This window comes from Rhodococcus sp. IEGM 1366 (assembly GCF_033142425.1).
Classification (GTDB): domain Bacteria; phylum Actinomycetota; class Actinomycetes; order Mycobacteriales; family Mycobacteriaceae; genus Rhodococcus_F; species Rhodococcus_F globerula.
The window spans coordinates 1-114,369 of record NZ_JAWLRZ010000011.1 but is presented as its reverse complement, the minus strand read 5'-3'; the positions used below and the strand labels follow the sequence as shown (position 1 = coordinate 114,369).

The window sequence follows — 114,369 nt, the reverse complement described above, 5'->3', positions numbered from 1 at the left end:
CAATATTGCTGTGACTCGACGTAGCATCCTGAATGTGGCTAGACGATCGGTAACAGTGAGATTTGATTCAGAGGAACTGGAGGCTCTCGAGGCTCTCCGGGAGCTTACGGGCGCGGACATATCCAGCGTCGTGCGCGAAGCAGTCATCGAGCACGCGAAGCGATGTGCCAGGCAGGCGCCGCCGCGCGATATCGGCGACAAGCGTAAGTCCCTGACCTTGAACGATGCCTTCGCGCGATACTCGGCGATGTGTGTTGAGCAGGAGCGGGAAGCTTCCTAAACCAAGGAGCGGTGGAGACATGACGTCCCCACCGCATTTCCCGGTTGTTGAATTATGAACGAACTAGAATCTTGACCGCTGTGTCGTTATGTTCGATCAATGTTGTGAAGCCTTCTGAAATCAACTCTTCGAGTTGAATGCGTCCGGTGATGAACGGGGCGAGGTCGACAACTCCGTCCTGAACCATTTTGATGACGGCTTCATGATCGCGGACGTACGCGATTGTTCCTCGCAGGTCGATCTCTTTGAGGACCAGCTTCTGCATGTCGATGGTCGCGGGCTTGCCCCAAATTGACACGTTGACAACCACTCCCGCGGGTCGAACGGTGTCGAGCATGGTGTCGAGCACTGCGTTGACGCCGGCACATTCGAATCCGATATCCGCGCCGATGCCATCGCTGATCTCGAGAACGCGGGCCTTCACGTCCTCGCTGCTCGGATCGATGACATAGTCAGCGACACCGCTGGACAGTGCCTTTTCTTTACGCGCACCGCTGAGTTCCGTGACGATCGTTGTTGCGCCAAGACCTTTGAGTACTGCGGCGACCAGCAGCCCGATAGGTCCGGCGCCTCCGACAATCGCGATGTCGCCACTTTGGGCGCCGCTACGAACGATGGCATGGTGTGCAACGCTCAACGGCTCGATCAGCGCAGCTTCGTCCAATGGGATGTTGCCGATCTTGTGAACCCAACGTCGGTCAACCACAACCTTTTCGCTGAGTCCGCCACCGCCGCCGGCCAATCCGATGAATCCCATCTGAGTGCACAGGTGATAGTTGCCGGCTTTACACGGAGCACATTCGTTGCAGACGAAATACGGTTCAACGACGACGTTTTCACCCACTTCGACGTCAGTCACGCCCTCGCCGACTTCTTCGACGGTGCCCGAGAATTCGTGCCCCATAGTGACCGGTGCGTTCTCATGAGAGAGGGGGTGGGGGTGGCCGGGCGCCGAGATGAAGATTGGACCCTCGAGGTACTCATGGAGATCGGTGCCACAAATCCCGCACCAGGCGACCTTCAATTTGACGGTACCTGGCCGCACTTCGGGCTCGGGAATGTCTTCGATTCGGATGTCTTTCTGACCGTGGAACCGTGCTGCCTTCATAGATCCGCACCTCACTTCGTTGTGAATCCGCTGGTAGATCAACGTTAGGACTCCGATGGTGGGGTGTGAAGGGTTGCAATGGATTGCAATTGTTGGAACCGGGAGAGCCTCCCGTGCGTCAAATGGTGTGAGATGCGTCGATGGAGGGGAGTGCGCTGTGAGGGTGTGGGGCGCTTGTCTGTCGCTCGCAGCGACCGTTTTGCTCGGGGGATGCTCCTCGACAGTTGAAGGCGAGGCTGTTCGGCCTGAAGGCAACGAGGGACTATTCGACCCCTGTTCCGCGATCCAAGATGATGTGATCACGAGCCTTGGTGTTGACGCGTCGACCGAGGAGAACGGTGTTGCCGGGGTGAGTCAGGCAGAGTTCGTGATCTGTAGCTGGGCATCGGATTGGTATGAACTTGGCGTCTGGTCAACCTTTCATACCCTGGAGGATGTTCGACGCAATCCCGACGACACTGATTTCCGTGACGCTTCTGCGGTAGGTGATGGGGCGATCACCTTTCGTGAGGTGTGGGATGTTGACGGAAGTACATGTTTTGTTGCGCTGCCCGCGGATCAGGGCGCGATATTTGTGAGAATTGATGCATATCAACAGGCTCAGTACCCGGAGGACATCTGCGGTCTGGCCACCAGGCAAGCGATTGCGCTTAAACCGTATCTGCCCAAATAACGCTGCATAGCTAGTGAAAGGGTCAACAGACATGGGGCATCCAATCGGTGACGGATTCCTGCTCAACAGCGATGCTGCCGAGCATTTACGCGCGGCATGTGAAGCGTGGAGTAGTGAACTCAAGGCGCTCAAGATCGACGCCGAGAAGCTTGGAACCCTTGGAGGATTTGGCACCCTCGGTTCGGCTGATGCTCTGAAATCGAAGTTCGAGAACAAGGCTGTTGCTAGGACCGACTCACTAGTCAATGCGTTGGAAAGTCATATCGCAGTAGTCGATGACATGCGTGCGTACTTCCAGAAGTGCATCGACGACGCTACGGAACAGGAGCAGGCGAATGCCGACTCACTCAGAAAGATAAGCCCGGGAAACTGAATTGTCCCGCATTACGCGGATTTCTGGCCTCTGATTTGTGAGGGATTACCAGTAGATGGGTGATCAAGAGAAAATGATAGTGGCTTTACCAGCTGCGGCGGAATCTGCAATGGAACAGCATGGTTACCTCTAGTTTGACGGAGACTTACAAGCATCGTCGCGAATCCGAGAGTGGGGAATGACGATTGAGGAGCGTACCCACAACATAGACTGCAGTCATGTTTTCGAACGAAGTTAGCCGGCGAACCTTCGTCGTGGGAGCTGCCGCCGCGGCTGCCTCAACCCTTGCAATGACGAACGCGTCGGCCTCCGTTCCAGCTTCAGTGAATCCGACTATCACTGCGCGCCAACGATTCTTCGGACCCGAGAATGTTGATCCAGCGACCGGCGAAGTGGATTCGTCAAAGGCGATTCTTTCGTGGTTCGGTGTCACGAATTTTGCGATGGCCATCGCGGGCAACGTCGTTCTACTGGACGCATGGGTTCCTCGAGGCGAGTTCTCGAACTATGTGCCGACCAGCCCCGAAGAACTGGCCGCGCTAGCTCCGAGCCACATCCTGATTGGTCATGGGCATTTCGATCACGCCGCTGACGCTGCCGAAATTGCCTCGATGTGTGGAGCAACCATCGTTGGAACAGACGAGCATTGCAGTCAGATCGCAGAGCAAGCCACAACTGAGCTCCGAACGTTGCCGCTGGATTCTGACCGAACTGACTTCTCGCTATCCAACGGTGTTGCCGTGCACTCTGTTCGACACTTGCACTCCGCGCTGCGTGCCCCGCGAGGCGAGCAACCACCACTTGTTCTTGTGCCCGATTTCAGTCCGGCCATCGAACATCCGCCGACACCTCACGACACTGCACACCTGGCGTCGCATTTCAACGACGCCGAGGGTGGATCGTTGCTCTACCAGTTCGTGGTCGGTGACTTCGTACTGACCTGGCACGACAGCACAGGGCCGCTCTTCACCGACGCTCCGGAGATCCTGGAGGCTATGCGTGCGTTGCCAGCGTCCACAGTTCAGATCGGGTCTATTCAGGGTTACAACCAATACACGAACGGGCTCAGTGACCCGCTCGACTACATCCGAGCACTGCGGCCTTCGCTCTTCGTGCCGGCGCACCATGACAATTGGCTCGCGCCGCTCTCCGCGCCTGCCGTCGCATACGAAGAGAGACTGCGTCAAGCGCTTGCAGGCTTGCCGACGTCACCCGAACTACGACTGCTCACCGATCCGGCAGACTATGTCCAGCCTTCACGGCTCACGTTCGACATACCGGTGAAGTGACAGACGTAGATTCAGATTCAGTGGATGTGCTCCTGCCAATCAGCTGGCACTCGGCCGGCCGGACCAGGAACCGGCTGGTTGGCGGGATGTGAAGTGGGCGGGGCCAATTCAGGACCGTCGTAGGCTTCCTGAGTTTCGAAGCTCCAGAACCAATCCTCGCCAGGCTCGAAACTCTGCATGAAGGGGTGCTTGGTAGCCGCGGCGTGAGCGCTGGCATGTTGTGACGGGGATGAGTCACAGCATCCGATGTGACCGCACTGAGTACATCGACGCAGATGCACCCACCAACCGCCAGCAGCGTCGCATTCGACGCACCCGGCACCGCTCGGCGGCACACTCGGATCAATTCCAGCTGGAAGTCCGTCGGTCATGGTCAGTCCCTTCGTTGAAGTGGCTCTGCTTATTCATCGTGCGCGCCGAGTCGGGCGTGCGCTACTCGGCATCGTCGACATGGTTGCGCTCTGGTCCAGAGATCGGCAGGAGAACACGGAAGCGGGTGTCCCCGGGTTCGGATGTGACCCGAAGTTCACCGTGATGTTTGCCGACAACGATTCTCCACGAAATGTCCAGGCCCAAGCCCGTTCCCTCGCCGACCGGTTTCGTGGTGAAGAAGGGCTGGAAGATTCTGTCGATGACGTCGTCGGGGATTCCCGATCCTGTATCGCAGATTTCGATGCAGACTCGATCGCCGTCGCGGCTGGTGCGAACAGTCAAGGTCCCAGTGCCATCCATAGCAGCGACAGCGTTGTCGATCAGATTGGTCCACACTTGATTGAGTTCGCCTGCATACGCATCGATGGGTGGGAGTGCCCGGTCGTATTCCTTGACGACGGCGATGTCACCGATTTTCTGTCCCAACATGATCAGCGTGCTGTCAAGCAATTCGTGAACGTCGATGGTCTGGAAGGGCGCGCGGTCCATTTGCGAATACTGTTTGGCCGCACCGACAAGCGTGGAGATTCGGGTGGTGGAATCGGCGATCTCGTTCATCAATAGCTCAGACTCGATGGTGTAGTTCAACCAACGGATTGCCCCCTCGAGCACGGACTCGTCCACTGCTGCGGCAACAGTCTCCAGCCAGTTGGTGTCGAGGCCAGCTTGGACGAAGGTTGGTGCTAGGTCCCAACCTTCGCGGATGGAATGGTCCTCGAACCATTCACCCAGGGAGTCTTCTCGATCGGATGCTTCAAGGGGCGTGAGCGTCGGAGCCTTGGCAACAACGTCGGCGACTTCCTCTTGCATATGCATGAGGGTGACAAGTGAGTCGCGATCGTAGAAGCCTGAGGCGATCATCCCCAGTTTGCGCCGCATGCCGGCGACGCGTTCGCGCAACGACGCGGTCGCCCGCACTGCGGCGGCCGCGGGATTGTTCAGTTCGTGGGTCAATCCGGCGGAGAGGGAGCCGAGGGCGAGAAGACGCTCACGTTGATCCATGATCTGGCGGGTGTTCTGGTTCCCGAAGAACACTCCTTCGAGAAGGTGCACAGCCATCGGAAACCATTCGCGCACTACAGCGCCGAACTTGTCGGCGTCGAGAACGAAGAAGGTCGACGGCTTCGTTACACGCAGCGACGCCGAATAGATTTGCGGGACACGATCACCCAAGTACGACGTCCAACCGCCGGAGTAGACGCCTCTCTGGGAGGTGCGCACCATCTCGATGTCTTCGCCGCCGGAGAGTTTCGACATGATTAGCTCGCCCTCGATCAGGACGTAGAAGCACGATGCCGGGTCGCCTTCGAGGTAGACCTGGCCGCGGTCGATTTCAGTGATGTGGCCACTCTGGCAGAGTGTTTCGAGTTGATCGTCGGTGAGCTCCTCGAACAGGAACAGTGTGCGAAGAAGTTCTGGACTGCATTCTGGGACAGACATCAAATCTCCCTATTGTTGAGCGAGATAGCGGTGGACGAACATCACGGCCATCGCTCCTTCACCGACAGCCGACGCGACCCGCTTGGCTGATTCGGCATGCACGTCACCGGCGACAAAGACTCCGGGAACACTGGTTTCGAGGTGGTGGGGTGCTCGGTCGAGGGGCCACCCTTGCGGTGTGATGCCGTCGGCGGCGAGGTCGGGGCCGGCGACGATAAATCCATGTCGATCGCGAACAACAACGTCGCCGAGCCAATCCGTCAGCGGAGCGGCGCCGATGAAGATGAACAGCCAATGTGCGTCGACGATCTCTTCTTCACCAGTTGCTCTGTTCAGCAGCGTGATTCGCTCGAGGTGATCGTCACCGTCAGCGGCGATTACTTCGGTGCAGGCGCGAACCGATATCTTCGGATTTTTCTCGATCTGCTGAATCAGGTAGTAGGACATGGATGCTTCGAGTGAAGCGCCCCGGATGAGGATCGTGACGGATCGTGCACCGCGTGAAAGATAAACAGCTGCTTGGCCGGCGGAGTTTGCCCCACCCACGATGTAGACATCCTGCTCGCTACATCGCGCGGCCTCGGTGACAGAAGACCCGTAGTACACGCCTCGGCCGGTGAACGTGTCGAGCCCGGGAGCCGAAAGTTGACGGTACGAAACACCCGTGGCCAAGATGACAGAATGCGCATCAACGGATGTGCCGTCGTCGAAACGAACTGTGCGGGCAGAGCCGTTGATTTCGAGACCCGTCACATCGCGGGCTGTGATGACCTCAGCGCCGAACTTTGTTGCCTGCCTCCGCGCGCGATCGGCCAACTGTGATCCGGAAACACCGTCCGGGAAGCCGAGATAGTTCTCGATACGCGAGCTTTGACCGGCCTGTCCACCTGTGGCGCGTCGTTCGATGAGGACAGTTCGCAAACCCTCCGAGGCTCCATAGAGAGCAGCACCCAACCCCGCCGGTCCACCGCCGATGACAACCAAATCGTAGAAGTCCTCGGACAGGGTGGTGCTCAGGCCGAGTTTGTCCGCGAGTTCGGTGTCCGTCGGCTCGACCAGTACGTCACCATTGGGAGCAATGACGACGGGAAGGTTTAACTCGTCGACCCCTGCGGCGGTAAGGAGTCGTTGTCCCTCAGGCTCGTCCGACATGTACCAGCGGTAGGCAAGTTGATTGCGTGCCAGGAACTCTCGAACATCAGAGGATCGTCCAGACCAACGATGACCGACGACTTTGGTTTCCTCCGCAGGGTGGTGACTGGAGCCGGCCCAGGCGTCGAGGAGAGCGTCGATGACCGGGTAGAGCTTTTCTTCCGGTGGGTCCCAGGGTTTGAGCAGGTAGTGATCGAGGTCGACGACGTTGATGGCGTCGATCGCGGCCTCGGTATCTGCATACGCAGTAAGTAGAACGCGCCGAGCTATGGGGTAGAGATCCATTGCCTGCTCGAGAAATTCGATTCCGCTCAAACCGGGCATGCGGTAGTCGGCGACGATGACGGCGACAGCGTCTCCGCGAAGCTTCATTTCGCGCAGAGTTTCGAGCGCCTGATCGCCCGATTCGGCGCGGATGATCCGATATTTCTCGCCGTAGCGTTTACGAAGGTCGCGGACGACGGCGCGGGAAACCCCGGGGTCGTCGTCGACGCTGAGGATAGCTGGTTTGGCAGGTGCTTTCGGCGTGTTCACTCGGTGCCCTCCCCGACGTTGTAGTCAACCCCTCCAGTATGCGACTGTCACGAGCAGCGTCAATCGCTACAGATGCGCTGCAAGCGAACATGGGGACGTGAACTGGGAATTTGTCGGTAGCGGGAACCGATTGAGTTTCCGGCGCATCAAATAGAGTGAGTTCATACCGAAGGGGGCCCGATGAGAATGTCGATGGGGGGTCGGCTTCTCGTGGCAGGGATATTGGTATGGGCTCTGGTCGGATGCGGCTCAGCCGTGGAGGGGGAGGCTGAGCCGCTATCCGGGCACGAGGGGCTATTCGATCCGTGTACGGACATTCCGGACCGGGCGATTGAGGATGTTGGTCTTGATCCGTTGACAAAGGAAAGAGATCTGGTTGGCGTCGAAGAACTCGGATGGAAGATCTGCTCGTGGACGGGGCCGTGGTATTTCGTTGTCGTTCTGTCGAACGTGTACTCATTGCGAGATGTTCGCGACAACACCGATTTCACTGGATTCGACGATATTCAAATCGGCCAGAGACAAGGAATTCAGTACTCGCGAGTTCACGATCAAGTTGGTGCGTCCTGCTACATCGCAACGCAGGTGCGGCAGGGTTCGATCTGGCTTCGAGTCTCCGGAATGGGCCTACATCCGATCGAAGAGTCCATGTGCACGCTCGCGACGCGATATGGAGCCGAACTTGAAACTTATTGGCCACGTTGAAGACCAAATGAACGATGGGAACTGTTGTGGCTAATCCTGATGGGTCCTCAGATGGCTCGCAACTCTCACGATGGGCAACTTGGAAAGGCGAAGTTGAAGGCGGTGCGATCTCAGTGGACTTTGAGGTGGCCCGCAAACTCCGTGACAGTTGTAGGGCGTACCGGGCGGAGTTAGATGTTGCGCTTCGTAAGGTTGAGTCGGCGTCAAATGTGAAGGGAATGGGCACGCTTCAATCGGGAATGGACCTGGCACGCAAATTCTCCCTGAAAGCATCTGGAGGCGAGGACTCGCTCGAGAAGTCACTTCGCAGCCACATCGACGTTCTCAAGGAGATGGAAGCGTACTTTCAGGCGTGCGTGACACGCTATTTCGCTGTGGAGGCGGAGAATCTGAATCGTCTAGCGCGACATGAAATATCGGAGTCCTAGTGTGAGGGTCTGGGCGCAGCTTCGACTTATGCTGGCAGCCATTGTCATTGGGCTCTTTGCGGTGGGGTGTGGTTCAACCGTCGAGGGTGAGCCTGAGCGCGCGTCTGGTCAGGAGGGATTGTTCAACCCCTGTACGGACATTCCGGACTCGGTGATCGAGGAGGTCGGTCTCGACCCTTCGACGGAGCTCATCGATATTGACGGTGTAGAGCAACCAGGATGGAAGATGTGTATGTGGAAATCGACGTGGTACTTCTTCACGATCATGTCGACGAAATACACGCTTGATGATGTGCGAAGCAATTCGGATTACACAAAATTCGATGAGTCGATAATTGCTGATCGAGTTGGACTGTGGTTTCAGCGGGAATCTGACGAAACCATCGACGGGTGCTACCTAGCGTTTGCGGCATCTCAAGGTTCGGTGTGGCTCAACATCGAAGCAGACGCGGGGACGCCGCACCAAGGCTCTACCTGTGGACTTGTCGAAAGTTTTGCATTGCAGCTTGTTTCGTCCTTGCCCCGATAAATCTCCGAGAGTAGGTCCAGTGGCGAGTCAGGAATCTGGCGAACTGTTCGTAGATCCGAAAGTGGCCAAACCAATGGTTGCAGCGTGTGACGCATGGATAGGTGAACTTAAGTTGATGGTCGTGCTCTGCGAGCGACTCAGCGACGTCAAAGGCATGGGAACTCTGGAATCGGGGCGCGCCTTGGCAGACAAGTTTGCAAAGAAGGCCATTGGTGGCGAGGACTCGCTGGAGAAATCTCTCGACAGTCACATCGCTGTGGTGAAGGAGATGCGAGCCTATTTCCAAGCCTGCATCGACCGCTATGAATCCGTGGACACGGAGAATGCCGCCGTCCATGGGAGGCTCGAGATACCCGGATAGGCACAAAAAATCTCGCTGAGCCGGAGGGCATCCGACTCAGCGAGACTGTGGAACGACTAGGCGGTGGGCAGAGACTTCAGCGAGGTGACCGTAGCGTCCACGGCGCGCGCTGCTTCGGCGCCCTTCTTCACGAAATGGGTGCTGAAGTAATCGACATGCTCGGCATGCTCGTGGAAGTTGTGCGGCGTCAGAACGACGGAGAAGACCGGAACATCAGTATCAAGCTGCACTCGCATCAAACCGTCGATGACGGCGGTCGCCACAAAATCGTGGCGGTAGATGCCACCGTCGACGACGAGGCCAGCAGCAACAATTGCCTGGTAACGGCCCGTCTGCGCTAAACGGCGCGCATGCAGCGGGATCTCGAAAGCGCCCGGCACCTCGAAGAAATCGACTGAATCGCGGGCGTAGCCCAAACCGACTATTTCGTCTGTGAATCCGTCACGTGCACGGTCCACGATGTTGTGATGCCACGTCGCCTGAATGAACGCGATGCGCTGTCCCTGGATGTCACTCATAACGACAAAACTACTGCACCAGGAAGCGTCGTCGCGAATGCATGTCTCAATCCTGCTGCCGCGGGAACGCTGTGGAGCGCCCCCAGCCTGCATCGTTGGTGAGGTGCTCGAGCAGCGGCTGGATTCGGTAGGGAAGAGGATTGGTCAGCGCGATCGTGGTGGTGGAATGAGTGACACCCGGAAGGCTGACGATCTGCTCCGCCAACTTCTGCAGCGCAGCGTGGGTGGAGGTGGCTACGCGCACCAGCAGATCTTCGCGTCCCGTGGTGGCGTGAATTTCGATCACCTCGGGCAACTCGGCCAAGCTCCTCGCGATGGCGCTGATCTTTCCCTGCTCCAGTTCGAGGCCCACAAATGCCTGGATGGGGATGCCAACTTCGGGGAGATCGAGATTGGGGCGGAACCCGGTGAGGATTCCGCCTGATTCCATGCGCTTCATCCGAGCCTGGACAGTGTTCCGGGCGACTCCCAACGAGTTTGCGAGTTCGGCGACACTCATGCGCGAATCCTTGCTGAGCAATCCGAGTAGCTGGACGTCGAGCTTGTCGATGCTGAGCACTTTGTGAACCTTTCTTCAGTGATCGAGGTCACTGGATGATCGTATTGCTTAGTTCAATAGATTTGCATTGACCAAATCGTAGCTCAGGAAGAGCATTGGTTCTACGAATTGCTCAGCGGAACAGTTTGCGTAGATCACTGTACCCATCGACGATTCGTCTCGATCTCACGCCTGTGTCGTACAAGTCCTTTGGAAAGGTCTATCTCACAATGACTCTCACCGCCGAGCCTGTGAACTCCGCCCACATCTCCGACGACACTGCCGGCGTATTCGATCGCGCAGACTATCTTCGCGATTACCCGCACGAGCAGGTGAGCTTCTTCCAGGATCCGGCGAGCGGACTCAAGGCGATTGTTGCAATCCACTCCACGACGCTCGGGCCGGCGCTCGGCGGCACCCGCTTCTACCCGTACGCGGACGAATCTTCCGCTGTCACAGACGTTTTGCGGCTCTCTCGCGGAATGACCTACAAGGCCGCAGTTGCGGGTGTTGATCTGGGCGGCGGAAAGGCCGTCATCATCGGCGACCCGGCAACGGCGAAGTCCGCCGAATTGCTCGGCGCCTACGCAAAATTCGTTCAGACACTTGGCGGCCGCTACATCACGGCCGGAGATGTGGGGACCAACTCGGACGATCTCGACGTGATCGGGCTCGGAACGGACTTCGTGGTGGGGCGCAATGCGAAGGCGGGCGGCTCGGGCGACAGCGCGCCGATGACGGCCCTCGGCGTTTTCCAGTCACTGTTGGCGGCTGCGCAGGCTCACTGGGGCTCGCGTGATCTGGCCGGAAAGACGGTGGGAGTCGAGGGCACCGGCAAGGTTGGGTACGAACTCATCAAGCTGCTCCTGGCCGACGGTGCGACCGTGCTGGCAACTGATGTCAACGCGACGGCACTCGACCGCGTAAAGGCGGATTTCCCGCAGGTGCAGATCGTGGACAGTGTCATCGACGCCGATCTCGATGTTTATGCGCCCTGCGCAATGGGCGCGACGCTTTCGCACGCCACAGCAGAGGCAATCACTGCCGCGGTGATCTGCGGCGCAGCCAACAACCAGCTGACCGAACCCGAGGTCGAGTCCGTTCTGAGCGAGCGCGGCATCACGTGGGTACCTGATTATGTCGCCAACGGTGGTGGCCTCATTCAGGTTGCGGGCGAGCTGAAAGAGCATACGGCTGAGCAGGTCAGGGCTCAGGTGGAGAAGATTTTCGACACGGTAGCCGAGATTCTTGCCAAGGCGAAGGCTGAAGCAATCCTCGCGGGCGATGCAGCAGACTCCGTCGCCGAGGCGCGTATCGCACAGGCAGTTCGTTTGCGCACGGCGAGCTGAGACGCCCCGCGCGAGGTCATTAATTCGGCCGGTCCCGGCTAGTGTGGAACCAGACAAGCAGATGTGCACAACTGGAACACGCGAGCCGGGACCGGCCGCAGTGCGTCGAACGCCCTATCCGCTCCATGTCCGACGCCGGAAGGGCCTTTGATGACCGAACAGTACGTTGTGTGGACCGAGAACGATACTGAGCGCCGTGCGCTCTGGGGGTCCACGAGCGGGGCACCGGCCCCCAAGCGGATACTGGTCGCAGACGACACGATGAAGGCGGACGAAGCCTACCGATTGGCGTGCGAGGGAACAGCCCTTCTGTGGCGCGGTGACTTCCAGAACGCGCGTCAACTGTCCAAGGCTGTGGCTGCCCGGATGGATCGCAAACCGCGCAGAGACTCGGATGATCCGGCACAGGCCTTCCATCTTCACCGCCAGACACAGGGCCGGCGCGCACAGATTCTCGGCATGCTCCTGATTCCCCTCGACGCGGATCTCTCGATCCCATTGCGTCGTGCGCCCGACGCCCACGTGGCGTTCACCGAGGCATTCGGCGTCACGGATCAGCCGTCGGTTCGTTCGCTGCGTGATCTGTTGGGTGCAATCGGCGCGCACGAGTGGAACCGCAAAGGCGTTCTGATTCCCGCGTTGGACGCTCGGATACATCCGGCATTCGGAGTGTTCTCGCCCGTGCGCGGTGAGTACATCGACCTGGTGGCCGCTGCGCCGTTGCCGTCGACTGAAAGCGCTTTCGACATCGGTACCGGCACGGGGGTGTTGGCCGCTGTGCTCGCTGCGCGTGGAGTCACAGAAGTGACGGCGACGGATCAAGATCCCCGGGCGCTGCAGTGCGCGCGGTCCAACCTCGACAGGTTGGGTTACAGCGATCAGGTGACAGTGATCGAGGCGGATCTGTTCCCGGAAGGTGTTGCGCCACTAGTGGTCTGCAATCCACCGTGGATTCCGGCCAAGGCAACCTCACCGATCGAGTACGCGATTTACGACCCGGCCGGAGCGATGTTGAAAGGCTTTCTGACCGGAGTGGGGGATCATCTCGCGGAGGGCGGCGAGGCCTGGCTGATTCTCTCCGATATCGCCGAACACCTGGGCCTGCGCACGCGGACCGAACTGCACGCGATGATCGCAGCAGGTGGATTGACGGTGATCGATCGCATCGACGTCAAACCGACGCACGCCAAGGTGAGTGACCGAACGGACGCTCTGCATGCCGCGCGTGCGCGTGAAACCACCTCGTTGTGGCGGCTTCGTCGGCGCTGAATTTTCGACGTCAGGACGGGTCGTCGAACAGCGTTTCCTGAGTGGGGTCGGCAAATAACCCCATTTGTTCTGGCTGCGGTTTTGCCGGCGGATCCGACTTGGCATCGGGCAACACAACCAGACGAAGTGCACCGCGCAGGCGATCGACCATGCGTTCCCACGTACTGACCTGATCATTGAATCCGGCGGCTTCTTCAGCGTCGTCGCGGCTGTGTGCGTCGACGGCTTGGCTCCGCAACTGGATCTGCCACTCGTTGCTGATGTGCAGCAACTGCAGGATCAGGTCGCGGTCGCGACCACACACGTCGGCGACGGCCTCGAGGTCATCGGCTACATCGAGATCGAGATGAAGCAGCGTCTCGAGTTCCGGCGGCAGATCTTCCATGGTGAGCTCGGGCTGAAGTGTGCCAGACTCGCCGCCCTTGTTCGCGAAGAAGAGATCGCCGCCCAAGCGCGACGCGAACTCGTCGTCGACGGTACGAAGGAACGACGTCAACGAGGCGCACGTATCGGTGAGATGTTTGGGCACAAACGGTGAGCCCGCGACTTCGAGGAAGACGGACAACCTGTCGTCGATCAGAACGAACTTGATCCGGGACCATTTGCGGTTGAGGTCCGCGATGACCTCGCTGGCGCGGGTGCGATCGCTGATGTCCTGTACCAGCGGTGAGAACAGTTGAACGTCAAGCGAATCCGAGAGCGGTCCGACGAACATGACGGTGGAGCCGACGCGAATGGGGATGTCTCCGTCGCTGTCGCGTTCGGGGAGACTGCCGAGCATGGGAACCAGGGCAAGGGTGACAAGTTCTTTGAGATGGTCGACGTCGTTGGGCAGGTACGCCGCAGCGGGATCGAGCAGCGGTAACTCGTCGATGGTGGTGACAGACGGATCGAAATCCGGTGTCAGCTGATTGCCAGTGAGATCACTGGACAGAAACGCCGGGTGATGGACGCCGAAAACCGTGCGAAATGCTGCAACGGTCATCGAAGCCATTTGGTCCGACCAATTCTGCCTCTTGTCGACGCAGAAGGCGGGGGAGCTGTTGTCGGTATCGGGACCGTCCGACGGGGGAGCCCAGCCGAGCGCGACGAGAGTCTCGAGGCCGGACTCGTCGAGGGCGAACCGCGGGTGCAGGAAATTGTTGGAGGGAACCTCGCACCGCACCATGTCGGTGTCCCAGATCAGGAACTGGACGCAGGGCGCTCCGCCTTCAGCGGTGTCGATGTCGGAGGTTGCAGCCTCGACAGCAAGGACGTCACCGTCCACCATGATCGAGATGTGGTCGGCCAGGCGTGCCTGAAATTCCGCCCACGCTCGGTCGACACTGATATCGAGGTCGAATCCGTGCACGGCCATCAGTCACCTCCTAACGCAACGCTGAGACCTATACGGTAACGCGAGGTGCCGACAAAGCAGCTGTTTGCAGGTAGGGGATGTAACGCCGGTCACCGTGATAGTTCACGGCGAATGTGTCAGTCTCCGCTGGACGGGCGCTCTGAATCGATGGTGACGACCGGGATTCCCGTGCTGGTCGGGACCGTCGTAGAAGTCACGGTTCCGGACGGGCGCGCGCTCGACGGCGTCGCTGACGCAGGAGTGGACGAAGCAGGCGTGGATGACACCGCAGTGGTGGAACTGGTGCTTGATACAGCGGTGGTGGACGTTGTCGTCGACGCCACTACGGATGTCAGCGGTACGTTGCGCGGGGCCGTGAGCTCGGGTGCGACCTGCCACGTCGGTGTCGGTGGAATCACGACGGTAGGTACGACTATCGAGGTGTAGAACGAGGCAGGTTCGATATCCGCAAGTGAGTCGACGGTGACCGTGGATACCAGCGCTGGCGGGGTGACGATCGGGCCGCCGCCGCCGAATGCTCCGGCTGCTCCACCGAAGAGGAAGCCGGAAGCGACAGAAATGCCGGCAACTGTGAGCGCGCCGACCATGACAGTTCTGTCTCTCATGCACAACCTGTTCTCCGGGAGCAGTACGCAAAGCACTGTAGGCGAAATCGAACAGTAGTGGCACATCGAAAACTATTGGGTGGGACGCGAATAAGTGTGTTGTAGAACACAAAGGCCGCTTCACGTGCAAAACCCCGGGCGTTGAACGCCCGGGGCCTCGCGGCGAAACAAGCTATGCCGGGATGGTCAAAACCTGGCCGGCGTTGATGAGATCCGGGTTGGCAATACCGTTGGCATCGGCGATGCGCTGGTACTGGTTGCCGTCACCGTAGAAGCGTTCGGCGATCGCCCAGAGGGTGTCGCCGCCTTCGACCGTGTAGGTCTGCGCTGCCGGAGCGGCGGGAGCCGGTTCGGGCTCCGGTGCTGCCGGGGCAGGCTCCGGGGTGGGCTCAGGTGCGGGAGCTGCGACGGCGGTGTCAGTGGACCACAGGATGCGGTCGCCTGCGGACAGAACGACGTTGCGATCGTCCTGCACCGAGAGGGAGACCCCTTCGTTGCCGGAGGTCTGCGATGCCCAGACTGCGTCCCCGTCCTTGTAGAGGACGAAGTTGCCGTCAGCCTGCACGTCCGCGCGGTTAGCGCCCGATCCGTTTGTGCCGGCTGCCCAGACTGCGCGGCCGTCCTCGGAGAGAACCAGGTTGCCGTCTTCCTGCAGGGTGAGGGCGTAGGAACCGTTGTCGGACTTGAGTTCCTGGCCGATAGCGAGACTCTGGCCTGACTGCAGTGTGCTCACACTGTCCCTTTCCAAATCTGTTGCGGTGGGGTCCTGCCACGCAAGCATCACTCGCCAGTTACCTTGCGGTGAGTGGTTGCGTAGGCGGTCCACACTACGTTACCGGAGAGTTTTGTGGAACGTCCGACACACATACTTGAATTTCGGCGAGCGCGATCTCTCTGGTAGTGAGCAGTTTTGGTCGCCAATAGATTTTTCCGAGGGTTGACCTGGGCATCGATCAATCGGTCTGGCCTGAACTCTCGGTGAACTGCGTGTGACTCTCAGCTTATCTTCAGTAATCGCCAGGAGGGGACTGATCGGACAGTGCGGTCAAAGTCTCGCTGTGCAGCACCCGGAGCAATTCGCGCTCGACCGCGGCAAATTCTGGCGAGGTGATCATGTCAAGTTCGCGGGGGCGCGGAAGTGGCACGTCGACGACGCGTTTGACCGTGGCGGGCCTTGCGGAGAGAACGACGACGCGATCGGACAGATAGATGGCCTCGCGAATGTCGTGGGTGATCATCAGAACTGTCCACCGATACTGCTGCCACACATCCTGGAGCCAGGACTGCATTTCGGTTCGGGTCAACGAGTCGAGGGCGCCGAACGGTTCGTCGAGCAGCAGAACGGGCTTGCCCTGAACTACTGTGCGCAGCAGGGCAGCCCGCTGGCGCATGCCTCCCGACAGCTGCGACGGAGTGGCATTCTCGAAACCCGACAGTCCGAAGGCGGCAAACAGCTCTCGTGCCTTGTTGCGTGCGGTTTTCCGCGGCACACCCTGTACTTCGAGTCCCAGTGCGGTGTTGTCGAGAACCGAACGCCACGGAAACAGGAGATCCTTCTGAGGCATGTAGGCAGTCGGGATGCCGCTTCCCGAGTCCGGTAGACCAACGGAGACGGTTCCCGACGTGGGTGTTTCGAGTCCGGCCAAGACATTGAAGATGGTGCTCTTGCCGCATCCACTCGGTCCGATGATCGACACGAATTCGCCTGGGGCAGCGTAGAACGACACGTCGTCGAGAACCTGTCGCGTGTCTGCCCGGGTGCTGAATTCCTTGCTGAGTGAGGCCAGGTCGACAATGCGTTCGGTGCTCATCGCGGTGCCCTTTCGCTCAGAGCCCACGGCGCAACGACGCGTTCCACCGCAAAGGTCAGTAGGTACAAGGTGACACTGATCAGAGCGGTCACCAGAACCGCAGCAAGGACCAGGTCAGTGCGGAAGGAATTCTTCTGGGTGCTCATGTAGATGCCCAAACCGGAGGTCGCGCCGACGTATTCGGAGAACACCGCCCCCACGACGGCGTAGGTGATACCGATGCGCAGCGCCGTGAAGAACCGTGGAATTGCCGACGGGAGTCGCACGTACCGGAATTCCCGCCAGCGGGAGGCACCCATGCTGCGCAGGAGGGCACCGGCTTCACGATCGGCCGCGGCAAAACCCTCGATCAAACCGATAGTCATCGGGAAGAACGTTGCCAGCGCGATCACCAGAACCTTCGGCAACAGTCCGAATCCGAACCAGATGATCATGAGTGGGGCGATCGCAATGATCGGCAACGTCTGCGAGACGACAAACAGTGGAACCAACGCGCGCGAGAGCCATGGTGAAAAGTCCACCACCACAGCAAGAATCCATGCGAGTGCCAAAGAGACGGTGAATCCGATCAGCGTCACCTGAAGCGTCGACAACGCATGGCCGGAGATCACGTCGCGGTTGTTCCACCCCTGCGAGAGCACTCGGCCCGGCGACGGCAGAACTTGGGGACGGATACCGCTGACATCGACGTAGATCTGCCAGGCCGCAACGAGCAGGATCACCACGGCGAGCGCAGGCAACGCTCGCCGTGTGACGGATCCCCATCGAGTCGCCACTTCAGGGCGCGTCGAGGTACTCATTGGTGAAGTATTCCGACCAATTCGGTTTCTGAGTCAGCGTATTGCCGTCCGGGCCTGCCAGTAGGCCGTTGTCGAAGAGGAAACCCGAATAGCCGGACCATGTTTCGAGATTCTGGGTTCCGACAACGCCGTTTGCGTCCAACATGTAATCAGCGGCAAGCATCCGTTGGCTGTCCCGCACGAGGTCCTCGTCGGTGAAGGCGCCGGGATTGGCATCGATGAGATCCTGTGCAGCGCGATCGGGATCCTCGGCGGCGGTCTGATATCCGCGCTGCACGGCCTTGACGAACTTGGCAGCTTCCTCGGGGTGATCCTTCATCCACTGCTGATTACCGTTGATCACAATGGAATACGCGTCGGGGAATCCGTAATCGGTGTACTGGAAGTACCGCATCGGGGTTCCGTTACGCTCAGCTTCGAGACCTTCCCACGCAAAGTAGGACACAGTGAAATCAGCCTGCCCCGAATACACGGCTTCGTAGGCCGACGTACCCAACGTGACGGTGGTGAAGTCGCCGGTCCCGCCGTCGTTGCGAATCACTTGTTGCAGCGTTTCGACCTCGCCGGGATCGCCGAAGCCGGCGTAGACCTTGCCGTCGAGATCACGCGGACGGGTGATGTCCGATCGGTCAGCTTTGACGCCGATTCCAGTGGCACGGTGCTGAAGTGGCGCGATGACGGAGACCGTGTCCGCGCCCGCAGCGCGAGCGAACGTCGCCTGGCTCTGGGTGCTGATCCCGAACTCGGCGTTGCCGGCATCCACCAGGGTGTCGGGGGAGGTGTTGTTGTAGGGAAGGATCGACACGTCCAGTCCGGCGTCGTCGAAGTAGCCCTCCTGCATCGCGACGTAGAGCCCGGTGTGGTTGGTGTTGGGAGTCCAGTCGAGTGCAAACCGGATGGCATCCGAAGATTCTGTGCCACTGGAGCATCCACTGATCATGGTCAGTGTGGCTGCGAGAGCTGCGGTCGTGGCGAGAACACGCCTTACCGAGATCATGACGCGGGCCAAGGCTGCGGGTGCAATGCCGAATCCCAGAACATCAGCTCGAATCGACTTGCGATTCGGAACGCCTCGCTCATCGCTTCTCGATCTGCTTCGGTAGCGGCGTCGGCTGCTGCGTCGACGAGCTCCCGTGCCTTCGCGACGGACTCGTGGAACTCCGGCGCGTCGTAGGTGCTGACCCACTGCGCGTAGGGATGCGTCGGATCTGCGTCCAGAACCTCCCGCGCTGACGCGGCCAGGTCGCGGCCGACCTCGGCGTAAATCCAGAAGCAGGGGAGTACCGCAGCGGCCGAGACGGCGTACGGCGCGGTGGCGGCAGTCGCGATCAGATAGGACACGTATCCCAAGCAGGCTTGTGAATGCTCGAGCCGACTGGTGTCGGCCGGCAGAATCCCGCCGGTGAGAAGGCCGTCATGCAGTGACGACTCGACCGTGGCCGCCGTGGATGCGGAGTTGGACCAGAATCCCGCTGCCTGCGGGTTCGGTGCGTGAGCCGCAACAAGAGACAGCGCTTGGGAGTACCCCTCGAGATAGAGCTTGTCTTGCTCGATGTAGGTGCGGAACGCGTCGAGCGGCAAGGTGCCGTCGCCGAGTCGGCGCAGGAATTCGAGTGAGTCGATGGACTCACGCAGCACTTTGGTCTCGTCCCAGAGGCGGTCGGTGAATCGGCCCGAAGTCGATTCGATGAGCGCCGTGTTCGAGACGGACGTATTTTCGGCAGAACTGTATGCAGGCTGTGTGGTAGCCATGACATCCCTTCGTCAGCATTACCTGATCAGGTTCCCGGGTTTGATCTCAGCCCCGCCCATGCGGAGCACCCCGTGTCAGAACAAGGCGACCTTAACACCGCCGCTTTTCGTTGCTCGTCCCCACCTCTCGGAAATTGGTAGGTTTGGGACAGATTCTCTCAAAGTCGAGGTCGTGAGGAGATTCAGGCATGGACACCGAAATTCGACCGGGAGACACAGGCCAGAGCACCCTTGTCGTCCACACTCCAGCCGGTGACGTCCGGGGATTTGCCGATGGTTCGGTTTTCGCCTGGAAGGGTATCCCGTACGCGGCCGCCCCGACCGGGGAGCGAAGGTTTCGAGCGCCACTACCGGCCGAACCATGGGACGGCGTGCGGGATGGCCGCGCCTTCGGTCCCATCGCACCGCAGGGGCAAAGCCCGGCGGTGCCGATAGATCGGGCGTTTGTGGTCGACGAGGATTGCCTGTCCGTCAATGTGTGGGCGCCACGACCAGACGGCACGCCGCGGCCGGTCATGGTGTGGATTCACGGCGGTGCCTATTGTCTGGGTTCGGCAGCCCAAAGCATCTACGACGGTCGGCACCTGGCGGAGACCGGTGACGTTGTTCTCGTCTCGTTCAACTACCGCGTCGGCGCGATGGGGTTCCTTGACTTGTCTTCCTTCTCGACACCGGACGTGGTGTTCGAGTCGAATTGTGGCTTGCGCGACCAGATTGCAGCGCTCGAGTGGGTGCGTGACAACATTGCTGCGTTTGGCGGTGACCCGGGTGAGGTGACGGTATTCGGGGAGTCGTCGGGTGCCGGTTCCATCACGACGTTGATGACGTGCCCAACAGCCGAAGGCCTCTTTCATCGCGCGATCGCTCAAAGCCCGCCGGCCACATCGGTATACGGACGTGATCGCGCGCGCTCGGTGGCACTCCGCTTCCTCGAACTGATCTCGATTGCCCCAGGCGATGCCGGCGATCTGATCGACGCCGATCTCGAACTGATCATCAAGGCCGGTGACGAACTGGTCAACGAAATCCCGACCCGCATTCCAGGAACCCTCGCCATGGCCCCAGTGGTGGATCGAGATCTGGTGCCGCACTACCCCGTTGCAGCTTTCCAGAAGGGGTATGCCCACAGAATCCCACTGATCATCGGATCGAACAAGGACGAGGCGTCGATCTTCAAATTCATGAAATCGCCGTTGATGCCGGTGAGTGCGCAGTCGGTGGAGGCGATGCTGCAGGCACTGGCCGACGACCACCCGGACATTTCGCCGACGCGGCTGGCCGAGATCATGTCCGCCTATCCTGATCACGCCAAACCCAGCGGCGCCTTGGCGCTCTCGCGTGACGCGGCGTTTCGGATGCCGACACTATGGATTGCCGACGCGCATGCACGGCACTCGCCGACGTGGCTCTATCGATTCGACCACGCCACGCCCATGCTCAAGGCCGCGCGCATCGGAGCCGGGCACGCAACCGAATTGCCTTATGTATTCGGCAATTTCGGAACCCTGGACGTCGATCCGACATTCTGGTTGGGTGGACGCAAGGCTGCAATGGAGGTGGCCGGTCGGATACAACGACGGTGGCTTGCATTTGCCCGGCATGGAGTGCCGGCCGCGCTCGACGGGTCCAAACACTGGCCGCCGTATGACGAAGAGGCTCGATCCACGCTACTGATCGATTCGCCGGACTCGTTGGTCCACGACGCTGACGAGGTGCTGCGCATCGCCTGGGGGACCGAGGTGATGGGATTCAAATAGCGGTCAGGGGTGATCGAGTTCGCGCAGCACCGGAAGCGCCGCGCACACGATCGCGATGACAACGATCGGAATCGACAGTGCCACAAAGGTTGATGCAATACCGAGCTGATCGAGAAGTGGGCCGACAACGAGGTATCCGAGTGGACCGGCGGCGTAGGCCGTCGACGTCATCACACCGACAACCCGGCCTCGCATGTGCTCGGGGCTGCGAGTCTGCATGGCGTAGTTGGCTATCGGCCCCACCGGGCCGTACACAAGACCTTGCAGGCCCGCCAGGACCAGAATTACCCACAACGGCGGGAGCAGGGCCATCGCGAGCATCGCAACGCCGAGCACGCCGACTGCACAGATCATGATCAGTCGCCGAGACATCAGTGGAGCAAGCGGCGCGTACGCCAAGGCGCCCACGATTCCGCCGATCGCCAACGCCATCAACACCGACCCGAGCTGAGCGGGTTGGTCGAGCTCGGTGAAATACACGGGAAAAACAACACTTTCCACCGGCATGTACAGAGCCACGACGGCCATGTCGACCAGTGCCAGAGTTCGGAGAAGCTTGTTGTTCCACACGAACTTCAAGCCCTCGAGTGTGCCGTGCCAGATGGACGCCGGACGTAGGCCGGGGTCTGGTGTTCCGGCGTCGGCCAGACGGATGAAGGCAACGACGATGATCGAAAGCACGAACCCCGCCGCAGTCACCCAGAGGGTGCTGACCGCGCCGATCGTGGCGATCAGGACGCCGCCGACTCCGGGACCGATCAGATACGCGACGTTGTAGTTCGCCTCGTACAGGCTGTTGGTCCGATCGAGCTTCCACCCCGCGGCGCGCGTCGCCGCCGGCAGCATCGATTCTCGCGCTGCCATGCCGGCCGGATCGAATGTTGCACCGAGCGCAGCGAGAGCGGCAATCACCGGAATGCTCAGACCTGAGGTGACCGCGAAGATGGGAATGGCCGAAGCCGACACAGCGGACAACGCGTCGGACACCAGCGAGGTGCGCCGACGACCGAATCGATCGACGAGAGTGCCGGAGAACAAACTTGCGATCAGTAGTGGCACGGCGGCGGCACCGGCAACAATTGCCGCGTCGGTGGCGCGCCCGGTGCGCTCGAGAACGAGCCAGGGGATGACCACCATGGAGATGCCGTTTCCGATTGCGGAGAACAGCGTCGCGAGGTTGATCAGAACCAACGGAAGGTAGTGGATCTGTTCGGACGTGCCCGCGCGTCCGAGTCGGGGCGTGACAGTCACGGACATTCCTTCCGGGCAGCGGGGCAGCAAAAGTGCTGTTTACACCAACACTGCCCGACGCGCGTCATGTCCGCGACTGATTTTTGACGGCTCGCTCGGCCTCGGGGTCAGTTATCCCCGAGGCAACAAGCGAGTTACAGGAGGATCTGAAACTCCGGATTCTGCGCGACGAACTTTTCGACGTACGAGCAGGACGGGACGATCTTCTTGCCGTCCGACTGCGTTTGTGTGAGGGCTTGCCGCACGACGACGGCAGCGAGCCCACGGCCACGGAACTGCGGGTAGGTGACGGTGTGGTGGAAATCGCGCACACCATCCGATTCGGAGTACTCCGCAAAACCTGCGAGTTCGTCGTCCGAATAAATATCGAAGCGGCTCTCGTCGACGTTGTGCACGATCTTGTCGGTCATTGCTGGTGGCTCCGTATCGGTGAGGGATGTCTCCTCGACGGTACCCGGGTCTGTGGACGGCGCGGGAGGCGCTTCGAGTCAGCGCCCTTCGATTGCTGCTCGCCCAATTGGACAGCCGTTCAAAGCTGATCGTGTAGGGCGTTGTGTCGTCAGAAATAGGCCGTGTACTAGGGATTCTTGGTGTGAAGATGCCTGGGAAAACGGCGATACACATGATTTGCTACCGTAACGATCCCACCTGATGAGATAGTTGAAAAAGATTTTTTCGCAACCGGGCGTGTTGCTCTCATGTAGGCCGAAAAAACGGGCAAATCGCAGGTCAGGCCGACTGGCTCCAGATATGGACCAATGTCGTGAAGGCGATGGCCTTAGGTCTCGAATAGGCACTGACACGGCAACGTTTTCCAGAGCGCAACCCAAACGAAGCCTTGGGGGGTTAGCGTGTGCATCGTCGGGGATAAACGAAGCGTTACAGGGTCACCGGAAAAAAGGTCTCGGGTGTATCCAGGCAACGGGCAGTCGTCACATCGTCGTCGAACACTTCGAGGAAGGAACGCACATGATTTTCGGACAGCGTGAGTCGAACAGTTACCTGGCTGCAATATTTTCGTACGACTTCCTCGATGAGCACATCGGATACGAGACGATTGCACGCATTCACCGCGGCGAGATCGATGACTGGATCCGCGACCTTGCGGCATCCGGACTCTTTTCCGCGGCCGAGGTTCGAGCGGCAGAACTCGCGTGGCACAAGAACCCACGACTCCTTCTCGACGCGCTCCTCGAAGATGCGGACGAAGTGTCGGTCAAGCGGTGGGAAATCGCGTGGGCGCGACTCGATCGCCAGTCACATAGCGTTCACCCGGCGCCCGTCGCCGAGCACGGTTGAAGGGCAACTGACGACTGAGGTCGTCAGATGACGTCTGCCTCGCCGCCGTCGACGACCACAACCTGCTGATCGCTCAGCACCCTAAACGGAATCCGTTCTTGTGTAAGTATGGCGATTGTTCGTGCCGTGGCCGCAGGATCCTCGAGTACAGACCCGCCGCCGTGCGGAACAATCGCGAAATCGACGAGTCCGAGCCCGGTCCACACCGGCTCGATTCCGCACGTGGCCAGTACATCGGACGGATCATCGGTGATGTCCAACCCGGTCAAGGTCGGTGTGGCCACAGCAGCGCCGGCGCTGTATCCCGCGTAGGCAAGATCTCCATTGCGGACAAGGCGTTCGAGGACGTCGTCCGCTCCCGTCCGCGCTAACTGCGCCCGCAGGACAAAGGTATTTCCGCCGCGGACCCAGACGCAGTCGAACGTCCGCAGTGCGTGCTCCAGTGCGTCGGGTGAGCGAGCGTAGTCGCGGATGTCGAGTTCCTCGGCGTCGTATCCCGCTCGGCGTAGTGGCGTCAGTTCGCTGGTAACCGCGGAGGCTCGGGCGGCTGCCGGCCACGCGTCGGCGGCCGCCGCGATGACGGCGATCCGAGCGCCAGGGCCGACCAGTTCCGCGAACCGTGTGTGGTGGTCGCCGAACCGGTACGACGCCAGGAACAACTTCATCGGACGGCGTGGTTCAGATCGTGAACGCAAGGTTGTCGAGAATCCGTTTGCCGAGCGCGTGATCGCCTACAATCGTGACCTCGTCAAGATGATCAGCCGCGCGGACCCGTCCGCAGGCAAGTCTCGTGAAGAGCGCGGAACTCATCCTCACGGTCACGGTAGGTGGCCCATCGAGCGTGGGAACCAGAGCGGCGCGACCGTCGACGGCGATGTGTAGTTCGCGGGTCAGCGGGCCGCCGAGATCGAAGGTGATGCGCGAGCCGTCCGGTGCCTTGCCCCGTTTGCCGACAACAAATCCGAGGGAACTCGAGATTTCCTTGAACGCCATTTCCGCGCGCGGACCGCCCTCGTCCCCGGGAGCCCTGACGGCGTCGCGGATGTCGAGCTCGTGTAGCCAGCAGTCGAACAATCGGATTCGCATGAAGCGGCCGTACGGCGCCGGGCCGACGGGAGTGGAAGACTCTGCATTCCAATCGGATTCGCTCAAAGTGCGAAGGGTAGAGGTGCGAGCAGACGTGATCTCGCGGTACTGCTCGAGTAGTTGCGGCGACGGAACCCGTCGAAGTCCCTCGACCCAGCGCTCGTTGAATGCGCCGATCTCGTTGTGCACGTGGGGGAGGGCGTGAACGTTGACGTCTGTGGTCGGCGGTTCGATTCCCGAGAGCAGCGATTCGGTTCCGATCAGGTGCGCGGTGATGTCGTGCACCGTCCACCCCGGCAGATTGGTGGGGGAGAACCAGCCGTCGCCGTCGAGGGCAGAGAGAAGCGAGTCGATGACCTGCCATTGCTCGATCAACAAATCGGTGACGGATTCCTGGGGCCAGTCGCTCATATGACTTTTCTCCGTAGGTATCGAAGTTTCACTGACCTCTCACTGTAGGGCGAGGAAGTTCGGCCGCCGAGCCAATGGCGCCGTTCCGCCGAAATCGAATCGAACCGCGCCGCCTTGTGATAGACCGGGGTGGACGGACGAGAAGCTGATTGAGGAGTGCGCGTGTTTCCTGGAAATTTTGTTGCTTCCACACCGGACAAGCCGGCGATCATCCGGCCGTCGACTGGTGAGTCGATCACGTATCGGGAGCTCGACGAGCGATCGATCGCACTGGCCAGGTACTTGCGCGGACTGGGAATGAAGCCTGGCGACCACGTTGCACTTATATCGAACAACGACCTGCGCGCGTTCGAAGTGTATTGGGCTGCACTGCGGTCCGGCTTCTACATCACCGCAGTCAACTGTCATCTGACGGCGCAGGAGGCGGCGTACATCGTCGACGATTGCGAGGCGAAAGTACTGATCGCGTCCGCTGCAGCAGCACACGCTGTTCCGACAGATCCGGCGCTGACTCCGCGAGTTCTCCACAGATTGGTGTACGGGGGTGAGCTCGCGGGATTCGAAGACTACGACGCGGCTGTCTCGGCGCAATCGACGGAGCCTTTGGATTTGCAACCCCGCGGCACGGACATGCTGTATTCCTCGGGAACAACCGGTCGCCCCAAAGGGATCAAGGGAGATCTGCCGGAAGGTGAAGTCGACGTCACGATGGATCCGTTTACCGCCGTGTTCGCGCCGATGTACGGATTCGATTCCAGCACAGTCTATTTGTGCCCGGCGCCGATCTATCATGCTGCGCCGCTGCGGTTCTGCGGGGTCATCAACTCGGTGGGCGGCACAGTGATCTTGATGGACAGCTTCGACGCCGAGACGGCGCTGTCTCTGATCGGCGAGTACGGCGTCACGCACAGTCAGTGGGTGCCGACGATGTTTGTGCGGATGCTCAAACTTCCCGAGGAGACACGACTCGGATACGACGTGTCGAGCATGAAGGTGGCCATTCATGCCGCGGCACCGTGCCCGCCGGAGGTCAAGGCGTCGATGATCGACTGGTGGGGTCCGGTGATCAACGAGTACTACGCGTCGACGGAAGGTGCGGGCGCGACATTCATCAACAGCGAGCAGTCGCTGTCGCATCCAGGTTCGGTCGGTCGTGACGGAGTAATGGGGATTGTCCATATCTGTGACGATTCCGGCGCGGACCTTCCCGTCGGTGAGGTCGGCACAGTCTTCTGGGAACGTGAGAAGTTGCCGTTCCGCTATCACAACGATCCGGAGAAAACTGCGTCCGCGCAGCACCCCGATCATCCGAACTGGACCACGAGCGGCGACATCGGGTACATCGACGACGAGAGGTTCCTCTATCTCACCGATCGGGCGGCATTCACGATTATTTCGGGCGGCGTCAATATCTATCCGCAGGAGTCGGAGAATGTTCTGACTCTCCACCCGAAGGTTTTCGACGTCGCGGTAATCGGAATTCCCGACGACGAGATGGGTGAACAAGTCAAGGCGGTCGTCCAGTTAGTAGACGGAATTGAACCTTCGGCAGATGTCGCCGAAGAATTGCTGAAGTACGTGCGCGACCGCGTTTCGCATTTCAAGGCGCCGCGTTCCATCGACTTCGCCGACGAATTGCCTCGAACTGCCACTGGGAAACTTGTCAAGCACAAGCTGCGATCCCACTATGTGAATAGTTGACCAATCGTTACACGATTGTGCGGAGATAGTCGGCCAGTACCGACGCGTGGCTGTGGGCGAGGTCCTTGCTCGCCGTGAGCAGCACGATGGGGCGCGTGTCCGCTGTGGGTGTGACGCGCTCCAGGTACTCGCGGACGGGACGTGCGTCGAGTTCTGCGAGATATTTCGCGGAAAACGTGTCGAAGCGAGTCGCGTCGTGGCCGTACCACTTTCGTAGTTCGGTAGAGGGTGCCAATTCCTTGGCCCAGTCGTCGAACGGCAACTCGTCGCGTCGTATCCCGCGCGGCCAGAGTCGATCCACTAACAGTCGCACTGACTTTTCGGCGTCGGACTTTTCGTAGACCCGTTCTACGACAATTTTTCGACGCTTCACGATCGACACCTCATGCATCGATTGTGGTTCACATCGTGGAATTGGTCGACACCTCGATGTGATGGGGCTCACATTATAATGACTTGTATCTAGGTAAAGATACTGTTCGGACTCGATTCAGATGAAGAAAGTAGTTCTCCGTGTTCACTTTCCACGGAGAAGTCTGGCTAGTATCAGTCACCATTCACCCAAAAGCGGGTCATCTTCCGCTCATCCCATGTTGGCCGCCGCTCATCGCAGCAGGCGAACCACCAACCGCAGAAGGTAATGGAACAAATGGAAACATCGAAGAGCGCACAAGTGCGTCCGTCGGTCGGCGTCCCTCGGGAGTCGAGTGACGGTGAGCGTCGGGTCGCGTTGGTGCCGAAGATCGTGGCGGCTCTGATCGGTAAGGGCGTCGACGTTGTTGTCGAGTCCGGTGCCGGTCTTGGTGCCTTGATCCCGGACGAGTTGTACACCGCTGCCGGCGCGAAGATCGGCGATCCGTGGACCGCTGATGTTGTTGTCAAGGTCGCGCCGCCGTCGTCGGACGAGATCGGCAAGATCAGCTCCGGAGCGAAGTTGATCGGGTTCCTGAACCCGCGCAACGCGGACAACCGCATCGCCGAGCTCAAGGCTGCCGGGATCGAGGGGTATGCAGTGGAAGCTATTCCGCGTATTTCCCGCGCCCAGGTGATGGACGCTCTGTCCTCGCAGGCAAATGTGTCCGGCTACAAGGCTGTGTTGCTGGCGGCGTCGGAGTCGACGCGATTCTTCCCGATGCTCACCACGGCCGCCGGTACGGTCAAGCCCGCGACGGTGCTTGTTCTCGGTGTCGGTGTTGCCGGTCTGCAGGCACTGGCCACGGCGAAGCGTCTCGGTGGCCGCGCCACCGGCTACGACGTGCGACCTGAGGTAGCCGATCAGGTGCGCTCGGTGGGCGCTCAGTGGCTCGATCTCGGTATCGACGCAGCCGGTGAGGGCGGATACGCCCGTGAGCTCACCGACGACGAGCGCGCGAAGCAGCAGCAGGCTCTCGAAGACGCCATCAAGGGATTCGACGTTGTGATCACCACGGCGTTGGTTCCGGGTCGTCCCGCTCCGCGTCTGGTGACCGCGGCCGCTGTGGAGGGCATGAAGCCCGGCAGCGTTGTCGTGGACCTCGCCGGTGAGACGGGTGGAAACTGCGAGTTGACCGAGCCGGGTCAGACCGTCGTCAAGCACGGCGTCACGATTTGCTCGCCGCTGAATTTGCCGGCGTCGATGCCCGAGCATGCCTCGGAGCTGTACTCGAAGAACATTTCCGCGCTGATCGAACTGATGTTGGTGGAAGGCGCACTCGCGCCCGATTTCTCCGACGAGGTTCTGGCCGGTGCGTGCGTCACCCGTGAAGAGAAGGGCGCCTGATGTACACATCGTTGTTGTCGAATATCGCGATCCTGGTGTTGTCCGGGTTCGTCGGTTTCGCGGTGATCTCGAAGGTCCCGAACACTCTGCACACCCCGCTGATGTCGGGTACCAACGCCATCCACGGCATCGTCGTTCTCGGCGCGCTCGTGGTTTTGGGCAAGGTGCACGATCCGTCCATCGGGTTGCAGATCATCTTGTTTGTCGCACTTGTCTTCGGAACGGTCAACGTTGTCGGTGGCTTTGTGGTCACGGACCGCATGCTGGCGATGTTCAAGGCCAAGCCCGCCGCCAAGACTGTTTCGAAGGATGGTGACCAGTAATGGAATACCTGGTCAATGGTTTGTACATTGTCGCGTTCTCGATGTTCATCTACGGTCTCATGGGCCTTACCGGCCCGAAGACCGCGGTGCGCGGCAACCAGATCGCCGCTGTCGGCATGCTCATCGCCGTCATCGCGACTCTGATCTCCATCCGTGACACGGAGATGGGGAACTGGATCCTCATCGCAGCCGGTCTGATCATCGGCGTTGTGCTCGGTGTTCCGCCGGCGCTGCGCACGAAGATGACGGCCATGCCGCAGCTGGTGGCACTGTTCAACGGTGTCGGCGGCGGTACCGTCGCGTTGATCGCGTACGCAGAATTCCTGGACTCCGATGGTTTCACGGCGTTCAAGCACGGTGAGTCCCCGACGGTGCACATCGTCATCGCATCTCTCTTTGCTGCGGTGATCGGTTCGATCTCCTTCTGGGGCAGCGTGATTGCGTTCCTGAAGTTGCAGGAAACTTTGCCGGGTCGTCCGATCGGCATCGGCAAGTTGCAGCAACCCCTCAACGCACTGCTGCTCATCGCCGCTGTTGCGTTCTCGGTGATCATCGGTATCAAGGCGATCTCCCCGGAAGGCCCGACCAGTTCCCTCTGGATCGTCGGTGTCCTCGTACTTTCGGGCATCCTCGGCTTGATGGTGGTGCTGCCTATCGGCGGCGCCGACATGCCCGTCGTGATCTCGCTGCTCAACGCACTCACCGGTTTGTCGGCTGCTGCAGCAGGTTTGGCGCTCGACAACCAGGCCATGATCGTGGCCGGCATGATCGTCGGCGCGTCGGGCACCATCTTGACCAACCTCATGGCGAAGGCCATGAACCGTTCCATCCCGGCGATTGTTGCCGGCGGCTTCGGTGGCGGCGGCGGAGAAGCCGCATCCTCCGACGGTGTCGTGCGCACCGCGAAGGCGACCTCCGCGGCCGATGCTGCTATCCAGATGGCGTACGCCAATCAGGTGATCGTGGTTCCCGGTTACGGTTTGGCCGTGGCGCAGGCTCAGCACGCCGTCAAGGACATGGCGAAGTTGCTCGAGTCGAAGGGCGTCGAGGTCAAGTACGCCATTCACCCCGTTGCCGGTCGCATGCCCGGCCACATGAATGTTCTTCTCGCCGAGGCGGATGTCTCGTACGACGCGATGAAGGAAATGGACGACATCAACGACGAGTTCTCCCGCACCGACGTCACGTTGGTGATCGGCGCGAACGATGTCACCAACCCGTCGGCGCGTAATGATCCGAACTCGCCGATTCACGGGATGCCGATCCTGAACGTGGATCAGTCGAAGTCGGTCATCGTGCTCAAGCGTTCGATGAACTCCGGCTTCGCCGGTATCGACAACCCGCTGTTCTTCGCCGAGGGCACGTCGATGCTCTTCGGTGACGCGAAGAAGTCCGTCGCCGAGGTCACGGAAGAACTCAAGGCTCTGTAAGTTTTTCTGCTTCAGAAAAGGGCGCCTACTCACGAGGGTGAGTAGGCGCCCTTTCGGTTTACAGGTGGATGCTCCGATCGCGGGAGAATGCGATGGCTGCCGTATCCGGTCGTGCTGCTTCACGTTTCGCGGCGACCGGCGAGTGCTCCATCAGAATGGCTGCCACACAACCCCAGGCTGCTGCGATCAGGAGCCCGGCAACCACACCGAATATTCCGCTCATCTCGGTGGCGACCACACTGACCGCGACCGCGGCAACTCCTGAGATGCCCAGTCCGACAATGACGGGCCGCCACCGCGGCGCAGAGATCAGAACCGCCGAACCGTACAGCGCTGCTGCGGCAACAACATGCCCGCTGGGAAGCAAGGCCGTCGGCGCATCCGTGAGCCATGAACCCAGCGCAGCACTGGTCAGATTTGCGCCCACCCCGAGCATGAGTATGGCGCCGATACCGTACGGCAATGTGCGGATCATCGAGACCGCGGCGAGGGCGGCGGTGGCCGTCAATACCGCCGTGACGTCCACGATGCGGACGATCTGATCGGCAATGGATCTCAACGATTCCGGAACAGTGACCGTCGGTGAATCAGGTCGGAGAAAGTACAAAATACCGAGCGCTGCGGCACACAATGCGGCAAGGGCGAGGAAGCGGGTTGTAGCGGACGGGGAGTGGGGGGCGGAGGTCGAGACGGTCACATGTCCAGCATCCCTGCTTTGTCTGTGACAAGCGTGAGGATCAGCTGTGATCTCGGTGGGTGGTCGAAGAATCGCGACGAACGACACCGGCGGACAGTGCTGCGACCAGCACACAGAGAAGTGGGATGAGCATCGCTGTGGTGAGTGGCACAATCTGTGTCGCCCAGCCGATCGTCGCGGGGCCGGCAAGAAACCCGATGTAGCCCAAACCCACAACCCGAGACATGTTGGTACCAGCAGATCCTGAGCCCAGGTTGCCGGCGGTCGTGAAGATCTGGGGGATGCATCCGGACAGTCCGGCGCCGAAGAGTGCCCAGCCGAAGAGCGTGAGCGGAAGCCACCCGGAAAGAATGACTGTCAACATTCCCACCGAAGCGATCATGGCGCCGTAGCGAACAACCGCGACGGGGCCGAGTGCGGCACTGATTCGATCGGCCGTGAATCGGCCGACTGTCATCATCGCCGAGAAAGCTCCGAAGGACAGGGCTGCAACGGCATTCGAGACACCAAGATCTTCCTTGACTTGCAGTGCACTCCAATCGTTTGCCACGCCTTCGGCGAGCATGAGGACAAACGCCAGTGCGCCCAGTGCAAGCACCTTGGCAGAGAAGTGGCCGTGCGGTTGGTCCGTTGCGACGTCGTCGGCGTGGTGCAGGGCGCGGGGCAGCAGCGGCCGGGAGCAGATTGTGACGGCACCAAAGCCGACCAGTGATGCGGCGGTCAGCGTAACGGAGGGTGCAAGGCCGAGTGCCAGAGTGCCCGCTCCGATGACCGAACCCACCACTCCGCCAACGGAGAACATGCCGTGGAATGCGGACATGATCGGCCGCCGGTACAACTGTTCGGCCTCGACGGCTTGGGAATTCATCGAGACATCCAAGGCACCGTTGGCAAAACCGAAAGCCACCAGTGCAGCGCCCAATTGCCACGCGTTGGTGGCAAATCCCGGACCGAGCACGGCGGCGGACAGGCCGGTTCCCGCCAGGATTACCATCCTTCGGCTCCCGTAGCGGTCGGCGAGCGGGCCACTGAGCTGCATGCCGGCAATGGCGCCCACGGCAAGCAGGAGAAGCAGAGACCCCAGCGTGGAGTGGCTGATGCCGACGCGGTGCTCGATCGACGGGATGTGCACCACCCACATCGCGAGCAGGAAGCCGTTGATACCGAAGATGCCGAAAATGCCGGCGCGTGCGCGTATCAGAGTGGGAGAGGGGGCGATGCTCACCGTGACAGTCTGCCAGGACTGAGGTTGCGTCACAGATGGGCGAGAAGGACCGCCGGGTCGGCGAGCATCGACGCCACGAGCGTGAGGAACTGCGACGCCTGTTGTCCATCCAGGTGGCGATGGTCGAATGTCAGCGAGAGCGTCGCAACCTGTCGAATGACAATCTGCCCGCCGCGAACCCACGGTCGCTCGTTCACGCTACCCAGAGCGAGGATGGCGGCCTCGCCCGGATTGAGGAGTGCAACACCACCGTCGACGCCGAACACCCCGACATTGGTGATCGTGACCGTGCCGCCGGTGAGATGTTCGACGTCGGTTCGGCCGGCGCGGGCCATCGAGGTCAGTTCGGTGATGTGGCGCGCAATCTCTCGCAGTGTCAGGCTGCCTGCGTCTTTGATGTTGGGAACCAAGAGTCCGCGGTCCGACGCCACGGCAATCCCCAGATTGATCCGTGGATGCACAACACTGCGTTCGGCCGTCTCGTCCCACGTCGCATTGATGCTCGGGTGCGACGCTATGGCCGTCACCAGAGATTTGGCGGCAAGCGTCAACGGTGTGACCGAGCAGTTTTCGAAGTCTGCGGATGTGCGCAGTGTGTCTAATAGTTCCATCGACGCGGTGACGTCGATCGTGACGAATACCGTTGCCTGGGGTGCGCGGGCGCTGCCGGTCATCGCCCGTGCCATCTCTCTGTGTTGCGAGGGTGCGGGCGGGACTCGCTTGCGCCGGCGGCTTGCATGCGCCGTCGCCGGACCGTAGCCGACAAGGACCGGTGGAGCCGACGTACTCGCACCAGCCGGGTCCGTACTCTCGATGCGAATGATCGCCGCTCCCACTGGCACGGACTCGCCGGGTTCGGCAAGAAGTTCGGTGACAACTCCGGCGTACGGCGACGGAAGTTCGACTTGTGCCTTGGCGGTTTCGACGTCGGCAATCACCTGATCGATGCGCACGTGTTCGCCGACATCAACGTGCCACGACACCAATTCGGCGCTTGTGAGACCCTCACCGAGATCGGGAAGTCGGAACTCCGCGGTAGTCATGCGGCCAGCACTTCATCGAGTGCGTCGAGGATTCGATCCGCGTCCGGTAGGTGGAACTGTTCGAGTTTGGCTGGGGGATAGGGGATGTCGAAACCCGTCACGCGTCGCACAGGAGCCTTGAGGTCGTAGAAGCACTCGTATGCGGCATGCGCGGCGATTTCGGCGCCCATCCCGAGAAACATGGGTGCCTCGTGGACGATGACAAGCCGCCCGGTCCGTCGTACCGACTTGTCGAGCGTGTCGAAGTCGATCGGGGAGAGTGATCGAAGGTCGATCACTTCGAGGTGATGGCCTTCGTCCTCGGCGATGTCCGCTGCTTCCAAGGCTGTAGCCACCATAGATCCGTAGGCAACAACAGTGGCATCGCTGCCGGGGCGGATTACCCGCGCACTGTGCAGTGGCAGTGGTGGTTCCGCGCTCAGATCCACCTCAGCCGAGTCCCAGTAGCGCCGCTTCGGTTCGAGGAATACCACCGGATCGTCGGACTCGACGGCTTGCCGGATCATGTGGAACCCGTCGGCCGGATTGCTCGGGTACACCACCCTCAGCCCCGCAGTGTGGGCGAAGTAGGCCTCCGGTGATTCCGAATGATGTTCTACGGCACCGATTCCGCCGCCGCTGGGGATGCGAATCGTGATGGGTGCGCGCACCCGACCCTGGGTGCGGTAGTGGATCTTCGCGACTTGCGAGACGATCTGGTCGAAGGCCGGGTAGACAAATCCGTCGAACTGTATTTCGCACACCGGCCGGTAGCCGCGCAGCGCCAGGCCGAAAGCGGTTCCCACGATGCCGGATTCGGCGAGTGGCATGTCGATGACTCGGTTCTCGCCAAAATCCTTCTGCAGTGCATCGGTGACCCGGAAAACGCCGCCGAGCCGGCCGACGTCCTCGCCGAGGATCACGACCTGGGGGTCACTCTCGAGTGCGCGTCGTAGCCCGGTGTTGAGGGCGGTCACCAGATTGACGAGCGTCATGACACGACCTCCTGATTGTCGAAACTTGCCAGATACTCCTGGTGCTGCGCACGTTCGTGATCGATCAACGGATGGGGTCCGGTGTAGACGTGATCGAACAGTGCCGAGGGCGGTGGATCAGGAAAGCCGATCGTGTTGCGTCGTAGACCGGCAGCGACTTCGTCGGCAGCCGAGGCAATCTCGGTGGCTACCTTGTCATCGAGAAGTCCGCGCGAGGTGAGAAACAACCGCATCCGCTCGATCGGATCGCGGGCCCGCCACTGCGCCATGTCCGTGTCGGAGCGGTACCTCGATGGATCGTCGGAGGTGGTGTGTGGACCCATGCGGCAGGTGATGGCTTCGATGAACGTCGGCCCGCTTCCCTCACGGGCGTGGGCCAGCGCCTTCCGAGTGACTGCCAAGACGGCGAGTACGTCATTTCCGTCAACGCGATACGACGGAATGCCGTAGCCTTCGGCGCGGTGCGAGATCGGTGTGCGGGACTGCAGTGAGACCGGTTCGCTGATGGCCCACTGATTGTTCTGACAGAAGAAGACAACGCCGGCGCGGAAGCTGGCGGCAAATCCCAGTGCTTCGGCGATATCGCCCTGGCTGGTGGCGCCGTCACCAAAATAGGCGATGGTGGCGATTTCTGCGCCGTCGAGGTGAGCACCCAGTGCGTAGCCTGTTGCGTGAAGTCCCTGGGACCCGACAACGATTGCCGGGTTTGTCACATTGAATTGTTCTGGGTCCCAGGCAGAATGGGCGCACCCGCGCCACAAGACCGTCAGCGCGTGGGGCGGAACTCCGCGGCAGTAGGCGACGGCGTGCTCACGATAGGAGGTGAATGCAAAATCGTCAGGCTCCAGAGCGCGTGCTGATCCGACCTGCGCGGCTTCCTGACCCAAGAGCGGTGCCCATAAACCGATTTCGCCTTGGCGTTGGAGTGTTACCGCGGTGGTGTCGATTCGGCGACTGATCACGAGATCGCGGTACAACGACAGGTAATCGTCTCGATCCAGGTTTGCGATCAGACGGTCGTATTCCGGTCGGCACACCCGCGCGCCGTCCGGTTGAATGAGTTGGACTGGATAATCGAGGTTGTCGATCATCGTGAGTTCACCTCGGTTTCTGCTCCTGCCCGACGCGCCTTGTGGGCGATTCGAGCAATCCCGATGCGATATTCAGTTTTTCGGTGCTGTACTTCCAGCATCCCCCTCGACGCAGAATCCGCAAGTACTTGCGGGTTTCGAAGAGGGACAGACCGTCACAGTTTCTGAACCGGTGGGTAACAAAGGTGTCGGAACCACCCGCCGCAACGATTTCTCCGGCTAGCATCGGTGCGGTGAACGCAGTCGGACTGAACGAAGATGCTGTTTCAGGGTGGATCGCCGAGCTGGGCGTCGGCGCCACCACGCCACTGACTTTCGAGAGGATCGGCAACGGTCAATCCAATCTCACGTATGCCGTCACCGATGCCGGCGGTGCACGGTGGGTGCTGCGCAGACCTCCGCTCGGCACCTTGTTGGCCTCGGCGCATGACATAGTGCGTGAGCACCGAATCCTGTCGTCGCTGCAAGGTACGGCCGTCCCGGTGCCCAAGATCATCGGAATCACCGAGGATCCGGCTGTGACGGATGCGCCGCTGGTTCTCATGAGTTACGTCGACGGGGTTGTCATCGACGGTGTACCGGTTGCGCAGAAATTGACGGTAGAGCAGCGGCGGAATGTCGGGTTGGCGTTGCCCAAGGCTCTCGCCACTATCCACGGCGTAGATCTCGAAGAGACTGGATTGGAAGATCTGGCCAGTCGTAAGCCGTTTGCGGAGCGGCAGCTCAAGAGATGGTCAGCGCAGTGGGAAAAGTCGAAAACCCGAGATATCCCCGACGTGGAGCGGCTCGCGGACATTCTGCACCGAAACATTCCCGAGCAGACCGAAGTCACCCTGGTTCACGGCGATTTCCACCTCAACAACATCATCACCGATCCGGCTCGAGGCCAGGTGCTGGCAGTGGTGGACTGGGAACTGTGCACGCTGGGTGATCCACTGGCGGATCTTGGTGCGCTACTGGCGTATTGGCCCGAAGCGGGCGACAAAGTTGCCGGGCCGTTCATGGCGTCGACGCTCGAAGGTTTCCCCACTCGCGACGAACTGGTCGACGCCTATGTTGCCGCCACCGGTCGCGACGTGTCGGCCGTGGGCTACTGGCACGTGCTGGCGCTGTGGAAGTTGTCGATCATCGCCGAGGGAGTACTGCGCCGCATTCTCGACGACCCACGCAACCGCGCCGAGCACGGCGGTCCGACCTCGACTCTGATCGACGGAGTTGTTGCGCGCGCAGTCGAGACCGCCGAAAAGCTGGGATTGCACTAAGCGGGACTGACCTCACTGGCAACAAGCGAACCGGCCGCGTCTTTGATGGCGGCCGGTATCGCGACCGGTGTGCGAGTGACTGCGTCGACGTAGACGTGGACGAACCGTCCCGTTGCAGCGGCGACCCATCTCCCCGCGGCGTCTTCGTGGAAGATCGCGAGCGCGTACACGATGCTCTTGGTGCCCAACTTTTCAATCGAGATGCCGACCTGCAACTGCTCCGGGAACGTGAGTTCACTCAAGTACCGGCACGATGTCTCCGCTACAACCCCGATGGCCGGCAGCGTGCGGATGTCGACGCCGGTGGCGGACATGAGCCACGCGTTCACGGCTGTGTCGAAGTACGAGTAGTAGGTCACGTTGTTGACGTGGCCGTAGTGGTCGTTGTCGTCCCAGCGGGTCGGTACCGGCCAGCGGACGGGAAACTGCTCGATCGAGATGACGGTATCTGCTGCGCTCACGATCTCGACCTTAGCGAGGTCAGTGGACCACTCGTCAGCACGGCTCGGACGATCAACCCGACGAGCAGTGCCCAGAATGCCGATCCGATTCCCAGAACGCTGACGCCGGACGCGGCGATGAGGAACGTGACCACCGCACCTTCACGTTCGGTGGCGTCGCTGAGCGCAGCGGTCAACGACGCTGCCAAGGTTGCCATGAGTGCAAGCCCGGCAACGGTTTCCACTACACCGGCTGGTGCCGCAGCAACAAGAGCTGCGACTGCGGCAGAACCTGCGGCCAGCACCAGGTAGGCCCAACCGGCTGTGCTCGCCGCGATCCACCGCCGCTTCGGATCAGGGTGCGCCGTCGGCGCTGCTGCGAGGGCGGCGCTGATCGCGGCGAGGTTGATGGCGTGCCCGCCGGCGGGGGCTCCGAGAACGGTGCCCAGGCCGGTCACGATCATGGACGGTCGCCACGGAACCGTGTATCCGAACGATTTCATCACCGCCACACCGGGGATGTTCTGCGACGCCATCGTGACGATGTACAGCGGAATCGCGATTCCGATCAGCGCCTGCCAGGACCACGACGGCATGGTGAGATCGACGCGGGGAATCATCGCACTGACGTCGAGCGTGTTGTTGTCGGTGGTCGTCAGGCTGATGCAGATCACGACGGCTGCGGTCAGAAATGCCAGTGGAACCGCCCACCGTTTGGAGAACCGTTGTGCCGCAAGCCAGACCACGATGACCGGCACTACAGCCAGCGGTGCGTCCCGGACCGCGAATATCGGAGCCAGGCACAGGGGGAGGAGAACCCCGGCGAGCATTGCCTGTGCCAGCGGTGTCGGGATCGCCGCGATGATCTTGCCCAGTGTCGGCCACAGTCCCGTGAGAACAATGGCAATTCCGACAACGACAAATGCGCCGACCGCAGCAGGCCATCCGCCGTGCACCGCGCCGGCGCCGGCCAGCAGCGCCGCGCCCGGCGTCGACCAGGCCAGGGTGATCGGAATCTTGTACCGGCGGGAAAGCCACAGCATGCCCAGCGCTTGAGTCACACACAGAACCAACAGACCTGATGCAGCCTCGGTGGCGTTGGCGCCCACGGCGCTGAGGCCGGTGAGGAGTACTGCGAACGAACTGGTGAATCCCACGAGCGCTGTCACGATCCCCGCGCTGATGGGCTGTGCGTTGCTTACCGTCGCTTCCGGTTCGGTCGTAGATGGGGAGTCCGACATGGTCAGTGATTCTGCCCGACGCCGGAGCAACGGTTCTCAGCGATCCGGTCGGATGGGCGCTGTGACCGCTTTGCCGTAGATGAGGTGAGTCTGCGCGTGCCACACTTCCGGATGGGCGGCCAGGTGATCGATCAGCACCCTCTGCAGATGCGCACTGTCCCGCACGGCGACGTGGAGAAAGAAGTCTTCCGGTCCCGAGACATTGAACAGCGCAAGCGTTTCCGGAAGGGCCAGCGCATCGGCAGTGAACCGGTCGACAAGATCGCGGCGGTGGGGACGCAATTGCACGGCGATGATCGCCTGCATCGACCGGCCAACGGCGGCCGGGTCGACAACGGCATGGATTCCGCTGATCGTTCCGTTTGCCCGCAAGCGCCGCACACGTTCGTGGCACGAGGACGTCGCCAGACCCACTCGGTCGGCCAGAACCTTGTTGGTGATCGACGCATCTTTCTGCAATTCGGCCAAAATCTTCCAGTCCACCGAATCCAGGGGCTCATTTTTAGTCATCTTCCGGATTCTATCCGGATCTGTTTTGAACTATCCGGATCCAGTTGCACACTCCCTCTATGAACGCATGTGTCGAATCTGCTCGGGTGTGAGGCAATTCGGATGAGTCTTACTGAGTGGCTCGCTTTTGGCTCCCTACTTTCCATCGTCTTGTTCACACCTGGCCCGGATTTTGTCCTGATCCTGCGCCATTCCCTGGCAGATCGTCGGACCGGTGCCGTGGTCGCAGCTGGCGTGATCACGGGATTGGTTGTCCATACGGCCGCCGCGTCGCTCGGCCTGTCGGCTCTTGTCGCGACTCGACCGCAACTGCTCTCGGCCCTCACCTATGCCGGCGCGGCATATCTGACCTGGTTGGGGATCTCCGCAATTCGTAGTGCATTCAAAGCTCGAAGTGGTGGCGACACGTTAGTGGCCGCGTCGGAGCCGACCCCGCCGCTGCGGGCATACCGTTACGGGTTCCTGTCCAACCTTCTCAATCCGAAGGCGCTGTTGTTCTTTCTCGGCCTGCTTCCACAGTTTGTCGAACCAGGCGAGGGCGCGGGCCTGCGTACCCTGACGTTGGCCGGCGCCACAGTGGTTGCCGCTGCGCTGTGGTGGGCAGTCGTGGTGGTGCTCGCGGCAGGTGCCGGACGTAAGCTGCGCCGACCTGGCGTCGGAAAGCGCATCGACGTGGTGAGTGGAGTCCTACTTGTCGCGCTTGGTGCTTTCTTCGGTGTTGCTTGAGACGATCGTGCAAGTATGAAGGACATGACTGCACCCGTTCTTGTCGATGTCACCGAACTGGCCTCACTGATCGAGGCCGGCGCCGCGCCGGTCCTGCTCGACGTTCGCTGGGCGCTGGGTGATCCCCACGGCGCCGAGCACTTCCAGTCAGGGCATATTGCCGGAGCGGTATTCGTGGATCTCGACACCGAACTGGCCGCTCCGGCGTCGAGGGAATCGGGGCGTCACCCCTTGCCTGCCATCGAGGACCTGCAGGCCGCGGCACGTCGATGGGGAATCAACGACGGAGATTCGGTAGTCCTGTACGACGCGACGGGGAACACCGCCGCGGCGCGCGGGTGGTGGCTGTTGCGATGGGCCGGACTCGCTGATGTCCGTCTGCTCGACGGTGGGTTGCAAGCCTGGGAAGCGGCCGATTTCCCGGTTGCAGTCGGTGCCGGTTCAGCAATCACCGAGGGCAACGTGACGCTCGACGCCGGACATATGCCGGTTGTCGACATCGACCAGGCGGCCGGGTGGTCGGCGAGCGGTGGTGTCCTTCTCGACGCGCGAGCCGTTGAGCGGTACCGCGGCGAGGTCGAGCCGATCGACCCAGTGGCCGGGCACATTCCCGGTGCGGTCAGTGCACCGACCGGTGAGAACATCGACGGCAATGGAAAGTTTGCCGGCACCGTAGCCTTGCGTGAGCGGTTCTCCGCAGCGGGTGACGGGGACCGCTTTGCCGTGTACTGCGGATCGGGAGTGACTGCGGCGCATCAGATTGCGGCCCTGGCGATAGCGGGCTACGACGCAGCCTTGTTCCCCGGTTCGTGGTCGCAGTGGTCCAACGACAGCTCGCGCTCTGTCGCCACTGGAGCGTAGTTCTCAGCTGTCGTCTCGTCTGATCAGTGCGGGGACGAAGAACCAGAGCGTGGTGAACATGACGGCGGCGCAGGCGGCCAGAATCTTTGCGCCGACGCCACCCACAGCGATCTCGGCGATCAGGAGGACTGTGCCGGTCATGGACGCCGCGAGAAAACCGGTGCCGCACAAGGCAAATCGGTTGGAGATGGTCAGGATGCGCTGACGGTATCCGCCGCGAAAGAGGACTCGATGCCACACTGCCGGTGCCATCAGTAGGCCGAAGGAAATGGCAACCAGCATGACCGTGACCAAGTGAATGGTTTTGATGTACGTCGATTCATCCTCGTAGCGCTCGGTGAAGGCCACGGCCAGCAGAAACGCGAACAAGATCTGAACCCCGGAGAGAGCGACTCGTAGTTCTTGCAGCAGCTCGTTGAAGTTCCGAGCGAGTTGCACGGGAGGGCTCTCCCCGGTGTCGTTCATAGTGTCGAGTTTGTCACGCCCGCGAGTATTCAGAGGCGCGTTGGATCTGTTCGGCACTGGGGCGGACCCCCGTGTACAGCGCAAACTGCTCGGCAGCCTGGAGTGCGATCACCGAGGCGCCCGTGATCACCGTCTTGCCGAGTTCTCTTGCCAGGAGGATCAGGGGAGTGTTCTCTGGCATTGCCACCACGTCGAAAACGACCTCCGCGCCGCGCACCACCACGTCCGGGAACGACAGCGCGTCTGCTTCGGGGCCGCCCGCCATCCCGATCGGAGTGGCGTTGATCAGAACGCCGGGACGCAGATCGTCGAGGTCTTCCCGCCACTGGAATCCGTACTGCGAGGCGAGCGCGTCACCGGCAGACTTGTTGCGCGCCACCACGGTGACGTCGGTGAAACCGGTGTCGCGAACCGCCGCGACGACGGCTTTGGCCATGCCGCCACTGCCGGAGACCGCGACCGAGAGTGATGTGTCGACCTTGTTCTCGCGCAACAGGTTTGCCACAGCCTGGTAGTCGGTGTTGTAGGCGTGCAGGATGCCGTCCTCGTTGACGATGGTGTTGACGGAGTCGATTGCGGACGCGCTGTCGTGCATGACGTCGACATGAGCGATCACCTGCTCCTTGAACGGCATCGACACTCCGCAACCGCGGATGCCCAGTGCGCGGATACCGGCAACCGCTGCGGGAACGTCAGTGGTGGTGAATGCCTTGTAGACGAAGTTGAGGCCCAATTCCTCGTACAGATAGTTGTGGAATCTGGTGCCGATGTTGCTCGGTCGTCCGGATAGCGACATGCACAGAAGTGTGTCCTTGTTGAGGTCGACAGTCATGGCGTCAACTCTAATCCGGGCTACCGTGAACTTCAGGGCCGTGATGAGACCCATCCACGCCGGGATCTGCTCCGAATACGAGGTAACCGATCCCACGCATCACTCGTACCGAGCAGAACCGAGACGCATATGGTCACTGACAGCATCGAGGAACACCCGGCCGCGCAGTCACGGCCGCGTCGCAGGTTTGCAGCCCGTGCCATCTCCGGTGTACTTGCCGTAGCCGTGGTTCTGGGGGTAGGCCAACTGGTCGCCCTGCTGATCAATCCGGACTCCTCGCCGTTCTATGCAGTCGGTTCGACCACGGTGGATCGAACGCCGGCATGGGCACGCGAGTTTGCGATCGAGACCTTCGGGACCAACGACAAACCCGCGCTCTTCATCGGAATGTCGATCCTGATCGCGCTGCTCGGCGCACTAGCGGGCGTACTCGAGCGTCCCCGACGCCCGGTGGGTAGTGCGATCCTGATTGCTCTCGGATTGGTGGGTGTCTATGCGGCCTTGAACCGTCCGACGGCTGACGCGATGTACGCGTTCCCCACGATCGTGGGTGTTGTTGCCGGCGTCGTCACGCTGAGGTTGCTGATCGGGCAACTCGACGTAGCGCCCTCGCCTGGTATTCCCGAGACGTGGCTGCCGCGTCGACAGTTTCTGATGCTGGCCGGGGTTGCCGTTGCCGTCGCTGCGGCGGCCGGTGCTGCCGGAAAGTTCGTGGGGCAGCGCATCGCCGGGGCTTCCGCGAACCGTGCGGACTTCGTCGTTCCGACTGCTGCCTCGGCAGCGCCACCGATACCGGCCGCCGCGAACATCGGTGTTGCCGGTGCGTCGACGTACATCACCCCCAACGACGATTTCTATCGGATCGACACGGCACTTCTTGTCCCGCAGCTCACGACGGACTCGTGGGAACTGCGCATCCACGGCATGGTGGACCGCGAGCTGACTTTGTCGTTCGACGATTTGGTCGCCCGGACACCGATCGAACGGGTCATCACCTTGACATGCGTGTCCAACGAGGTGGGCGGCAACCTCGCGGGCAACGCCACCTGGATCGGCTACCCGATGAAGGACATCCTCGAGGAAGTGGGCGTGCACCCGGACGCGGACATGCTGCTCTCGACCAGCGTCGACGGATTCACTGTCGGCACCCCGGTTGAAGTGGTGACCGACGGACGCGACGCCATGCTTGCCGTGGCGATGAACGGGGAGCCGCTGCCGTTCGAGCACGGATATCCGGTCCGTCAGGTCGTGCCCGGTTTGTACGGTTTTGTCTCCGCGACAAAGTGGGTCACGGAGTGGGAACTCACCAGGTTCGATCAGGTGGACGCCTATTGGACGCAACGAGGATGGGGTGCGCAGGCGCCGATCAAAACGGCGTCCCGGATCGAAGTGCCGGCGTCCTTGGCGCCCGTGAATGCCGGGCAGATTCAGATGGCGGGAACAGCGTGGGCCCAGCATCGCGGTATCAAGGCGGTGGAGGTTCGTGTCGACAACGGGCCGTGGCAACCCGCAACCCTCGCGCAGGAGTATTCGATCGACACATGGCGTCAGTGGTCGTGGATGTGGGACGCGGCGCCGGGGTTGCACACGTTGCAGGTCCGAGCGATCGATCTGGATGGAAACGTTCAGGTCGAGGAACGGACTCCGCCCATCCCTGGCGGTGCAACGGGCTGGCACACAAGGTCTTTCACGGTGAAGTAGGTCAGCAGCGCGCTTCTTCGAGTTCGCGCAGCGTTGTGTGGTCGGCTCGGCTGATCGGTAGTCCGTAACTCACGGCTACGGCGAGGTACTTCAAGGCGTAATAGCAGTGGTACGCAGGATTAGGTGGGAGCCACTGCGCGGGAGTGCTGTCACCTTTCGACTGATTGTCACTTCCCTTGACTGCCAGCAGGTTCAATTCCGTGTCGTTGGCGAACCGCAGGCGTAGGTCCATCGGCCACGTACTTGCCCCGAAATCCCAAGCCGCGGCCAGGGGATAGACGTGGTCGATCTGGACTGCACTTGCCTGGCTGCGATCGAACACGATTCGATCACCGGAGTACGGATCGGTCATCACACCGGACAGTACGACGCAATCGCGGGTTCCGGGCTTGAACGTTGTTTCCGAAAGGTCCTGAGCCAGAACGTTGTTACGGGTATCGCAGCCGTCGTGACCCATCGGGGCGTCCTGGTCGTCGGACCACGCGGGGCCGAAGACACACGCCTGCCCACTCTTGCAGCCGCGCTGATATCCGCCGGGGTGCGGGCGCTGATCGACGACGGATACCCGATTGAGCAAATCCTCGAGCTGAGTGGTGTTGGGGCTGCCCGGCGCAGAACTCTCGTTGCCGATCCAGCCGCAGGACGTAAGCACACAGGCGAGGATCGTGACCACTATCGCCAACGAACCCCTGCGCCCCACCGTGCCCCTCTCGCTTGACCCTCGCACTTGATCGAGATTCAATCACCAGGTTCCGACAGATCGGCTTCGGATGCGTGGTCGAACTCGATTACCACTTTGCCCGCGCTGTGCCCACTCTCGACAGCAGCAAGTGCTGAGCCGGCCTGCTCGAAGGGAAAGCGCTGCCTCACGGCGGGGTCGAGGGAGCCGTCGGCCACCAACTCCGCGACCGCCGTGAACACCGCGGTGGTGCGCCGACGCTCTACTCCGCTGCCGCCCAGTTCGGTAGCAGCGACGGAATCGGCGATGCTGATAAGCGGGGCGCCCGGACGCCGCAATGAAGCGGCCCTCTGGAGGGGCTCCCCGCCGACCAGATCGAAGACACCGTCGACCCCGCTGGGCGCGAGGGCGGCAACGGCATCTGCCCACAGATCACCGGAGTCCACCCACAGCGATCCGGTTTCCTCGACGGCGTCCTGCTTGGCTGCGCTGGCCACACCGAGCACAGTGATGCCGCGCGCTCGGGCCAAGGTGAGCGTGCTGGTCCCGACTCCACCGCCCGCGCCGAGCACCAGCAGCGTGGCGCCGGCCGCGAGGTCTAGATCATGAAGGGCGTCGAACGCGGTTCCGCAGGCAACGGGTATCACGGCGGCGTCGGCCCAGGACGCCGCGGTCGGTTTGCGTGCGGCCTGGGAGGCATTGAGCACGGTTGCCTCGGTATATCCGCCGAATCCTGTTGCGGTGGAGCCGAACACCTCGTCGCCGACGTCGAACTCCGTGACCCGTGGTCCCACGCTGGTGACGACACCTGACACCTCGCGGCCGAGCACTGCCGGCAGTGTCACCGGCACGGTGTCCTTGCGGGTTCCCGCCCGGACCTTCCAGTCCGCCGGATTGACGCCGGCAGCGCGGACGGACACCACAATCTGCCCGGCGCCAGGTGGCGGCAGGGAAACGTCGAAGAACGATTGAGTCTGCGGACCGCCGTACTCGGTGAAACCGTATGCCAGGACCATGACAACAGCCTATGTCGGTAGCACCTGATTGGATGGTCGGATGCTGCATGGACTCTGGTCACCGGGATCGGGGCTCAAACTGTGGGTAGACGGACACGAGGGCGCCGGGGTCGATGATCCCCGCGACCCGGTCAGTGCTGTCCTGCACCGAAAATTCCGTCATCGAGTGAGTATCGCGATGCCTTCCGTGCCGGGTGGGCCGCTGCAGAGTGAGTACGCGGCGGTGGCGCTGGCGCCGGGTGATGCCGTTGACCTGCTGCTTCGGATCAAACCTGCGGACGGCCGGGTTGCCGGCGACCTGCATTACCTTGTCCACGTTGTTCGGGGGATCGAGCGTTGGGTGCGGGCAGGGCGGGTTGTTCCCGAACTGGGCCGTGCCGAGGGCAGTTGGTGGCCGCGCTGGCGGCTGCTGATCGACGAGCGTCAGCGCGCGTGGCTGGGTGAGTTGGTTGTTGCGATGCCCCCGGTGCAGCGCGCAGTGGGATCACCTCGAGCCGTTTTGGACGACGTTGTTCTCGAACTGACCGATTCGGTTGTTCGCCGAGTGCTGGGCGAGTCGGTCGACACTCCCACGACCGGGCTGTGGGCGGCATTGGTGCGCGGCGACGCGTTCGACAATGCGGAATTGCGAGTTGCGTCGTCTCTGACGGAATGGCGCGGCACTCTCACCGCACATGAGCCCGACTTGGTCCTGCGGTTGATCGAACCGGAACTGAGCGAGGACGCCGATATCGATGCGGAAGCACTCTGGCGACTGCAAGTGTGCCTTCGGCCGGAAGGTGAAGCCCCCGAACGGATCAGGCTGCACCGTGCCGATGCCGCGCGCCTGCAAGTAGGTAGCCGAAAACTCGAGGAAGCCATCGCCGCCTACCCTCGCTTTCGGGATGTGCCGCGCGACGACGACAGCTTGGACCTTCTACTGCCGACAGCTGTGGTGATGGATCTGGTCGGCCACGGCGCTATCGCCTTGCAGGAGAAGGGAATCACGCTCCTGCTGCCTCGGGCGTGGAGCGTCGTGTCGCCGTCGTTGCGCGTGAAAGTCACCTCGGCATCCTCACCGATCGTTGCCGAGAATCGTACGGTCGGCCTGGATCAGTTGGTGGAATACGACTGGGAGTTGGCGCTCGGAGACAAAGTGCTCACGCCGGAAGAAATGGCGCGCCTGGTCGACGCGAAGTCGGATCTTGTTCGCTTGCGCGGTGAGTGGGTCCAAGCTGACCGGGAGGTGCTTGCCCGGGCCGCTCGTTTTGTCGGCGAGCGCCATGCGAGTGGCGACCGGGCCATCATCGAATTGATCAAAGACCTGATCGCCGACGATCTCAAAGACCTTCCCGTCGAAGAAGTGACGGCAACGGGGTGGGCGTCGGCGCTGCTGAACAATTCGGTCGAACCGGCAGAGGTTCCGGTTCCGGCAGAAGTCAAAGCGGTACTGCGGCCTTATCAGCGGCGAGGACTCAACTGGTTGGCGTACATGAGCGCTCTCGGGTTGGGTGCGGTGTTGGCGGACGACATGGGGTTGGGAAAGACGCTCCAACTGTTGGCGCTGCTTGCGCACGAGAAGTCCACGACGCCAACGCTGTTGGTGTGTCCGATGTCGGTGGTCGGTAACTGGCAGCGCGAGACGGCGCGGTTTGTTCCGAGCCTGCGGGTGTACGTCCATCACGGTTCCGATCGCGCAACGGGCGCGGCGCTCGAGGCCGCAGTACGCAGCCACGATCTGGTGATCACGACGTACGCGTTGATGACGCGTGACGTCGCTGCCCTGAAGGATCTCGATTGGCGTCGCGTTGTGCTCGACGAGGCCCAGCACATCAAGAATGCCAAGACATCGCAGGCGCGCGCCGCTCGCAGCATCCCGGCGGCACATCGGGTCGCATTGACCGGAACTCCGGTGGAAAACCGGTTGGACGAGCTGCGATCCATCCTCGACTTCGCCAACCGTGGTGTGCTCGGTTCGGAACAGATGTTCCGCAAACGCTTTGTCGTGCCGATCGAACGGGAGAAGGACGAACTTGCCGTTTCGCGGCTGCGCGCCGTCACGTCGCCGTTTGTCCTGCGGCGAGTCAAGACCGATCCCGCTGTCATCTCCGATCTTCCGGAAAAACTCGAGATGACGGTCCGCGCAAATCTCAGCGAAGAGCAAGCTGCTCTCTATCGCGCGGTAGTCGACGACATGATGGCCCAGATCAAAGGCACGGAAGGTATGAAGCGCAAAGGCGCAGTGCTCTCCGCTCTCACCAAACTCAAGCAGGTCTGTAACCATCCGGCGCATTTTCTTCGCGACGGATCTGCGGTGATGCGCCGCGGTCAGCATCGTTCCGGCAAACTCGGATTGATCGAAGACATCGTCGAATCGGTGACTGCGGAAGACGAGAAGGTGTTGCTGTTCACGCAGTTCCGCGAGTTCGGGGAACTGGTGGTGCCCTACCTGTCCGAGCGGTTCAGCACGGGGGTCCCGTTCCTGCACGGCGGTGTGTCGAAGGCCGGCCGTGACACCATGGTCGAGGAGTTCCAGAGTGTCGGCGGTCCGCCGATCATGGTGCTCTCGCTCAAAGCCGGCGGAACGGGACTCAATCTGACCGCCGCGAATCACGTTGTCCATATGGATCGGTGGTGGAATCCCGCGGTCGAGAATCAGGCCACCGACCGTGTGTTCCGCATCGGTCAAAATCGAAATGTCCAGGTCCGCAAGATGGTCTGTGTCGGGACATTGGAAGAACGGATCGACACGATGATCGACACGAAGAGCGAATTGGCCGAGCTGGCCGTCGGAACAGGGGAGAACTGGGTGACGGAGATGAGCGTCGAACAGCTCGGTGAATTGCTCCGACTTGGTGATGATGCGGTGGGCGAATGAGTCCGCGCCGTGGAGGTCCCGATTTCAGTGAATACACCGGCGCGCGTAAGCGAGCGGCGCCGATCAAGTCTCGCCCCGCTTTCGGTCGGACGTTCTGGGGCAAGGCATTTGTCCGGGTCATCGAGCAGATCGGTGACAAGGGCCGGGTCTCGCGAGGTCGAACTTTTGCTCGCACAGGCAAGGTCTTGCCGCTCGATATTCGGCCGGGACGCGTAACCGGCGAGGCCTGGGGGACACAGCTCGAACCGTTCACCGCCACTCTCGCAGTCAGCACTCTCGACAACACGGATATCGACGACATCATCACCAAACTCCGCCGGGTCCCAGGCTCATTGGCCTCGCTGGTCTCCGGGGTGGTTCCGGACATGCTCGCCGCGCAACTCCTGCCGGACGGGCCGGGTGCTTTCCAATTCGACTGCACCTGTCCCGACGAGGGATGGCCGTGTAAACATGCTGCGGCCGTGGCCTTCCTGACTGCCGAGCGGATCGATACCGATCCGCTGCAACTTCTGATCCTGCGCGGGGTCGATCTCAGCGATCTGATCGGGGGAGTGGAAGACGAGACCACGATCGCGGTCGACGTAGAAAGCTGGTTCGGGGACTCGTCCCTTCTGCCAGGATTGCCGCGAGTCGAATTCCGGGCTGCGATAGACGATCTGGACGTGAACGCGTTGCGGGCCTCGGTGGCTGCGCTGGGATTGGATGTGGCACAGCAAAACGTCGCGCTCGCCGAACTGCGGGCAATTTACCGGCAATTGGACTCCTGAGCTCAACCACTAGGATCCCGGTGCCTGTTCCAGTATCGTGAGGTGGATAGGTCCGGTAGGGACCTGTCGACGATAGATTCTTTCACTTCACGAAAGGGGCAGCCGCCGTGATGCCCGTACATCTGCGCGACAGCGCTATACCCAAACACGAGCAACTGCGAAACATTTTGCTGCACAAGTGCACCCGCGAGTTGCAGCCGGGTGACCTGATGACCAGTGAGCGAAACCTGATGCAGGATTACGGCGTCAGCCGAATCACGGTTCGTGAGGCGATCGGTCAACTCGTCAACGACGGCTATCTTGTGCGCGTGCGTGGCAAGGGAACCTTTGTCGCTCACCGCCAGGTTCAATCCAAACTGCACCTCGCGTCGTTCACCGAGGAAATGCGAGCCCAGGGACACGTTCCCACCACTGTGGTCCTCGTCAACGAGGAAGACACCGTGCCCGATGCCACGGCGTCGGCGCTCGGAATGGAGCCGGGCTCGTTGGGCTACCACGTCAAACGCCTGCGCTTGGCAGACGGTGAACCGGTGAGCGTCGACGACGGTTGGTACAACCCACAGCAATTGCCCGGGCTCACCGACCTCGACCTGACCGGGTCGATCTACCGTGCGACGGCCGACAAGTACGACAAGCCGATCGACCGCGCGGAACAGACCGTCAGCGCCGACGGTGCAACCATCGAGATCGCCACTCTGCTCGGGACGAAGAAGGGGGCACCCGTTCTGTACTTCGATCGAGTGTCCTTCAGCGAGGGCGCGCCGATCGAGCACACGTGCAGTTGGTACCGCTCCGATCGTTATCAACTGCAGATGGAAGTACAGGGAAACGAACGAGCGGGCACACGCGCCTGATCGCAACCCGAACAGCAGGCGGGCGCATCCTCTTTCGAGGGTGCGCCCGCCTCGCTCGTATTCAGGCAGACCAGTCGAACAAGATGTCGCCGGTCTTCACTTCTTCTCCCACAGAAGGGGATTCGACGGTATCGGGTTTGGAGTCCATGACTACAACCGGGCAGATTGCCGAGTAGCCGGTGGTATCGATGAACGCCGGATCGAAGCTGACGACAGGGTCGCCGGCCGCGACGATGTCACCCTCGGATGCGATGAGCGTGAAGCCCTTGCCTTCGAGTTTGACGGTGTCGATTCCGATGTGAACCAGTACGCCCGTTGCCTTCTCGCCGAAGATGACGAATGCGTGGGGATGGAGTTTGAGGATCTTCCCGGCGATGGGTGCGACAACGGTGAGGTGGCCCTGGTCGCGGGCGGGTTCGAGGGCTACCCCTGATCCGACCATCTGCTGGGCAAAAACCGGGTCGGGAACGTCGGCAAGTGCGAACACACGGCCGGGAAGCGGAGCGAGGACGGAGACGGTCACAGGATGTCCCCGATGTCCTCGGCGAGGATGTCGGCCTCGGGTCCGACGATCACCTGGACGACGGAGCCGGCCTTGAGCACGCCGTGCGCGCCTGCGGCCTTGAGAGCGGCTTCGTCGACCTTGGCGCCGTCCTTGACCTCGGTGCGCAGGCGGGTGATGCACGCTTCGATTTCGACGATGTTCCCGGCGCCGCCGAGGCCCTTGATGATTGCTTCCGCTTTCGACATTGCTGCTCCTGTGTGTGGTCGTAAATGCGTCGGTTGTTGTCGCTGGTGAAGCACTCTGGCTGATAGCGGGACGTGAGTCAACACGTAACTTAAATCACATTCCGGTCTTGACATCTGCGCTTCATCAGGCAAAACTACAACTGGTTATGACCGGACAGTACCCGTTAGCGGTGCAACGCCACAACAGTTTCGGCAAAACGATTTTCCGGCTCCTCGCGGTGGGCGAGGCGTCCACTTCACGTACCTAAACCAGCAGGCCGACCCGTTGCGGCCCAGCGAGCAGAGAAGGTCAACGATGACGCTCGACGACACTCCCAAGAAGGAATCAACGTTCTTCGCCGGCGTCCAACGCCTCGGCCGAAGTTTGATGTTGCCCATTGCCGTTCTCCCGGCGGCCGGCATCCTTCTGCGACTCGGCCAGGACGATCTGCTCGGCCGGTTCAGTCCGCTCGAGAGCGCGGCCACGGTGATTTCCGCTGCCGGTCAAGCCGTGTTCACGTGGCTGCCGCTGATCTTTGCCGTCGGCATTGCGATCGGGTGGGCCAAGAAGGCAGACGGGTCCACCGCCCTTGCCGCGGTGGTCGGGTACATAGTGATCGACGGTGTCTTCAAGGCCATGTCGCCGATCGTTCTCGAAGGAAAAACCGATCCCAACGGGGATCAGTCGTTGATCAATTACGGCGTACTCGCCGGCATCGTGATGGGTCTACTCTCCGCAATTCTGTGGCAGCGCTTCTATCGAACAAAACTGCCCGACTACCTCGGATTCTTCAACGGCCGACGTTTGGTTCCGATCCTGACCGCCGTTACCGGCCTGCTCGTCGGCGTCCTCATGGCGTTTTTGTACCCGCTGTTCAACTCCGGATTGAACTGGGTCGGTGAAGCAGTTGCCTCGAATACCGTTGTCGGCGGCGGCATCTACGGCGCAGCCAACCGTCTGCTCATCCCGACCGGCCTGCACCACATCCTCAACTCGGCAGTGTGGTTCCTGATCGGCGACTACCAGAACGCCAGCGGTCAGATCATCCGCGGCGACCTCAACCGGTTCTTTGCCGGTGACCCCACTGCCGGGACGTTCATGACCGGATTCTTCCCGATCATGATGTTTGCCCTGCCGGCTGCGGCGTTTGCCATCTGGCGCAATGCCAAGCCCTCTCAGAAGAAGCTTGTCGGCGGCATCATGCTCTCCACCGGCCTCACCGCCTTCCTCACCGGCATCACCGAGCCCCTCGAATACTCGTTCATGTTTGTTGCGTGGCCGCTGTACGTCATCCACGCGCTTCTGACCGGTACGTCGATGGCGTTGGTCAACGCACTGGGAATCCACGACGGATTCACCTTCTCCGCCGGTTTCTTCGACTACGTCCTGAACTTCGGCAAGGCCACCAACGCCTGGATGCTCATCCCGATCGGACTTGGGTACGCGCTCATCTACTACTTCCTCTTCAGCTTTGTCATCAAGAAGTGGAACCTGCGCACGCCAGGCCGTGAGGAAGAAGCCGAGGTTGCGGCAGGTGAGCCTGATGCTGCGCTCCTCGAAGCCGAAATGGCGCTCGCTGCCGAAGGCGACACTCGGACCGACGCACCACTCGTCGCAGAAGTGGAGAAGAAACTCGACAAGGAACTGGAAGGGCGCTGACGCATGGCAACGGCAACAATCACCGAGCGGAACCAGATCAGTGCACTCGGAGTCAGTGCCGGAGTCGTCTGCGCACCCTGGTTGAGTTTCGCAGTGCCCGAACGTACTTCGGCGCAGGATCCGATCACCGGCGAGCCGGAGTCCGAACTGGCCAGAATTCGAGCGGCGCTCGACACCGTCAGTGCGGAACTCCTGCGCCGCGCGGAATCCGTCGACGGTGTGTCCGCGGACATCCTGACCACGTCGGCGGCGATGGCACGGGATCGGGCCATCGTCGGCGCGGCGCAGAAGAACCTCGAATCAGGTCTGCCGACAGCACATTCGGTGACGGTTGCCTTCGACGGATTCTGCGCCAAGCTCGACGCGGTTGGCGGGTACATGGCCGAGCGGGCAACAGATCTGCGTGACCTCGCTCAGCGGGTGGTCGCAGTGCTGCGCGGCGAACCGATGCCAGGAATCCCCAACCCCGGTTACCCGTACATTCTGGTGGCCCGGGATCTGGCGCCCGCCGACACGGCAACGCTCGGCGACACCGACGTGGTCGGATTGCTCACCGCAGAGGGCGGGCCAACCAGTCACACCGCCATCCTCGCCAAGTCGCTCGGCATTCCGGCGGTCGTGAACTGCGCGGATACCGATCGGCTGGTCTCCGGTGCAGTTCTGATCCTGGACGGTTCGAGCGGGACGGTGACGATCGATCCGAGCCCCGAGCAGTGCAGTGAGGTCGCCAGGGAAGCATCGGCCCGTGCTGCTCGCGCCGCGACTGCCAGCGGTCCAGGACGTACCCGCGACGGTTTTGCCGTGCGCTTGGCGGCAAACATCGGGACCGTGGCCGATGCCGAACGTGTGGGCGCCGCCGACTGTGAGGGTGTTGGCCTGTTCCGTACCGAATTCTCGTATCTCGGTCGCCACGATGCACCCTCCGTGGCGGAGCAGACCGCAACGTACAGAGCTGTTTTCGAGCACTTTGCCGGAAGCGCCGTCGTGGTGCGGACCCTCGATTCCGGTTCCGACAAACCGTTGCCCTTTCTGGATCTCGGGGTCGAGGAGAATCCGGCGCTCGGAATTCGGGGGCTCCGCGTGGCAAATCTGTATCCGGACACTCTGGTAACCCAGCTCGACGCACTGGTTGCGGCTGCCGATGCAACCGGCGCGGATTTGCGCGTCATGGCACCGATGGTCGCGACGGCCGATGAAGCTGCGGGCTTCGCGGAACTCGCCCGATCCCGTGGGGTCGGCAAGGTGGGCGCGATGATCGAGGTTCCGGCCGCAGCCCTGCGCGCACGAGATCTCCTCGAACATCTGGATTTCCTGAGTATCGGAACCAATGACCTGAGCCAGTACACCTGTGCGGTCGACCGGATGACGGGCAGCCTCGCACACCTGCTCGACCCGTGGCAGCCGGCAGTCCTCGACCTGATAGCGATGGTCGGTCAGGCCGGAGCCGTCGCAGGCAAACCTGTTGGTGTGTGCGGGGAATCGGCGTCGGATCCGCTGTTGGCGCCGGTGTTGGTGGGTCTCGGGGTGTCGAGTCTGTCGATGTCCGTCGCAGCGATCGGGGCCGTTCGCGCGGAACTGTCGGCGCTCGATCTCGAGGTATGCCTGCAGATGGCGTCGGCGGCTCGTAGTGCCCGAACGCCGGTCGACGGCAGGGCGGCGGTCGCGAGCATCAGGAATTCCTCGTGACCGAGTCACTCGTGCTGCGCGGCACCGTTGTCGGCGGTTCCTCCGGGAGCATCGACGACGGCATCGTTGTGGTCGACGGTGAGCTGATCAGCTGGGTGGGGGCGGCAAAGGACTATGCCTTAGCTGATGGCCCGGATCCCGCTGATGTTCCGGACGCAACCGACTGCGTGATTCTTCCCGGGCTGATCGACGTCCACAGTCACGGCGCCGCGGGAGCGGGTTTCCCCAACACCGACGCGGCGGGCGCCCGAGTGGCCGCGTCGCATCACCGTGAGCACGGGACGACCGGTCTGTTGGCAAGTTTGGTGTCGGCGCCCCGTGCGGATCTGATGCGCCAAGCCGCGATGTTGGCCGACCTGGTTGAGGACGGCGAGATTCTGGGTATCCACCTCGAAGGGCCGTTTATCAATTGTGTTCGATGTGGTGCCCAGGATCCCGCAGCCATAGTTCCCGGGGACCCTGACCTGCTCGAAGAGGTGTGCAACGCGGCCCGCGGGCACGTGCGTTCGATGACTCTGGCACCGGAGACGGAGAATTTCGAGAAACTGCTCGACGTCATGCGTCGACGCGAAATTCTGCCCAGCTTCGGACACACCGACGCCGATGCGGCGACTACGTCGACCCGGATCGGACAGGCGGCTCGCAGCGGTCGGGTGAGCGCAACACACCTGTTCAACGGGATGCCGCCGTTGCATCACCGTTCGCCGGGTCCGGTGGCGGCGTGCCTCGCGGCCGCCGGGAGAGGAGAGATGGTGGTGGAACTGATCGCCGATGGAGTGCATCTGGCTCCGGAAACGGTGTCCATGGTGTTCGATACCGTCGGCGCAGACCAGATCACGCTGGTCAGTGATTCCATGGCTGCCGCCGGAATGGCCGACGGAAACTATCAACTGGGCGCTCTGGATGTGGTGGTGAGCGGTGGCGTCGCCAGACTTGCCACATCCGACGGTTCGGACGGGGCCATAGCCGGCGGAACGGCACGACTGCTGGATGTGCTGCGTAGCACCGTGTTCGACAGCGGAGTTGCACTCGCCGATGCCGTCACCGCTGCCACTCGTACCCCGGCAACACTGCTGGGACTGCACGATTCACATGGATCGCTGACTGCCGGCTACCGCGCCGACATCCTGGTCACCGATCGTCACCTGCGCCCGGTGCGCGTACTACACGGCGGTCGGGCCGCCGGAAAGGAAATCTGATGGAAATTGTCATCATGCCAACCCCGCTGGAGGTCGACTCGACGGCAGCAGACATCGTCGAAGGCTATGTCCGACGCGGTGCTACGACGCTTGGGCTCGCAACAGGTTCGTCGCCGATCGGGACGTACCGCGAGCTGGCGCGTCGTCACCGGGTGTCGGGACTGGACTTCTCGCAGGCTCAGGCATTCTTGCTCGACGAGTATCTTGGACTGCCGAAAAGCCATTCGCAGTCGTACTATTCGGTGATTCGCGCCGAATTCGTCGACCACGTCAATCTGGATCCGGAACGGGTTTTCAGCCCAGACGGTGAAGCAGCAATTCCCGATGCCGAGGTGGAACGCTACGACCGTAGTATCGCCGAAGCCGGGGGAGTGGACGTCCAGTTGCTCGGAATCGGCACCGACGGACACATAGGTTTCAACGAACCCGGTTCCGCTCTGTCGTCGCGAACCCGGGTCAAGACGTTGACGGAGCAGACGCGAATCGACAACGCTCGTTTCTTCGAGCGTCCTGACGACGTTCCTCATCACGTTCTCACCCAGGGCCTCGGAACTATCAGTGATGCACGGCATTTGGTGATGATCGCGACCGGCGAAGGCAAGGCCGACGCGATTGCTGCAGCCGTCGAAGGCCCATTGACGGCATTTTGCCCCGCATCGATCCTGCAGTGGCATCGCCACGTCACGGTGGTCATCGACGAAGCTGCTGCCGGGCGGTTGAAGTTGGCCGACTACTACCGGTACGCGCTCGAGAACAAGCCACCCTGGCAGTCGTACTGACATGAGCGCTCTCGAACTTGCCGTTCAGGATGTTCGTGGGGCGCAGATCGCACTCGCCGTGGGGGCGGCGCGTGTTGAACTCTGTGCGGCACTGGGGGCAACCGGTGGTCTCACCCCCAGCTACGGATTGATCGAAGCAGTTGTGGCAGTGGGTGTTCCGGTGCATGTCCTGATCCGGCCACGGGCTGGTGGATTTGTATACTCTGCCGACGAGATGGTGGTGATATGCCGTGACACACGCGCCGCAGTGGCAGCAGGTGCGTCCGGGATAGTGATCGGCGCTCTGGCCGAAACCTCCGCGGTCGATGTCGACGCGATGCGTTCGATCATCGACTGCATCGACCCGTCAACTGTCGAAGTCACCGCACACCGCGCCGTCGACGTGGTGCCGGACAGAAATGTGGCACTCGACATCTTGGTGGATCTCGAAGTAACCCGGGTCTTGACGTCGGGCGGTGCCCCGACCTGCGCCGAAGGGCTGGCGGAGTTGGGGACCCTGGTCGATCACGCCGCGGGGCGGATCCAGATCATGGCCGGTGGCGGCGTCCGGATTCCCGATATTGCCGCAATTGTGGCGACCGGAGTCGACGCGATCCACTTGTCCGCTCGCGCGATCGTCGAAGGTTCCGGTGGGCCGGGCGGTGGTAGCGGTGGATATGAGGTCACTGACCGGGAAATTGCGCTGTCCGCGGCTTCGGCCCTAGACATACATGGACATCCAACTATAGGATGGTAGACATACTCGGCGCTGCTTCTCGGGCAGTCCACAACGAGCAAGGAACGGGTTAGCACAATGGTTGACAATGCGGCAGTTCAAGAGTTGACGCACTTCGTCGGTGGCAAGCGGGTTCCCGGAGCTTCCGATCGATTTGCAGACGTCTTCGATCCCAACACCGGTAAGGTTCAGGCGCGCGTCCCGCTCGCAAGCAAGGCCGAAACCGAAGCCATCATCGCCAATGCAGAAGAGGCGCAGAAGGTCTGGGCTGCTTTCAACCCGCAGAAGCGCGCCCGCGTGCTCATGAAATTCCTCCAGCTCGCTCAGGCTGAGATGGATTCCCTCGCTCGCCTCCTCTCGTCCGAGCACGGCAAGACCGTCGCCGACGCCAAGGGTGACATCCAGCGTGGCCTCGAGGTTATCGAATTTGCCGTCGGTGCTCCGCACCTGCTCAAGGGCGAATTCACCGAGAGCGCAGGCACGGGTATCGACGTGTACTCGATGCGTCAGCCGCTGGGCGTCGTTGCCGGCATCACGCCCTTCAACTTCCCCGCGATGATCCCGCTGTGGAAGGCCGGCCCGGCCCTCGCCGCAGGTAACGCCTTCATTCTCAAGCCGTCCGAGCGTGACCCCTCCGTGCCGCTGCGCCTGGCCGAGCTGTTCCTCGAAGCCGGACTGCCTGCTGGCGTGTTCAACGTGGTCAACGGTGACAAGGAAGTTGTCGACGTCCTGCTCACCGACGACCGCATCAAGGCTGTCGGTTTTGTCGGCTCCACGCCGATCGCCCAGTACATCTACGAGACCGCCGCAGCTCACGGCAAGCGTGCACAGTGCTTCGGTGGCGCCAAGAACCACGCGATCGTCATGCCCGACGCCGACCTCGACGAGGTTGCCGACGCCCTGATCGGTGCAGGCTACGGCAGCGCCGGTGAGCGTTGCATGGCCATCTCCGTTGCCGTTCCCGTCGGCGAAGAGACGGCAGATGCGCTGGTTGCCAAGCTGAAGGAACGCGTCGCGAAGCTGAAGATCGGTCGCAGTGACGACGAAGGTGTGGACTTCGGTCCCCTCGTCTGCCAGGACGCCCTCGACCGCGTCAACAACTACGTGCAGATCGGCATCGACGAGGGCGCAACGGCAGTCGTCGACGGCCGCGGCTTCACCCTCGAAGGCCACGAAGGCGGATTCTTCGCCGGCGCAACCCTGTTCGACAACGTTACGTCGGATATGCGCATCTACAAGGAAGAGATCTTCGGACCCGTACTTCAGGTTGTTCGCGCTGCCGATTACGAAGAGGCACTGCGTCTTCCGACGGAACACGAGTACGGCAACGGCGTTTCCATCTTCACCCGTGACGGCGACACCGCGCGTGACTTCACGGCCCGCGTCAACGTCGGCATGGTCGGCGTCAACGTGCCGATCCCGGTCCCGATCGCGTACCACACCTTCGGTGGCTGGAAGCGCTCCGGCTTCGGTGACCTGAACCAGCACGGTCCCGACTCCTTCCGCTTCTACACCAAGACCAAGACGGTGACGCAGCGTTGGCCTTCCGGCAAGAAGGAAGAGACCAATCACTTCGTCATCCCCACGATGAACTGATCGGACTACCTTCCATGTTTACTCTGACCGATGACGAGCGGGCGATTCGTGACACTGCCCGCGACTTCGCGGCCGAGCATCTGGCACCGAATGCGGTGGAGTGGGATCAGACCAAGCATTTCCCGGTGGACGTTCTCCGCAAGGCGGCGTCCCTGGGGATGGGCGGGATCTACATTCGCGAGGATGTCGGTGGCAGTGAACTGACCCGCGTCGACGCCGCTCGGATCTTCGAGGAGCTCGCCAAGGGAGATCCGTCGATCGCCGCGTACATCTCCATCCACAACATGGTCACGTGGATGATCGACCAGTTCGGCAACGACGAACAGCGCCACAAGTGGGTACCCGGACTCTGCTCGATGGATCAGTTGGGCAGTTACTGCCTGACCGAACCCGGTGCAGGTTCCGACGCGGCCGGCTTGAGCACCAAGGCTGTTCGCGACGGCGACGACTACATCCTCAACGGTGTCAAGCAGTTCATCTCCGGCGCAGGGACTTCCGATGTCTACGTCGTGATGGCCCGAACCGGATCTGCTGGTGCCAAGGGAATCACGGCGTTCATCGTGCCGAAGGATTCGCCTGGCCTGTCCTTCGGTGCCAACGAGATCAAGATGGGCTGGAACGCACAGCCCACTCGTCAGGTGATCATGGAGGACGTGCGCGTTCCCGCCGCCAACATGCTCGGCGAAGAAGGCAGCGGATTCCGCATCGCGATGAAGGGCCTCAACGGCGGTCGCCTCAACATCGCGGCGTGCTCGGTGGGCGGCGCACAGGCGGCGTTCGACAAAGCCGTCGGATATCTGGTGGACCGCAAGGCTTTCGGTTCGGCGTTGATCGAATCGCAGGCTCTGCAGTTCCAGCTCGCCGATATGCGGACCGACCTGGAAGCTGCGCGAACCCTGCTGTGGCGCGCTGCCGCAGCTCTCGACGAGGGCGCACCCGATGTCGTGGAACTGTGCGCGATGGCGAAGCGCTTCGCGACCGACAACGGTTTCGACGTGGCCAACCGGGCGCTACAGCTTCACGGCGGGTACGGCTATCTTGCTGAGTACGGGATCGAGAAGATCGTTCGCGATCTTCGCGTTCACCAGATCCTCGAAGGCAGCAACGAGATCATGCGTGTGGTCATCGCTCGCAGTGTGATCGCAGGGCAGGGAAAGCAGGGAGCAGCATGACCGAAGAGAACGAAGTTCTGATCGAGAAGCGCGACGGGCTGGGACTCATCACCCTCAACCGTCCCAAGGCGATCAACGCGCTCAATCACTCGATGGTGACGGCGATGGCCGCGGCACTCGAGGCCTGGAAGTCCGACGACGAGGTCAAGGCCGTTGTCCTGACCGGTGCAGGCGAACGTGGCCTGTGCGCGGGCGGCGACATCGTCTCGATCTACCACGACGCCAAGGACGGCAAGACCGGTTCGCTCGACTTCTGGCGCGACGAGTACATCCTCAACGCCGAGATCTCGAACTACCCGAAGCCGTACATTGCAATCATGGACGGCATCGTCATGGGCGGCGGCGTCGGAGTGTCCGCGCACGGCGACGTCCGCATCGTGACCGAGCGTTCCATGATCGGAATGCCCGAGACCGGAATCGGATTCATCCCCGACGTCGGCGGAACGTACCTGCTCTCGCGCGCTCCCGGAGAGCTGGGAACACACATCGCGCTCACCACGGCACGCTTGAGTGCCGGCGACGCCATCGCGACAGGATTCGCGGATCACTTCATCCCGTCCGAGAACATCGAGACGTTCATCGAGGCGATCGCATCGTCGACGGTAGAACAGGCCGTTGCTCAATTTGCCGAGCCCGCACCGGTTTCGGAACTACTGGCACAGCAGAGTTGGATCGACGCCGCGTACTCGGCAGACAATGTCGTCGCGATTGTCGAGCGACTGCGCGCCAGTGGAATTCCCGAAGCGGAGAAGGCCGCCGAGCAGATTCTCGGTAAGTCGCCGATCGCGCTGGCCGTCACGTTGCGTTCACTTCGTCACGCCAAGGGTGCCGACAGTCTCGAAGACGTTCTGAACGAGGAGTTCCGGGTGTCGACGGCGTCACTGAGTTCGCACGACCTCGTCGAGGGCATCCGCGCACAGGTGGTCGAGAAGGACCGCAACCCGCAGTGGCTGCCCGCGACCCTCGCGGACGTCACCGAAGCCGCCGTGGACGCGTATTTTGCGCCCCTCGGCGAGCAGGAACTCGGCCTCACCCCTCAACCGCAAGGCAACTGATCACCGCCGAAGGAGCATCACTAATGAGCACCATTGGATTTATCGGACTCGGACACATGGGTGGACCGATGGCGGCCAATCTCGTCAAGGCCGGACATACGGTAGTCGGGTTCGACCTGGCGCCGGCAGCCCTCGAGCAGGCGGTCAAAGACGGTGCATCGGTAGCGGATTCGGCTGTCGATGCGGTGCGCGACGCAGACGTCGTCATCACGATGCTGCCGAGCGGTAAGCACGTTCTGGGGCTGTACGACGATCTGCTGCCCGTCGCTAAGCCGGGCACACTGTTCATCGACTGTTCGACGATCGACGTCGCCGATGCCCGCGAAGCACACGAGCGGGCAGAGGCCGCCGGACACCGTAGCGTCGACGCCCCGGTCTCCGGTGGTGTTGTCGGCGCAACCGCCGGAACCCTCGCATTCATGGTCGGCGGATCCGAAGAGGACTTCCAGGCCGCGTCTCCGTTGCTGGACGTGATGGGCCGCAAGGTCGTTCACTGCGGCGACGCCGGTGTCGGTCAGGCCGCGAAGATCTGCAACAACATGATCCTCGGTGTTTCGATGATCGCGATCAGCGAAGCATTCGTGCTGGGTGAGAAGCTCGGACTGAGCAACCAGGCACTCTTCGACGTCGCGTCCAACGCATCGGGACAGTGCTGGGCGCTCACGTCCAACTGCCCGGTACCAGGACCGGTGCCTACCAGCCCGGCCAACAATGACTACCAGCCGGGTTTTGCGGTCGCGTTGATGGACAAGGATCTCGGTCTGGCAGCAAATGCCCTGCGTACCAATGGTGTTGACGCCGAACTCGGTCTCAAGGCTGCTGAGCTCTACAGCCAGTACCATGCCGCGGGTGCCGGTGGTCAGGACTTCTCTGCCATCATCAACGACATCCGAGACCGTTCGACCGAAGGACAGCAGTGACCGACTTCAATACCATCATTCTCGAGCGTAAGGGCCGCGTCGGCGTCATCACGCTCAACCGTCCCAAGGCGCTCAACGCACTCAACTCCGAGCTGATGAACGAGGTTGTTGCCGCGGTAACCGACCTCGAAGCGGACAACAACATCGGTGCCATTCTGATCACCGGTTCCGAGCGCGCATTTGCCGCCGGCGCCGACATCAAGGAAATGCAGTCCAAGACGTACATGGACGCGTACGTCGAGGATTTCTTCACCCCGTGGGATCGAGTTGCCGCAGCTCGCAAGCCGCTGATCGCCGCAGTTGCCGGATACGCACTCGGTGGCGGTTGCGAACTCGCGATGCTCTGCGACTTCATCATCGCCGCGGATAACGCCAAGTTCGGCCAGCCCGAGATCAAGCTCGGAGTTATCCCCGGAATCGGTGGCTCACAGCGTCTTACCCGCGCGGTGGGCAAGGCCAAGGCCATGGAAATGTGCCTCACCGGACGCAACATGGACGCCGAAGAAGCCGAGCGCGCCGGCCTGGTGTCTCGCATCGTCCCGGCGGCAGATCTGCTCGACGACGCACTGAAGACGGCAACCACGATTGCCGAGATGTCCCTGCCGATCGCGATGATGGCCAAGGAAGCGGTCAACCGCTCCTTCGAGTCTTCCCTCGCCGAGGGCGTCCGCTTCGAGCGTCGGGTCTTCCACTCGACCTTCGCTACCGAAGATCAGAAGGAAGGCATGGCCGCATTCGTCGAGAAGCGGTCAGCTGAGTTCAAGCACCGCTGACAAGTCCCCACGATCCTGAAGGATTCTGCTCGCTCAGCGAGTGAAATCCTTCAGGATCGTTGTGGTTTCACCCCTCGAAATCGCCAGCGGTCTTCCGCAATTCAGTGAGGATTGTCACTAATTGCGTGAGCTTGTCCGGTTCCAAGCCTGGGTTCGCAAAGACCTTGGCATTCAGCAGTTCCGTAGCCTCGAGCGCCAGTGCTCGGCCGGAATCCGAAATCTCGATGAGTGTTGTACGACGATCGCTGGGGTGGGGGACACGTCGTACCAATTGCGCTTTCTCGAGGCGATCGACCGCATTCGTGACGCTGGTGGGGTGAACCTGCAAGCGTGCGCTGGCCTTCGTCATGGGCAGTGCGCCCGACCTCGTAAAGGTGAGCAGTGTCAACAACTCGTAGCGAGCGAACGTCAACCCGAGCGGTTTGAGCACTTCCTCGACTCGCGCCATCATGATCTGCTGCGCCCGCATCACCGACGTGACAGCGGCCATCCCGTCGGCAACGTCACTCCAACCGTGCTCGGTCCATTGCCGATGTGCCTCTTCGATGGGGTCGATGGGAAGCGGCGAAAGGGGAGGCATACGTTCGATCATCCCATGCCTGCCAGAGCCTGAGCGCCTTGTCTGATTATGTGTCGCGGGCCGTCACATCTGTAGAGTCCTCCGAGTGATTTCAATCCTCGTCGCGGGTGGCGTCTCGTTGTTCGTCGCTCTGTTCTTGACGCCCTTCCTTATCCGGGTGTTGTCCAAACAGGGGCTCGGGCATGAGATCCGCATCGACGGTCCGCAGAGCCATCAGGGTAAGCGCGGTACGCCGTCCATGGGCGGCATCGCGATTATCGCGGGCATGTGGGCCGGGTACCTGGCTGCCCATGCCATCGGTTTCGGTTCGCGCCTGCCCAGATTGTCCGCGTCGGGATGGTTGGTGCTGGCGCTGGCAACATCGTTGGGCGTGGTCGGCTTCCTCGACGACTTCATCAAGATCCGCAAGAAACGCAACCTCGGATTGAACAAGACGGCGAAGACCGTCGGACAGTTGGCGAGCGCCATCATTTTCGGTGTGCTGTTTCTGCAGTTCTCCAACAGCAAGGGCGTAACGCCCGGCAGTCAATATCTCTCCCACGTTCGAGATATCTCGGTGTTCTCGATGGGAACCATCGGGTTCCTGATCTTCTTCTGCGTGCTTGTCTTTGCGTGGTCCAACGCCGTCAACTTCACCGACGGTCTCGACGGCCTCGCAGCCGGGTCGATGGGCATGATCCTGGGCACCTACGTTGTCATCGCAGGATGGCAGTACCGGAACTCCTGCGTCCTCGATCCTGTTGCCGGGTGCTACGACGTTCGCGACCCACTCGACCTTGCGATAGTTGCCGCAGCGGCGGGTGGGGCGTGCCTCGGGTTCCTGTGGTGGAACGCGGCGCCGGCTCAGATCTTCATGGGCGACACCGGTTCGTTGGCACTCGGCGGTTTGGTTGTCGGTCTTTCGGTCACCACACACACCGAACTACTGATGGTCATCATCGGCGCCCTGTTCGTGGCCGAGATCCTGTCGGTGATCATCCAGGTGCTGGTGTTCCGATCGTCCGGCCGACGCGTATTCAAGATGGCCCCGATACATCATCACTTCGAGTTACTCGGTTGGCCCGAGACAGTGGTGATCGCTCGCTTCTGGATTTTCGTGGCCATTTCCTGCGTGATCGGACTGGCGACCTTCTACAGCGAGTGGTTTGCGGCTGCCGGCTAGACCTGAGCCGTGCGGCTTGTCGCCACTAGAGCGATCAATCCCACGGAAACACAGGCCGTCATCGTGACGGCGAGCGCAGTACTGGTATTTCCGAGCAGTCCGACAGCCGGGGCGATGGCAGCGCCCACACCGAACTGGAACGCGCCCAGCATCGCGGCAGCCGTTCCGGCTGCTTCTCCGTGGCGGGAGAGTGCCAGTGCCGGGGCATTCGGTAGAACAAATCCCACCGCGCCGAGCATGACCCACAGCGCGATCACAAATCCGATCAGGCCGCCAAGGTCGAGCGCCGCGACCACGATGACCAAGACTCCAGAGGCAACTGCAGTGACAAGCGCCGACCGGGTGATCTGCTGCGGCGTCCAACGATCCAGCAGACGGACGTTGACCTGTGACGCGCCGATCAGTGCAATGGCGCCGGCGCTGAACAGCAGTGCAAACTCCTGCTGATTGAGGCCGTACTGGTCCTGATAGACAAACGAGGCACCGGAAACGTACGCGAACAGAGACGCCATACCGACGCTGGAGACCAGCGTCAGGACCATGAAGGTGCGATCACGGAGAAGCGATCCGTACATCTGGAGAACTGATCGCACGCCGCTGGCGCGCCGCTTCTCGCGGGGCAGAGTCTCCGGAATCCCGAAGGCGCCGATCATGGCCGTGCCGACACCGATCAATGCAAGGACGACAAAGATCCCGCGCCAATCGAGCGCGACCAACAGTGCGCCGCCGATGCTGGGGGCCAGAATCGGTGCGACGCCGAGAACAAGCATCAGCCGACTCATGACGACGGCGACAGTATTGCCGCTGTACAGATCGCGCACGATCGCCATCGTGACCACAGCGGCAGCAGCGGCGCCCATTCCCTGGAACACCCTTAGGATGCCGAGAACAGCAATCGTGGGCGCAAATACGGCCAGCAACGACGCGACGATGTGCACGCCGATGCCGGCGAGCAATGGTTTCTTGCGGCCGAGAGTGTCCGAGAGCGGGCCGACGAGCAATTGCCCGAGGGCCAGGCCGATCAACGTTCCCGTGATCGTGAGCTGGACCGTCGACGACGAGGCGCCGAGGTCGTCGGCGATATCCGGCAACGCCGGTAGATACATGTCGATGGTGAAGGGGCCGAGCGCCGTCATGGATCCGAGAGCAAGGATCTTTCCGATGCTCGGCTTGCGTTCGACCGTTGTCGGCGAAGCAGCGGGATCCACGGGTGGTGCGGTGGCGGTCTTCTCGGCAGTCACGAAGCAAGTCAGCAACAGGACGGTCCGATTTGTTCCCGTCGGTCAGGGAAGTGTTCGGAAGGACCCCGACCCGACGATCTCGTCATCGGCTTCCACGGTGTAGTTGTACGTCGTATCCGGGGCGAGACTGGAGACGATGCTCAGCGTCCGCAGACCGGTACGCGTTGTGTAGTTGTACACGTAGAACGGGCCTTGGGTGGCTGTGACCCGGAACGTAGTCCGACTGGTTCCGGCAGGAATAGTGACGACTAGATTTGCGCCGATCCTCGTCGGAGTCAGTGTGTAGTTCCACACCGCCGGTGGTGGCGTTGTCGTAGTCGTAGCGACCGGCGTTGTTGTAGTCGTGACCGGCGCCGTTGTCGTGGTGATCGGGGGAGGGCTGGTTGTTGTTGTCGTCGGCTGGGTCGCAGTCGGCTCAGGGGTAGCGGCGACCGTGGTTGTGGGAACCTGATTGTTCGGGGCGTGATCGTCCAGGTGACGCGCGAGAACCGTGCCGAATGTGCCGGAGAGGTTGTGGCCGAGGCCGGCGGGAGACTCGAGATCCGTCGTAAAGCCCTGTGTCGAATACCAAGCCGACCCCTTCTGGGCGTCGAGCACGGCGTTGTAACCGTCGCTGACGTTAGTGCCGTTGTCGGCGGCCCCGGTGTACCAATGCATGGGAAGGTCGGCGATCAGGCCGCCGGCAAAGGGCTGCGCCGAGACGCGTGGCACGCCGCCGCCGCCGAAGACCACAGTGCCGCCGCCGTCGATCTTGCTCGAGTACTTCGGTAGGAAGAATTGAGTGATGAACTGGGAGCCCCCGCTGTAGCCGACGAGCCAGATGTCCTCGGTGTCGATGTTGTAGCCCGTTTCGAGAGTGTCGAGCAGGTTCGCGACAAAGTCTGCGTTTGCGCTCCCGTTTTCCCACCACGTAATTTCGCCGGCAGAGTCCGGGGTGCGCACGGGGACGGTGATGTAACCCCGTGAGCGGGCTTGTGCCACGATGCCCGACGGGCCGCCGAGGCTGTACGACGAGGTGGGGTTCGCGAATTCGTACGCCCCGTCTCCGTGGAACTGCAGCACCAATCCGGCGGCATGGTCCTGGGGAATGCCCGCGGCGTACACGTGGTATTTCGACGAAAGACCGTTCGACGCGGTGAACGGCTGGAAGGTCCGGTCCGAATACGCCATGCCGGTGCCGTTGGTGCTCTCGGCCGAGGCGATAGGTGGTGCAACGACGATCGCAACGAGACCTGTCAATGTGGCCAGCGCAGCTGCGGCCAGGGCAGTCGCGGCCGTAAGTCGTGCTCGGGGCATCGGTGCTGCCTTTCGTCTCGGGGGCATGGCGTAACTTGCGTCACTCCAGCCCCGAGTGAACCATGCCTGTTCTGGTACGGCACAGTCGGTATTTCCCAAGCGAGTACCCCTCTTTCGGCGGCCAGTAACCCAGCAAAGAGGGGGCTAAGCCCCCGTGCGCCTTTCTGGTAGTGCCCGCTACCGGAAAGGCACACAGGGGCGTAGCCCGAATCACGCTGATCAAAACTGTGGTTCGGCGGCGGCATCGAGGGCATAGTTACTTCATGACGCGGGTGTGGCCGAGTGGCTAGGCACCGGCCTGCAAAGCCGTTCACGTGGGTTCGAATCCCGCCATCCGCTCGAATGACAAGCGGGGCCGACAAAAGTCGGCCCCGCTTGTTTCTCGCCGACCATCTGGCGAGTGTTCTGCAACGATCAGCTGTTCACCGGAATAAGCTTCAAGGCCTTCTGGATCGCTGCAAGGACGTCGATGACTGTGCTGAGCGTGCTGATGGAACCCACGAATGTCCTCCGAGTGTTGAAGTGCTCGGCGTTGTGCCGTGCAGGAGAAAGTTAGCAAGCCTGACGGCTTTTTGGGCGGTTTGCCGCTTTCGGAAGAATGAAATCTGGGTCAACATACAAAAACTGGCCGGACTCCCCGAAGGCCGGCCAGTTTTTTGTGAAGCGTGGTGATCAGCTGAAGGCGGACACCGCGGTGAAGAAGGCGATGGCAGCGGCACCGAGCTTGAAAACCTTGGTGATGTCATCGAGGGTGACGCCTTCGGGCAATACGTCTTCAACAGACTGCATGTCGTAAGTCCTTACGTTTGTGGGAACTGTGGTCCAGTACCGCTGCAAGCAAGATACCTAACGTCACGCTTCCGTGGACGGTGGACTGGGTCACAAATGCAACGAATTGCACTTAAAGTCGTGTTATGACGCGCCCGGTGCCGAGATTACGAAGGTACACACGCTCTGGATTGTCGTTTGACGTCCGCGACGAAGGCCCACTCGACGGGCCGGTAGTTGTCCTACTTCACGGATTTCCGCAGGATTCGACGTCCTGGGATGGGCTGGTGCCGTTGCTCCATGCCCGGGGCTATCGGACGCTCGCGCCGGATCAACGTGGATATTCGCCGGAGGCCCGGCCGAGCGCTCGGAGTGCGTATCGCCGCAGCGAGCTTGCCGCCGACACTGTTGCCCTGATCGACGCAGCCGGCGCCGCCCCGGTGCACCTGGTCGGCCACGACTGGGGAGCCGCCGTGGCTTGGCAGGTCGCGGCCGAGCGCCCGGACTTGATCCGCACCTTGACGGCGTTGTCGGTTCCGCATCCTGCGGCGTTTGTCCGAGCATTGCTGACCAGCAGTCAAGCCCTGCGATCCTGGTACATGCTTGCCTTCCAGTTGCCGATACTTCCGGAATGGATACTGCGCCGAACCGCTGACACAATCCTGGTCAGGAGCGGGCAGAGCCTCGAGTGCGCCCGCCGTGATCGGGACGCGATGGCCATGCCGGGACGTCTACGCGGTGGCCTGAATTGGTACCGTGCATTGGCGTTCAGCAGTCCGACCGCGGGTTCCGGGCGCGTCAGCGTGCCGACCCTGCACATCTGGAGCGACGGCGACATCGTGCTCGGGAGAAAGGGAGCCGAGCTCACGACGCGATACGTGGACGGCCCGTACCGATTCGAAGTTCTTCGCGGCGTGAGCCACTGGATACCCGACGAGGCACCGCAGCAACTGGACCGGTTGCTCGCAGAGCACCTGCAGAAGTGACCGCTAGCGGCCGACGTCGGATCCCTGAGCGTCGGCGATCAGAATCGCAGCGTCCTCGGGGAGCAGGAAACCGCTGTCGACGGCACGCTGAGCTGCGTCGGAGAAGGCGGTGACGTACACGTCGTGGCTTGGGTAGAGCTCAGTGAGTGTCGACGCGTCGAAGGCGACGGTTGCGCCGTTATGCGGCACATGGGTCAGTTCGCCCGTCAACGTGGCAATCGGGACGTCGAGTTGAGGAGTGCGCACGCCGCCGGTCGCGTTGCCGTGCCGGTCTCGCAGCACCGCATTGTCGGCAGTATCGATGACGGGTGCTGAGGTGGGTGCCGCACCGCCCGCAGCCCACTGACGCAGCCCGCGCAAAGCGGCGTTGGCGACGTAGCGCTGCGGTCCGTCGTTGACGATCGGGAACAGGGCTGCCAGATCCCTGATGTCGGAGAACTGCCGAACATACTGTGGATGAAGGATTTTCAGAGAATAGGCGTCGGAGTGCGCTGTGCCGGCTATTTCCCAGGTTCGGATCATGTCGGTGTCGGGCTGACGGGCCGCGACAAAACTGGTGGGTCCTGGTCCACCGCACAGTTCGAAAAGCTCGGTCTCGGTGATCAACTGGAAAACCGGAACGTCGAGATCCGCGCGCACGCGGGCAGGTGCTGGATCCATGAGCATCATGCCGTCGCCGAGCGGAGCTCCGATACCGCCACGCGCGTGAATGATCATGCCGTCGAAGACTCGAGCATGAGAATGAACGGCGTTGACGTAGGTCAGCATGCGGAAACCTGACTGTGACTGCCCGGCTGCGAGCAGTTGTGTCGGAACCAGGCCGCCAAGCGGATCGACATCGCCGGGCGCACGTAGGGCAGCGCCGACCTGAGAAAAGATGTCGTAGGAGTAATGGTCACCGGGGTGATCAAGTGCGCCGTAACGCTCGGGATCCCAGGTGAGAAGGCCCACGACCCCGTCGCCGAGGCCGCTGCCTCCGGTGCTGGTGATTCCGGCAGCCTGCGCGGAAACACCCACCCACGCATACCCTCTCGTGATCTCCTCGTTCATGTGTCCGAAGTCGACATCGATATCGGTGTTGCCACTGACATTGAGCCACTCGACAACCACGGTTCCGTTGAACCGACTGGGGTCGGTAGGTGTGCGTACAAGAATCCGGGTGGTAAACCGTGCGGTGGGTCCTTCCGTTACCGACCACTGACCGTCGGACGCCCAGTCCTCTGCGGCGACGTACGACACGGCATCGCCGCTGACAAGAAACTCTCGTTCGACGTACCCTGCCGCCGCGATATCCAACGATGTCGACGTACCGGGGAACCCGTGGGATCCGCCGCCGATCGGTCCGGAAACAAGTGCAGATCGGTTGAGATGCAGAGTCATCGCGAGCGGGCCCTCCGGTTTTCGGCTACAACCGACGAGTTCGGTTCTCGCGGATGATCACACAGTGGAGGGCCCGTCGCCGAGGCTTTTCCCGATGAGCGGGACGCGTCAGCGCGCCCCGAATCGCTCCTCGACTTGCTCGGCATTCAGGCCGAACTCCTCCAGGGTGTACTTGTGTGCAGGTTTGCGTGCACCGGAACGACTTTCGTCATGCATTGCCTCCATCGACTGTTGTGCGGTGGAGGTCAACGGAAGGTCGAAGTGGGTGTAGATGTTCTCGACGGTGGCGAGTGGATCGGCAACAAAATCCTGGTAGTCGACGTCGATGAATTGGGCGGGATTGTGGTGGGCCCGTGCCGCGTCGAATTGTTCGAGCCCTCGGGCCCATAATTCGAGCTGGCTCTCGCCGATAACCTTGTCGGTGAACGTGTTCGACCACCCCTCGGTGGCTTGCGCAGCGAGGCTGCAGACCGACGGAATGATTGTCGTGGGGGAGCGGTGGGTCTGGACGATCAAGGCGTCCGGGTACACAGCCATCAGTTCGTCGAGTGCAAACAGGTGACTGGGGTTCTTGAGCACCCATCGACGATCCTGATCCGGGAGTCCGATCAGCTGCAAGTTCTTCTTGTGGCGCGCATAGGCATTGGACCATTCCTGGCCCTTCAGCCAATTCGAGTACGTGGGTAGGTTGGCAAGGCACTCGTACGAGACGGACTTGAAGGTCTGCCGGAGCAGTTGCCAGCATTCTTCGACTTCGCTGGCGGACATGTAGTGCACACCCATGAACTCGGGGTGTTCGACGTGGTGTTGGCCGAACGTCTCCTCGATCTTGGCGAACACCGGGTTCGATGCCCACGTATCGCGTGGTGGACGCGGCTGCGGGAACTCCGTCAGCCACATTTCGAGACCCTGATGCGCGGGGTCGACCGTCAAGAGTCGGTGCAGCGCGGTGGTTCCGGTGCGGGGCAAACCGGTGACAAAAATCGGGCGTTCGATCTTGACCTCGGCGTGCTCCGGATGCTGCTTCCACGCAGATTCACTGAGGAGGCGGGCAACAAGTGCACCGCGGAGGAAAACGCGAGAGATTTTGCTGCCGAACGGAGTCAGGTCCTCGTCGCGGTCGTACGACTCGAGGAGAACCGACAGAGCTTCGGTGTAATCGTCGACGCCGAAATCGGTGAGCCCCGTCATCTTGGTTGCGGATGCATGAAGATCTTCGACGGTTCCGACGTGTGTGCGCTCAGCCATGATGCTCCTAGTGATGGAATTCGCCGCAGTTGACGTCGATACATTGACCGGTGATGGCGCTGGCCATCGGCGACGCGAGGAAGATTGCCGCGTCGGCAACCTCGTCGGTGGTGGGGAGGCGCTTCAAATCGGTGTTGGCCGCAGTGTGCTCGTAGATCTGCTCGACGGTCATACCGAACTTCTCGGCTTGATGGGCGAAGTAACCTTTGAGGGTGTCACCCCAGATGTATCCGGGTGCAATCGAATTGACGCGGATACCCTGTGGGCCGAGTTCGGTAGCCAACGACTGAGACATCGCGAGCAGTGCCGACTTTGCCATCTTGTAGCTGCCGTACCGCTCTTGAGAGTGTCGCAGAACCATCGAGTTGATGTTCACTACCGAGCCCGTCGACTCCGCCAGCGGTGCTGTGAAGAGTTGCGTCAGTCGAAGTGCGCCGAGAACGGTGAGTTCGATGCTGTCGCGGATGTGCTGATAGTCGGTGCGCGCCAACGGCTTCATCGACGGCACGGAAAAGGCGTTGTTGATCAGCGTGTCGACTTTGCCGTAGGCGGAGAGGGATTCGGCCACCAGGTTTTCGGCGGACGCCTGATCGGTGATGTCGGTGGCGACGGTGACAGCGCGTCCACCCGCGTCGACTATCTCCTTGGCAACGTCGTCCAATCGTGACTGTGTGCGCGCTGCGAGAACAAGATTCGCGCCCGCCGAGGCGCAGCGTAGTGCCAGAGCACGGCCCAGTGCCGGGCCGACTCCGGAAATGACAACTACTCGGTCCTTCAGTAATTCGGTCATCTGTTACCCCAGCATTCGGTTGTCGATGGCGGCCTGGCGCTGAGCGATTCGCTCTGCCCATTCATCGGTAGTGATGGCGTTGGTGTCGAAATGTGGTAGGTGTTTCGGAATATCTTCAACGGCAACGATTTCGACGGTGGGACCGTCCTCGGGTGTCAGTTCACGCGAGACTCGCTGCCAGCGGAACTGCAGGATCCCGCGCGGGTGGCCGACAGTTTCGACCCAGTTGGTGACGCCGGGATTCTTCTCGCTCACCACCATTCGGATCTTGCCGTCCGGGTCTACCTGAGCCTGGCCGTTGTTGAGTGACGTTTGGTGATTGATGTAGTCGAGCGAGATGTACCACAGGCTGCCGAGTTGGAAGCCCTGATACGGCGCATCCGAGGCCGGAACGGTGATGATCATGGCCTGATCGTCGGTGAGTTCGTAGTGCCCCACCGAGGAGTACTGCGTGGCAAGACCACCCGGGGTCAGGCGAGGTTCGGTCATCGTGTTGACCGGGAGCTTCAGGTAGAACCACTCCGGGAATTGAATCCACGTCTTGACCCGCGTGACCAGTGCTTTTCCGGCCCGCGCAAAACGCTTTTCGGTTTCCTCGGCGGTGAGCGGCGCGGGCGCCGTGCCGATCGAATCCGTCCGCTCGATCCGGATGACTCCGCGATCCTGGCTCCAGTCGCTGTACACCTCTCGTGCGACGAGCTGTGACGATCCCGGTGCAAGTGTGTAGTAATTGGCGCGGCCATCGGCAGGCCCGGGGCCGAACCATACGACAAAACTGCCGTCGTCGGCGATCTCGAGCTCGCGGTCGTCGAACGCTATCTCGCTACCGGGCACGTTCGAGTTGGTGTAGTTGCCGCTCAGGACCTGGAAGCTGAGATCGGCTGTGGTGCCGCGCTTTCCTGTGACCTTGTATTCCTGATCGTCGTTGATGCGGGCGCCGAAGTACATCGTGTCGGGGTTGTCGAGCCCCATTTTCGTGAAGGGTCCGGTTCCTTGGATGAAACTGGGGTGGGTTTTCTCGGCGGCCCAAGCTGCGTGCATTGTCGCGATGACTCCACCTGCCAGGTACTGGTAGCCCTCGAGCAGGTCTTGTTCGGATCTGATGTGCGGGGCCGTCTCGATGAGTTTTTCGGCCTCGGCGATGGCCTGGGCAAACGGGTCCGTCAGCACGCTGGCTCCTCACAGTTCCGGCAGTCTTGCCGGCCCAGAGCGTCGTGGTACAAATATGTACCTATGGGGTAGATCTTGGTATTCTGACAATAGAACGCGTTCTAGGGAGTGGTCAATGGCTGAATTCGAGAAGCCGCATTCGGCGGGCCGTCAGTCTCCACCTACCGAACGCGTCGTGCAGGTGCTCGACTACCTGGTGGCGCGTCCCGACCAGCGTTTCGGGTTGTCCGAACTTGCCAGGACGCTCGAGATCAGTAAGCCGACCGCGCTGGGAATCCTGACGGTGTTGGCGGATCGTGGATATCTGACGCGCGACGACGCCGTGAAGACCTACGGGCTGGGTCCGGCGCTGATTGCGGCGGGCCGGGCGGCGCAACGTGGATTTGCCGTCGGCCCGATTGCCCGGGCTCAGCTGGAGAACCTGAGCGCTGAATTCGATACGACCTGCACTGCGTCGGCGGTGGTCGGCGACCGGATCAGCGTTCTCGAAGTCACCGGGCCGGAAGGTATACGGAAAGCGGCAAAGGTCGGTCAGGTGTATCCGTTCGCTCCGCCGGTCGGATTGATGTACGTGCTGTGGGGAAGCGATCATGATCTCGAGAGTTGGCTGGCGCGGGAACCGAGCCTTCCGGTGCGCCTCGATCGGGATCGGTTGTTGACTGTGGTGCGCGACTGCCGTGACGCGGGATATCTCGTGGAGAGTCTCGATCCGATCGGTCAACGCCTGCATACGTTGATGGCAGGTGTTGTGACACATGATCTTCCGTCCGAGGTGCGGGAATTGCTCGGCGAAATGGTGTCGAGTCTGGGGGAGCGGGTCTATCTCGGGCGAGACATCAGCTCGGACGACGAGCACCCTGTTTCGTTGATCGCGGCTCCCACTTACGACGCCGAGGGTCATCAGGCGTTGGTGTTGACGCTCTATGTTGGCGGCTCGATTACGCGTTCCGAGATCGAACGGCGCGCAACGGCGTTGGTGGCGGCTGCTGATGCCGTGACTGCGGAGGTGGGTGGGCGGGCTCCGGTTCGCAGTCATTGACCGCTAGCTAGAACGAGTTCTATTCTGTGAATGCGTTCATTCTCGAACCAGTCCGGTACAAAAATGTACCGGCACCGAGTAGGAGCTGAAGCGATGCCAGCACTCCAGACCCCGCCCGCCTACGAGCTGTCCCACCTACGGGCGCTCGAGGCCGAGGCAGTCCACGTATTCAGGGAAGTTGCCGCGACTTTCGAAAAGCCGGTGCTTCTGTTCTCCGGTGGCAAGGATTCCGTGGTGATGCTGCATGTCGCGGCCAAGGCCTTCTGGCCGGCGCCGTTGCCGTTTGCCGTCATGCATGTCGACACCGGGCACAACTTCGACGAAGTAATCGAGTTTCGTGATCGAACCGTGGACCGGTTCGGATTGCGCATGGTGATCGCCAGCGTGCAGGACGACATCGACGCAGGTCGAGTCAGCGAGGAAACCGGCGTCGGGGCGAGTCGCAACCGCCTGCAAACTCACGCACTGCTCCGCGGTATTCGGGACGGGAAGTTCGACGCCGTGTTCGGGGGAGCACGCCGGGACGAAGAGAAGGCGCGAGCAAAAGAACGAGTGTTCAGTTTCCGGGACGAATTCGGCCAATGGGATCCCAAGATGCAGCGACCGGAACTGTGGAACCTGTACAACGGCAAACATCGTAAGGGCGAACATATTCGGATCTTCCCGCTCTCCAACTGGACCGAACTCGACATCTGGCAGTACATCGAGAGCGAGATGATCAATCTTCCGGAGATCTACTACGCCCACCGAAGGCAGGTAGTGCCGCGGGACGGAATGCTGTTGGCGCGCACACGATTCCTTGAACTGCGGCCGGGGGAGGAATCGTACGAAGCGTTGGTGCGTTTCCGGACTGTTGGCGACGCCACCTGTACAGGGTGTGTGGAGTCGTCCGCCGAAACGGCCGCCGCCGTCGTCGAAGAAGTGGCCGCGAGCCGGATCACCGAACGCGGAGCAACCCGGGCGGACGACCGAATCTCCGAGGCCGGCATGGAAGATCGAAAGAAAGAGGGGTACTTCTGATGCCGCAACTCCTCCGAGTCGCGACCGCGGGCAGCGTCGACGACGGTAAGTCGACGCTCATCGGCCGATTGCTCTACGACTCCAAATCGATCTTCGAAGATCAACTCGAAGCAGTTGAGCGCAGTAGTCGTGAACGCGGTGACGAGTACGCCAACCTCGCACTGCTCACTGACGGATTGCGTGCCGAGCGTGAGCAGGGCATCACTATCGATGTGGCACACCGATATTTTGCCACTCCGCATCGCAAGTTCATCATCGCGGATACGCCCGGGCATGAGCAGTACACCCGGAACATGGTCACCGGTGCGTCGACAGCCGACCTCGCCCTGATCCTGGTCGACGCGCGCAAAGGTGTGCTCGAGCAAACACGTCGGCATGCGTTTCTGTCGACTCTCTTGGGAATTCCGCACCTCGTGCTGTGCGTGAACAAGATGGACCTGGTGGGGTGGTCGCAGGACCGGTTCGAGGAGATCAAGGAAGAGTTCCGGCAGTTCGCGATCAAGCTCGACGTCCACGATCTGTCCTTCATCCCCGTATCGGCGCTGTTGGGGGACAACATCGTTGCGCGTACCGAGAACATGTCCTGGTACGACGGTCCGTCGCTGCTGCACCATCTCGAGCAGGTGCACATCGCGTCGGATCGCAATCTCATCGATGCGCGATTCCCGGTGCAGTACGTCATCCGTCCGCAGCAACAGACCGACGCAGATCTTCACGACTTCCGCGGATACGCCGGGACCGTGGCCAGTGGAGTCTTCAAACCAGGCGACGAAGTAGTAGTTCTCCCTTCAGGTTTCACGTCGACGGTCAAGGCCGTTCACGGACCGGGCGGAACGGCGATAACCGAAGCTTTCGCGCCGTCCGCCGTCTGCATCGAACTGAGCGACAATCTCGACGTCAGTCGCGGAGACCAACTGTGTCGGATCAACAACCGGCCACAGGTAGGCCAGGAGATCGACGCAATGATCTGTTGGCTCACCGACCAAACCACACTGTCGGAGAACAACCGGTACTCGTTGCTGCACACCACTCGTTCGACCAAGGCACAGATTGTGCGCCTCGACTACCGCCTCGATGTCAATACACTGCACCGCGACGAGACCGCGGAGGCGCTGTCGCTCAACGAGATCGGGCGCATCTCCATCAAAACGCAGCAGCCGCTGATGTTCGATCCCTACCGTCGTAATCGCGTCACCGGCAGCTTCATCCTCGTGGACGAGATCACCGGAAATACCGTCGCAGCGGGAATGATCAACGGCCCGACGCTCAAGGATTCACACGTCGTCTGGCACAGCTCCGAAGTCTCCCGAGAGGAGCGCGCGACAGCAGGCGCCACCGTGTGGCTTACCGGCCTCTCGGCTTCCGGGAAATCCACGATCGCAGTGGAACTCGAACGCAGGCTGGTTGCGGCAGGTACCCCCGCCTACCGACTCGACGGGGACAACCTTCGACATGGACTCAATGCCGATTTGGGATTCAGTGCACAGGACCGCGCCGAGAACGTGAGGCGGGTGGGATCGGTGGCGCAGCTGTTCGCCGATTCCGGCGCAGTCGCCGTGGCTTGCCTGATCAGTCCGTACCGCGAGGATCGGGACCGCGTCCGCGCTGCTCACGAAGCTGCGGGTCTGCGCTTTGTCGAGGTGTATGTCGATACTCCGATCGAGCAGTGCGAGGCACGGGATCCCAAAGGCATGTACGCAAAAGCGCGGGCGGGGGAGATTACGGGCTTCACCGGCGTCGACGATCCCTACGAGGTCCCTGAACACGCCGAACTGGTAATTCGACCCGAAGACGGAACGCCTGCCGAACTGGCACAGCGAATTATGGAAGTGTTGGCGCTGTGAGTGAACCAACGCACAGCCGAACTGCCGACGCCGAGTTGGCGAAGCACTTGGCAGAAGCCGCCGGAGCCATCCTTCTCGGTATTCGAGCGGAGGGTCTCGGCGCCGGTGACGGCCGGGAATTGGGCCGGCGCGGGGACAAAGCGGCCGATGTCTTCATCCTCGACCAGTTGGCCGAGGCCCGTCCTGGTGACGCAGTCCTTTCCGAAGAATCCGCCGACGATCGCACCAGGCTCGATGCGTCGCGCGTCTGGATCATCGACCCTCTCGACGGATCCAAGGAATACGGGATGCCCGCTCGCTCCGATTGGGCTGTGCACGTCGCGCTCTGGGAACGAGGACACGGCATAACTGCGGCGGCGGTGTCGCAACCAGCCCTTGGGCAGGTGTACTCGAGTAACGACGCAGTGTCGGATGCACCGGCTAACCAGCCACTTCGCATTGTTGTCAGCGGCTCGCGCCCGCCCGCGTTTACCGATGCGGTGGCGGCCGAGCTTGGCGCAGAGGTTGTGCAGATGGGCTCGGCTGGCGCCAAGGCGATGGCCGTCGTGCGCGGCGACGTCGACGCCTACCTGCATGCCGGTGGGCAGTGGGAATGGGATTCGGCTGCGCCCGTCGGTGTAGCCCAGGCTGCGGGGCTGCACTGCAGCCGCATCGACGGTTCGCCGTTGTTGTACAACGAATCTCATCCGTATCTGCCGGACCTGGTGATCTGCCGACCAGAGCTGGCCGAGTCGATTCTGGGTGCAATTGCCAAGCACTCCACGGAGTCTGCCGTCAGCGGACGCGTCGCGATGGCGCGGGAGTACGTGAACGCGTTGCTCACTCACGACGCAACCAAGGTCCGTTTTGCCGCCGACGCGTGGCGCGTGGAGAACGGTCAACGAACCGGTGACACCGGCGCTTTCATCAGCAATGAACTCGAACAGGGGCAGCAGTACCGCGGAATTGTCGCCATACGTGAACTCGCGCTGCGTGAGTGGGGCGAAAGCGTCGTAGCGCGGTATCTGATGGACCTCGGAACCCCGGGCCAAGCGCCTGCTGTCACGGTGTTCATCACCGAGTACTTCGGAATACCGGCAGGGGAGATCGAAAGCATCATGGCAATTATCGAACCGCACCCGAAAAAGGATGACGCACAATGACACCCGACACTTTGGTCACCGAATTCTGCAAGGAATGGGCCGACGCCGACATCGCGAAGATCGTCGACTACTTCACCGATGACATCGTCTACCACAATATTCCGATGGAACCCGTGGTCGGGCGCGAGGCCGTCCGGACATTCATCGAGCAGTTTGTGGGTGCCTTCGGCAACATCGACTTTCAGACCAAGCGTCAGGTCTCAGGCGGTGACGTAGTCATGAACGAGCGCATCGACGTCTTCAGCATCAACGGCGCGGAGGTAGCGCTACCGGTGATGGGCGTGTTCGAAGTCCGTGACGGGAAAATCAGCGCCTGGCGCGACTACTTCGACATGGCGCCGATCACGGCGGCAGCCGGCCAGGGCTGATTGTTCACTACGCCAGAATCGGGTGTGGGTAGTCCGGTGAGCGGTGCTGGAATCGGGTGATGGCCGGATTCACGATGACGCCGTCACGGATTTCGATGGCCCGCTCCAAGGTCTCGTCTGCTTTCCACGCCGTCTCGCCCGCCATGACGGCAGGTAGGTAGGGGAGAAGTGATTCGCTGATCTCCCACGATGCGGAGTTCCACAGGTACGACGGGCTGTGATCGACGCCGTAGTAGGTGATGTTGTCACCGACGATGAAGGTCGGCTCCGCGAACGAGGTGGGGCGAGCCCAGCTGAATCCCATTCCTTCGTCGCATGAGACGTCGACGATGAGGCTGCCGGGTTGAAAGTTCACGAGGTCTTCCTCGGTGAGGAACGTCAGCGGTGTATCCGTGTTCTGCAGTACACAATTGACGACGATGTCGTGCTCGGCGAGGAAGCCGGGGACCGGCACACTGTGATTGTCGATCATCACGTGACTGCCGCGAACATCACCGTTGTTGTTGTCGAACGAGACCATCCGAGCCGAGTGGATGGGGGAGCTGACGGCGGTGACGCCGCGTTGGGTCAGCACGTCGACTTCATGGATACCATGCGCCTTGAGTGCCGTGACGGCGCCGCGGGCGGTGGCACCGAAACCGATGACGGCAGCGGTGAGGCGTCGCCCGTAGTCGCCGGTGGAACCGATCAACTGCAAGGCATGGAGAACCGAGCTGTAGCCCGCCAACTCGTTATTCTTGTGGAAGACATGCAAATTGAAGGATCCGTCGCTGTGCCAGTGGTTCATGGCCTCGAAAGCGATGAGAGTCAGCTTCTTGTCGATCGCGATCTGGGTCAGTTCGGTGTCCTGCACGCAGTGCGGCCAGCCCCAGAGCACCTGGCCGGTGCGGAGTTCGGCGAGGTCGGCCGCCAACGGTTTCGGTAGGAGAACCACATCGGTTTCCGCCAAAATTTCCTTGCGCGTGCGGATTCCGGCCACCAGGCCCGAGAGGGTGTCGTCTGAGTACCCGAAGGCATGGCCGTAGCCCTCTTCGAGGTAGATGCGCGAGCGAAGTTCAGCGTCGATCCGATCGAAATGGGCAGGGTGGATCGGCAACCGGCGTTCTGCCGGTTTGCTCGACTGTCCGATGACTCCAAGGGTGCGTACGTTGTTCAATTGTGTATCTCTCGATAGGAGCAGGTAGAGATGTCAGGCAGGAGCCTGAGGGAAGAGCAGAAGCCGCAGGAACGCTGGCAGAATGCCTGGACCAGGACCGCCTGAGGGCGTGCTGGGTGCGCTGCTGTCGATCGCCGACGGCGTCAGAAAAGCGCGTCGGTACCAGGCCAGTCTAGCCGGGTTCGTTGATCGCCCGGGGTTCGGGCATGCGACGGTACGGTCGAGTGAGTAAGGGCTATTGCGCGCGCAGGTGTGAATTCAGCACGGCCAGTTGAATTTTGCTGGCATCCGAGTGGACTTCGCGCCCTTTGTCGGTGACGTCGATGAAGACTCCGCGCCGGTCAGCCTCGCACAGTGCTCGCTGAACCAGTCCGGCCTTCTCGAGACGGGCGACGCTGCGGGAGAGCGCACTGGGGCTCAGGTACATCTCCGAGGCCAGATCCTGCATCCGTGGACGCTCACACGAGGTGTCCATGAGTCGGTCGAGAGCCTCGAAGTCGCTCATGCTCAGGCCATGCGCAGACTGCATCTGGCGATCGAGTTCGCATGCGATGTCGTTGTAGCTGGTCGACAGCGAGCGCCAGGTGTTGCGCAATTCGGATTCCGACGTCACGACCGCATTCTAGTTGAAGACTCGATTACGTGCAATTGCATTAAATGCTTGTGCATTAAGTGCATGTGCATCTATTCTCGCTGACGTGACTTGCACAGACTCGACACTCAAACCATTCGATTCGCCGGAATCACCGGGTTCTACGGAATCCACGGATCCGGCCACAGGGGAGGGTTGGTCCCTCAAGCTGTGGGGCATCCTCGCGGTGCTCTGCCTCGTGTTGTTCCTCGACGGTCTCGATGTGTCGATGGTGGGCGTCGCTCTACCGTCCATCGGCGATGAACTGGGCCTGTCCACTACTTCGCTGCAGTGGATCATCAACGGCTACGTCCTCGGATTCGGCGGACTGCTGCTGCTCGGCGGGCGCACAGCAGACCTGCTCGGACGCCGGAAAGTGTTCCTGATCGCGCTGACGGTGTTTGCGATCGCCTCGCTCGTCGGTGGTCTCGTCGACAACGGAACACCGCTGATCGCATCACGATTCGTGAAGGGACTCGCTGCCGCCTTCACCGCTCCGACCGCGATGTCCATCCTCACCACGACGTTCAAAGAAGGTCCGGCACGTAACCGGGCGCTGTCCGTGTTCTCGGTATTCGGTGCCAGCGGCTACTCGTCCGGACTGATTCTCGGCGGGCTGTTGACCAGCGCCGGTTGGAGATTCACGTTCCTGATGCCGGTGCCCTTCGCTGTCATCGCGCTGATCGGTGGGTACTTCCTCATTCCGCGGGACCGTCCCGCGGACAACGGCGGACACGACCTGGTTGGCGCCGTCACGTTGGTGACGGGAATGCTGCTCACGGTCTACACGATGGTCTCGGCCCCGACTCGTGGTTGGGCGCACCCGATGACCTTGGGGTCGTTTGCCGTGGCAGCGGTACTCTTGGCGACGTTCTTTGTCGTGGAGAAGAAGGTGGCACATCCGCTTGTGCGCCTTGGACTTCTGCGCGTCGGCAGCATCGTCCGCGCGAATCTCGCCATCATCGCGCTCTTCGGGTCCTATCTGAGCTTCCAGTTCATGATGACGATCTTCCTGCAGTCCGCCCTCGGCTGGTCGCCCCTGAAGATGGCGATGGCACTGCTCCCCGCAGGCATCATCGTTGCCTTCGGTTCGCCGTTTGTCGGACGGTTGGTCGACCTGTACGGCAGTGCCAGACTCATCATCGCGGCACTGACGTCGCTGAGCGTCGGGTACCTCTGGTTCCTGTTTGCCGGGAGTGATTCACCGTCATACGTTGTGGCAATTCTCCCCAGCGTCATTCTGCTCGGCCTCGGATTTGCCTTGGGCTACACCTCGATCATGGCTCAGGCAACCTCTGGCGTCGACGACTCGGAGCAAGGTTTGGCCTCGGGTCTGGTGAACACGTCGGCTCAGGTCGGTGCGGCCCTTGTGCTGGCACTGACGACGGCTCTGGTCACCGCTGGCTCGCATACCGCGACTGGCTCGGGGACTGCCGGGTTTCAACAGTTCCATCCCGGACTGATCCTGGTTACCGGCGTTGCGCTGGTGGGCTTGGCCATCACCGTTTCGCCCTTGGTGCGGGGAAGATCGGTACGTGGAAAGCGCACCGATGCGGAGAAGGAGTTGACGCCCGTCTCCTAGTAAAAAAGTTCAGCCGCGCAGGAGAATTCCTGCGCGGCTGAACGTGTGAATCGTGGACTAACGCGAAGCGGACCCAACAGCACTGTCGAAGTCGGCAGTGCTCGCTTGCGAGCCGAGGATCATGGCCAGGCGCACCAACATGCCTTCACGATCAGCCGGCTCGGCCTGATCGAGTGCGTTGGAGAGTGCCAACCACACGTGCTCGCGACGGGCATCGTCTCCGACCGCTGCAGCTGTCACTGACACTGCTGCGTCGAAGTGGGTCGGCGCAGTTCCGGCGGTGAGATGCTTGGCTACATCGCCCAATTGTGCGGGATCGCTGATCCGGCACAGCACCAAGCCGTCGGGGCGGATCACGAAGATCTCGCCGACGCGAGCACCGAGTGCAGCCGCGAGGTCGCCGCTAGCGTCGTCGACCGTGGCATCGGCACCGCCCACGGTGATGACCCGCACGGTTTCCGGTGCAAGTGCGCGAGCAAGAACATCGGCCTGCGCGGCGAGTTCGGAAGCCAATTCAGCCGACAGGCCGAAGGCCAGCACACCGAATCCCGTACCGCGCAAACGATTCAAGGAGGTTTCCGAGCCGCCCGCCGAGACCGCGACGATCCTGTCTTCGAGCGGATCGCCGGGCAGGACGCCTTGGGTGCCGGGAGTGGTTGGCCACGTCAGCGGTGAGAGGTGGGCGTGTGTTGCGCTCGACTGGCGCGGATTGATCAGGTGCGCGAATTCGCCTCGAGTGGTGGCGAGTTCGAGCACCGCGTCGCGAGTGGTTCGGTGTCCGTGGCTACCCGGGGACATGATGAGCGTCGACTTGCCTGCATTGTCGACGTTCTGCTGCCACGCGCTGCGACGTTCCGTCGAGTACGCGTCGAGGATGGCGGTATCGGACGCTCCGTTGATGACGGAGGCCAACTGCCACACCAGGGTTTCGGCGTCTTCCATGCCGGAGTTGAGGCCACGAACACCGAAGATAGGGACGAGATGCGCTGCGTCGCCGGCAAACAGCACGCGGCCGTGCGTGAAATCTTCCAAGGCCAGTGCATGAGCGCGGTAGAAACCGAACCACTCGAGGGTCCACGGGATGTCGCTCTGTAGCCATTCGAGGTGGCGCGTGATGCGGTCGCGGATGCGATCTTCCTGCGTCTCCGCTTCGGGATCGTCCGACGCGTCGAGTTGGTAGTCGATGCGCCAGATGTCACGCGGCTGGCGGTGCATGATGATCGTGGAACCCGGGTTGCTCGGCGCGTCGAACCACACCAGACGCTCGGCCGGTAGTTCCGATTCCCAATGAATGTCCGCGATGACGTAGTTGCCCTCGTAGCTGTTGCCCTGCAGGCGGATTCCGCTGAGTTCGCGCATCTTGCTACGGCCACCGTCGGCGGCAACGACCCAGGCGGCACGCAGTTCGCGAGTTCCGAACGCGGTGTCGACGGTCAACGTCACCTCGTCGTCGCCGGTTGCGATGCCCGCGATCGACGACGACCAGTGGAAGTTCACGAGGGGGTGAGCGAGCAGCTTGTCCGTCATGATCTGCTCGAACTCGGATTGCGACACGTTGACCATGGGGCCGCGCGCGTCGTGATCGGCGGAGGCCATACGGAAGTGCAGCACTTCCTGATCACGGTAGTAGCTCCGGCCACCTACCCACGGCAGAACGATGTCTTCGAGTTCGGCGCCGAAGCCGAGACGCTCGGCAACTTCGAGGCTGTGCCGCGACACGCAGATCGCGCGGCTGCCGAACGAAACCTGATCTGCCGCTTCGAGAATTGTGACGGGAATGCCGCGCTGGGCCAAGCCCATGGCAACGCCCATGCCGACGGGGCCGGCTCCGACGATCACTACCGGGAGCGCGTCGGCCGACGGAGCCAGGGACGCAAAATCCTCGGCGGCGTACTTCTTCGGATGAAAGTAAGTCGACATGATCACGAGGCTTTCTGTGCGGCAGAAGGTTCGGGGAGCAACAGGATCGAGACGAGGCTGATCACGGCGATTCCCACGAAGTAGACGGTGATGGCGAGCGACGTGCCGAATCCGGCAAAGAGTGCGGTGGCGATCATCGGGGCCAGGCCGCCGCCGAGAATGGCACCGATCTGGTAGCCGAGCGACGCTCCGCTGTAGCGGATGTGGGCGGGGAACAGTTCGGCGAACAGCGCGGATTGTGGGCCGGCGCAGCAGCCGAGCGTGAAGCCAAGGCCGATCATGGCAAACAACATCGCCGGGATGATCGCGGTGTCCATGAGCGGGAAGAATGCTGCCGCGGCGACGACCAACGCGATGGAGCTACGGATGTAGACGGTTCGGCGTCCGATCGAGTCCGACTTGTGCGCGCTGAATGCCATTCCGGCCATCCAGAAGGGGCAGGACGCGATGAGCAGGAACAGCATCGTGGTCTTGCTGAATCCGAGTTCCTTCTCGCCGTACTTGAGGACGTACACCATGTACGCGTACGCGATTCCGTTGGTGGCGATGAAGGTGCCACCGGCGAGCAGCACGGTCTTCCAGTGCTTGGTCAGCACCTCGAGGATCGGCAGTGTCTCCGCAGGAGCGTCGTCCTTGGACGCGGTGAACTCGTCACTTTCCTCGAGTCCGAGTCGAATCCACATCGCGACGCCCACCAGAACAGCGCTGAGCAGGAACGGAATTCGCCAACCCCAGGAGTTGAAGGTGCTGTCGTCCATGAACGCGGCGAGCGGCAGGTACACGAGGTTGGCCATCAGCACACCGGCCGGCACGCCGATCTGCGGCGCCGCGCCGTAGAGGCCCTTCTTGCCTTCTGGTGCATTTTCGGTCGCAACCAGGACTGCTCCACCCCATTCGCCGCCGACGCCCAGGCCCTGGATGAAGCGGAATGTCACGAGGAGGACGGGCGCAAAGACACCGATAGAGTCGTAATTCGGCAGCAGGCCGATGGCAACGGTCGCGCCGCCCATCAGGAGCAGCGAGAGTACGAGCATGGACTTGCGTCCGATGCGGTCGCCGAAATGTCCCATCACGATTCCGCCGATGGGGCGCGCGATGAATCCTACGGCGAGTGTCGCGAAGGCGGCCAAGGTTCCGGCGAGTTCGGACGTGCCGGGGAAGAACTGCGTGCCGAGTACAAGCGCCGCAGCGGTGCCGTAGATGAAGAAGTCGTACCACTCGATGGCGGTGCCGACAAAGCTGCCGAGGGCGGCTTTGCGCGCTTTGGCGCTCGCGGCAGCGCGCACCGTATGCGGCGTGGCGGTGGAGGTCATGAATTGCCTTTCGACATGAATATCGCTTGAAGACACAATGACGCGCGCCACAACACTTGAAAAGCTAAAGAATTGGAGGTTCTTCCACGGAAAAATGATGGAAGGAGAGATTTGTCCTGGTCGGGTCGTTATTGCCGATCATCCTGCTGTGAAACGAATTCTATAAAACTTCGTGCCACTCGACTGAGGCGTGCGTCCTGGTGCCAGGCGAGCACTACGTCCACCGAAGGAACTGCAGGCGATCCGATCGTTTTCACGACTACCTCGAGGCCCTCGTACGTAATGTCCATCTTCGGGCGTTGGAGCAGGAGCGTCCAGCCGAGACCGCGCCCGACAAAGGCTCGCGCCGTCTCGAAGTTCCCGGTTCGGTAGGCAACGTCCGGGACGAACCCGCCGAGGCGACACACGTCGAGTGCGTGTTTGGTGCTCGGTGGCGCGTTGAGGAGGACCATCGGAAACTTGGCGAGATCAGGGAGATGAATGGGGTTCTCCGATTGCGCCAACGGGTGCTCGGCGCCCAAGACGATCAGAGGTTGTCGGGTGGTCAACGGAATCGTGCGCAGTTCCGACGAGAGATCCAAGTCGTACGCGATCGCAAGATCCAACTCGCCGTTTTCCAGATGGGTCTGCAGTCGGTTCTGGTTGTCCTCGCGAAACTCCACCTGTGTTGCCGGGTAGGTGCGTGTGAAGCCGGCGATCATCGACGGCAGAATTGTCGGCCCCAATGCGGGGTAGCACCCGATCGCAATGGGCCCGGAAACGGTGCCGGCAGTTCCGAGTGCGTCGGACTCGAGTTCGTCGGCCTGTTGCAGGAGGGCGCGTGCGCGCACCAGAACAGATTCGCCGGTGCGAGTGAGTTGAACGCCGAATGATCGACGACGAACGCACAGTTGAACTTTCAGGGCGCGTTCGAGTTCGGTGATGGACGCTGACAGTGCCGAGGGGGAGAGGTGCATGAGATCGGCGGCAGCGGTGATGGTTCCGGTCTCTGCTACCGCCACAAACGCGGCAAGCTGACGCATCGTGTAGGTCGGGGCAGAATCGCGGCGCGGCATGCTGCCAACGGTAGTCGCTGAGAAATGAGGCCCGAAAAATGTGGCACCGAGACGCGCAGCCGGTAAGAAAACCTGCGCTGTCGTGGTGCCCCCGGCAGGATTCGAACCTGCGGCCTTTCGCTCCGGAGGCGAACGCTCTATCCCCTGAGCTACGGGGGCGCACCGATAAAAATCGGTGTGCCGACTTGGGCTGCGTTAGCGTAGCGCATCACACCCGCATGTGGTCAAACCGGCCCCACATAAGAATGCGTCGAGCGTCGGTAACTAAGACATCCGTGCGGTTTGCACCTAGGCTCGCCTCTGGGCACAGGTTCGGGCGGACCGCTCGGGCACCCTCGTGAAGTACGGGAGTCGACGATGACCGATCATCAGTATTCCGACGACGATCTCGAGCTGGACCTGCAGTGGTGGGCAGCCGCGAACTATCTGACCGTCGCGCAGATTTACCTGCAGGACAACACTTTGCTGCGAGAACCGTTGCAAGCGAAGCACATCAAACCCCGACTGCTCGGGCATTGGGGAACCAGTCCGGGTTTGTCGATGATCTACACGTTGCTGAATCGGCACATCGTTGCCACCGACGCGGATTGGCTGTACGTGACGGGGCCCGGACACGGCGGACCGGCATTGGTCGCGTCGACGTACCTGGAAGGGACGTACTCGGAGATCTATCCCGACGTACCGGCGGACGGTGAGGGTATTCATCGGATGTGCCGACGGTTCTCGGCTCCGGGCGGTGTGCCGAGTCACGTCAGCGTGCAGACTCCCGGCAGCATTCACGAAGGTGGCGAGTTGGGGTACGCGCTCGCACACGCGGCGGGCGCCGCGTTCGACCATCCGGACTTGTTGGTGGCATGTGTCATCGGTGACGGTGAGGCGGAAACGGGTCCGTTATCGGGATCGTGGAAACTCCCGGCCTTCCTCAATCCGCGTCGCGATGGAGCGGTGCTGCCGATCCTGCACGTCAACGGCGCCAAGATCGCGGGACCGACGGTGTACGGGCGCAGCAGCGACGAGGATGTCAAGGCGTTTCTCAGCGGTCAGGGGTGGGATCCCGTTGTTGTGTCCGGAGATGATCCCGGTGCGGTCTTCCCGCAGTTGTACCGAGCAATAGTCAATGCTCACAACATGATTCGTGATCGGCAGGCGAAGGCGCGCGGCGGCAAGGAGTGGTCGGGTAAATGGCCGGCGATTGTCCTGCGCACGCCCAAGGGGTGGACAGGGCCGCACACGGTTGACGGGAAATTGGTGGAAGGTACCCACTGGGCGCATCAAGTGCCGCTGTCGGGAGTGCGCACCAACGAAGCGCACCTGCGCCAACTCGAAGAATGGATGCGTTCCTACCGGCCGGACGAGTTGTTCGACGCAAACGGATCATTGCGACCCGACCTGGCCGCGTTGGCCCCTGCCGGCGACAAGCGGATGGGCAGCACGCCGTACGCCAACGGTGGGCGCCTGCGCGTCGACCTTCCCGTGCCGGCCCTCGAGAAGTACGCGCTCCCCATCGAATCGCCGGGTTCGACGTTCCACGAGACCACCCGGGTACTCGGAGAATTGCTCCGAGACATCTACGCCGCCACCGAAACCGACGACAGCGGCGGAATCTTCCGACTCTTCTGTCCGGACGAGACGTCGAGTAACCGACTCGGCGCCGTCTTCGAGACAACAGAGCGCTGTTGGCAATTGCCGATCACCGAATTCGACGACGGACTCTCCACAGACGGACGAGTCATGGAAGTGCTCAGCGAGCACCTGTGTGAGGGTTGGCTCGAAGGCTATCTGTTGTCCGGCCGGCACGGAATGTTCGCCAGCTACGAGGCCTTTGCGATGGTGAGCGTCTCGATGCTCATCCAGCACGCCAAATGGCTCCAACATGCAGTCGAATTGCCGTGGCGCGCTCCGGTGGCGTCGCTCAACGTACTGCTCACAAGTACGTGTTGGCGTAACGATCACAACGGTTTCAGCCATCAGGGCCCGGGAATGATCGACGCCGTGATTCCTTTGGCGCCCAGTGTTATCCGTGTGTGGCTGCCGCCGGACTCCAACACGTTGCTGTCGATTTCGGATCACTGCCTGCGCAGCACTGATCACGTGAATCTGATCGTCGTCGACAAGCAGCCACATCTGCAGTACCTCACACTCGAGCAGGCACACGCGCACTGCGCTGCCGGTGCTTCGGTGTGGGAGTGGGCGGGAACGGAAGTTCACGGCGAAGAGCCGGATGTTGTGCTCGCGGCAGCGGGAGACGTTCCGACACAAGAAATTCTTGCCGCCGCCCAACTGCTCCGAGAGCACACTCCGGACCTACGGGTGCGGGTGGTCAACGTCGTCGACCTCATGGCGTTGCTGACGCCGACCGAGCACCCACACGGATTCGGTGAGCGAATCTTCCTCGATCTGTTCACCGCGCAGACCGACGTCGTGTTCGCGTTCCACGGCTACTCCCGCGCAATTCACGAGCTCATGCACGGGCGGCCGTCGCCGGAGCGTTTCCACGTTCGGGGATTCAGTGAACAAGGAACCACCACAACACCGTTCGACATGGTCGTGCTCAACAAGATGAGCCGCTACCACCTGGTGATCGAGGCACTACGACGCTCGAAGCGGCGAACGGCCGGATCTCCGGAGCTGGCCGAATTCTGTCGGTCGCAGCTGGAGAAGCATTCCCGCTACATCGTCGAACACCTCGAGGACATGCCGGAAATAGAAAACTGGACCTGGTCCTGAAGTAGATCAGGACCAGGCCCAGTTCGGGTCTGGAAAAGAGCCGGATTAATTCATCGGCAGTGGAGCGGCTCCGCGCGCGGCCAGCATGCTGGTCATCAGTGCGGACTCGCTTTGCTGCGTGTCGACCATCGTCTGTGCCAGGGACCGCACCGGGCCCTCGGTGGCATCGGCTGCGGCGTACTCCATCATCGGGAGTCCGCCCTCGTGGTGACGCAACATCAGCTGCAGGAACAGGACGTCGAGTTCGGTGCCGGACGCGGCGCGCAGTGCGGCCAGGTCCTCGGGTGACGCCATGCCCGGCATGGTGTCGACCGGGCCCGAATGATCCATGTCCATCGTGCCCGAGGTCCCGTGCGAACTGTGCCCGGACGAGTCGGACGACATCCACTCCATGTACGGGCCGACCTTGCTGAGGGGTTGGTCCCACATCGTGAGCCAGGCCTGCATCTGGCCGAGCTGATTCTGCTGCGTGGTCAAGATGTCGTAGGCCAACGTGCGTACGTCGTTGTCGGTGGACTTCGTCAGCGCGATGGATGCCATGTCGACGGCCTGGCTGTGATGCACGCTCATGTCCTGCGCAAAGCCCACATCGACGGAGTCCGATGCCGGGACAGTCAGTGAGGACTCGGCGTCGGGACCCAACATGTTGGTGAGCGCACCAAGGGCGAAGCCGATTGCGATAGCGCCGATCAACCCGATGATCAGCAGCGCGGTGCGCTGACTGGGCTTCGACGGCTGGTCGGTGTCTGGCACGTTATCCACCCGCGGGAATCTGCTCGTCGGTAGCTGCCGTGGTGCCTGCGCCGTCCATCGGAACGGCGTCGGGGCCCGGAGCGGTGGGATCGAACGGTGACGTTTCCGGACTGAACAGCGGGTTGGAGCAGCTGGCGCCGACCTCGGGGTAGGTGTTCGGGTTCTGGTTCAGCGCGGTGATGAACTGGTCGATGCGCTCGTCGTCGGCGTTGTCGACTTCGAGGCGATGGCCCCACGACTGGAGCGAGATGGGGCTGCTCTGGCCCGGGTACGGCGACATCAGCATGTAGGACTTGCCGTTGACGCGTGTCGCCAAGCTGTCGATCTGGTCCTGGTCGACAAGATCGGGGTTGTACGAGATCCAGATGGCGCCGTGCTCGAGGGAGTGGACTGCGTTCTCGGTCCGGATCGGGTCTGCATACACGGTGCCGGTGCAGTTCGCCCACGTGGAGTCGTGCGGTCCACCGAACGGTGGGGTCTGGTCGTAGGCGACGCGCTGCGTGGCCTCGACGTGCTGACCGGCCGGGTACTCGATCTTGAGGACACCGTCGATCTTGTCGGACGGATCCTTGTTCTCCGAGCTGTACTTATAGGGCTCCAGCGCCTGCTGCTCCTCGACCTTCGGCCACAAGTTGACGGCGAGCACTGCAATCAGTGCAAGCACGAGCGCACCGGCGCCGATCGTCAGCCACGGGATCTGGCGAGGGGCGGGAACGCCTCCCTTGCCTTTCTTGGCCGGACGGCCACCCTTGTTGGCAGCCTTGATGGCTTTGGCTGATTTGGCCCCGGATTTATTATTGGGACCGCGACTATCCGAACCGCTTGGCATCGATTGGGCTCTTTCGGTGTGTGGGCAAATATGCAGCAGACCCTCCCGTCGGACGTACGTGACGGTAGCTCGGGCATTACCACTGTACTTTCCGAGTCTGAGGGCAATCTGGGAGAGTGGCGTGCGACACGCCCAAATCGGTCGTCAGCCTACCCGCAGGCGGCCCGGCGCGAGGCGAGTCTCCACCTCGAGTGTGCAGGCAATAAGATGAATACCTGTGACTCCAGCTGACCTTGCCGAACTGCTCCGCGGAACCGCTGCGAGCGTCCTAGCCGAACGCGGCCTCGACGTCTCGGTGCTCCCAGAAACCTTGACAGTCGAGCGTCCTCGCAACCCCGAGCACGGCGACTACGCCACCAACATTGCCATGCAGGTAGCCAAGAAGGTCGGCACGAATCCGCGCGAGCTGGCGGGCTGGCTTGCCGAAGCCCTCACCGCAGCCAACGGAATCGAATCCGCCGAGATCGCCGGACCGGGCTTCCTCAACATCCGGCTGGACAAGGACGCCCAGGGCGCGATCGTCGTATCGGTTCTCGAAGCCGGTCCGTCGTACGGCTCGGGCGATTCCCTCGCCGGCAAGAAGATCAACCTCGAATTTGTCTCCGCCAACCCCACCGGACCGATTCACCTCGGTGGAACCCGTTGGGCCGCAGTCGGAGACGCGCTCGGACGCATCCTGTCCGCGCAGGGCGGCCTGGTCACACGTGAGTACTACTTCAACGACCACGGCGCCCAGATCGATCGCTTCTCGCGTTCGCTGATCGCCGCGGCCAAGGGCGAACCGGCACCCGAGGACGGCTACGCCGGCGCCTACATCGCCGACATCGCTCGGACCGTCATGGAGCAGCGCCCGGACGTCATGGACCTGCCTGCCGACGAGCAGCAGGAAACCTTCCGCGCCATCGGCGTCGATCTGATGTTCACGCACATCAAGCAGACGCTCCACGACTTCGGTGTCGACTTCGACGTGTACTTCCACGAGAACTCGCTCTTCGAATCCGGCGCAGTCGAAAAGGCAGTCGAGTCCCTGAAAAGCTCGGGCAACCTGTTCCACGAGGACGGTGCCTGGTGGCTCAAGAGCACCGACTACGGCGACGACAAGGACCGCGTTGTCATCAAGAGCGACGGCAACGCTGCCTACATTGCCGGTGACATTGCTTACTTCCAGGACAAGCGCGCCCGCGGCTTCGATCTGTGCATCTACATGCTCGGCGCCGATCACCACGGATACATCGGTCGGCTCAAGGCCGCCGCTGCCGCATTCGGTGACGACCCGGACACCGTCGAGGTCCTGATCGGACAGATGGTCAACCTCGTCAAGGACGGCTCCGCCGTCAAGATGAGCAAGCGCGCAGGCACCGTCATCACCCTCGACGACCTGGTCGAAGCCATCGGCGTCGACGCGTCGCGTTACGTCATGATCCGCTCGTCCGTGGACTCCAGCATCGACATCGACCTCGATCTGTGGACCAAGACCAGCAGCGAGAACCCGGTCTACTACGTCCAGTACGCGCATGCCCGCCTCTCCGCGATCGCCCGCAACGCCGCAGACCTCGGACTCTCTGCCGACGCGAGCCACCTCGCCCTGCTCACGGTCGAGCAGGAGGGCGATCTCATTCGCACGATCGGCGAATACCCTCGCGTCGTGTCCAGTGCAGCGAACCTGCGTGAGCCCCACCGTATTGCTCGCTACCTCGAAGAACTCGCGGGTGCGTACCACCGCTTCTACGGCGCGTGCCGCATCCTTCCACAAGGCGACGAAGACGCAACCGACGTGCACCGCGCGCGTCTGGCACTCTGCGCCGCCACCAGGCAGGTCCTGGCCAACGGCCTCGAACTGCTCGGCGTCACAGCACCGGAGCAGATGTGAACGCGCACCCCGCCGGCCCCAAGCATGCCGAGCAGTTGCAGGCCCCCGGTCTGCCCGACCGTCCCACCAGTCCCGAGGCTTTCGGTGAACTCTCGCCGCAGGTGTGGCCGCGCAACGCGGCTCGCGGCGACGACGGCGAAGTAACCCTGGCAGGTGTCAAGGTCAGCGAGCTTGCCGAGAAGTACGGCACGCCGCTGTTTGTCATCGACGAAGACGATTTCCGTTCACGCTGCCGCGACATGGCCCGAGCATTCGGCCCGGATGCCAAGGTGCATTACGCATCCAAGGCATTCCTGTGTGGTGAGATCGCACGCTGGGTTGCCGACGAAGGTCTGTCACTCGACGTGTGCTCCGGTGGCGAATTGGCAATCGCACTGCACGCCGATTTCCCGGCCGAGCGAATTGCCATGCACGGCAACAACAAGTCCGTCGCCGAGCTGACGGCCGGTGTTGCTGCCGGTGTCGGTCACGTCGTCCTCGACTCTGCAGTCGAGATCGAACGCCTCAACCGCGTCGCCGGTGAGGCCGGAGTTGTCCAGGACGTGCTGATCCGCCTGACCGTCGGCGTCGAAGCGCACACCCACGAATTCATCTCCACTGCACACGAAGATCAGAAGTTCGGATTCTCGTTGGCCGGGGGAGCGGCAATCGACGCAGTGCGCCGCGTCTTTGCCGCCGACAACCTGCGCCTCGTCGGACTGCACAGCCACATCGGCTCGCAGATCTTCGACGTCGACGGCTTCGAGGTGGCAGCCCATCGCGTCATCGGGCTGCTTCGCGACGTCGTCGCGGAGTTCGGCGTCGAGAAGACCAAGCAGATCTCGATAATCGACCTCGGTGGCGGCATGGGAATTTCGTACATCCCGTCCGACGACCCGCCGCCCGTCGACGAACTCGCAGCCAAGCTCGGCCACATCGTGCGCAACGAATCGGCACTGGCCGGACTGCCCGAGCCGACACTGGCCGTCGAACCCGGCCGCGCCATCGCCGGACCAGGCACGGTGACGCTCTACGAGGTCGGCACCATCAAGGACGTCACGGTGGGCAGCGCACTGACACGCCGCTACATCAGCGTCGACGGCGGCATGAGCGACAACATCCGCACATCGCTCTACGGTGCGGAGTACGAAGCCAAGTTGGTCTCACGTACATCCGAGGCCGATCCTGTTGTTGCACGTGTTGTCGGAAAGCACTGTGAATCCGGTGACGTCGTCATTCGGGACACCTGGATGCCCGAGGACGTCGGACCTGGTGATTTACTTGCGGTAGCAGCGACCGGTGCATACTGCTATTCGATGTCGAGCAGGTACAACCTGCTCACCCGCCCAGCCGTGGTGGCGGTGCGTGACGGAGTTTCACGCGTGATTCTGCGGAGGGAAACAGTGGAAGATCTGCTCAGCTTGGAGGTATCGCAGTGACGAGCCAATCGGCGCATCGCGCTATCGGTGTGGCCGTTCTCGGCCTCGGTAACGTCGGAAGTGAAGTCGTCCGCATCATTCGTGAGCAGGCCGAGGAGCTCGAAGCTCGCGTCGGCGCTCCGTTGGAACTGCGGGGAGTTGCCGTTCGTCGTATCGGCTCCGACCGCGGAATTCCCGAGGACATGCAGACGACGGATGCAGAATCTCTCGTCGCCCGCGAGGACGTGGACATCGTCGTCGAGGTGATCGGCGGAATCGAGCTACCGCGAAAGCTGATCCTCTCCTCGCTCAATTCGGGCAAGTCCGTCGTCACTGCCAACAAGGCGTTGCTCGCGGACCACACCGGTGAATTGGCGGAGGCAGCCGAAGCAAACTCGGTCGACCTGTACTTCGAGGCGGCGGTCGCCGGCGCGATCCCGGTCATCCGCCCGCTGACGCAGTCGCTCGCAGGCGACCGGGTCAACAAGGTTGCCGGAATTGTGAACGGCACCACCAACTTCATCCTCTCCGCGATGGCCGAAACGGGCGCGGACTACGAGGAAACCCTCGCCGAAGCCGGCCGCCTCGGATACGCGGAAGCCGATCCGACCGCAGACGTCGAAGGCTACGACGCCGCAGCAAAGGCCGCGATCCTCGCGTCCATCGCGTTCCACACCCGCGTCACCGCCGCTGACGTGTACCGCGAAGGAATCTCCACCATCACCTCCGCGGACCTGGCGTCGGCGAAGGCACTCGACTGCACGATCAAGCTGCTCTCGATCTGCGAGCGAATCGTCACGCCCAAGGGCAAGGAACGGATCTCCGCGCGGGTCTACCCAGCGCTTGTTCCGCTCACTCACCCGCTCGCCACCGTCAACGGCGCATTCAATGCCGTTGTCGTGGAAGCGGAAAACGCCGGCCGACTCATGTTCTACGGCCAGGGCGCAGGCGGCGCTCCCACCGCTTCCGCGGTGATGGGTGATCTCGTGATGGCGGCGCGCAACAAGGTTCACGGTGGCCGCGGCCCCCGCGAATCCAAGTACGCCAAGCTCAAGGTCGCTCCGATGGGCGACATCCTCACGCGCTACTACGTGAACATGGAGGTGGCGGACAAGGAAGGCGTGCTGTCCGCAGTCGCCGCCGAGTTCGCGAAGCACGGCGTGAGCATCTCCGTCGTCCGTCAGGAAGGTGCCGGCGCCGGCGCTCGACTGGTGGTCGTCACTCATGTAGCAACCGACGCGGCTCTCTCCGAAACCGTGGCGGCCCTCAACGAACTCGAATTCGTCACCGCTGTGACCAGCGTGCTGCGACTGGAAGGCACTGAACAATGACCGGCATCGTCAATCCCGTCCACAAAGCTTGGCCGGGACTCATCGAGGCATACCGGGATCGTCTGGCAATCGGCGACAACTGGAAGACCGTCACCCTGCGTGAGGGCGGCACCCCGCTCCTGCCGGCCGGTCATCTCTCCGAAATCACCGGTTGCGACGTCTACCTCAAGGTCGAGGGCCTCAACCCCACCGGTTCGTTCAAGGACCGCGGCATGACGATGGCCGTCACCGACGCCCTCGCTCGTGGCCAGCGCGCCGTGCTCTGCGCCTCCACCGGCAACACCTCTGCCTCGGCTGCCGCGTACGCCGCCAAGGCCGGAATGACCTGCGCCGTCCTGATCCCGCAGGGCAAGATCGCCATGGGCAAGCTCGCTCAGGCAGTCATGCACGGCGCCAAGATCATTCAGGTCCAGGGCAACTTCGACGACTGCCTCGAGCTGGCACGCAAGACCACTGCGGAGTTCCCGACCATCGGTCTCGTCAACTCTGTGAACCCGGTACGCATCGAAGGCCAGAAGACCGCGGCATTCGAAATCATGGACGTCCTGGGCAAGGCTCCCGACGTTCACGCACTCCCGGTCGGAAACGCCGGAAACATCACGGCGTACTGGCGCGGATACTCCGAGTACTACGCGGACGGTCTGACCACGGTCAGGCCCCGCATGCTCGGCGTGCAGGCAGCCGGAGCCGCACCGCTGGTCAACGGTGCGCCCGTCAAGGATCCCGAGACCATCGCCACCGCAATCCGGATCGGTTCTCCCGCATCCTGGAACGGCGCTGTCGCGGCCAAGGAAGAGTCGAACGGCGCATTCCGCGCCGCAACCGACGAGAAGATCCTCGAGGCCTACCGTCTGATCGCTGCCACCGAAGGCGTTTTCGTGGAGCCGGCGTCGGCAGCGAGCGTTGCCGGACTCCTCGCAGCCCGCGCCGAAGGATGGCTGGAGCCCGGACTGACCGTCGTGTGCACCGTGACCGGTAACGGCCTCAAGGATCCCGACACCGCTCTGAAGGGCATGCCGAACGTCGAGCCCATCGGTGTTGATCCCGTTGCCGTTGCGGCTGCCCTCGAGCTTGCATAGTGTCCGTGGACTCGTCAACCACTCCGCGGAATCCGGTATCTGACATGACCAGAACCCTGCCTGTCGGTATTTCGGTGACCGCACGCGTCCCGGCCTCGAGTGCAAACTTGGGGCCGGGGTTCGACACCCTCGGCTTGGCTCTGGGGCTGTACGACGAAATCGTGGTCACCACAACGGATTCCGGCCTGAATATCCAGGTCGAAGGTGAGGGTGCCGCAGACGTGCCCTGGGGCCCTTCGCATCTGGTCGTTCGGGCCATCGAGCGCGGACTCGAAGCTGCCGGTGTGTGGGCCAGTGGCCTGGATGTGCTGTGCCGCAACGTGATCCCGCATTCGCGTGGGCTCGGTTCGTCCGCGTCGGCGGCAGTGGGCGGACTTGCTGCCGCAAACGGATTGGCCCGTGCACTCGACGCCGAGATCGGCCTTACCGACGAGCAGTTGGTCCAGTTGTCCTCCGAGTTCGAAGGGCACCCGGACAATGCGTCGGCGAGTGTCCTGGGCGGCGCAGTGGTGTCGTGGAGTTGCCCGTCCATCGTTGATGGCGACGAGCCGATCTACTCGGCCGCAAAACTCGACGTTCATCCCGATATCCGTGCAGTAGCACTGGTTCCGGAAGAACGATCCTCCACCGCGCACACCCGCGGACTGCTTCCCGAGATGGTTCCGCACCAGGATGCGTCGTTCAACGCAAGCCGCAGCGCTCTGGCCGTCGTCGCCCTGACGACGCGTCCGGATCTGTTGATGGCAGCCACCGAAGATCGTCTGCATCAGAGCCAGCGCGCGCCCGCGTTGCCGTTGACAACACGATGGATCTCGATTCTTCGTGAGGCCGGTATCGCGGCTACCGTTTCCGGCGCAGGCCCCACCGTGCTCGCGCTGAGCACGGAACCGTTGCCCGAGCAGTTGGCTGAGGCGGCGCGAGCCGACGGTCTCCGAGTTCTCGAACTCGAGATTGCTTCCGGTGTCGAGGTTCGTCCGACCCTGGACTGAGTTGGCTCCCGCCCGGTTGCCAGGGAAGTGAAGTGACACACGCGGGTTTCGGATAATCTTGCCGGACTCGTGGATCGGCGCTATCCTGGCAATGTCCGTACATCGTGCGCGTCAGTCGCCGGTGCATCATCAAGGGGCCAAACTCCTACCCAGTCGGGAATTGGGGTCCACAATCCTTGACGTGATCCTCGCACTTGTACCTTCTCGGGAAGGTCTGAATCCTCGACGGCACAATCCGTCGATGTTTCGTCAGTCGCGGCAGGTGTGCGACAGCATGTCGGTTTGAAACAGGGGCGGTTCGAGCACCGGTTTCCGACGGCCATGTTGATGACGGGCAAGCCGGTAGTTCTTGACATGCAACTCTCGACATGCAACTAAGTACGGCACCTCCGAGTTCGGTAATCAATCGAAACTTCGGGACGAACCCTCGACTCTGCGCCGCGCAAGTGAGGGAAGGAAAGGACCTCCGTGACCGATACGGACCTCATCGCCACCACTGCACCCAAGGCGAATTCCGCTGGGGCGCAGTCAGGCGACAATTCTCAGGCGTCATCTTCAGCACCCAGTGGTGCGGTGGCGACCTCCACGAAGCGTGCCGACGCACGTCGTGGCGCCGGGCTCTCCGGCATGGTGCTCACCGAACTGCGCAGTCTTGCCGGTGAACTGGGCATCAAGGGCACTTCCGGGATGCGCAAGGGCGACTTGATCGCCGCGATCAAGGAACGTCAGGGCGGCAGCGCCAAGGCGGCACCCGCTCAGAGTGAACTCACGCTCGACGACGCACCGGTTGCCCGCACACGCGCCAAGAGCACTCGCGCCGCGCGCACCGAAACTGCCGAAGCTCCGGCTCCTGTCGAAGCTCCCGCAGCCGAGCCCGCCGCAGCAGCACCAGCCACGCGTACCGACACGTCCGAAGAAGCCGAGGCGGGAGCCCCTCGTCGTGGCCGTCAGCGTCGCGGCGCTGCACGTCGCGCCGGTTCACCCGACCAGGGCGAGCTGAACATCGAGCAGGAGTCGGCACCGACTGCTAACGCACCGGCCGCTGTAGCACCGGCAACTGAAGCACCCGTCGAGCGTAAGCAGAACGAGCGCGCCGAGACCCGGACCGATTCCGAACAGTCCGGCTCTGCCGAGCAGACCACCGAGCGTCCCCGCCGCGAGCGCAACAACCGCGACAACCAGGGTCAGCGCGACAACCAGGGCCAGCGCGACAACCAGGGACAGCGCGACAACCAAGGTCAGCGCGACAACCAGGGCCAGCGCGGTAACCAGGATCGTCAAGATCGTCAGGATCGCGGAAATCAGAGCAATGCCGGCCAGAACAACGCCGGCCCGCGCACTGACAACCGCAACAACGGTCCGGACGACGACGAAGAGGGTGGCCGCGGACGTCGCGGACGCCGCTTCCGTGAGCGTCGTGGCCGTGGCCGCGAACGCGGCGAGGGCGGTGCACCCAGCGAGTCACGCGAGACCGAGATCCGCGAGGACGACGTCCTGCAGCCGGTAGCCGGCATCCTCGACGTACTCGACAACTACGCGTTCGTGCGTACGTCGGGATACCTCGCCGGACCCAACGACGTCTACGTCTCCATGAATCTGATCCGCAAGAACGGTCTGCGCCGCGGCGACGCCATCACCGGTGCTGTCCGGGTCTCCCGTGACGGCGACCAGAGCAATCAGCGTCAGAAGTTCAACCCGCTGGTGCGTATCGACACCGTCAACGGTGGTGATGTCGAGGCTGCGAAGAAGCGTCCCGAGTTCAACAAGCTCACGCCGCTCTACCCGAACCAGCGCCTGCGTCTCGAGACCGAGCAGAACATTCTGACGACGCGTGTCATCGACCTGGTGATGCCCATCGGTAAGGGCCAGCGCGCCCTGATCGTGAGCCCGCCCAAGGCCGGTAAGACCAGCGTGTTGCAGGCGATCGCCAACGCCATCGCGACCAACAACCCGGAGTGCTACCTCATGGTCGTCCTCGTGGACGAGCGTCCCGAGGAAGTGACCGACATGCAGCGAAGCGTGAAGGGCGAGGTTATCTCCTCGACCTTCGACCGCCCGCCGGGAGACCATACCTCGGTCGCCGAGCTCGCCATCGAGCGCGCAAAGCGTCTCGTGGAAATGGGCAAGGACGTCGTGGTTCTGCTCGACTCGATCACTCGATTGGGTCGTGCGTACAACAACTCGTCGCCCGCGTCGGGACGCATCCTCTCCGGTGGTGTCGACTCCACGGCTCTGTACCCGCCGAAGCGTTTCCTCGGTGCTGCCCGCAACATCGAGCACGGTGGCTCGCTCACCATCATCGCTACCGCGATGGTCGAGACCGGATCCACCGGCGACACCGTGATCTTCGAAGAGTTCAAGGGCACCGGCAACGCCGAGCTCAAGCTCGATCGCAAGATCGCCGAACGTCGTGTGTTCCCGGCTGTGGATGTCAACCCGTCCGGTACGCGTAAGGACGAGCTGCTCCTGAGCCCCGACGAAGCCGCCGTGCTGCACAAGCTGCGTCGTGTGCTGTCCGGGCTGGACTCGCATCAGGCCATCGATCTGCTGATCGACCGTCTGAAGAAGAGCAAGAACAACCTCGAGTTCCTGATGCAGGTCTCCAAGACCGCACCGGGCGCAATCGACGACTGATCTTCGGTCAAAGAAGAACCCCACAGCCGATTTGGCTGTGGGGTTCTTCGCGTCTGTGGAACAAACTGACGGGGGAGTGCGTTATGAATTCGTACAGCCCACTTCCTTCAGGAAGTTCAGACGCGGATTACCGGCTCTACCACCACGTCTGGCATACTGAACGGCCGAGTCCGGTTCCGGTTCACGATGTCGATTGGCGACGTCGACCCGGCGACCATTGAAAGGGACACCATGAAGGCAGGAATCCACCCAACCTACGTAGCGACCACCGTCGTTTGCGGTTGCGGTAACACGTTCGAGACTCACAGCACCAAAGAGTCCGGACGCATCAACGTCGAGGTTTGCTCGCAGTGCCATCCCTTCTACACGGGCAAGCAGAAGATTCTCGACACCGGTGGACGCGTTGCTCGCTTCGAGGCTCGCTACGGCAAGCGCGCAGACAGCAAGGTTCAGACCGAAGACTAGCTGTTCCGCCGACGCCCGATCTGCAATTGCGGATCGGGCGTCGGCTTTTTTGTGCCTGCACTCGGTTTTGCGCGTTTCCCGGGTAGTAGCGTCGAATTATCTTTAAGCGCGCACCGTAGGAAACGAAAACTCAGAGCGGAGCGAACTATGGCAGGCGCAACCAAGCCCTCGGCCATCGACGACATCCTGGCAGAACATGCCGGTCTCGAAGCGCAGATGTCCGACCCGGCGCTGCACAACGACCCGACGGCCGCCCGCCGTGTCGGAAAGCGGTTCGCCGAGCTCTCGCCCATCATGTCGACGTACAACAAGCTCACTGCTGCGCAGGACGATCTGGAAGCCGCGCGTGAACTCGCTGCCGACGATTCCAGCTTTGCCGCGGAGATTCCGGACCTCGAGGCCGAGGTCGCACAGCTCGAGCAGACGCTGACCGATCAACTTGCCCCGCGTGATCCCCACGACGGTGACGACATCGTCCTCGAAGTGAAGTCGGGTGAAGGCGGCGAGGAGTCGGCACTCTTTGCTTCCGACCTGGCCCGCATGTACGTCCGCTACGCGGAACGTCACGGCTGGCGCGTCGAAATCCTGGATGCGACGGTCTCCGATCTCGGTGGATACAAAGAAGCAACCATTTCGATCAAGAGTAAGTCCGATACCCCAGACGGCGTATGGGCACGACTCAAGTTCGAGGGCGGCGTTCACCGCGTCCAGCGCGTGCCCGTCACCGAATCGCAGGGACGTGTGCATACTTCCGCCGCCGGTGTCCTGGTGTACCCGGAACCCGAAGAGGTCGAACAGGTTCAGATCGACGAGGGTGACCTGCGCATTGACGTCTACCGCTCGTCCGGCAAGGGTGGCCAGGGCGTCAACACCACCGACTCCGCGGTGCGAATCACTCACCTGCCCACCGGAATTGTGGTCACGTGCCAGAACGAACGCTCGCAGCTTCAGAACAAGGCCCGCGCCATGCAGGTGCTGGCCGCTCGTCTGCAGGTTGTCGCGGAGGAAGCCGCAGACGCGGAAGCTTCCGCCGGACGCCAGAGCCAGGTCAGGACCGTCGACCGCTCGGAACGTATCCGCACCTACAACTTTCCCGAGAACCGCATCACCGATCACCGCATCGGATTCAAGTCGCACAACCTCGACGCCGTTCTCGACGGAGAGCTTGATCCGCTCCTCGACGCACTGGGCAAGGCGGACCGCGAGGCCCGCCTCGCAGCCGAATAGGCGGGCGACATGACAACTCGTGAATTTCTCAGGCGTGGCAGGCTGTACGCGTGAGCAGACTCCCACTCCGTTTGGCGCTGATCGAGGCAGCCAAAGAGCTCGACGCGGCCGGCGTACCCAGCCCACGTAATGATGTCGAACTGCTGGCGTCGCATCTGCTCGGGGTAGAGCGCACCCGCCTAGGCCTGATTCCGTTGGTCGACCCCGAGGTGATCGAGGCGTTCAACGGCATGGTGGCGCAGCGCGCGAAGCGAATCCCGTTGCAGCACATCATCGGCAGCGCGTCGATGGGCAATATCGACGTTGCCGTCGGTCCGGGTGTGTTCATCCCGCGGCCCGAAACCGAGTTGCTGATGGGCTGGGCACTCTCGTTCCTCGAAGGATGCGGCAGTAGGCCTCCGGTTGTCCTGGACCTGTGCACCGGCTCGGGCGTGCTTGCGCTGTCCATCGCCGAGGCAAGGCCGGACGCTGTGGTACATGCCGTGGAGAAAGAGCCCGCCGCGCTGGCGTGGGCGCGTCGCAACGCCGCGGACCGTGAAACAGCGGGGGATACCCCGATTCATCTTCATCAAGGTGATGTCACCGATCGCAATCTGCTGCAGGCTCTCGAAGGCAAAGTCGACCTCGTCGTCTCCAACCCGCCGTACATTCCCGAAGGGGCGCAGCTGCAGCCCGAGGTCATGGATTACGACCCGCACACGGCTCTCTTCGGTGGTCCGGACGGTTTGTCCGTCATCAAACCCATGATCAGCAACATCGCACGCTGGCTGCGGATCGGCGGCGCCGCCGGGATCGAGCACGACGACACCAACGGCGACGGCGTCGCGGCACTGTTCTCCGGTCGACGGGTGTTCGGCGAAGTGGAGCAGCATCCGGACCTGGCCGGTCGCCCCCGTTTTGTTGTCGCGAGACGCGTCGCCACCGACGTGGAAGCCCAGCGTGAGCGAGACCACGGAATGCCGAGTGACAGGATGGTCCAGTGAGCACCGTTTACGACTGTAGTGAAATTGATACCCGTACGGCAGGTCTAGCTGCCGCTAAGAATGCACTCAAAGCCGGCCGCTTGGTTGTCCTTCCGACAGACACGTTGTATGGATTGGCTGCTGATGCGTTCGACAGTGAGGCCGTCACGAGCCTCCTCCGTGCCAAGGGGCGCGGCCGGGACATGCCGGTTCCCGTTCTGGTCGGATCCTGGAACACCATCGACGGACTCGTCTACAGCGTCCGTCCGCAGGCACGCGATCTCGTTCGCGCATTCTGGCCGGGCGGGCTGAGTCTGGTTGTCGAACAAGCACCCTCACTGGCCTGGGATCTCGGCGATACGCGCGGAACGGTCATGCTTCGCATGCCGTTGCACCCCGTCGCATTGGAATTGCTGCGCGACGTCGGACCGCTTGCCGTCTCGAGCGCCAACATCTCCGGACGTCCACCGGCCACCACGGTCGACGAGGCTCGTGATCAGCTAGGCGGCTCGGCCAGCGTCTACCTCGACGGTGGACCGGCAGCACACGCGGTGGCGTCGACGATCGTGGATCTGACCGGCGACTCGCCCCGTATCCTGCGGGTCGGCGCCGTGTCAGCGGAAGATATCGCAGACGTGTTGGGCACCACGCCGGAAAGCCTTGTAGAGGGAGTTTCGTAACGATGGTCGGTGCCCGCCAGAACACGGGTGATTCTCCCCAGTGATCACGACGCACCAGGCCACCGAGATCCTCGCGCAGTCAAGCGGGGGAACGGGCGTACCGATCCGAGAACTCCTGCTGGTTCTGTGCACCGCTGCTGTGGTCACCTATCTGGCTACCGGCGCAGTACGGATACTGGCCATTCGCTTCGGAGCGGTGGCGATACCGCGCGACCGTGACGTCCACGTTCAGCCGACACCTCGTCTCGGTGGTGTCGGAATGTATGTGGGTTTGGCTGCCGGGCTACTCTTCGCGCAGCAATTGCCTGCTCTGACACGAGGATTCGAGTTCGACAGTCATGACGTTCAAGCGGCGCTGGTGTCCGGCGGTGTCATAGTCCTGGTGGGGATCATCGACGACAAGTGGGGACTCGACGCCCTCACGAAGTTCGTCGGTCAGGTGACTGCTGCCGGAATCATGGTGGTGATGGGCGTCAGTTGGTTCATCATCTACAACCCGTTCGGTGACGGCGGATCGACCATCATTCTCGACCAGATCCAATCGGGCCTGTTCACGGTTGCCGTTGCCGTCGCAACTATCAACGCCATGAATTTCGTCGACGGTCTCGACGGTCTGGCGGCGGGACTCGGCCTTATTGCCGCGGTCGCGATCCTCCTCTTCTCGATCGGACTCCTGCACGATCAGGGCGGTGATGTCAGCGTGTACCCGCCGGCGATGATCGCCGCTGCCCTCGCCGGAGCGTGCCTCGGATTTCTGCCGCACAATTTCAATCCGGCACGGATATTCATGGGTGATTCCGGATCCATGCTGATCGGACTCATGCTTGCCGCGATTTCGACGTCCGCGTCCGGCCGGATTCCGCTGACGGCATACGGCACGCGCGATCTTGTCGGTCTCCTCGCGCCGTTGCTGCTGGTCAGTGCTGTGATGTTCATCCCCATGCTGGACATGCTGCTTGCGGTCATCCGCCGCACGAGGGCAGGTGTGAGTCCGTTCAGTCCGGACAAGATGCATCTGCATCACCGGTTGCTGCAGATCGGTCACACCCATCGCCGAGTTGTGCTGGTCATCTACTCGTGGGTGGGGGTTCTTGCGTTCGGCGCTGTGGGATCTTCGCTGCTGGATCGACAGTTGGTTGTTGTCCTCGTGGCGGCCGGGTTACTTGCGGCATTCCTGTTCACCGCGATCCCGTCACTGCGCGATCGCCGGCAGGAGCGAGGGTAGGGAACTTTTCCGATCCATTACCCTTGAGCATCGTGACGAACACCCCGCAATCAGTGCCGGCATCGCAGCCCATTCCCGATTCGACCGCAGCAATGCGCTCCGCAGTGAAGTGGGGCGTGATCGGACTGGTTGTGCTGACCATTGTCGGTTCACTGCTCGGGTGGCTGATCGGCGGTAAGGAAGGCCTGTACGGCGCGCTTCTCGGCGCCGCCGTCGGCGGTGGGTTCATTCTCTTCACCGCACTGGGCGTTCTTCTCACGTCGAAGCTGCCGGCACTGACCGCTGGTGCAGTTCTTCTCGGGACCTGGTTGCTCAAGATGATCCTGGCAATTGTGGTGCTCGCGATTCTGAAACCGCTCGACTTCTATGACAAGACGTCGTTGGTACTGGTCATGGTATTTGCGTTGGTTATCGTCCTCGGGGCGGAAACATACGGTGTTCTCGGAACCAAGACGCCGTACGTGGACCCCACCCCGAGCGCCCCGGTCAACGACGAAGAGTAGTACTACAAATCGTAACGAACCGCCCCTTCAGGTACCCCATCTACACAATGTCGTAGATGACTTGGTAGGGTCAGCGTCAAGCGAGAGCAAAGGCAGGCTAGGTAACCCTCAGCCGACGATGCCATGTGCTCGCAGGTGGCCGATATTCTGGGCCACTGAGTCGACGAGAGTCGCCGACACCGACAGAAGCCAGGCCCCCGCGAGGGTTCTCCAGCAACTGACGAATGCGCGAGTCGAACTTGTCGACTTGTAGATCGTCAATGTCCGATCGAACCGCAGTCAATGATGGCTGCGGACCGACTACGGGAGAGAACGCTGAGCGTCACCACCCTGGCCGCCGTGGAGTTCCACGCGCCGTCACTAGACGATTTTTTCCCCGAATCAGTACTGATTCACGCGGGTCCGTTCGAGCTCGACCGACTGATGCTCATCCGCATTCTGATGTCGGTGTTGGTAGCAGCGTTCTTCGCAATTGCGATGCGCAGCCCGCGGTTGATTCCGCGTGGTGTGCAGAACGTAGCCGAGATCGCGTTGGACTTCGTTCGCGTGCAGATCGCTGAAGACGTTCTCGGTAAGGAACAGGGCAAGCGATTCCTGCCCGTCATTGCCACGATCTTCTTCGTCGTCATCGCCAACAACGTCTCCGCGATCATCCCCTTCTTGAACATCTCACCGAACGCGCGTATCGGTATGCCGTTGGTTCTCGCGGCACTCGCATACATCGTCTTCAACTACGTGGGCATCAAGAAGTACGGCTTCTTCAAGTACGTGAAGAGCAGCATCGTTGTGCCCGGCGTTCCGACTGCCCTGCACTTCCTGCTGATCCCGATCGAGTTCATCTCGACGTTCGTCCTGCGCCCCTTCACGTTGATGGTTCGTCTTATGGCCAACATGTTGGCCGGCCACATCCTGCTGGTGCTGTTCCTCGGAGCAACGAACTTCTTTGTCCTCAACGGCGGCTTCCAGGCACTCTTCGGTGTTGCCTCCCTGGCCGCGGCTATCGCCTTCACCTTCTTCGAAATCCTGGTGATCGTGCTGCAGGCCTACGTTTTCTCTCTGCTGGCCGCGGTCTACATCGACCTCGCCTTGCACGCCGAAGATCACTGACCACACCACATTTCAGCTACACCAAGAACTGAGCCTTTCGTCGACACCGGCGAAGGTCAACTGAAAGGGAATGGAACACCATGAGCGTCGCTTACCTGGCACAGGAAGTTGCCGAGCAGACCATCACCAACAAGGGTTATGGCGCCATCGGCTACGGCCTCGCGGCAATCGGCCCCGGCATCGGTATCGGCATCGTTGTCGGTAAGGCAATCGAGGGCATGGTTCGCCAGCCCGAGATGGCCGGACAGGTTCGTACCACCATGTTCCTCGGTATTGCATTCACCGAGGCCCTCGCGCTGATCGGCCTCGTCGCCGGCTTCATTTTCTAAGAGACCGACATGGCAGCCACCATTACTCTGCTCGCGGCCGCTGAGGGTGAGACTCACAACCCTCTCGTGCCCGCGACGTACGACATCGTATGGTCCATCGTCTGCCTCGTCGTTGTCGGTTTTGTCTTCTGGAAGTTCGTACTTCCGATGTTCCAGAAGGTCCTTGCCGATCGCACCGAGCAGATCGAGGGCGGGATCAAGAAGGCCGAAGAGGCACAGGCCGAGGCAAAGGACGCGCTAGAGCAGTACCGCGCGCAGCTTGCCGAAGCTCGCACCGAGGCCGCGCAGATCCGTGAGGAAGCGCGCACCCAGGGTCAGCAGATCATTGCTGACATGAAGGTTCAGGCGCAGGAGGAGAGCGATCGCATCGTGGCCGCAGGCCACAGCCAGCTCGTCGCCCAGCGTCAGCAGATCGTCGCTGAGCTCCGCTCGGATCTCGGCAAGACCGCTGTAGACCTGGCCGAGAAGGTCATCGGAGAGTCCCTCGCCGACGACGTGAAGCGTGCCGGAACGGTTGATCGATTCCTCAACGAGCTCGACGCCGTCAGCGCTGATTCAGCCAGGAAGTGAGCAACATGTACGCAGCGAGCCGTGAATCCTTGGCGCAGACGCGTTCTGCGCTGAGCAGCGCCCTGGGCGCAGTCTCTGCAGTTGCCGCTACCGCGGCCGCTGCGCAGGCTGGGTCCGAGCTCTTCTCGGTGGTCGAGGTACTTGACGGCCAGCGCGCTCTTCGCAGCGCGCTGGCTGACGCTTCGGCACCGGTCGCTGGTCGCCAGGGCTTGGCTGAGCAGTTGTTCTCCGGAAAGGTCGGCGCGGAAGCGCTGGCAACCGTGAAAGCAGCTGCAGGCCAGGATTGGTCAGCGGGCCGCGACTTGGTCAACTCGCTCGAACTGCTCGGCCGCGAAGCTCTGCTCCGCGCCGCAGCAGATCAGGGTCAGTTGGACACCGTCGAGGACGAGCTGTTCCGTCTCGGCCGCATCGTGGCAGGGGATCCCAGCCTGGAGCAGACGCTCTCGGATCTGTCGGTTCCCGCAGCCCGCAAGCGTGAGTTCCTTTCGCGCCTGCTCTACGGCAAGGTCACCGCGGTCACCGAGGCACTTGCCGGACAGGCCGTCGGCCGGTTGAAGTCTGCACCCGCAGACACTTTCGACCAGCTGTCGAATCTTGCCGCCGCGCAGCGTGATACCGCTGTTGCCCACGTGCGCAGCGCTTCGGCGTTGAGTGCGGAGCAGACGGATCGTTTGACGAGCACACTTACCCGCACCTACGGGAAGCCGGTAACCGTGCACGTCGAGATCGATCCCGCACTTCTCAGCGGCTTGGTCGTCCGGGTGGGCGACGAGGTCATCGACGGTAGTGCAGCGGGACGACTCGCAGCACTGCGGAAGAACCTCAAATAGTCCTTCAGCCGAACACACACTCCAGATCTTTTCGAAGACCAGATACCGAGAGCAGGAAAAACATGGCGGAGCTGACGATCTCCTCCGACGAGATCCGTAGCGCGATCGACAACTACACCGCGAGCTACTCCCCGGAGGCCTCCCGTGAGGAGGTCGGCACAGTGACCGACACCAGTGACGGCATTGCGCACGTCTCTGGCCTGCCTTCGGCTATGTCCAACGAGCTGTTGGAGTTCCCCGGTGGAATCGTCGGCGTCGCGCTCAACCTGGATGCCACCGAAATCGGTGCAGTCATCCTGGGTGACTACCAGAACATTCAAGAAGGCCAGGAAGTAAAGCGCACGGGCGACGTTCTGTCGGTTCCCGTCGGCGACGCTTTCCTCGGCCGCGTCATCGACCCGTTGGGTGCTCCCATCGACGGCCTCGGCGAGATCGAGAGCACCGAAAACCGTGCACTCGAACTGCAGGCCGCTTCGGTGCTCGAGCGCCAGCCGGTCGAAGAGCCGCTCCAGACCGGTATCAAGGCTATCGACGCCATGACCCCGATCGGCCGCGGCCAGCGCCAGCTCATCATCGGCGACCGCAAGACCGGCAAGACCGCGGTCTGCATCGACGCGATCCTGAACCAGAAGGCCAACTGGGATTCCGGCGATGTCAACAAGCAGGTTCGCTGCATCTACGTTGCCATCGGTCAGAAGGGCTCCACCATCGCGGGCGTCAAGGCTGCCCTCGAGGAGAAGGGCGCGATGGAGTACACCACCATCGTTGCTGCTCCGGCTTCTGATTCCGCAGGCTTCAAGTGGCTCGCACCGTACACCGGCTCGGCCATCGGCCAGCACTGGATGTACCAGGGCAAGCACGTTCTGGTCGTGTTCGACGACCTGACCAAGCAGGCAGAGGCGTACCGCGCCATCTCGCTGCTGCTGCGTCGCCCGCCGGGACGTGAGGCATACCCCGGTGACGTCTTCTACTTGCACTCCCGTCTGCTGGAGCGTTCGGCGAAGCTGTCCGACGCACTCGGTGGCGGCTCGCTGACGGCTCTGCCGATCATCGAGACCAAGGCAAACGACGTCTCGGCATACATCCCGACCAACGTCATTTCCATCACCGACGGCCAGGTCTTCCTCGAGTCCGACCTGTTCAACAAGGGCGTTCGCCCCGCGATCAACGTCGGTATCTCGGTCTCCCGCGTCGGTGGCGCTGCACAGACCAAGGGCATGAAGAAGGTTTCCGGTTCGCTGCGTCTGGAACTGGCTCAGTTCCGTGAGCTCGAAGCGTTCTCCGCCTTCGCATCCGATCTCGACGCTGCCTCCAAGGCTCAGCTCGAGCGCGGTGCCCGTCTGGTCGAGCTGCTCAAGCAGGATCAGTACAGCCCGATCCCCGTCGAAGACCAGATCATCTCGATCTACCTCGCCGGCGAAGGCACCTTCGACAGCGTCCCGATCGGCGACGTCCGTCGCTTCGAGAAGGAACTGCTCGAAGACCTCAAGCACTCGGCTGCAGGCGTTTACTCCAGCATCAACGGCGGTAAGGCACTCGATGCCGACAACGCTGCTGCGCTGATCGCTGCAACCGACAAGTTCAAGGAAGGCTTCATCGCATCCGACGGAAGCCGGGTCGTGAACGAAGCCGAGGCCGACGCTCTGGGCGCAGACGAGGTCGCGAACGAGCAGATCAACGTCAAGCGCAAGACCGTCAGCAAGTGACGCACGCGCCCATGACACTGCGAATTCCGAAGGGAGAGTGATTGATCGATGGCAAGCATTCTCGAATTGCGGTCCCGTATCAAGTCGGTCAACTCGACCAAGAAGATCACCAAAGCACAGGAACTGATCGCGACTTCGCGTATCACGAAGGCTCAGATTCGCGTCGCCGCATCCAAGCCGTATGCCGAGGAGATCACGAAGGTACTCACCGAATTGGCGAGTGCGTCTGCTTCGCTCGATCACCCGCTGCTCAACGAGCGTCCGGAGCCCAAGCGGGCTGCGGTGCTCGTTGTCACCAGTGACCGCGGCATGTGTGGTGGCTACAACTCCAACGTCCTCAAGCAGGCAGAAGAGCTCATGGCTCTGCTCCGCACCGAGGGCAAGGAGCCGGTTGTCTACGTGCTCGGTTCCAAGGGACTCGGTTACTACACCTTCCGTGGCCGCGACATCGGTGCTGCGTGGACGGGCTTCTCGCAGGATCCGGGTTACTCGGATGCCGCGAAGGCCAGCCGCCACCTGGTGGAGCTCTTCATGGCAGGTTCGGGCAACCAGGTCGACGCTCCGAACGGCGAAGGCACCATCGAGGGCGTCGACGAACTCCATATCGTCTACACCCGCTTTGTGTCGATGCTGACCCAGACCCCCGAGGTTCGCCGTATGGCTCCCCTCGAGGTGTCCGTATCCGAAGAGCGCATCGAACTCGGCGACGACATGCTGACCAACGGTCACGACGACGACCACTCCACCGGTCCCGTCGCTGATTTCAGCTTCGAGCCCGAGCCGGAGAAACTGCTCGGCGCACTTCTGCCGAAGTACGTCAGCACGCGTATCTTCTCGTCGCTTCTCGATGCTGCGGCATCGGAGTCGGCAGCCCGTCGTACCGCTATGAAGGCCGCGACGGACAACGCAAACGAACTGGTGAACACGTTGAGCCGTCAGGCCAACCAGGCTCGCCAGGCCCAGATCACCCAGGAAATCAGCGAGATCGTCGGCGGCGCCAACGCGCTCGCCTCGAGCGCAGGAAGTGACTAGCACATGACCGCAGCAGTAACCGAAAACAACGGGGCAGGTTCGGCTTCGGCCGTAGCCGGCCGCGTCGTGCGGGTCATCGGTCCCGTCGTGGACGTTGAATTCCCGCGTGGCGCTGTTCCTGAACTGTTCAACGCCCTGAACGCCGAGATCACGCTTCCCTCGGTCGCCAAGACGCTGACGCTCGAGGTTGCTCAGCACCTCGGTGACAACCTGGTCCGCACCGTCTCCATGCAGCCCACCGACGGCCTGGTCCGCGGCACTGCAGTGACCGACTCGGGCAAGCCGATCTCGGTTCCCGTCGGTGACGTCGTCAAGGGCCACGTGTTCAACGCACTGGGCGATTGCCTCGACACACCCGGCCTCGGCCGTGACGGCGAGCAGTGGGGCATCCACCGCAAGCCACCAGCCTTCGATCAGCTCGAAGGTAAGACCGAGATCCTCGAGACCGGCATCAAGGTCATCGACCTTCTCACCCCGTACGTCAAGGGTGGAAAGATCGGTCTGTTCGGTGGTGCCGGTGTCGGCAAGACCGTTCTGATCCAGGAAATGATCACGCGTATCGCTCGCGAGTTCTCGGGCACCTCGGTGTTCGCAGGCGTCGGTGAGCGTACCCGTGAGGGCACCGACCTCCACCTGGAAATGGAAGAGATGGGCGTCCTCCAGGACACCGCCCTTGTCTTCGGCCAGATGGACGAGCCGCCCGGAACGCGTATGCGCGTCGCCCTGTCCGCACTGACGATGGCGGAGTACTTCCGCGACGTTCAGGGCCAGGACGTCCTGCTGTTCATCGACAACATCTTCCGCTTCACGCAGGCAGGTTCCGAGGTTTCCACCCTCCTCGGCCGTATGCCTTCGGCAGTGGGCTACCAGCCCACGCTTGCGGACGAGATGGGTGAGCTCCAGGAGCGCATCACCTCGACCCGTGGTCGTTCGATCACGTCGCTGCAGGCTATTTACGTGCCCGCCGACGACTACACCGACCCCGCGCCGGCTACGACGTTCGCGCACCTCGATGCCACCACCGAGCTCTCGCGCCCGATTTCGCAGATGGGTATTTACCCCGCTGTGGATCCGCTGAGCTCGACCTCCCGCATCCTGGAGCCCGGCATCGTCGGTGCCGAGCACTTCCGCGTTGCCAACGAGGTCAAGCGCATCCTGCAGAAGTACAAGGAACTGCAGGACATCATCGCCATCCTCGGTATGGACGAGCTTCAGGAAGAGGACAAGGTCCTCGTGGGCCGCGCCCGTCGTATCCAGAAGTTCCTCGGCCAGAACTTCATCGTTGCCGAGAAGTTCACCGGTGAGCCCGGCTCCGTCGTGCCGCTTCGCGACACCATCGAAGCCTTCGACCGCGTCTGCAAGGGCGAGTTCGATCACCTTCCCGAGCAGGCATTCAACAGCTGTGGTGGACTCGACGACGTCGAGGCTGCAGCCAAGAAGATGGCCGGGAAGTAGTCCACGATGGCTGAGATGACCGTAGAACTCGTTGCCGTCGAGGAGCGCTTGTGGTCGGGTACGGCGACGCTGGTCAGCGCTCAGACGACTGAGGGCGAGATCGGCATCATGCCTGGGCATGAGCCGGTTCTCGGCCAGCTCATCGAGGGCGGCACCGTGTCGATCACGTCTGTCGACGGTGAGCGCATCGTCGCAGCAGTTCACGGCGGTTTCCTGTCGGTGACGGCTACCACCGTCACGATTCTGGCCGAGTCCGCGGACATGGCCGAGGACATCGACGTGAGCGCTGCCAAGGCAGTACTCGCTGACACCCAAGCCGACGACGAGGCGATTGCGGTCGCCAAGGGTCAGCTTCGGGCAGTCGAGCGCGCGTAGTTAATCAGAGCAAAGCCGCGACGGGAGCCGACGAACAGTGACATTCGGAATGACTGTGTTGATCATTCTGGTTGTGCTGCTCGCGGTTCTCGTCGCGGCTTTTCTGTACCGTCTGGTGATCCTGCGCCGCGGTGGTACGGCAGCACTTCTTCGTGTTCTGCCCTCTCCGGGGGACAGCGGGTGGCGACACGGAATCATTCGCTACGGCGAAAGCTCCTTCGTATTCTTCAAACTTTCTTCTCTCCGGCCCGGTCCGGATTCACGTGTCGACCGTCAAGGCATCGAGGTCGAGAGCCGTCGCTCTCCCTCCGGTACCGAATTCGACATCATGAGTGACGACATCGTTGTCCTGCGTCTGCGTGATGGGTCGTCGAACTACGAAATCGCTTTGGACAGTGGAGCGTTGACCGCGTTCCTGTCCTGGGTGGAATCTCGGCCAGACGGGCGTGCCCGCAGGCGACGTACCGCCTGACCGGAGGTGCGGCGTCAGGCGCCGGCGCCTGGCTTCCAGAGAACATCACCGTTCGGATTGGCAACTCTTCCCATGATGAAGAGCAGATCCGACAATCTGTTGAGGTATTTGGCGGGCAGAACGCTCGTGTCGTCAGGGTGCGCATCGATAGCCGACCACGCCGCTCGTTCGGCTCGGCGAGATACGGTCCGAGCAACGTGCAGTAGAGCTCCCAACGGCGTTCCGCCGGGAAGAATGAACGAATTCAGCGGTGCCAGTTCATCATTGAGCTCGTCGCACCAGCCTTCGAGGCGATCGATGTATGCCTGGGTAACGCGCAGCGGCGGGTATTTGGGATTCTCGACGACCGGGGTGGACAGGTCGGCTCCCGCGTCGAAGAGGTCGTTCTGAATCTGGCGAAGTATCGCCGTCAGACTCTCCGATGGATTGCCGAGGGCCAACGCAACACCGATCGCGGCATTGGTTTCGTCGCAATCCGCATATGCGGTCAGGCGCGGGTCGTTCTTGGACACGCGCGAAAAGTCGCTCAGTCCTGTGGTGCCGTCGTCGCCGGTCCGGGTGTAGATCTTCGTTAGGTGAACACTCATACGCCAACGGTACCGGCGCGGAGTTTCGACGGTTGTGGCTCTAGGCTGTGAACCGTGAGTGAGCACTTTCTTGTAACCGGGGGTAAGCGCCTCGAAGGTGAAGTTTCAGTCGGGGGCGCCAAGAACAGTGTGCTGAAGCTGATGGCTGCAGCATTGTTGGCCGAGGGCACTACCGTCGTGACCAACTGCCCAGACATCCTCGACGTTCCGTTGATGGCGGACGTGCTGCGAGGCCTGGGGTGCGAAGTCGAACTCGAAGATTCAGAAGTTCGGATCACGACGCCGGCCGAACCGAAATACCACGCCGACTTCGACGCCGTGAAGCAGTTCCGCGCATCAGTGTGTGTCTTGGGGCCACTCGTAGCGCGCTGTCGACGGGCCGTGGTTGCCCTTCCCGGTGGCGATGCGATCGGATCCCGCCCACTCGACATGCATCAGTCGGGACTCCGCCTTCTCGGTGCCCACAGCGAAATCGAGCACGGATGTGTTGTGGCGCAGGCCGATGACCTGCACGGCGCAAACATCCGCCTCGTATTTCCGTCGGTCGGTGCTACCGAAAATATCCTCATGGCGGCCGTTCTGGCGCGCGGTGAAACGGTCATTGACAACGCCGCCCGTGAACCGGAGATCGTCGATCTGTGCAACATGCTGAACCAGATGGGGGCAAAGGTCAGTGGCGGGGGTTCCACGACGCTCACCATTCAAGGTGTTCGCAAACTGGAACCGACCACACACCGAGTCATCGGTGATCGCATCGTTGCAGCAACCTGGGGCGTCGCCGCGTCGATGACCAGGGGAGATGTACGCGTTCGCGGGGTCAACCACAAGCATCTCGGGTTGGTCCTCGACAAACTGCGAACTGCAGGCGCCGAAGTGACACCGGAAGTCGACGGTTTTCGGGTTGTCCAACGTGAGCGGCCCAAAGCCGTGAACTTTGCGACGCTCCCGTACCCGGGATTCCCGACGGACCTCCAGCCCATGGCCATCGGACTGGCAGCAGTGGCAGAGGGAACGTCGATGATCACAGAGAACGTCTTCGAATCCCGTTTCCGGTTCGTGGAGGAAATGATCCGTTTAGGCGCAGACGCCCGGACCGACGGTCACCATGCCGTAATCAGGGGAGTGCCGGTTCTGTCCAGCGCGCCGGTGTGGTCTTCGGACATTCGCGCCGGTGCTGGACTTGTTCTTGCCGGCTTGGTGGCAGATGGCGTGACCGAAGTGCACGACATCTTCCACATCGACCGCGGCTATCCGCGCTTTGTCGAGAACCTGCGTGGACTGGGCGGGATTATCGAGAGGGTCAGCACCGAATAGTCGGGGTGCTCGGGGTCACATCGGGCAGTTGTGCGGCTTAGTTGGATTCAGCCGGCACGGAAATCGCTGTGACCTCGCAAATCTTGTCCAGTCCAGTAGAGCGACCAGGCGATTTGTTAATTCGTTGAAGGTTCGCGTAACTTATTCCAAGTCAGAGCGACACGGACACCGACTCCCGCTTCACAGCGAGTGACACGAGGTTGTACGAAGTGCCTGGCCAAAATTCGAAGTAGTTTCCATCATGTATGGTTGTGCTTCAACCCCAGTTCTTCTTCACGATGCTCCGGTTTGCGCCGGTGACTTCGATGGGATAGGCTGGAAAAGTTGCCCCGGAGCGAGTGGCCTGAAGGTCGCGGTGATGGTGTGCGCGTGTTCTTTGAGAACT

General features: G+C 61.9%; 110 protein-coding genes, 2 tRNA genes and 1 riboswitch. Of the genes, 64 read left to right on the top strand and 48 right to left on the bottom strand.

All coding sequences use genetic code 11. From position 1 onward, the window contains the following. Positions 1-55: 55 nt before the first annotated feature. A complete protein-coding gene (locus R4P64_RS28660; protein ID WP_033236028.1) occupies positions 56-280 on the top strand; it encodes a hypothetical protein in 225 nt (74 codons plus the stop codon). 52 nt (positions 281-332) lie between these two features. On the opposite strand, the gene R4P64_RS28655 is transcribed toward R4P64_RS28660, so the two are convergent. Continuing rightward, entirely contained in the window at positions 333-1,388 is a 1,056-nt protein-coding gene (locus R4P64_RS28655; protein ID WP_095888598.1) for a 2,3-butanediol dehydrogenase, read from the bottom strand. A gap of 157 nt (positions 1,389-1,545) precedes the next feature. Between R4P64_RS28655 and R4P64_RS28650 the strand changes: the two genes are divergently transcribed. From R4P64_RS28650 to R4P64_RS28640, 3 genes are all read left to right on the top strand, one after another. Further along, positions 1,546-2,061, top strand: coding sequence for a DUF3558 domain-containing protein (locus R4P64_RS28650; protein WP_317823543.1), 516 nt, complete (start codon positions 1,546-1,548; stop codon positions 2,059-2,061). Between the two features lie 31 nt (positions 2,062-2,092). Then, positions 2,093-2,434: a hypothetical protein gene (locus R4P64_RS28645; RefSeq protein ID WP_317823541.1), complete on the top strand. Its 342-nt coding sequence runs from the start codon at positions 2,093-2,095 to the stop codon at positions 2,432-2,434. A gap of 218 nt (positions 2,435-2,652) precedes the next feature. Next, complete coding sequence (locus R4P64_RS28640) at positions 2,653-3,723, top strand: MBL fold metallo-hydrolase (RefSeq protein WP_317823539.1); 1,071 nt, start codon at positions 2,653-2,655, stop codon at positions 3,721-3,723. Between the two features lie 17 nt (positions 3,724-3,740). On the opposite strand, the gene R4P64_RS28635 is transcribed toward R4P64_RS28640, so the two are convergent. From R4P64_RS28635 to R4P64_RS28625, 3 genes are all read right to left on the bottom strand, one after another. Next, positions 3,741-4,094 (bottom strand): UBP-type zinc finger domain-containing protein, encoded by a 354-nt coding sequence (locus tag R4P64_RS28635; protein WP_084703074.1) that lies wholly within the window; start codon positions 4,092-4,094, stop codon positions 3,741-3,743. A gap of 61 nt (positions 4,095-4,155) precedes the next feature. Continuing rightward, complete coding sequence (locus R4P64_RS28630) at positions 4,156-5,595, bottom strand: ATP-binding protein (protein ID WP_317823536.1); 1,440 nt, start codon at positions 5,593-5,595, stop codon at positions 4,156-4,158. 9 nt (positions 5,596-5,604) lie between these two features. Continuing rightward, the gene (locus tag R4P64_RS28625) at positions 5,605-7,281 is read right to left on the bottom strand and encodes an FAD-dependent oxidoreductase (protein ID WP_033236032.1); all 1,677 of its coding nucleotides are present in this window, start codon (positions 7,279-7,281) and stop codon (positions 5,605-5,607) included. 180 nt (positions 7,282-7,461) lie between these two features. On the opposite strand from R4P64_RS28625, the gene R4P64_RS28620 reads away from it, so the two are divergent. The 3 genes from R4P64_RS28620 to R4P64_RS28610 all read left to right on the top strand — a co-directional run bounded on the left by R4P64_RS28620 (position 7,462) and on the right by R4P64_RS28610 (position 9,304). Next, the gene (locus tag R4P64_RS28620) at positions 7,462-7,986 is read left to right on the top strand and encodes a DUF3558 domain-containing protein (RefSeq protein ID WP_317823534.1); all 525 of its coding nucleotides are present in this window, start codon (positions 7,462-7,464) and stop codon (positions 7,984-7,986) included. Positions 7,987-8,394: 408 nt separating this feature from the next. Then, a complete protein-coding gene (locus tag R4P64_RS28615; RefSeq protein ID WP_317823532.1) occupies positions 8,395-8,943 on the top strand; it encodes a DUF3558 domain-containing protein in 549 nt (182 codons plus the stop codon). A gap of 19 nt (positions 8,944-8,962) precedes the next feature. Next, the gene (locus tag R4P64_RS28610; RefSeq protein WP_233364415.1) at positions 8,963-9,304 is read left to right on the top strand and encodes a hypothetical protein; all 342 of its coding nucleotides are present in this window, start codon (positions 8,963-8,965) and stop codon (positions 9,302-9,304) included. Between the two features lie 56 nt (positions 9,305-9,360). Here the strand turns inward: R4P64_RS28610 and R4P64_RS28605 are convergent, their stop codons facing one another. Both R4P64_RS28605 and R4P64_RS28600 read right to left on the bottom strand, forming a co-directional pair. Further along, the gene (locus R4P64_RS28605; RefSeq protein WP_317823529.1) at positions 9,361-9,822 is read right to left on the bottom strand and encodes a 6,7-dimethyl-8-ribityllumazine synthase; all 462 of its coding nucleotides are present in this window, start codon (positions 9,820-9,822) and stop codon (positions 9,361-9,363) included. A gap of 46 nt (positions 9,823-9,868) precedes the next feature. Continuing rightward, the gene (locus tag R4P64_RS28600) at positions 9,869-10,381 is read right to left on the bottom strand and encodes an Lrp/AsnC family transcriptional regulator (RefSeq protein WP_033236034.1); all 513 of its coding nucleotides are present in this window, start codon (positions 10,379-10,381) and stop codon (positions 9,869-9,871) included. Positions 10,382-10,590: 209 nt separating this feature from the next. Between R4P64_RS28600 and R4P64_RS28595 the strand changes: the two genes are divergently transcribed. Together R4P64_RS28595 and R4P64_RS28590 are read left to right on the top strand one after the other, a co-directional pair. Further along, positions 10,591-11,709 (top strand): Glu/Leu/Phe/Val family dehydrogenase, encoded by a 1,119-nt coding sequence (locus R4P64_RS28595; protein ID WP_095888749.1) that lies wholly within the window; start codon positions 10,591-10,593, stop codon positions 11,707-11,709. Positions 11,710-11,859: 150 nt separating this feature from the next. Next, positions 11,860-12,978, top strand: a complete 1,119-nt coding sequence (locus R4P64_RS28590) for a class I SAM-dependent methyltransferase (protein WP_317823525.1) — start codon at positions 11,860-11,862, stop codon at positions 12,976-12,978. Positions 12,979-12,988: 10 nt separating this feature from the next. Here R4P64_RS28590 and R4P64_RS28585 read toward each other — a convergent pair whose 3' ends face one another. The 7 genes from R4P64_RS28585 to R4P64_RS28555 form a co-directional block, all read right to left on the bottom strand. After that, on the bottom strand, positions 12,989-14,335 hold the full coding sequence (locus R4P64_RS28585) for a T3SS (YopN, CesT) and YbjN peptide-binding chaperone 1 (protein ID WP_317823523.1): 1,347 nt from the start codon (positions 14,333-14,335) through the stop codon (positions 12,989-12,991). 116 nt (positions 14,336-14,451) lie between these two features. After that, on the bottom strand, positions 14,452-14,940 hold the full coding sequence (locus R4P64_RS28580; RefSeq protein WP_045071422.1) for a hypothetical protein: 489 nt from the start codon (positions 14,938-14,940) through the stop codon (positions 14,452-14,454). Between the two features lie 172 nt (positions 14,941-15,112). Then, positions 15,113-15,721, bottom strand: a complete 609-nt coding sequence (locus tag R4P64_RS28575) for a LysM peptidoglycan-binding domain-containing protein (protein ID WP_045071421.1) — start codon at positions 15,719-15,721, stop codon at positions 15,113-15,115. A 226-nt stretch (positions 15,722-15,947) separates the two neighbouring features. Continuing rightward, entirely contained in the window at positions 15,948-16,751 is an 804-nt protein-coding gene (locus tag R4P64_RS28570; RefSeq protein ID WP_317823521.1) for an ABC transporter ATP-binding protein, read from the bottom strand. Next, positions 16,748-17,551: an ABC transporter permease gene (locus R4P64_RS28565; protein ID WP_317823520.1), complete on the bottom strand. Its 804-nt coding sequence runs from the start codon at positions 17,549-17,551 to the stop codon at positions 16,748-16,750. The genes R4P64_RS28570 and R4P64_RS28565 overlap by 4 nt, the downstream gene beginning before the upstream one ends. Further along, positions 17,529-18,548 (bottom strand): ABC transporter substrate-binding protein, encoded by a 1,020-nt coding sequence (locus tag R4P64_RS28560; protein WP_045071414.1) that lies wholly within the window; start codon positions 18,546-18,548, stop codon positions 17,529-17,531. Before R4P64_RS28560 ends, R4P64_RS28565 begins: the two co-directional genes overlap by 23 nt. Then, positions 18,545-19,303, bottom strand: coding sequence for a TenA family protein (locus R4P64_RS28555; protein WP_317823519.1), 759 nt, complete (start codon positions 19,301-19,303; stop codon positions 18,545-18,547). Before R4P64_RS28555 ends, R4P64_RS28560 begins: the two co-directional genes overlap by 4 nt. Further along, positions 19,291-19,386: riboswitch (TPP riboswitch) on the bottom strand. It overlaps the preceding gene by 13 nt. 105 nt (positions 19,387-19,491) lie before the next feature. Between R4P64_RS28555 and R4P64_RS28550 the strand changes: the two genes are divergently transcribed. Further along, on the top strand, positions 19,492-21,060 hold the full coding sequence (locus R4P64_RS28550; RefSeq protein WP_317823517.1) for a carboxylesterase/lipase family protein: 1,569 nt from the start codon (positions 19,492-19,494) through the stop codon (positions 21,058-21,060). 3 nt (positions 21,061-21,063) lie between these two features. Here the strand turns inward: R4P64_RS28550 and R4P64_RS28545 are convergent, their stop codons facing one another. Together R4P64_RS28545 and R4P64_RS28540 are read right to left on the bottom strand one after the other, a co-directional pair. Then, the gene (locus R4P64_RS28545; protein WP_233364420.1) at positions 21,064-22,311 is read right to left on the bottom strand and encodes an MFS transporter; all 1,248 of its coding nucleotides are present in this window, start codon (positions 22,309-22,311) and stop codon (positions 21,064-21,066) included. 134 nt (positions 22,312-22,445) lie between these two features. Further along, complete coding sequence (locus R4P64_RS28540; protein WP_045071408.1) at positions 22,446-22,721, bottom strand: GNAT family N-acetyltransferase; 276 nt, start codon at positions 22,719-22,721, stop codon at positions 22,446-22,448. A gap of 559 nt (positions 22,722-23,280) precedes the next feature. On the opposite strand from R4P64_RS28540, the gene R4P64_RS28535 reads away from it, so the two are divergent. Then, the gene (locus R4P64_RS28535) at positions 23,281-23,610 is read left to right on the top strand and encodes a hypothetical protein (RefSeq protein ID WP_033236037.1); all 330 of its coding nucleotides are present in this window, start codon (positions 23,281-23,283) and stop codon (positions 23,608-23,610) included. A 23-nt stretch (positions 23,611-23,633) separates the two neighbouring features. On the opposite strand, the gene R4P64_RS28530 is transcribed toward R4P64_RS28535, so the two are convergent. Continuing rightward, positions 23,634-24,275, bottom strand: coding sequence for a Type 1 glutamine amidotransferase-like domain-containing protein (locus tag R4P64_RS28530; RefSeq protein ID WP_317823516.1), 642 nt, complete (start codon positions 24,273-24,275; stop codon positions 23,634-23,636). Between the two features lie 13 nt (positions 24,276-24,288). Next, positions 24,289-25,107, bottom strand: a complete 819-nt coding sequence (locus R4P64_RS28525) for a maleylpyruvate isomerase family mycothiol-dependent enzyme (protein WP_317823515.1) — start codon at positions 25,105-25,107, stop codon at positions 24,289-24,291. Positions 25,108-25,269: 162 nt separating this feature from the next. Here R4P64_RS28525 and R4P64_RS28520 point away from each other — a divergent pair, with 162 nt between their 5' ends. Continuing rightward, a complete protein-coding gene (locus tag R4P64_RS28520) occupies positions 25,270-26,808 on the top strand; it encodes an AMP-binding protein (RefSeq protein WP_317544564.1) in 1,539 nt (512 codons plus the stop codon). A 7-nt stretch (positions 26,809-26,815) separates the two neighbouring features. Here R4P64_RS28520 and R4P64_RS28515 read toward each other — a convergent pair whose 3' ends face one another. Next, positions 26,816-27,181 carry a DUF488 domain-containing protein gene (locus R4P64_RS28515; protein WP_233364423.1) on the bottom strand — a complete coding sequence of 122 codons (366 nt, stop codon included), beginning with the start codon at positions 27,179-27,181 and terminating at the stop codon, positions 26,816-26,818. A 276-nt stretch (positions 27,182-27,457) separates the two neighbouring features. On the opposite strand from R4P64_RS28515, the gene R4P64_RS28510 reads away from it, so the two are divergent. Genes R4P64_RS28510 through R4P64_RS28500 form a run of 3 tightly spaced genes read left to right on the top strand, consistent with a single transcriptional unit; the run spans position 27,458 to position 30,320 of the window. After that, positions 27,458-28,567: a Re/Si-specific NAD(P)(+) transhydrogenase subunit alpha gene (locus R4P64_RS28510; RefSeq protein WP_045071404.1), complete on the top strand. Its 1,110-nt coding sequence runs from the start codon at positions 27,458-27,460 to the stop codon at positions 28,565-28,567. Further along, positions 28,567-28,890 (top strand): NAD(P) transhydrogenase subunit alpha, encoded by a 324-nt coding sequence (locus R4P64_RS28505; protein ID WP_033236042.1) that lies wholly within the window; start codon positions 28,567-28,569, stop codon positions 28,888-28,890. Before R4P64_RS28510 ends, R4P64_RS28505 begins: the two co-directional genes overlap by 1 nt. Then, positions 28,890-30,320, top strand: coding sequence for an NAD(P)(+) transhydrogenase (Re/Si-specific) subunit beta (locus R4P64_RS28500; RefSeq protein ID WP_141486625.1), 1,431 nt, complete (start codon positions 28,890-28,892; stop codon positions 30,318-30,320). The genes R4P64_RS28505 and R4P64_RS28500 overlap by 1 nt, the downstream gene beginning before the upstream one ends. 58 nt (positions 30,321-30,378) lie before the next feature. Here R4P64_RS28500 and R4P64_RS28495 read toward each other — a convergent pair whose 3' ends face one another. The 5 genes from R4P64_RS28495 to pdhA all read right to left on the bottom strand — a co-directional run bounded on the left by R4P64_RS28495 (position 30,379) and on the right by pdhA (position 35,350). Continuing rightward, complete coding sequence (locus tag R4P64_RS28495) at positions 30,379-31,017, bottom strand: hypothetical protein (RefSeq protein ID WP_092807509.1); 639 nt, start codon at positions 31,015-31,017, stop codon at positions 30,379-30,381. A gap of 40 nt (positions 31,018-31,057) precedes the next feature. Then, entirely contained in the window at positions 31,058-32,158 is a 1,101-nt protein-coding gene (locus tag R4P64_RS28490) for an MFS transporter (RefSeq protein WP_411742713.1), read from the bottom strand. Between the two features lie 113 nt (positions 32,159-32,271). Then, positions 32,272-33,285, bottom strand: coding sequence for a dihydrolipoamide acetyltransferase family protein (locus tag R4P64_RS28485; protein ID WP_317823512.1), 1,014 nt, complete (start codon positions 33,283-33,285; stop codon positions 32,272-32,274). Further along, a complete protein-coding gene (locus R4P64_RS28480) occupies positions 33,282-34,259 on the bottom strand; it encodes an alpha-ketoacid dehydrogenase subunit beta (protein ID WP_317823511.1) in 978 nt (325 codons plus the stop codon). Before R4P64_RS28480 ends, R4P64_RS28485 begins: the two co-directional genes overlap by 4 nt. Next, entirely contained in the window at positions 34,256-35,350 is a 1,095-nt protein-coding gene (gene pdhA, locus R4P64_RS28475; protein ID WP_317823510.1) for a pyruvate dehydrogenase (acetyl-transferring) E1 component subunit alpha, read from the bottom strand. The genes R4P64_RS28480 and pdhA overlap by 4 nt, the downstream gene beginning before the upstream one ends. A 233-nt stretch (positions 35,351-35,583) precedes the next feature. On the opposite strand from pdhA, the gene R4P64_RS28470 reads away from it, so the two are divergent. Next, on the top strand, positions 35,584-36,612 hold the full coding sequence (locus tag R4P64_RS28470; protein ID WP_045071389.1) for a phosphotransferase family protein: 1,029 nt from the start codon (positions 35,584-35,586) through the stop codon (positions 36,610-36,612). On the opposite strand, the gene R4P64_RS28465 is transcribed toward R4P64_RS28470, so the two are convergent. Genes R4P64_RS28465 through R4P64_RS28455 form a run of 3 tightly spaced genes read right to left on the bottom strand, consistent with a single transcriptional unit; the run spans position 36,609 to position 38,803 of the window. Continuing rightward, positions 36,609-37,073 (bottom strand): acyl-CoA thioesterase, encoded by a 465-nt coding sequence (locus R4P64_RS28465; protein ID WP_116104313.1) that lies wholly within the window; start codon positions 37,071-37,073, stop codon positions 36,609-36,611. The genes R4P64_RS28470 and R4P64_RS28465 overlap by 4 nt on opposite strands. Then, positions 37,070-38,293: a benzoate/H(+) symporter BenE family transporter gene (locus R4P64_RS28460; RefSeq protein WP_095888620.1), complete on the bottom strand. Its 1,224-nt coding sequence runs from the start codon at positions 38,291-38,293 to the stop codon at positions 37,070-37,072. The genes R4P64_RS28465 and R4P64_RS28460 overlap by 4 nt, the downstream gene beginning before the upstream one ends. Positions 38,294-38,329: 36 nt before the next feature. Continuing rightward, positions 38,330-38,803, bottom strand: coding sequence for an Lrp/AsnC family transcriptional regulator (locus R4P64_RS28455; RefSeq protein ID WP_045071385.1), 474 nt, complete (start codon positions 38,801-38,803; stop codon positions 38,330-38,332). Between the two features lie 102 nt (positions 38,804-38,905). On the opposite strand from R4P64_RS28455, the gene R4P64_RS28450 reads away from it, so the two are divergent. After that, the gene (locus R4P64_RS28450; protein ID WP_095888621.1) at positions 38,906-39,529 is read left to right on the top strand and encodes a LysE family translocator; all 624 of its coding nucleotides are present in this window, start codon (positions 38,906-38,908) and stop codon (positions 39,527-39,529) included. 24 nt (positions 39,530-39,553) lie between these two features. Next, the gene (locus tag R4P64_RS28445; protein WP_317544582.1) at positions 39,554-40,390 is read left to right on the top strand and encodes a sulfurtransferase; all 837 of its coding nucleotides are present in this window, start codon (positions 39,554-39,556) and stop codon (positions 40,388-40,390) included. Positions 40,391-40,393: 3 nt separating this feature from the next. Here R4P64_RS28445 and R4P64_RS28440 read toward each other — a convergent pair whose 3' ends face one another. Together R4P64_RS28440 and R4P64_RS28435 are read right to left on the bottom strand one after the other, a co-directional pair. Continuing rightward, positions 40,394-40,855 (bottom strand): DUF6328 family protein, encoded by a 462-nt coding sequence (locus R4P64_RS28440; protein WP_033236054.1) that lies wholly within the window; start codon positions 40,853-40,855, stop codon positions 40,394-40,396. Positions 40,856-40,868: 13 nt separating this feature from the next. Further along, positions 40,869-41,687 carry a shikimate 5-dehydrogenase gene (locus tag R4P64_RS28435; RefSeq protein ID WP_317823587.1) on the bottom strand — a complete coding sequence of 273 codons (819 nt, stop codon included), beginning with the start codon at positions 41,685-41,687 and terminating at the stop codon, positions 40,869-40,871. Positions 41,688-41,816: 129 nt separating this feature from the next. On the opposite strand from R4P64_RS28435, the gene R4P64_RS28430 reads away from it, so the two are divergent. Beyond that, positions 41,817-43,388, top strand: coding sequence for a molybdopterin-dependent oxidoreductase (locus R4P64_RS28430; RefSeq protein ID WP_317823508.1), 1,572 nt, complete (start codon positions 41,817-41,819; stop codon positions 43,386-43,388). A 1-nt stretch (position 43,389) separates the two neighbouring features. On the opposite strand, the gene R4P64_RS28425 is transcribed toward R4P64_RS28430, so the two are convergent. Together R4P64_RS28425 and R4P64_RS28420 are read right to left on the bottom strand one after the other, a co-directional pair. Next, a complete protein-coding gene (locus tag R4P64_RS28425) occupies positions 43,390-44,088 on the bottom strand; it encodes an HNH endonuclease family protein (protein ID WP_411742712.1) in 699 nt (232 codons plus the stop codon). 38 nt (positions 44,089-44,126) lie between these two features. After that, positions 44,127-45,083: an NADP-dependent oxidoreductase gene (locus tag R4P64_RS28420; RefSeq protein ID WP_141486620.1), complete on the bottom strand. Its 957-nt coding sequence runs from the start codon at positions 45,081-45,083 to the stop codon at positions 44,127-44,129. Positions 45,084-45,123: 40 nt separating this feature from the next. Here R4P64_RS28420 and R4P64_RS28415 point away from each other — a divergent pair, with 40 nt between their 5' ends. The 3 genes from R4P64_RS28415 to R4P64_RS28405 all read left to right on the top strand — a co-directional run bounded on the left by R4P64_RS28415 (position 45,124) and on the right by R4P64_RS28405 (position 49,561). Beyond that, positions 45,124-47,940 (top strand): DEAD/DEAH box helicase, encoded by a 2,817-nt coding sequence (locus tag R4P64_RS28415; protein WP_317823507.1) that lies wholly within the window; start codon positions 45,124-45,126, stop codon positions 47,938-47,940. Then, a complete protein-coding gene (locus R4P64_RS28410) occupies positions 47,937-48,707 on the top strand; it encodes an SWIM zinc finger family protein (RefSeq protein WP_033236059.1) in 771 nt (256 codons plus the stop codon). Before R4P64_RS28415 ends, R4P64_RS28410 begins: the two co-directional genes overlap by 4 nt. Positions 48,708-48,814: 107 nt before the next feature. Further along, positions 48,815-49,561, top strand: a complete 747-nt coding sequence (locus R4P64_RS28405; RefSeq protein ID WP_045071374.1) for a GntR family transcriptional regulator — start codon at positions 48,815-48,817, stop codon at positions 49,559-49,561. Between the two features lie 61 nt (positions 49,562-49,622). On the opposite strand, the gene R4P64_RS28400 is transcribed toward R4P64_RS28405, so the two are convergent. Continuing rightward, the gene (locus tag R4P64_RS28400; protein ID WP_095888627.1) at positions 49,623-50,084 is read right to left on the bottom strand and encodes a PTS glucose transporter subunit IIA; all 462 of its coding nucleotides are present in this window, start codon (positions 50,082-50,084) and stop codon (positions 49,623-49,625) included. Then, positions 50,081-50,311: a glucose PTS transporter subunit EIIB gene (locus R4P64_RS28395; protein ID WP_045071371.1), complete on the bottom strand. Its 231-nt coding sequence runs from the start codon at positions 50,309-50,311 to the stop codon at positions 50,081-50,083. The genes R4P64_RS28400 and R4P64_RS28395 overlap by 4 nt, the downstream gene beginning before the upstream one ends. 295 nt (positions 50,312-50,606) lie before the next feature. On the opposite strand from R4P64_RS28395, the gene R4P64_RS28390 reads away from it, so the two are divergent. From R4P64_RS28390 to R4P64_RS28345, 10 genes are read left to right on the top strand one after another with little or no spacing between them, the layout of a single operon-like run. Then, the gene (locus tag R4P64_RS28390; protein WP_095888628.1) at positions 50,607-51,950 is read left to right on the top strand and encodes a PTS transporter subunit EIIC; all 1,344 of its coding nucleotides are present in this window, start codon (positions 50,607-50,609) and stop codon (positions 51,948-51,950) included. Between the two features lie 3 nt (positions 51,951-51,953). Beyond that, on the top strand, positions 51,954-53,636 hold the full coding sequence (ptsP, locus tag R4P64_RS28385; protein ID WP_317823506.1) for a phosphoenolpyruvate--protein phosphotransferase: 1,683 nt from the start codon (positions 51,954-51,956) through the stop codon (positions 53,634-53,636). Further along, positions 53,633-54,835 (top strand): N-acetylglucosamine-6-phosphate deacetylase, encoded by a 1,203-nt coding sequence (nagA, locus tag R4P64_RS28380; protein WP_317823504.1) that lies wholly within the window; start codon positions 53,633-53,635, stop codon positions 54,833-54,835. Before ptsP ends, nagA begins: the two co-directional genes overlap by 4 nt. After that, positions 54,835-55,614: a glucosamine-6-phosphate deaminase gene (nagB, locus tag R4P64_RS28375; protein ID WP_095888631.1), complete on the top strand. Its 780-nt coding sequence runs from the start codon at positions 54,835-54,837 to the stop codon at positions 55,612-55,614. The genes nagA and nagB overlap by 1 nt, the downstream gene beginning before the upstream one ends. Position 55,615: 1 nt before the next feature. After that, positions 55,616-56,350 carry a copper homeostasis protein CutC gene (locus R4P64_RS28370; protein WP_317823503.1) on the top strand — a complete coding sequence of 245 codons (735 nt, stop codon included), beginning with the start codon at positions 55,616-55,618 and terminating at the stop codon, positions 56,348-56,350. A gap of 57 nt (positions 56,351-56,407) precedes the next feature. After that, positions 56,408-57,925, top strand: a complete 1,518-nt coding sequence (locus R4P64_RS28365; protein ID WP_033236066.1) for a CoA-acylating methylmalonate-semialdehyde dehydrogenase — start codon at positions 56,408-56,410, stop codon at positions 57,923-57,925. A 14-nt stretch (positions 57,926-57,939) separates the two neighbouring features. Further along, positions 57,940-59,097 carry an isobutyryl-CoA dehydrogenase gene (locus tag R4P64_RS28360; RefSeq protein WP_033236067.1) on the top strand — a complete coding sequence of 386 codons (1,158 nt, stop codon included), beginning with the start codon at positions 57,940-57,942 and terminating at the stop codon, positions 59,095-59,097. Beyond that, on the top strand, positions 59,094-60,152 hold the full coding sequence (locus R4P64_RS28355; protein ID WP_033236068.1) for an enoyl-CoA hydratase/isomerase family protein: 1,059 nt from the start codon (positions 59,094-59,096) through the stop codon (positions 60,150-60,152). Before R4P64_RS28360 ends, R4P64_RS28355 begins: the two co-directional genes overlap by 4 nt. A gap of 23 nt (positions 60,153-60,175) precedes the next feature. Then, a complete protein-coding gene (mmsB, locus tag R4P64_RS28350; RefSeq protein ID WP_033236069.1) occupies positions 60,176-61,072 on the top strand; it encodes a 3-hydroxyisobutyrate dehydrogenase in 897 nt (298 codons plus the stop codon). Then, entirely contained in the window at positions 61,069-61,845 is a 777-nt protein-coding gene (locus R4P64_RS28345; RefSeq protein ID WP_033236070.1) for an enoyl-CoA hydratase, read from the top strand. Before mmsB ends, R4P64_RS28345 begins: the two co-directional genes overlap by 4 nt. A 67-nt stretch (positions 61,846-61,912) precedes the next feature. Here the strand turns inward: R4P64_RS28345 and R4P64_RS28340 are convergent, their stop codons facing one another. After that, a complete protein-coding gene (locus R4P64_RS28340; protein ID WP_033236071.1) occupies positions 61,913-62,425 on the bottom strand; it encodes a MarR family winged helix-turn-helix transcriptional regulator in 513 nt (170 codons plus the stop codon). A gap of 85 nt (positions 62,426-62,510) precedes the next feature. On the opposite strand from R4P64_RS28340, the gene mraY reads away from it, so the two are divergent. Beyond that, positions 62,511-63,587, top strand: a complete 1,077-nt coding sequence (gene mraY, locus R4P64_RS28335) for a phospho-N-acetylmuramoyl-pentapeptide-transferase (RefSeq protein WP_033236072.1) — start codon at positions 62,511-62,513, stop codon at positions 63,585-63,587. On the opposite strand, the gene R4P64_RS28330 is transcribed toward mraY, so the two are convergent. Next, entirely contained in the window at positions 63,584-64,795 is a 1,212-nt protein-coding gene (locus tag R4P64_RS28330) for a multidrug effflux MFS transporter (protein ID WP_317823584.1), read from the bottom strand. The two genes, mraY and R4P64_RS28330, sit on opposite strands and share 4 nt — an antisense overlap. A gap of 75 nt (positions 64,796-64,870) precedes the next feature. Further along, entirely contained in the window at positions 64,871-66,124 is a 1,254-nt protein-coding gene (locus R4P64_RS28325; protein ID WP_317823502.1) for a hypothetical protein, read from the bottom strand. 268 nt (positions 66,125-66,392) lie between these two features. Between R4P64_RS28325 and R4P64_RS28320 the strand changes: the two genes are divergently transcribed. After that, a tRNA-Cys gene (locus tag R4P64_RS28320) sits at positions 66,393-66,463 on the top strand. 575 nt (positions 66,464-67,038) lie between these two features. After that, positions 67,039-67,878, top strand: coding sequence for an alpha/beta fold hydrolase (locus tag R4P64_RS28315; RefSeq protein WP_317823501.1), 840 nt, complete (start codon positions 67,039-67,041; stop codon positions 67,876-67,878). A gap of 3 nt (positions 67,879-67,881) precedes the next feature. Here the strand turns inward: R4P64_RS28315 and R4P64_RS28310 are convergent, their stop codons facing one another. The 4 genes from R4P64_RS28310 to R4P64_RS28295 form a co-directional block, all read right to left on the bottom strand. Beyond that, positions 67,882-69,258 (bottom strand): alpha/beta hydrolase domain-containing protein, encoded by a 1,377-nt coding sequence (locus R4P64_RS28310; protein ID WP_317823499.1) that lies wholly within the window; start codon positions 69,256-69,258, stop codon positions 67,882-67,884. Positions 69,259-69,366: 108 nt separating this feature from the next. Next, entirely contained in the window at positions 69,367-70,506 is a 1,140-nt protein-coding gene (locus R4P64_RS28305) for a sulfotransferase family protein (protein ID WP_033236076.1), read from the bottom strand. A gap of 7 nt (positions 70,507-70,513) precedes the next feature. Further along, complete coding sequence (locus tag R4P64_RS28300) at positions 70,514-71,296, bottom strand: SDR family oxidoreductase (RefSeq protein WP_033236077.1); 783 nt, start codon at positions 71,294-71,296, stop codon at positions 70,514-70,516. Positions 71,297-71,299: 3 nt separating this feature from the next. Beyond that, the gene (locus R4P64_RS28295) at positions 71,300-72,466 is read right to left on the bottom strand and encodes a hypothetical protein (protein WP_317823496.1); all 1,167 of its coding nucleotides are present in this window, start codon (positions 72,464-72,466) and stop codon (positions 71,300-71,302) included. Positions 72,467-72,581: 115 nt separating this feature from the next. Here R4P64_RS28295 and R4P64_RS28290 point away from each other — a divergent pair, with 115 nt between their 5' ends. From R4P64_RS28290 to R4P64_RS28270, 5 genes are all read left to right on the top strand, one after another. Next, positions 72,582-73,505, top strand: a complete 924-nt coding sequence (locus R4P64_RS28290; RefSeq protein ID WP_317823494.1) for a helix-turn-helix domain-containing protein — start codon at positions 72,582-72,584, stop codon at positions 73,503-73,505. Positions 73,506-73,598: 93 nt separating this feature from the next. Further along, positions 73,599-74,525 carry a sulfate adenylyltransferase subunit CysD gene (cysD, locus tag R4P64_RS28285; protein ID WP_092807641.1) on the top strand — a complete coding sequence of 309 codons (927 nt, stop codon included), beginning with the start codon at positions 73,599-73,601 and terminating at the stop codon, positions 74,523-74,525. Then, positions 74,525-76,369, top strand: coding sequence for an adenylyl-sulfate kinase (gene cysC / locus R4P64_RS28280; protein ID WP_317823492.1), 1,845 nt, complete (start codon positions 74,525-74,527; stop codon positions 76,367-76,369). The genes cysD and cysC overlap by 1 nt, the downstream gene beginning before the upstream one ends. Then, positions 76,366-77,511: a 3'(2'),5'-bisphosphate nucleotidase CysQ gene (locus R4P64_RS28275; RefSeq protein ID WP_317823490.1), complete on the top strand. Its 1,146-nt coding sequence runs from the start codon at positions 76,366-76,368 to the stop codon at positions 77,509-77,511. Before cysC ends, R4P64_RS28275 begins: the two co-directional genes overlap by 4 nt. Beyond that, on the top strand, positions 77,508-77,879 hold the full coding sequence (locus tag R4P64_RS28270) for a limonene-1,2-epoxide hydrolase family protein (RefSeq protein WP_033236083.1): 372 nt from the start codon (positions 77,508-77,510) through the stop codon (positions 77,877-77,879). The genes R4P64_RS28275 and R4P64_RS28270 overlap by 4 nt, the downstream gene beginning before the upstream one ends. 7 nt (positions 77,880-77,886) lie before the next feature. Here R4P64_RS28270 and R4P64_RS28265 read toward each other — a convergent pair whose 3' ends face one another. Both R4P64_RS28265 and R4P64_RS28260 read right to left on the bottom strand, forming a co-directional pair. Continuing rightward, positions 77,887-79,035 carry a N(5)-(carboxyethyl)ornithine synthase gene (locus R4P64_RS28265; RefSeq protein WP_095888641.1) on the bottom strand — a complete coding sequence of 383 codons (1,149 nt, stop codon included), beginning with the start codon at positions 79,033-79,035 and terminating at the stop codon, positions 77,887-77,889. Positions 79,036-79,270: 235 nt separating this feature from the next. Continuing rightward, a complete protein-coding gene (locus tag R4P64_RS28260; RefSeq protein WP_033236085.1) occupies positions 79,271-79,648 on the bottom strand; it encodes a MarR family winged helix-turn-helix transcriptional regulator in 378 nt (125 codons plus the stop codon). Between the two features lie 85 nt (positions 79,649-79,733). On the opposite strand from R4P64_RS28260, the gene R4P64_RS28255 reads away from it, so the two are divergent. Then, a complete protein-coding gene (locus R4P64_RS28255; protein WP_317823487.1) occupies positions 79,734-81,248 on the top strand; it encodes an MFS transporter in 1,515 nt (504 codons plus the stop codon). A gap of 57 nt (positions 81,249-81,305) precedes the next feature. Here the strand turns inward: R4P64_RS28255 and R4P64_RS28250 are convergent, their stop codons facing one another. From R4P64_RS28250 to R4P64_RS28235, 4 genes are all read right to left on the bottom strand, one after another. Continuing rightward, positions 81,306-83,168 carry an FAD-dependent monooxygenase gene (locus R4P64_RS28250; protein ID WP_317823486.1) on the bottom strand — a complete coding sequence of 621 codons (1,863 nt, stop codon included), beginning with the start codon at positions 83,166-83,168 and terminating at the stop codon, positions 81,306-81,308. Positions 83,169-83,170: 2 nt separating this feature from the next. Beyond that, positions 83,171-84,481 (bottom strand): MFS transporter, encoded by a 1,311-nt coding sequence (locus tag R4P64_RS28245; protein ID WP_033236087.1) that lies wholly within the window; start codon positions 84,479-84,481, stop codon positions 83,171-83,173. Between the two features lie 128 nt (positions 84,482-84,609). Continuing rightward, positions 84,610-85,536 (bottom strand): LysR substrate-binding domain-containing protein, encoded by a 927-nt coding sequence (locus R4P64_RS28240; protein ID WP_033236088.1) that lies wholly within the window; start codon positions 85,534-85,536, stop codon positions 84,610-84,612. 83 nt (positions 85,537-85,619) lie between these two features. Continuing rightward, positions 85,620-85,695 (bottom strand) — tRNA-Arg (locus R4P64_RS28235). 198 nt (positions 85,696-85,893) lie between these two features. Between R4P64_RS28235 and R4P64_RS28230 the strand changes: the two genes are divergently transcribed. After that, entirely contained in the window at positions 85,894-88,263 is a 2,370-nt protein-coding gene (locus R4P64_RS28230; protein WP_317823484.1) for a phosphoketolase family protein, read from the top strand. Between the two features lie 45 nt (positions 88,264-88,308). On the opposite strand, the gene R4P64_RS28225 is transcribed toward R4P64_RS28230, so the two are convergent. Continuing rightward, entirely contained in the window at positions 88,309-89,016 is a 708-nt protein-coding gene (locus R4P64_RS28225; RefSeq protein ID WP_371851347.1) for a DUF305 domain-containing protein, read from the bottom strand. Between the two features lies 1 nt (position 89,017). Next, on the bottom strand, positions 89,018-89,845 hold the full coding sequence (locus R4P64_RS28220) for a DUF3105 domain-containing protein (protein WP_045071329.1): 828 nt from the start codon (positions 89,843-89,845) through the stop codon (positions 89,018-89,020). Positions 89,846-90,062: 217 nt separating this feature from the next. Between R4P64_RS28220 and argS the strand changes: the two genes are divergently transcribed. The 21 genes from argS to R4P64_RS28115 all read left to right on the top strand — a co-directional run bounded on the left by argS (position 90,063) and on the right by R4P64_RS28115 (position 112,083). After that, the gene (argS, locus tag R4P64_RS28215) at positions 90,063-91,715 is read left to right on the top strand and encodes an arginine--tRNA ligase (RefSeq protein ID WP_045071326.1); all 1,653 of its coding nucleotides are present in this window, start codon (positions 90,063-90,065) and stop codon (positions 91,713-91,715) included. Continuing rightward, complete coding sequence (gene lysA, locus R4P64_RS28210) at positions 91,712-93,133, top strand: diaminopimelate decarboxylase (RefSeq protein ID WP_033236093.1); 1,422 nt, start codon at positions 91,712-91,714, stop codon at positions 93,131-93,133. The genes argS and lysA overlap by 4 nt, the downstream gene beginning before the upstream one ends. Next, positions 93,130-94,443: a homoserine dehydrogenase gene (locus R4P64_RS28205; RefSeq protein WP_033236094.1), complete on the top strand. Its 1,314-nt coding sequence runs from the start codon at positions 93,130-93,132 to the stop codon at positions 94,441-94,443. Before lysA ends, R4P64_RS28205 begins: the two co-directional genes overlap by 4 nt. Next, positions 94,440-95,522 (top strand): threonine synthase, encoded by a 1,083-nt coding sequence (gene thrC / locus R4P64_RS28200; RefSeq protein ID WP_033236095.1) that lies wholly within the window; start codon positions 94,440-94,442, stop codon positions 95,520-95,522. The genes R4P64_RS28205 and thrC overlap by 4 nt, the downstream gene beginning before the upstream one ends. Positions 95,523-95,566: 44 nt before the next feature. Then, positions 95,567-96,511: a homoserine kinase gene (thrB, locus tag R4P64_RS28195; protein WP_033236137.1), complete on the top strand. Its 945-nt coding sequence runs from the start codon at positions 95,567-95,569 to the stop codon at positions 96,509-96,511. Positions 96,512-96,979: 468 nt separating this feature from the next. Then, complete coding sequence (gene rho, locus R4P64_RS28190; RefSeq protein ID WP_317823480.1) at positions 96,980-99,145, top strand: transcription termination factor Rho; 2,166 nt, start codon at positions 96,980-96,982, stop codon at positions 99,143-99,145. A 231-nt stretch (positions 99,146-99,376) separates the two neighbouring features. Continuing rightward, on the top strand, positions 99,377-99,610 hold the full coding sequence (gene rpmE / locus R4P64_RS28185; RefSeq protein ID WP_033236138.1) for a 50S ribosomal protein L31: 234 nt from the start codon (positions 99,377-99,379) through the stop codon (positions 99,608-99,610). Between the two features lie 147 nt (positions 99,611-99,757). Then, positions 99,758-100,837 (top strand): peptide chain release factor 1, encoded by a 1,080-nt coding sequence (prfA, locus tag R4P64_RS28180; RefSeq protein ID WP_033236097.1) that lies wholly within the window; start codon positions 99,758-99,760, stop codon positions 100,835-100,837. Between the two features lie 50 nt (positions 100,838-100,887). Further along, positions 100,888-101,820, top strand: coding sequence for a peptide chain release factor N(5)-glutamine methyltransferase (gene prmC, locus R4P64_RS28175; protein WP_033236098.1), 933 nt, complete (start codon positions 100,888-100,890; stop codon positions 101,818-101,820). Then, positions 101,817-102,479, top strand: coding sequence for an L-threonylcarbamoyladenylate synthase (locus tag R4P64_RS28170; protein ID WP_033236099.1), 663 nt, complete (start codon positions 101,817-101,819; stop codon positions 102,477-102,479). Before prmC ends, R4P64_RS28170 begins: the two co-directional genes overlap by 4 nt. Before the next feature lie 40 nt (positions 102,480-102,519). After that, positions 102,520-103,704 carry a glycosyltransferase family 4 protein gene (locus R4P64_RS28165; protein ID WP_033236100.1) on the top strand — a complete coding sequence of 395 codons (1,185 nt, stop codon included), beginning with the start codon at positions 102,520-102,522 and terminating at the stop codon, positions 103,702-103,704. 23 nt (positions 103,705-103,727) lie between these two features. Continuing rightward, complete coding sequence (locus tag R4P64_RS28160) at positions 103,728-104,207, top strand: glycine zipper family protein (RefSeq protein WP_033236101.1); 480 nt, start codon at positions 103,728-103,730, stop codon at positions 104,205-104,207. 282 nt (positions 104,208-104,489) lie between these two features. Next, positions 104,490-105,314: a F0F1 ATP synthase subunit A gene (gene atpB / locus R4P64_RS28155; RefSeq protein ID WP_045071318.1), complete on the top strand. Its 825-nt coding sequence runs from the start codon at positions 104,490-104,492 to the stop codon at positions 105,312-105,314. A gap of 80 nt (positions 105,315-105,394) precedes the next feature. Continuing rightward, positions 105,395-105,643: an ATP synthase F0 subunit C gene (locus R4P64_RS28150; protein WP_033236102.1), complete on the top strand. Its 249-nt coding sequence runs from the start codon at positions 105,395-105,397 to the stop codon at positions 105,641-105,643. Positions 105,644-105,652: 9 nt separating this feature from the next. Continuing rightward, on the top strand, positions 105,653-106,213 hold the full coding sequence (locus tag R4P64_RS28145) for a F0F1 ATP synthase subunit B (RefSeq protein WP_033236103.1): 561 nt from the start codon (positions 105,653-105,655) through the stop codon (positions 106,211-106,213). A gap of 5 nt (positions 106,214-106,218) precedes the next feature. After that, positions 106,219-107,043 carry a F0F1 ATP synthase subunit delta gene (locus R4P64_RS28140; protein WP_317823476.1) on the top strand — a complete coding sequence of 275 codons (825 nt, stop codon included), beginning with the start codon at positions 106,219-106,221 and terminating at the stop codon, positions 107,041-107,043. A 62-nt stretch (positions 107,044-107,105) separates the two neighbouring features. Continuing rightward, complete coding sequence (gene atpA / locus R4P64_RS28135) at positions 107,106-108,749, top strand: F0F1 ATP synthase subunit alpha (protein ID WP_033236105.1); 1,644 nt, start codon at positions 107,106-107,108, stop codon at positions 108,747-108,749. A gap of 48 nt (positions 108,750-108,797) precedes the next feature. Beyond that, positions 108,798-109,781 carry a F0F1 ATP synthase subunit gamma gene (locus R4P64_RS28130; RefSeq protein WP_033236106.1) on the top strand — a complete coding sequence of 328 codons (984 nt, stop codon included), beginning with the start codon at positions 108,798-108,800 and terminating at the stop codon, positions 109,779-109,781. 3 nt (positions 109,782-109,784) lie between these two features. Then, the gene (atpD, locus tag R4P64_RS28125) at positions 109,785-111,236 is read left to right on the top strand and encodes a F0F1 ATP synthase subunit beta (protein WP_003941349.1); all 1,452 of its coding nucleotides are present in this window, start codon (positions 109,785-109,787) and stop codon (positions 111,234-111,236) included. 6 nt (positions 111,237-111,242) lie between these two features. Then, positions 111,243-111,611 carry a F0F1 ATP synthase subunit epsilon gene (locus R4P64_RS28120; protein ID WP_033236107.1) on the top strand — a complete coding sequence of 123 codons (369 nt, stop codon included), beginning with the start codon at positions 111,243-111,245 and terminating at the stop codon, positions 111,609-111,611. 49 nt (positions 111,612-111,660) lie between these two features. Next, on the top strand, positions 111,661-112,083 hold the full coding sequence (locus R4P64_RS28115) for a DUF2550 domain-containing protein (protein ID WP_033236108.1): 423 nt from the start codon (positions 111,661-111,663) through the stop codon (positions 112,081-112,083). A 14-nt stretch (positions 112,084-112,097) separates the two neighbouring features. Here the strand turns inward: R4P64_RS28115 and R4P64_RS28110 are convergent, their stop codons facing one another. After that, a complete protein-coding gene (locus R4P64_RS28110) occupies positions 112,098-112,670 on the bottom strand; it encodes a cob(I)yrinic acid a,c-diamide adenosyltransferase (RefSeq protein WP_045071314.1) in 573 nt (190 codons plus the stop codon). A gap of 54 nt (positions 112,671-112,724) precedes the next feature. Between R4P64_RS28110 and murA the strand changes: the two genes are divergently transcribed. Further along, complete coding sequence (murA, locus tag R4P64_RS28105; protein ID WP_045071310.1) at positions 112,725-113,984, top strand: UDP-N-acetylglucosamine 1-carboxyvinyltransferase; 1,260 nt, start codon at positions 112,725-112,727, stop codon at positions 113,982-113,984. Positions 113,985-114,369: the final 385 nt, after the last annotated feature.

Excerpts from the sequence above, each read along its gene's own strand:
- R4P64_RS28655 (WP_095888598.1), bottom strand. The coding sequence starts at position 1,388 with ATGAAGGCAGCACGGTTCCACGGTCAGAAAGACATCCGAATCGAAGAC.
- R4P64_RS28645 (WP_317823541.1), top strand. The coding sequence starts at position 2,093 with ATGGGGCATCCAATCGGTGACGGATTCCTGCTCAACAGCGATGCTGCC.
- R4P64_RS28640 (WP_317823539.1), top strand. The coding sequence starts at position 2,653 with ATGTTTTCGAACGAAGTTAGCCGGCGAACCTTCGTCGTGGGAGCTGCC.
- R4P64_RS28635 (WP_084703074.1), bottom strand. The coding sequence starts at position 4,094 with ATGACCGACGGACTTCCAGCTGGAATTGATCCGAGTGTGCCGCCGAGC.
- R4P64_RS28630 (WP_317823536.1), bottom strand. The coding sequence starts at position 5,595 with ATGTCTGTCCCAGAATGCAGTCCAGAACTTCTTCGCACACTGTTCCTG.
- R4P64_RS28620 (WP_317823534.1), top strand. The coding sequence starts at position 7,462 with ATGAGAATGTCGATGGGGGGTCGGCTTCTCGTGGCAGGGATATTGGTA.
- R4P64_RS28615 (WP_317823532.1), top strand. The coding sequence starts at position 8,395 with ATGAAATATCGGAGTCCTAGTGTGAGGGTCTGGGCGCAGCTTCGACTT.
- R4P64_RS28605 (WP_317823529.1), bottom strand. The coding sequence starts at position 9,822 with ATGAGTGACATCCAGGGACAGCGCATCGCGTTCATTCAGGCGACGTGG.
- R4P64_RS28595 (WP_095888749.1), top strand. The coding sequence starts at position 10,591 with ATGACTCTCACCGCCGAGCCTGTGAACTCCGCCCACATCTCCGACGAC.
- R4P64_RS28590 (WP_317823525.1), top strand. The coding sequence starts at position 11,860 with ATGACCGAACAGTACGTTGTGTGGACCGAGAACGATACTGAGCGCCGT.
- R4P64_RS28585 (WP_317823523.1), bottom strand. The coding sequence starts at position 14,335 with ATGGCCGTGCACGGATTCGACCTCGATATCAGTGTCGACCGAGCGTGG.
- R4P64_RS28580 (WP_045071422.1), bottom strand. The coding sequence starts at position 14,940 with ATGAGAGACAGAACTGTCATGGTCGGCGCGCTCACAGTTGCCGGCATT.
- R4P64_RS28575 (WP_045071421.1), bottom strand. The coding sequence starts at position 15,721 with ATGCTTGCGTGGCAGGACCCCACCGCAACAGATTTGGAAAGGGACAGT.
- R4P64_RS28570 (WP_317823521.1), bottom strand. The coding sequence starts at position 16,751 with ATGAGCACCGAACGCATTGTCGACCTGGCCTCACTCAGCAAGGAATTC.
- R4P64_RS28565 (WP_317823520.1), bottom strand. The coding sequence starts at position 17,551 with ATGAGTACCTCGACGCGCCCTGAAGTGGCGACTCGATGGGGATCCGTC.
- R4P64_RS28560 (WP_045071414.1), bottom strand. The coding sequence starts at position 18,548 with ATGATCTCGGTAAGGCGTGTTCTCGCCACGACCGCAGCTCTCGCAGCC.
- R4P64_RS28555 (WP_317823519.1), bottom strand. The coding sequence starts at position 19,303 with ATGGCTACCACACAGCCTGCATACAGTTCTGCCGAAAATACGTCCGTC.
- R4P64_RS28550 (WP_317823517.1), top strand. The coding sequence starts at position 19,492 with ATGGACACCGAAATTCGACCGGGAGACACAGGCCAGAGCACCCTTGTC.
- R4P64_RS28540 (WP_045071408.1), bottom strand. The coding sequence starts at position 22,721 with ATGACCGACAAGATCGTGCACAACGTCGACGAGAGCCGCTTCGATATT.
- R4P64_RS28535 (WP_033236037.1), top strand. The coding sequence starts at position 23,281 with ATGATTTTCGGACAGCGTGAGTCGAACAGTTACCTGGCTGCAATATTT.
- R4P64_RS28530 (WP_317823516.1), bottom strand. The coding sequence starts at position 24,275 with ATGAAGTTGTTCCTGGCGTCGTACCGGTTCGGCGACCACCACACACGG.
- R4P64_RS28525 (WP_317823515.1), bottom strand. The coding sequence starts at position 25,107 with ATGAGCGACTGGCCCCAGGAATCCGTCACCGATTTGTTGATCGAGCAA.
- R4P64_RS28510 (WP_045071404.1), top strand. The coding sequence starts at position 27,458 with ATGGAAACATCGAAGAGCGCACAAGTGCGTCCGTCGGTCGGCGTCCCT.
- R4P64_RS28505 (WP_033236042.1), top strand. The coding sequence starts at position 28,567 with ATGTACACATCGTTGTTGTCGAATATCGCGATCCTGGTGTTGTCCGGG.
- R4P64_RS28500 (WP_141486625.1), top strand. The coding sequence starts at position 28,890 with ATGGAATACCTGGTCAATGGTTTGTACATTGTCGCGTTCTCGATGTTC.
- R4P64_RS28490 (WP_411742713.1), bottom strand. The coding sequence starts at position 32,158 with ATGTGGGTGGTGCACATCCCGTCGATCGAGCACCGCGTCGGCATCAGC.
- R4P64_RS28485 (WP_317823512.1), bottom strand. The coding sequence starts at position 33,285 with ATGACTACCGCGGAGTTCCGACTTCCCGATCTCGGTGAGGGTCTCACA.
- R4P64_RS28480 (WP_317823511.1), bottom strand. The coding sequence starts at position 34,259 with ATGACGCTCGTCAATCTGGTGACCGCCCTCAACACCGGGCTACGACGC.
- pdhA (WP_317823510.1), bottom strand. The coding sequence starts at position 35,350 with ATGATCGACAACCTCGATTATCCAGTCCAACTCATTCAACCGGACGGC.
- R4P64_RS28460 (WP_095888620.1), bottom strand. The coding sequence starts at position 38,293 with ATGTCGGACTCCCCATCTACGACCGAACCGGAAGCGACGGTAAGCAAC.
- R4P64_RS28455 (WP_045071385.1), bottom strand. The coding sequence starts at position 38,803 with ATGACTAAAAATGAGCCCCTGGATTCGGTGGACTGGAAGATTTTGGCC.
- R4P64_RS28450 (WP_095888621.1), top strand. The coding sequence starts at position 38,906 with ATGAGTCTTACTGAGTGGCTCGCTTTTGGCTCCCTACTTTCCATCGTC.
- R4P64_RS28445 (WP_317544582.1), top strand. The coding sequence starts at position 39,554 with ATGACTGCACCCGTTCTTGTCGATGTCACCGAACTGGCCTCACTGATC.
- R4P64_RS28440 (WP_033236054.1), bottom strand. The coding sequence starts at position 40,855 with ATGAACGACACCGGGGAGAGCCCTCCCGTGCAACTCGCTCGGAACTTC.
- R4P64_RS28435 (WP_317823587.1), bottom strand. The coding sequence starts at position 41,687 with ATGACTGTCGACCTCAACAAGGACACACTTCTGTGCATGTCGCTATCC.
- R4P64_RS28430 (WP_317823508.1), top strand. The coding sequence starts at position 41,817 with ATGGTCACTGACAGCATCGAGGAACACCCGGCCGCGCAGTCACGGCCG.
- R4P64_RS28420 (WP_141486620.1), bottom strand. The coding sequence starts at position 45,083 with ATGGTCCTGGCATACGGTTTCACCGAGTACGGCGGTCCGCAGACTCAA.
- R4P64_RS28415 (WP_317823507.1), top strand. The coding sequence starts at position 45,124 with ATGCTGCATGGACTCTGGTCACCGGGATCGGGGCTCAAACTGTGGGTA.
- R4P64_RS28410 (WP_033236059.1), top strand. The coding sequence starts at position 47,937 with ATGAGTCCGCGCCGTGGAGGTCCCGATTTCAGTGAATACACCGGCGCG.
- R4P64_RS28395 (WP_045071371.1), bottom strand. The coding sequence starts at position 50,311 with ATGTCGAAAGCGGAAGCAATCATCAAGGGCCTCGGCGGCGCCGGGAAC.
- R4P64_RS28390 (WP_095888628.1), top strand. The coding sequence starts at position 50,607 with ATGACGCTCGACGACACTCCCAAGAAGGAATCAACGTTCTTCGCCGGC.
- ptsP (WP_317823506.1), top strand. The coding sequence starts at position 51,954 with ATGGCAACGGCAACAATCACCGAGCGGAACCAGATCAGTGCACTCGGA.
- nagB (WP_095888631.1), top strand. The coding sequence starts at position 54,835 with ATGGAAATTGTCATCATGCCAACCCCGCTGGAGGTCGACTCGACGGCA.
- R4P64_RS28370 (WP_317823503.1), top strand. The coding sequence starts at position 55,616 with ATGAGCGCTCTCGAACTTGCCGTTCAGGATGTTCGTGGGGCGCAGATC.
- R4P64_RS28365 (WP_033236066.1), top strand. The coding sequence starts at position 56,408 with ATGGTTGACAATGCGGCAGTTCAAGAGTTGACGCACTTCGTCGGTGGC.
- R4P64_RS28360 (WP_033236067.1), top strand. The coding sequence starts at position 57,940 with ATGTTTACTCTGACCGATGACGAGCGGGCGATTCGTGACACTGCCCGC.
- R4P64_RS28355 (WP_033236068.1), top strand. The coding sequence starts at position 59,094 with ATGACCGAAGAGAACGAAGTTCTGATCGAGAAGCGCGACGGGCTGGGA.
- mmsB (WP_033236069.1), top strand. The coding sequence starts at position 60,176 with ATGAGCACCATTGGATTTATCGGACTCGGACACATGGGTGGACCGATG.
- R4P64_RS28340 (WP_033236071.1), bottom strand. The coding sequence starts at position 62,425 with ATGCCTCCCCTTTCGCCGCTTCCCATCGACCCCATCGAAGAGGCACAT.
- R4P64_RS28325 (WP_317823502.1), bottom strand. The coding sequence starts at position 66,124 with ATGCCCCGAGCACGACTTACGGCCGCGACTGCCCTGGCCGCAGCTGCG.
- R4P64_RS28315 (WP_317823501.1), top strand. The coding sequence starts at position 67,039 with ATGACGCGCCCGGTGCCGAGATTACGAAGGTACACACGCTCTGGATTG.
- R4P64_RS28310 (WP_317823499.1), bottom strand. The coding sequence starts at position 69,258 with ATGACTCTGCATCTCAACCGATCTGCACTTGTTTCCGGACCGATCGGC.
- R4P64_RS28305 (WP_033236076.1), bottom strand. The coding sequence starts at position 70,506 with ATGGCTGAGCGCACACACGTCGGAACCGTCGAAGATCTTCATGCATCC.
- R4P64_RS28300 (WP_033236077.1), bottom strand. The coding sequence starts at position 71,296 with ATGACCGAATTACTGAAGGACCGAGTAGTTGTCATTTCCGGAGTCGGC.
- R4P64_RS28290 (WP_317823494.1), top strand. The coding sequence starts at position 72,582 with ATGGCTGAATTCGAGAAGCCGCATTCGGCGGGCCGTCAGTCTCCACCT.
- cysD (WP_092807641.1), top strand. The coding sequence starts at position 73,599 with ATGCCAGCACTCCAGACCCCGCCCGCCTACGAGCTGTCCCACCTACGG.
- cysC (WP_317823492.1), top strand. The coding sequence starts at position 74,525 with ATGCCGCAACTCCTCCGAGTCGCGACCGCGGGCAGCGTCGACGACGGT.
- R4P64_RS28270 (WP_033236083.1), top strand. The coding sequence starts at position 77,508 with ATGACACCCGACACTTTGGTCACCGAATTCTGCAAGGAATGGGCCGAC.
- R4P64_RS28250 (WP_317823486.1), bottom strand. The coding sequence starts at position 83,168 with ATGTCGACTTACTTTCATCCGAAGAAGTACGCCGCCGAGGATTTTGCG.
- R4P64_RS28245 (WP_033236087.1), bottom strand. The coding sequence starts at position 84,481 with ATGACCTCCACCGCCACGCCGCATACGGTGCGCGCTGCCGCGAGCGCC.
- R4P64_RS28240 (WP_033236088.1), bottom strand. The coding sequence starts at position 85,536 with ATGCCGCGCCGCGATTCTGCCCCGACCTACACGATGCGTCAGCTTGCC.
- R4P64_RS28230 (WP_317823484.1), top strand. The coding sequence starts at position 85,894 with ATGACCGATCATCAGTATTCCGACGACGATCTCGAGCTGGACCTGCAG.
- R4P64_RS28220 (WP_045071329.1), bottom strand. The coding sequence starts at position 89,845 with ATGCCAAGCGGTTCGGATAGTCGCGGTCCCAATAATAAATCCGGGGCC.
- thrC (WP_033236095.1), top strand. The coding sequence starts at position 94,440 with ATGACCGGCATCGTCAATCCCGTCCACAAAGCTTGGCCGGGACTCATC.
- thrB (WP_033236137.1), top strand. The coding sequence starts at position 95,567 with ATGACCAGAACCCTGCCTGTCGGTATTTCGGTGACCGCACGCGTCCCG.
- rpmE (WP_033236138.1), top strand. The coding sequence starts at position 99,377 with ATGAAGGCAGGAATCCACCCAACCTACGTAGCGACCACCGTCGTTTGC.
- prfA (WP_033236097.1), top strand. The coding sequence starts at position 99,758 with ATGGCAGGCGCAACCAAGCCCTCGGCCATCGACGACATCCTGGCAGAA.
- atpB (WP_045071318.1), top strand. The coding sequence starts at position 104,490 with ATGATGGCTGCGGACCGACTACGGGAGAGAACGCTGAGCGTCACCACC.
- R4P64_RS28150 (WP_033236102.1), top strand. The coding sequence starts at position 105,395 with ATGAGCGTCGCTTACCTGGCACAGGAAGTTGCCGAGCAGACCATCACC.
- R4P64_RS28145 (WP_033236103.1), top strand. The coding sequence starts at position 105,653 with ATGGCAGCCACCATTACTCTGCTCGCGGCCGCTGAGGGTGAGACTCAC.
- R4P64_RS28140 (WP_317823476.1), top strand. The coding sequence starts at position 106,219 with ATGTACGCAGCGAGCCGTGAATCCTTGGCGCAGACGCGTTCTGCGCTG.
- atpA (WP_033236105.1), top strand. The coding sequence starts at position 107,106 with ATGGCGGAGCTGACGATCTCCTCCGACGAGATCCGTAGCGCGATCGAC.
- R4P64_RS28130 (WP_033236106.1), top strand. The coding sequence starts at position 108,798 with ATGGCAAGCATTCTCGAATTGCGGTCCCGTATCAAGTCGGTCAACTCG.
- atpD (WP_003941349.1), top strand. The coding sequence starts at position 109,785 with ATGACCGCAGCAGTAACCGAAAACAACGGGGCAGGTTCGGCTTCGGCC.
- R4P64_RS28120 (WP_033236107.1), top strand. The coding sequence starts at position 111,243 with ATGGCTGAGATGACCGTAGAACTCGTTGCCGTCGAGGAGCGCTTGTGG.
- R4P64_RS28115 (WP_033236108.1), top strand. The coding sequence starts at position 111,661 with ATGACTGTGTTGATCATTCTGGTTGTGCTGCTCGCGGTTCTCGTCGCG.
- R4P64_RS28110 (WP_045071314.1), bottom strand. The coding sequence starts at position 112,670 with ATGAGTGTTCACCTAACGAAGATCTACACCCGGACCGGCGACGACGGC.